The organism is Collinsella sp. SGI.241 (assembly GCF_050312955.1).
GTDB lineage: Bacteria > Actinomycetota > Coriobacteriia > Coriobacteriales > Coriobacteriaceae > Collinsella.
Map to the genome: position 1 here is coordinate 1 of NZ_JBNPKM010000005.1, position 115,343 is coordinate 115,343.

Here is a 115,343-nt window from a genome sequence, read left to right on the forward strand (position 1 = left end):
TTAGCTACCCCCATCGGCTATCTCCCGCAGCCCACAATTCGGTTGAAAAGTGGGCTGCAGTTTCCTCGGGCTTGCCAAAGAGCGGCGGCTGCCGCGCCTCGCCTACTCCCCCAGCAGGGCCTTCTCGGGCGTGATCGGCAGCGAGCGAACCTGGTGGCCGGTGGCGTGCGCCACGGCCGAGGCAACGGCGGCGAGCGGTGTGTTGATGACGACCTCGCCGATCGACTTGGCGCCAAACGGGCCCGTCGGCTCGTAGCTCGGCTCGAAGGCCACGCGAATGCTGCCGATATCCAGGCGCGTGGGCAGCTTGTAGCTCATAAAGTTACCGGTGCGCAGGCGGCCGCGGTCGTCGTGCTCGACAATCTCGTAGAGCGCGTGACCGATGCCCTGGGCAATGCCGCCCTCGGCCTGGACGCGCGCGAGTGCCTCGTTGATCACGGTGCCGCAGTCCACAGCCGCCGCATAGTCCACCACAGTCACCTTGCCGGTGGCCTTGTCGACCTCGACCTCGGCAATGCCGGCCATAAACGGCGGAGGCGAAACGGGCAGGCAGGCAGAAGCATGCGAGGTGAGCGCGTCGCCGCCCGCGATGTTCTTGACGCACAGGTTGGCAAAGTCGCGCAGCGTGAGGTAGCGACCGCACTCGCGAGCGGCGCGCTCGTCAGACAGACGCACGTACTGGCCGTCGAAGACCACGTCGGCGGCGTCCACGTCCCACATCTGGGCGGCCTTGGCGCAGATCTTCTCGCGCAGCTCGGTCGCGGCATTCTTGGCTGCCAGGCCCGTCACGTACGTGCCCGAGCTCGCGTACGAGCCGGCATCGAACGGCGAGACGTCGGTGTCCACGCCGCGCACCACGATAAGCGAGCTCTCCACGCCCAGCTCCTCGGCGGCAATCTGCGCCAGGATCGTGTCGACACCCATGCCGTTATCGGTGGCGCCGGTGCCGATGGTAATGAAGCCGTCCTCCTCCAGGCGCATGTCGATGCCGCCGATATCCACGTTGGAGATGCCCGAGCCCTGCATGGTGAGCGCGCAGCCCAGAGCACGCACGCGGTCGCCCAGGTCCACGGCCAGCGGCTTGTCGCGCCAGCCGATCATGTCCATCGCACGCAGCAGGCAGCGGTCGAGCGCGCAGGCGTTGAGCTTCTCGTTGTAGTACTGCGGCATAATCTCGCCCTCGCGCACGATGTTCTTAAGGCGCAGGTCGGCGGGATCCATGTGCAGCATATCGGCGAGCTCGTTGACGGCGCTCTCCACGGCAAACTGGCCCTGGGTGGCGCCGTAGCCGCGATACGCACCGCCACGGTTGGTGTTGGTGTAGACGGCGTCCCACCTAAAGCGGCTCGCCTTCACGTGGTTGTAGATGGGCAGACTCTTGTGACCCGAGAGGCCGATCGTCGTGGTGGCATGCTCGCCATACGCGCCGGCGTTGGACAACGTGTGCAGGTCGATGGCCGTGATGGTGCCGTCTTTCATGGCGCCCAGCTTGACGGTCATCTGCATCTGGTGACGCGAGTTGCCCGCAGTGATGGTCTACTCGCGGGTGTAGCAGCAATAGCTCGGACGGCCGGTCTGCTGCGTCACGAACGCCACGAAGATCTCGCAGCAGCCCGTCTGCTTGGAGCCAAAGCCGCCGCCGATGCGCGGCTTAATAACCTGCACCTGCGACTGCGGAATGTCGAGCGACTGCGCGACCATGCGGCGCACATGAAAGGGCACCTGCGTGGAGGTGGTCACCGAGATGCGGCCGAACGCGTCGGTCGTCGCGAAGGCACGGAAGGTCTCCATGGGCGCGGTCTGCGTGGCCTGGCTGGTGTAAGTGCGCTCAAAGACGATGTCGCTCTGGGCGAAGGCCTCGTCCAGGTCGCCAAAATCGCTGGTACCGCTGCACACCAGGTTGCGAGCAACGTCGCCGCCCTGCGGGAACATAAAGGTCACGTCGCCCTCGGGATGGACCACGATGTCGTTATCGAGCGCCTGGGTAAAGTCGAGCAGGGGCTCGAGCACCTCGTAGTCGACCTTGATGAGCTTGAGTGCCTTGTCGGCGGCCTCCTCGGTCTCGGCGGCGACGATCGCAACCTCCTCGTTTTGGTAGCGCACCAGGTTCTCGAGAATCAGGCGATCGTAGGGGCTCGGCTGCGGATAGCTCTGGCCGGCGATGGTAAAGCGGCGCTTGGGCACGTCCTCGTAGGTGTAGACGCCCACGACGCCGGGCACCTTCAGGGCACGCGACGTATCGATGGAGCGGATCTTGGCACGGGCATACGGGCTGCGCTTGAGTTTGACGATAAGGGCGCCGGCGGGCACCAGGTCTCCTGTGTAGACGGGACGCCCCTCGAGCAGGGCCTTCGAGTCCTTCTTGGGCTGCTTATGGGTGATCTGCTTGTACGAGACGCCATCGCAGCTGGTGTCGTTGACCGGAAGCTCGGGCATCTCAAAGCCCACCTGCACACCGGACTCGTTAAGGAAGCGGACGATGGCGCGCAGCTGGCTCTCGTAGCCGCTGCAACGGCAGAGGTTGCCGGCCAGCTGGCGCGAGAGCTCCTCGCCCGTGGCGACGAGGCTCGGGTCCTCCTTGGCGGCGCGGGCAAGCGCCAGCACGTTCATGATGAGGCCGGGGGCGCAAAAACCGCACTGCTCGGCGCCTTCGGCAGCCATTGCGTGGGCGAGCGCCTCGGACTCGGCCTTGAGGCCCTCGAGCGTGGTGACGGAGCGGCCCTCGACGCGCGCAGCGGGAACTGAGCAGCTCAGCACCGGGTCGCCGTCGAGCCACACCGTGCACAGGCCGCAGTTGGTGGTTTCGCAGGCGCAGCGCACCGACGCGCAGCCCTGCTCGCGCAGCAGCGCAAAGAGCATGGTGTCGGGGGCAATCTGAACCTTGACCTTGCGGCCGTTGAGCGTAAAGGAAAGATCGATGAGTTTGGCAGCCATTAGCGCACCTCGCTAGAATCGACGCCGGGCACGCGGCGGCAGGAATACTCGTCCGTGGCAAACTTAGGCACTTGCACGCCCTCGAGCTCGCAGGCAAGCGAAGCCGAAAGCTCGATGCCGGCGGCGCGGCACACGGCCTGAATCGCCAGCGGCGCCGAGATGCAACGGCGATAGTCGGCTGAGCCCCACAGGTTGGTGCCGTAGCTCAGCGCGCGTACGGACGCGGCCAGGGCGCGCAGCTCGTCCTCGGAAGGCTGCTCGCTCACCAGGCCACATGCCTCGCCCTGCAGCAGGGTCGCGCGCAGCGGGCGGGCGCCCACGGTGACATGCCAGCTGTTGTCCCACCAGGCGGCGGTGACGTTTAAGGAGGGGAAGTCGGTCGCGGCCTTGCGCACGGCCTCGTAGCTTGCACGGTAATCGTGCTTAACGACCACGACGCGCTCGATCACGTCGCGCACGTAACCCATATCCACGAACTCGGCGAGCGACACGCGACCGGCCCCCGTCAGCTCAACGTATGAATCGAGCGCCAAAAAGGCCGAGAGCACGTCCGAGAAACCAAAGCGACCGTAGATGCTGCCGCCCACCGTGGCGGTGTTGCGCAGCTGCACGCCCACGATATCGTGGACGGCGAACTCAAAGACATGGTTGACGAGCGCGTTGAGCTCGGCATGGCGCTCGAGCTGTCGCAGGGTGCACATGGCACCGATGCGAAACTCGGTCTCGGTCTCCTCGATCTGATCGAGTCCGCAGGCCGAAAGGTCAATCGCCGTCGCCACGCGACGCGAACCCAGGCGCATCCAGATGCCGCCGCCCACAATCTTGTTGTTGCGGTTCTTCTGTAAGAGCTCATAGGCTTCGGCCGCGTTTCCAACACGAACGTAGGTACCGAACTTGAGCACGTTCTCCCCATCTCTTCACTTGTCCAGTACCTCTAAGTGTACCAAACGAGGGCGCACAGCCCTCGCCACCACAGAAAAAGGCTCCCAGCCGGATGGCTGGGAGCCTCATCACATGCTATGTCAAGCGAAGTTTTAGCAGACGCCCTGGGCGAGCATGGCGTCGGCGACCTTCAGGAAGCCGGCGATGTTGGCGCCCATGACAAAGTTGCCCTCCTGGCCGTACTCCTTGGCGGTGTCGTCCACGTTGTGGAACATGCCGCGCATGAGCTGCTCGAGCTTGCCGTCGACCTCCTCGAAGGTCCAGGACAGGTGCTCGGCGTTCTGGCTCATCTCCAGGCCGGACACGAGCACGCCGCCGGCGTTGGCAGCCTTACCGGGCATAAAGGCGACGCCGTTCTCCTGGAAGTAAGTCGTGGCCTCGATGGTCGTGGGCATGTTCGCGCCCTCGCCGACCACCTTGCAGCCGTTGGCGACGAGCGCCTGGGCGTCCTCGAGCAGCAGCGTGTTCTCGCGAGCGCAGGGCAGCGCGATATCGCAGGGCAGCTGCCACACGCCGCGGCCGTCGCCCTCGTGCCACACGGCGTTGGGCTTCTCGTCAACATACATGGCGAGCGTAACGCCCTTGTCGTGGCCGGAGCGCTTCTTGTTGTAGACGTGCTCGAGCACGGTGCAGTCGATGCCGTCGGGATCCTCGACCCAGCCGTGGGTATCGGAGCAGGCGAGCACCTTGCCGCCGAGCTGGGCGACCTTCTGGACCGCGTAGATAGCGACGTTACCGGAGCCGTGAACGACAACGTTCTTGCCCTCGAAGGAGTCGCCGCGGCTCTTGAGGTACTCGTCCACAAAGTAGACCAGACCGTAACCGGTGGCCTCGGTACGGGCGAGCGAGCCGCCAAAGGAGAGGCCCTTGCCGGTAAGGACGCCGGTCCACTCGTTGGTCAGGCGCTTGTACTGACCGAACATGTAGGCAACCTCGCGGCCGCCAACGCCCAGGTCGCCGGCGGGAACGTCGGTGTTGGGGCCAATGTGGCGATAGAGCTCGGTCATGAAGGACTGGCAGAAGTGCATGATCTCGTTGTTGGACTTGCCCTTGGGGTCAAAGTCGGAGCCGCCCTTGCCGCCGCCCATGGGAAGGGTGGTCAGGCTGTTCTTGAGGATCTGCTCCAGACCCAGGAACTTGAGCATACCCAGGGTGACCGTCGGGTTAAAGCGCAGGCCGCCCTTGTAGGGTCCAATGGCAGAGTTGAACTCGACGCGGTAACCGCGGTTGACCTGAACCTTGCCCTGATCGTCGACCCAGGGAACACGGAACATGACGATGCGCTCGGGCTCGACGAGGCGCTCCAGCAGGGCGGCCTCCTCGTACTCGGGGTGGGCGTCGAGCGCCGGCTGGATGGTGCCGAGGATCTCGGTCGCGGCCTGGATGAACTCAGGCTGCTCGGGATAGCGGGCCTTGAGCTCTTCGAGAACTTTCTGCGTGTAGCTCATGCTTCCTCCAATGATGGGAAACGAAAATGTCGGTCACGGCACCCTATGCGCCGCGAACTTTATCGTGTATGGATAATATCGCACTGTTGCAGCAAAGTTTCGCATAAGCCGACGAGCAGATGTTTCGTTTTGATTACGATGCAGGTAGAAGCGTTTTTGAGCACCCGACGTACAAATCGCGTGTTTCGAAGCTGTTTCGTCCACATGTTTCAAACCACCACATTGGGGACACATGATGCGCCCGGGCACACCGGCGACAAGACAGACGACACGGCCGACCCGCACAAAAACAAAACAGCGCCTTTGCGGCACGCAGCAAGACCGCAAGCACAAAAGCGCTGGTGGCGTGTGGCGGGAACGTATGTGAATCGAACACATCCAAGACGTTTTGCACGCCTCGCAACGGTTTTGAGGACCGCGGAGCCCACCGGAGCCCATCCGTTCCCAAGTGCGGCGGTATTTTACCAAACCGAGCAGCCAATCTAGCGTAGGGACCTCAGGCCGCCGGCTTCCTTGTCGAGCACCGTAAAGCGCACGGCATCCAGGTGCTCCAAGATGCTGATGGCACGTTTGCGCGACACGCCCAGCGCCTCGCGCAGCACGCTCGTGGTGGCAGCGCCGCCGGCTGCCTCAATGGCAGCGGCGACAAGCTCGCGCGCATGGGCTTCCGAGATGGCAGACAGGGCAACGTCGCGCTCGACCTTAACGATCGAGCGGTTGAGCGAAAGCTCGCGCAGGGCGCGCGTCATGGTGTCGCGGTCGAGCTGCAGTCGCTCACCCACCTCGGGCAGCGTCGGCGCATCGAGGCCGGCCCCGTCGAGCAGCGCCACAATGCGCTCACACGCCTCGCGCACCACACGCGCCGCGGCAGCAGCGGAGTGCGGGTCGAACACCTCGGTGCCCTCGGCGGCGCACACGCCACGCGAGCAGCCCTCGGCAATCAGAGCCGCGGCAACGACTTCATCGGCGGCAGGCCACGCAGCATGGGCAACGGCGCCGGGCGTAAAGCCCGTCTCCTTGGGAGCCGCCGCGTGCATGGCAGACAGGGTCGCCGCCAGCACGTCCATGGCGGCATCGAGCACGGCGCCATTCGCATACAACGTGCCGCCCGAGCCGGCAAGCTCGCAAACAGCACCTCGCGCCACCAACTCGCCCAGTGCGGCATCGGCCTCACCGGCAACAAGATCGAGCGCCGCGGCAACATCAGCCGCCGCAACCGGCAGCACTTGCAGCGCCAGCCACGCGTCTACGCCAGCAACGGCATCGCCGGCTTCAAGCGCCGCAAACAGCGCACGCTCGCCGGCCGAAAGCTCGCGCGAGCGACGGCAGCGCGAAAGCAGCGCACGCCCGCCGCCGATGAGCATAACGGGCGAATACGACAGCACCACGGCATGGTCTCCGGCGCGCAGCGGCAATGGCTCCTCCAGGCGCACCTGCACGGTACGGGTCTCGCCCACCGCCATGGGGGCCTCGCCCTCCAAAAGCATGACGCGGCCGATGACCTCGGCCGTGCCGGCCATCACGTGCACGCGCGCGCCCGACTCGAGCACACGCGGCTTGGCGCCCTCGCGGCCCAGGTAGGTAAACGTCATCATAAAGCGCAACGTCTGACCAAAGCGACCCTCCACGCCCAGCATCTCACCACGGTCAAGCGCCGCGACACCGTCACCGACCAGGTTGAGCGCCACGCGTTGCCCAGGCAGCGCGCGCAGCGTATCGCCATGCACCTGAATCCCGCGCACACGACAGACCGTACGCGACGGCAAAGCCATCAGCTCGTCGCCCACCGCAACCGGCGCATCGTGCAGCGTTCCCGTAACGACGGTGCCGACACCCTTGATCGTAAAGCAGCGGTCAATCGGCAGGCGAGACGAGGCATCGCTCCGATCGGAACGGTCGCGGCAAGCATCCCAGCAGGCACTTACCTGCTCGTCGAGCACCGCAAGCAGCCCGTCGATCCCCTCGCCCGTCTTGGACGACACGGGCACAATCGGCGCGCCCGCAAACACGGTACCCGACAAAAAGTCATCGACATCGAGCTCGGCAAGCTCGGTCATCTCGGCATCGGCCAGGTCGCACATCGTCAGCGCGACCACCATATGTGTAACGCCCAGCAGCTCCAGCACATGCACGTGCTCGCGGGTCTGCGGCATCACGCCCTCGACGGCCGAAACCACCAGCACGGCCACGTCGATACCCGTGGCGCCCTGCACCATGGCGCGCAGGTAGTGGGCATGGCCAGGCACGTCGACCAGGCCGACAATCTTGCCACTCGGCAGCGCCAGCTCGCCAAAGCCAAGCTCAACGGTCATACCTCGACGACGCTCAACCTCCAGACGGTCGGGATTCTTGCCGGTCAGTGCCTCGATCAATGCCGACTTACCGTGGTCGACGTGGCCCGCCGTGCCAACGATAACGGGACACTCCACCAGCGCCTGGACCTCACTCATCGAGCAATCGCCTTCTCAACGCATGCGGCAAGCGTCGACGCCGCCGTCTCGATATCGCGGTCGCCCACGAGCGTACGGACGTCAAACAAAATGCGATCGTGCGAGGTTCGCGTGACGACCGGCGTGTCGAAGTCCTGGACAAGCGAGCGCTTGAGCGCATCGACCGTCAGGCGCGCGTCAACAAGACGCACGGCAACGCACATCGTGGGCAGCTCCATGGTAGGCAGCGAGCCGCCACCGGGGGTCGACGATTCCTCGACGATCTCCACCTGAACGGCGCACGGGCAACCGGCCTTATCGAGCCCGGCGACCATACGATCGCGCAGCTTGCGGGCACGTCGCTCCAAATGGGCCTGCGGCAGCGTAAGCATGCTGAGCACCGGAATATCGCGATGGGCAACATCGGCGCCGTCCATGTAGATACGCAGCGTGGCCTCGAGCGCCGTAAGCGCCAACTTGCCCGGACGCAGAGCGCGCATGAGCGGATGTGCGCCGCAGGCCTGGACCAGATCGTGACGGCCCATAATAATGCCCGCCTGCGCCGCGCCCAGCAGCTTATCGCCCGAGCACGACACGATATCGAGCCCCGCCGCGACCGAAGCCGGCGTGGGTTCCTCGCCACCGCGCACCAGGATGTCATCGGGCAGGAGCGCGCCCGACCCCTGGTCCTCATAGAACAGCAGGCCATGCTTGTGAGCAAGCGCCGCAAGCTCCCGAGAGCTCACTTCCTCGTGAAAGCCCTCGATGCGATAGTTGGAAGGATGGACCTTGAGAATCATGGCCGTATCGGGCGTGATGGCTTGCTCATAATCTGCTAGGTGCGTGCGGTTGGTGGCGCCGACCTCGACGAGCTTGGCGCCCGAAGACGCCATGACATCGGGGATGCGAAAGCTGCCGCCGATCTCGACAAGCTCGCCGCGGCTAACGACAACCTCCTTGCCTGCGGCATGGGTCGCCAGCACCAGCAGCACCGCGGCGGCGTTGTTGTTGACCACAAGCGCGTCCTCGGCACCGGTGAGCGAGCGGATCAGCTGCGCGGCGTGTTCCTTGCGCGACCCGCGCGAGCAGGTGTCCACGCTGTACTCGAGCGTACTGTACCCGCGCGCAACCTCGGCCACGGCCTTTGCCGCCGACTCCGCGAGCGGGGCGCGGCCCAAGTTGGTATGGATGACCACGCCCGTGGCGTTGACGGCAGGGCGCAGGCTCGGCAACGCGGAGCGGTGCGCACGCCACTCGATCGCCGAGGCCAGGTCGCGCTTAGAGCGCGGGACGGCACCGGCGCGAATGGCGGCGCGTTCCTCGTCGAGCTCGGCCGTGACGGCGGCATGCACCACCGCGTCGCAGGTCTCCCCCGCCGCCTTCACTACCGGCCACTCGGCGAGCAGCTCGTTGACGGAGGGAATGGCGCGCAGGCGGGCGCGAACCTCATCGGACATGTTCTGGCTATCGCTCATGTACGGCCTTTCAAAACCAAAGGTGAATCAATCGTTCGAACGTCAAACTATCAGCCGATTCGATCGGCTGAATCAATCAATCGCTATTATCCCCGCACGGCGACGCCCCGCGGGAGGTCCAACGTCAAACAAACGATACCTTACGCCTCAGACTTCTTGGCGTAGATAAACCAGTAGCCGAGCGCGACCAGAACCGCACCGCCCACGATGTTGCCCAACGTGGCGGCGGACAGGTTAAACGCAATGCCCGCGGCGTTGAGCGCATCGGCGCCGGCGACGTCGGCACCATAGCCGCACGCGTGCATCACGGCACCCATGGGCAAAAAGTACATATTGGCAACGCAGTGCTCAAAACCGCAGGCCACAAAGGCGGCGATGGGTAGCAGAATGCCCACGACCTTATCGACCACGGTCTTGCCGGCGGTACCGATCCACACGGCCAGGCACACAAAGATGTTACACAGGATGCCGCGGAAGAAGATCGTCAGCCAGTCGATCGTCACCTTGCCGGCGGCGACACTCACCATGGAATTGGCGACCGCCTCGCCGTTGAGCTTGTAAATGCCGGCCATGTACACCAAAAAGACGATGAACAAGGCACCGGCAAAGTTGCCAAGCCATACAACGACCCAAGCCTTGAGCATCTGGACCAGGGTGATCTTTTTGCTCTTGAGCGCGCAGACCATAAGCGAATTACCGGTGAACAACTCGGCGCCACACACCAGCACCAGCACCAGGCCCAGGCAAAAGCACAGGCCGCCCACGACGCGCTGGGCACCCCAGCCCAGCGTGCTGTCGCTCAAAAACACCGTAAAGAACAGACCGCCGAAGGCGATAAACGCACCGGCGAACATTGCCAACAGAAAGGCCTTATCGACCGGCAGGTTAGCCTTGGTCACGCCGGCGGCCTCGGTCTTGGCCTCGATCGCGGCGGGCGCCAGGCAATCGGGAGCAGGGTACTCCACCTTGGAATCTGCCATGTCAATCACTTCTTTCCTAATCACCAGGGACAAGCGCTGCTACAGCTCCTGTCCCAAGCGGACAAAGTGGGAAAAGTCGTTGGCGGCCACGGCGTCGTACACGGCGTCAACGGCGTCAAAGACTTCCGGGGACATGGGGTTGTAGAACTCCGTGTCGCCCGGCTGATCCCCTTGAAGAAGATATCATCGCACGATTGCTCGATTTCTTCGATCAGAATCGACAAAGGGAGCGAATGCGTGGTGAACATCGACTTGCGGGCTACGTCGCGTTTGTCGAGTAGGCGGATGGTGCCACCTGCTGAGCATGCAGGCCAAAGTCGTCGTCAAACACCGAGATGCCGGCCTTGGCCGACCCGCGAAAACCGCGCTCGTCGAGCAGCGCATCGCAGGCCTCGAGTAGCGACGGCACGTGCCAACCATAATCTGCCAGATAATAGCCGGCGTTTCCTGGCCGAGCAATCTCAACCTGAAGCTCAGGTGCAAGTTGCGGTGAAATACGGACTACATGGGCCATAAAAGCCGGAAAACAGTCCGTATTTCACCGCAACTTAGGAGGGGATATGGGGTCCACGGCAGGTATATGAAAATGGCTCTGCTTCCAAAAGGAAGCAGAGCTATTCATCAATCTTATGGAGCGGGCGACGGGAAGTCCAAGGGTTTGCTTCGCAAACCCTTGTTTCGCTGCGGGCCATTGGCCCTTGCGTGCTGCGCTGGAAAATGCTCACGCATTTTCTCAGCTTCGCACCCTGCCGGGTTCGATTCCCGTCGCCCGGCACGCTTATGAAAACGGCTCTGGCACCAAATAGAGCCAAAGCCGTTAAAACTATCCTATGGAGCGGGCGACGGGAATCGAACCCGCGTCATCAGCTTGGAAGGCTGGGGTTCTACCATTGAACTACGCCCGCAAGATATGGTCGGGACGACAGGATTTGAACCTGCGACATCCTGCTCCCAAAGCAGGCGCGCTACCAAACTGCGCCACGTCCCGAAGGTGTTGAGCAGCTAAGGTCTAAACCTTGCGTGTCCCAAAGCGAAGGAAATTATAGGGGAGACTTCTCTCCTGTGCAAGCGACGATACCCTAGCTCCTCGAATGTGTGACAAACTGGCTATGGAGCAGGCCAATCACAAACGCCACCACGGCGGCCGGCGCCCACGCAGCGCCGATATCTGCCAGCGGCAGCGCATCGAATGGCAGCCACGCGCCCGCAAAGAACGCATCGCGGACCGAGGTGATCACGCTCTGCACCGCGACGACGCCGCCGACCCAGACCCACACCTGCGGATGAGCGTCGCAAAAGCCGTGCACCAGGCCCATAAGCACCAGCACGATGGCAACGGGATACAAGGCGTTGAGCATGGGCACCGAGAACATGAGGATCGCGTCGAGACCCACGTTGGAGAGCACGCAAGAAAACGCCGCGAACACAAAGGCGAGAACCGCAAAGGGACGGCGCATAGCCTCCTCGGAAGCCTCCGCTCCCCCTTCGACCACATACGTCTCGCAGAAGTAGCGCGAGCAGCAGCTGATGAGGCCGATGCACACGTTCATGCAGGCGAGGAAAAAGATCGCAAAGACCACGATCGTGCCGGCAAGACCAAAGTGTATGGAGGCAGAGCGGGCAAGGATGGCGGCGCCGTTGGTAGCGTCGGGTATAACCGTGCCGAGCTGCATGCCGGCAAGCGCCAGGCCGCAGTAGATGATGGCCATGAGCACGCCGGCGATCACACCGGAACGCGAAATCTCGAAGGCCACGCGCTTGTCATCGGTCACGCCCAGCTCGTGGATGGTCTCGGCGATGATAATGCCAAAGGCGAGCGACGCAAGCAGGTCCATGGTTTGATAGCCGGTCAAAAAGCCCTGCACGGCAGCGCCTGCATCGTAGGGAGCCTGCGGCGCGCCAGCGGGACCCAACGGCGAGACCACGGCGGCACCCACGACCAGCACGATGAGCGCAATGAGCGCGGGTCCCGTAATACGACCAAGCACGCGCGTGATAACGCCCGGACGCAGCGTGAGCGCAAACGCGACGACAAAGAAGCCAACGGCAAAAACCAAACGTGCCGTGCCGAGCGAGACGCCCTCCGGCAGCAGCGGCACCAGCATCTCGAAGGCCGTGGAGCTCGTGCGCGGAATAGCCAGGCACGGGCCGATGGCTAGATACACCGCCGCAACGAAGAATTCGCCAAACTTAGGATGCACACGCCCGGCCAGCTCGCGCGCCGTTCCGGCAAGCGCCACGGCGATAAAGCCCATGACGGGCAGGCCGATGGCGGCAATCAGAAAGCCGAGCATGGCGAGCGGCGTGGCAGAGCCAGCCTGCAGCGCCAACAGCGGCGGAATAATGAGGTTGCCGGCGCCAAAGAGCATCGAGAACAGGGCGATGCCGACGGTAACGACATGGTCGGAGCGCAGGCCGCGCGGGGCGGATGAGGCCATGGGACCACCTTTCGGGTCGAAACAAAACGGGACGGGCAAAAGACCCGTCCCGCAAGTATATACGCTCTAGCAGGCTAAATCGCGGAGCGCGTCAATCGCGGTGTCGACTTCCTCGTCCGTGTTGAAATACCCAAACGAGAAACGAACGACACCCTGACGCTCGGTCCCGATCGCGCGGTGCATGAGCGGGGCACAATGGGCGCCGGGGCGCGTCGCAATCCCCCACCCCTGCATGAGCGCATCCGAAATCTGGGCAGAGTCGATATCGCCCACGTTGAGTGAGACGATCGCCGAGCGCACGGGCTGGTCAAAGGCACCGTAGAGCTTAATCCCCGGAATCTCGCGCACGCCGGCAAGGAAGCGCTCTGCAAGCGAGCGCTCATGCGCCGCAATCGCCTCGACCCCACCCTGGGCCTCGATAAAGCCGAGTCCGGCAGAAAGGCCCGCGATACCGTGACCGTTGAGCGTGCCCGCCTCAAGGCGCGTGGGCCACTCAAGCGGCTGCAGCGCATCGAAGCTGTGCACGCCCGTGCCGCCCATGGCCCACGGTGCCACGTCAATGCCTTCCGCCACGGCTAGGCCGCCGGTGCCTTGAGGTCCCATGAGCCCCTTGTGACCGGTAAAGCACACGACATCGAGCCCCATGGCGTGCATATCGATATGCGCCGTACCGGCAGACTGCGAGGCATCGACGATCACCAGCGCACCTGCCGCATGGGCCATGGCCGCTACGCGCGCAATGTCGACCGCGTTGCCGGTCACATTGGAGGCGTGCGTCACCACCACAGCACGCGTGTCCGGCGTAACCAACCGCTCGAGCTCGTCGTAGTCGAGCACGCCGTTCGCGTCGCAGCCCGCACGCTCAACCGCCACACCCCGTTCCGCCGCCAGGCGATTGAGCGTGCGTAACACCGAGTTGTGCTCGAGCACCGTCGTGACCACACGGTCGCCGGGGCGCACCACGCCACAGATGGCGGTGTTGAGCGCAGCCGTGGAGTTGGGCGTAAAGCACACATGGTCCGCTCTCGGGCAACCCAAAAGGCGCGCGAGCTTGGCACGGCAACCGTGAATCGTACGAGCCGCATCGAGAGCACCCGACGTGGCGCCGCGCCCGGCATTGCCGAGCGAGCACATCGCCTGCGTCACGGCATCGATGACCGCCTGCGGCTTATGCATGGTCGTCGCCGCGTTATCCAGATAGATCATCGCACGACCTCCCACATGTCAATCACCGTAAAGCCCTCGGTGGGAACACCAGCTGCGGCAAGCTCGGCGCGCAGCAGCTCCTCATCGGCAGGCAACGCCTTCCACGCCAAGCCGCAGCCGGCAGCGACCTCCCCGGGCACGGGAATCGTGCGCCCGGGAAGGCCGCGCTCGATGCATAGGGTCTCGCAGCCCATGGCGGCCGCCGTGGTGGGAAACGTGATGACAAGCGCCGGGCGCTTCTCCCTCATGGCAACTCCAACCAATACGCTACGGGCGCACGACGCGCACGGCCTGCTCCATCTTCTCCACGATCACGTACATGTTGGTGACCTCGCCCACCGCAAGCTGGTCTTTAATGCCAAAGTGGTCCAGGCAGGTACCACAGGTGAGAATCTCGACGCCCTGCTCGGCCAGGCCCTTCAGGTCATCGAGCACCGGAGAGCCCTCGACGGTGAGCTTGGCGCCGCCGTTGTAGAACAGCATGGTTGCGGGCAGCTCCTCCTGCTGCGTCACGGCAAAGATAAACGCCTTCATGAGCTTGTGGCCCAGCTCGTCGTCGCCGCGGCCCATGCAGTCGGTGTAGACGGAAATGACAAGCTTGCCCTTGCCGGCGCTGGCATCACAGAAGGCAGCGCCATCCTGCTCGGGATCAGCCACGGCAACGGCGCCAGAGGTCGCCACGGTCACGTGCCACTCGGCGTCAGAAACCTTCTCGAACGAGGCCGTGCAGCCCTTCTCCTGCGCCATCTTGGAGATGTTCTTGACGGCGGTCTCGTTATCGACCGAGGTCACGACAACGCCCTCGCCATCGAGCTGCTTGAGCGCCTTAAGCGTCTTGACGACGGGCAGCGGGCAGGCATCGCCCATGGCATTGACTTCAATCTTGGTAGACATAGCATTTCCTTTCGAAAGAACCGTTCTAGAGAACGGTAAACAGTTACATAAACGTGCGGGCTAGCGGACAACGTGGACGGCAGGACCGCCCGGCACCGGCTCGCACACGCGGCCGACGACGGCGGCAACGCGCCCCTCGGCATGCAGACGGCGCGCAAGCTCATCCACATCGGCAGCAGGTGCCGCGATAAGCAGGCCGCCCGAGGTCTGCGGATCGTACAGCGCGTCGAGCATGCCCGGCTCCAGACCATCGTCGACTGCCACGCGCGGGCCAAAAAAGTCCTGGTTACGGTAGGCGCCGGCAGGGATAATGCCAAGGCGTGCCATGTCGAGCACCTGGTCAAAGAGCGGCACCGCCCCCGACACAAGCTCAATCTGCACGCCCGAGCCCTCGGCCATCTCGCACGCATGTCCGATCAGGCCAAAGCCCGTGATGTCGGTGCAGCCATGAAGCTCGAGGTCCTCGGCCAGACGAATCGGAGCCTCGTTGAGGGTCCGCATCGAGTCAAACATGGCTGCGGCCTCGTCCTGTTCGATGAGCTCGCCCTTAATGGCCGTAGTGATGATGCCCGAGCCGATCGCCTTGGTCAGCAGCAGAACATCACCTACGCGTGCGCCGCTGTTGGCGAGCATACGGTCAAGCGCGACAAAGCCACTCACGGACAGGCCGTACTTGGGCTCGTCGTCGTTGATGGTGTGGCCGCCCGCGATGGCACAGCAGGCCTCGACGCACTTGTCGGCGCCGCCCGCCAGAATCTGGCCGGCAACCTCAACGCCCAGGCAACTGGGTATGCAAAGCAGGTTCATGGCATGGCTCGGCCGTCCGCCCATGGCGTATATGTCCGACAGCGAGTTTGCCGCGGCGATCTGGCCAAACAGGAACGGGTCGTCGACCATCGGTGGGAAGAAGTCGATGGACTGCACGAGGCCCAAGTTATCGCCAACGCGGAAGACACTCGCATCGTCGGAGGTATCGAACCCCACGAGCAGGTTGTCGTTATGCACATTGGGTAAGTCGCCCAGGACCTGGGCGAGGGCTCCAGGAGCCAGCTTAGCGGCTCAACCGCTCGCGGCAGTCATCTGCGTGAGCTTCATGAGATCGTCAGCCATCGATACCTCCTCTCATCGGTCAATCAGTTCCTCCCAGTATACGCATGGCGGCGCCGAGAGCGGGCAATTTATCGCACCGGCCCCCTACGCGAGCGCCTGGGCTCGAATGGCCGCGCCGATGGCACCGGCAAAGCGGGCCTGGGGCGAGGTGGTGACTGGCGAGCCCACCAATGCGCCAAGACGCTCGACGACATAGGCGTTTTCGCACAGACCACCGGTCAGATAGTACGGGGCGCCCGCGGCTTGCGAGGCCATGGTCGCCACACGCGAGACCACGCTGTCGATCACGCCACGCGCAATGTTCTCGCGTGGCTCGCCGCGGCCGATCAGACTAATGACCTCGCTCTCGGCAAACACCGTGCACATGCTGCTGATCTTGGTGGGCTCGCCGGAACGCGCCAGGTCGGCAGCCACGTCATAGCCAGCCGCGGCAAGCTCGCCACGCAAACGCTCGGCCGCATCGACCGACGAGAACCCGGTTGGCTGCACGCACGTCCACGCCACCAAACCCTCCCCATCGACCACAGCGGCCTTAGCCGCCGTAGATCCAATATCGATCCCGATCCCTATCATGGCTCTCTCCTAATCTAAACATCAAAGGTAGCGGCGCGTTCAGGCGCCTTAGCTCTAGGTTTCTCAGGTGCCGGAGATTGCCCCGAAAGAGGAGCGCAGCGTACTTTGGGTACGCAAGCGACGGTTTGAGGGGCAAGATCCGGTACCTGAGGAAGCTAGAGGGTTTCGATGAAGGCGGCGATGCGCGTCTCGATCTGGCCCATGTCGCCATTGCTGTAATCGGTCTCGATCTTCATATACGGAATGCCTGCGCCCTCAACGGCCTCCTGCATGCGTGCACTCTCCACGTTAAAGGTGTGACAAGCCTGCAGCACGCTCTCCACTACACCATCGACGTGGTACTTCTCGCACATGGCCAGCGTGTTTTCCATACGACCGTCGTTGGGCGTCATGACCGAGCAGTTGATGTCCAGGTAGCGGTCGGCGATGGCGCGCAGAATGTCGGGCGCGTCCGGGTCGATCATCATGGCCGCCGTGCGCTCGCCCGAGCAATCGTCCATGCACACGACCAAGCCGCCGTTGGACTCGATGGTGCGACCGATCTTGTTGATCACGCCGCCCACCGGGCAGCCGGTGATCAGAATGCGCTTGGCATCCGCCGCAACTGGGCGCTCGCCCGCGTCATAGGCCTCGCGCAGCTTGGCAACCTTTTGCTCTAGCTGCTGCGTATAGGCCTCGATATCAAAGCTGAACGTACCGGCAAACATGGTGCTCATCAGGTCGACGCCGCTCATGGCCGCCGGCTGATTGGCCTGCAGCGCAAACATGTCGAGCTGGGCCGCACGCAAGCGGTTGCGACGACGGACGGCAGCGCGCAGGTCATCGTCGGTAATCGTGATGCCGTAGAAGCCCTCGAGCTCCTCCTTGAGCAGGCGGCACTCCTCGTACCAGCCTTCACGCTCGTAGGCGCGGTCGCGACCCTGAGGAAGATGCAGAATGTGCGTGCGCTTGAGCTCCCCCAGCAGCTCGTACATCTTCTTCTTGCCGTCACAGGTGGTCTCGCCGATGATCATGTCGCTAAAGTACGTAAACGGGCACTTTTGCGAGTAGGCAAAGCCGTACGTCGACTTGATGAGCGGACATAGATTTGCCGGCAGCACCTTCTCGGCCTCGGGAATCACCTCGTCGGACGTACCGCACAGAGCCACGCTTGCAGCCCCGCGGCATCGGTAATCTCGAGCGGCGTATAGCTGCACAAAAAGCCGACCAGGCGATTGCCCGCCTGCTTATAATCCTTGACGCGAATAAACGCCGCCTTGCGCTGCTCGTTGAACTCCTCAAACGTGCTGGGCAGCTTAACCTCTTCGATCGCTTCAGTCATAACGGTTCCCCTCTCGAACCAAAAACGGATAACAGCGGTATCGATGCACGACGGACGGCGATTGCCCGGCCGCGCTCAAACCCGGAATTTTGGGGAACCTGCTTTGCAGCTGATTATTTAGTTGTGCGTCGTCTCTCCCGGAGCCGTGAACATACCTGCTCATATGCGGCTCCGAGCCATATATAGGGCACGCGCGGCAACGCGGCGAATGTATGTCGTCTGCGGCATGTGCGCACCCTCCTTAACCAGTTGAGGTCAACTATATCAACGGTCATCGACCATGCGAACACCGTTGACATTCGTACGACAGCGTCGTGTGCCGTCGTTTAATAAATAATTATCTTAATTGATAAGAATTTGTCATCCCTCATTCGGCGAACGGCAAGACAAAGCCGCCGAGACTTATATCCCCGACGGCATTACCCGGCGCTATCGACAGACCAAATGAATCCTGCTCGCATCAAAATGCATGCGCAGCGTCTCGCCCGCTTGCGGCAGCCCGTCGACAGGTACGCTCACCTTGTTGACCTTCCACTGCAGACGCGTTGGCGCATCGACGCGCGGTACGTCCAGCAGCACCAGGCGCTCAAAGCGCGAATCGCTCACTCGGGCCACGTGCAAATCATAGCTGTTGCGGCCCCGCTCGGCACGGTTGTCCACATGGAAGTAACTTGCGCGAATGCCCAGGTACACCACATTATCGGGAACCTCGCGACCCACGTTAAAGGTCATGCCCCAGTCGAGGGCCTCAACTTCCTCGGGCCCGATCTTTCGTGCGCGGCTTGTGTTCTTGCAGCCCGTCAGGCGCAGCGCCGCCAGCGTCTGCGGACGGCGGACCACGTCCTCGACGGAGCCGATCTCCTCCACATGCCCGTTATGCATCACGCAGATGCGCTGGCAGAGGCGGCACGCTTCGTCAATGTCATGGCTCACGTAGAGCACGGTGCGGTTGCAGACATCGAACAAGTCGAGCATGTTCTGCTCGAGGGCGCTCTTAAGATAGGAATCAAGCGCGCTCATGGGCTCGTCGAACATAAAGATGCCCGGATGCGCCGCCACCATGCGGGCGAGCGCCACGCGTTGCTGCTGCCCGCCCGAAAGGCGCGCGGGGTAGCGGTCGGCAAAATCGGCCAGGCCGAAAATGCCCAGATAGCGCTCCGCCAACCTTTTGCGCGCCGCGGCGTCGCCCGCGTCCTTTACGCCGGCACATACGTTATCGGCCACCGTCATGTTGGGAAAGAGCTGATAGTTTTGGAACAGCAGGGCACATTTTCGCTCCTGGGGCGACAGGTTGATGCCCGCCGCCGAGTCAAAAAAGGTCACACCGTTGACGACGATCTTGCCCTCGTCGGGCGTCTCCACGCCGGCAATGCAGCGCAACGTACAGCTCTTGCCGCAGCCCGAGGCGCCCAGCAGCGCCACACGCTCCTCGCCGGCCTCAAGCTGCATGTCGAGTGTAAACCCGGGATAGTGCTTTTTGATATCCAGAACGAGCGACATGGCCTATCGACTTCCCTCCGAGACGGCGTCATCGCGCATGAGCTCGGCCAGCGCCTCGCGATCGATACGCAAGGCATCGCCGCCCGCCGGGTCGAGCGAATCGCCCTGTCCGGCGAGATCTTTGGCCTGCTTGCGCTCCGCACGGGAAAGGCCGCGCTCGCGGTACTTTTGCGAATGCGCCGTGTACATGTTGATGAACAGGATGACCAGGAAGCAGAACATGATCACGACGGCGACCCAAAAGAGGGCCACCGACGTGTTGCCGCCCATCCATTCAAAGTAAATGGCGATGGGAATGGTCTGCGTAATGCCGGCGTAGTTGCCCGCAAAGAACAGGGTGCAGCCAAACTCGCCCATCGCGCGGGCAAAGGCGAGCACCGTGCCGGCGGCGATGGAGGGCCAGCCGAGCGGCATCATGAGCTTGGCAAAGATGCGACGTTCGGACCATCCCAAGGTTCGCGCGGCGTCGAGCATCTGCGTGTCGAGGCTCTCGAAGGCACCGAGTGCCGTACGGTAGACCAGGGGAAACGACACCACCACGGCAGATATCACCGCCGCCGGCCACGTAAAGACAATCGAGATGCCGTGCGCGATGAGCCACTGGCCCACCCCGGTCGAGCGGCCAAACAGCATGAGGAGCAGAAAGCCGCAGACCGTGGGCGGCAATACCATAGGAATCGTAAAAACCGAATCGAGCAGGCCCTTGATGTGGCTCGAGGTACCCATAGTCTTCCACGCGGCGAACAGCCCCAGCGCAAAGGAGATCAGCAGGGCAAGGCCGCTCGTTTTAATGGACACCCAAAACGGGCGATAGTCGATGTCGCCCAAGAAGGCTGCGGCGCGCTCCGCCAGCGACGGCGGCACCGTCGTCGACACGTCCGCATACCGCACGAGGGCGGCGTTATCGCTCCACAGGACGCCGTCACCCAAATCTAGCTCGGCATTCGCGGCGTCGGCGGCATTCACTACCGTGTAGTAATCGCCGTTGCCGCCCTTCACCTTAAACTGATAGCGGTAATCGCTCTGCACCAGCGCGTTATCCGAGGTAAAGACCCATTCGAGATTAGAGTCCTCCAGCAACGCCCCACCCATGGAGTGTGACTTGTCGAGCCCCACGAGCATCTTCTTGAGCGCCTTTTGGTCATCTGCCTTTGAGATATCGAGCCCCGCGTCTTTGGCGGCATGGGCGTCGAGCCAGACCACGATGCTCTCAGGCGTCGTCACCGTCACGAGGGTCGTCTTCTTGTAGATAGGAAAACGGTAGCCCTCGGGCTGACCCGCAAACGAACGGGCCGTGCCCTTGGCATTGCGCTCAAACGCGTTGAGGCCAAACCCGACGCCATCGATAAGCGCGGAATCTTCGGTCGCCTGGCGGCCATCGGCGGTGGTGAAGAGCGCCTCGGCCCGAGCAACCCCGGGCGGTGCGGTCAGCACGCACAGAACCGCAGCCAGCACGGCGAGCAGGCGAATCGTTTTCCTTGACACGGGCGACTCCTCAAACACAGGGCAACGGCGCGCGGACACGCCGGTTCAATCAAAAGGGCGGGCGATCGCGAGAACGCCCGCCCTCAAGCATATCGTTATGCAGCGATGTTGCGAACTACGCGGAAAGCTCAAAGCCGTACTTAGCCCAAATCTTCTGGGCTTTCTTGTTGGTCAGGCAGAAGTCGATGAACGCCTTGGCCTCGTCGGCGTGCTCGGAGCTCTCGGCAACAGCGCCGGGATACACGATGGGCTTGTGCGAGTCCTCGGGGCACACGAAGGTCTCCTCGATGCCGACGTAGCGGAAGATATCGGAGCTGTAGACAAAACCGGCCACGCAGTCGCCCGTAGAGACGTAAGACGCAGCGGTGCCGACCTTGTCGGCCAGAGCCACCTTGTCGGCGAGATCGGGCGCATACTCGCCGTCGTCGCCCTCGGTGCCGGTGTAGAGGCCCACAGAAGCCAGCGCCTGGTTGGCGTACTTGCCGGCGGGAACGGTCTTGGCGTCGCCGATGGCGATCTTGCCGTCCAGGTTCGCGACGTCGGCGATGGCCTCGACCCTGGTTTCGGAGCCCTCGGCACGAATGACCACGAGGTCGTTGACGAACATGTCCTCACGCGTGTCGGCGTCGACGAGCTCGGCGGCCTCGGCGTCGTCCATGGTGCCCTTGGAGGCCGTGATGAGTACGTCGACCGCAGCACCGGCGCGCATCTGTTCGACAAGGTCGCCAGACGCCTTAAACTGCGTGTCGGCAAACGTGGTGCCGGTCTGGTCGGCATAGAGCTTCTGAACCTCGGGCAGGGCCTTCTCGAGCGAGTTGGCAGCAAAGACTTGCAGCTCGACAGCCTTCTTGGAAGATGCCTTAGCAAAACCGGCATCGGAGCCAGTCGGCCCAGACGTCTTGCTGCCGGAACAGCCGGCAAGCCCAAGGCCGGCAGCGGCGACAGCGGAAAGTGAAACGAACCCGCGGCGAGAAACCGTATCGAACATGTTCAACCCTTTCGAACGCTACGCCCGGGCACCCCGCCGCAAGCTTTATTCTGTAACTAGATTATACTTTTGCGCGAATAGTGTTTGTGATAAATATTTCTCGTCTAATAATTTTCCTTTACCGATAACCACGAGACGGCCCGCACTGTCGCTGCATAAAAAAGGCGGAGCAGCCCGTAAGGTCACTCCGCCGCAGGTAATGCGCTTATTTGGCGTGCCCGCCCCCCGCCGTCATTTGAGCTGCGTGCTCCAGCTGGTCGCTCACAGCCTCCCAGCTTTCGCGGGCCGCTTTCGTTGATCCCGGAAAGTTGATGACAAGCGTATGCCCACGCTGCATGCACACGGCGCGCGAAAGCATAGCGCGGCGCGTCTTGGTCATGGAGTACGCACGGATTGCCTCTGCAATACCCGGTACATCGCGGTCGCAGACGGCACGCGTCGCCTCGGGCGTCACGTCACGCATCGAAAGGCCCGTGCCGCCGCAGGTAAGCACGACATTGGCGTGGTACTCATCGGCCGCTTCCACAATGGCATCACCGATCTCGCTGATGTCGTCGCGCACGACCACATGTGAGGCGACCGCCCAGCCCTGCGCCGCGATGAGTTCCTCGAGCGCAGCACCCGCCTCGTCCTGGGCAAGATCGCGCGTATCCGAGCACGTCACAATCGAAATCTTCAACTCCATAGCGTTCCTCCTATAGCACCGCGCCCTCAGGCAAGTCGACACGCACGACATCCACGACGTCGCCCGCCCTGAGGTCACACGGGCCTTCGTCAATACGCAGCAGGCAGTTGGCCCGCTGCATCGTGCCGAGCAGCGCCGAATTCTGCGTCTTGGCCTCGGTCACCAACAGCTCACCGGTCTCGGGGTCGCGCAAAACCGTGGCACGATCGAAGAAGCGGCGATGCTGTCGCTTCTTCACGCCGTGTGTGAGCTTCGCCTGCTGCACGGGACGCACGCCCTCGGCAAAGCCGCGCATCTTGCGGATCGCCGGACGGGCGAGCATCTCAAAGCCCACATACGCCGCCGCGGGATTGCCCGAAAGTCCCAAATATGGCTTGCCCCCAAGCAGGCCAAACGTGATGGCCTTGCCGGGACGCATCGAGATGCGGTCGAACAGCACCTCGCCCTCGCGCCGAACGAGCGCCGTCACATAGTCGTAATCACCCGCAGAGGCGCCACCACTCGTAATGACAAAATCGCACTCCTGCGCGGCGCGATGCACCAACTCGGCAATCGCCCGCTCATCATCGGGCGCAATGCCGTAGAACACGGGCTCGGCTCCTGCATCGAGCGCCTCGGCCATCAACGCCGACGAGTTGGAGTCGCGAATCTGCCCGCGCGCCGGCACGTTACTCGGTGCGACCAGTTCCGTCCCCAGCGAGATAATGCCCACGCGCGGCGCGGCATGCACCTTCACGCTCGCATACCCGGCGCTCGCCAGCAAGCCGGCGCCCGCCGGAGCCACAACCTCCCCGGCGTACATCACGACGTCGCCAGTATGCGCTTCCTCAGCAGCCGATCGAACGTTCTCCCCCACCTTGGCCGGCGCCGAGAATCTCACACGCGAGCCCTCGTTGCCGTCACCGTCGAGCACATCGACGATCTCGTACTTCACCACGGCATCGGCACCTTCGGGTACCGGCGCGCCCGTCATGATACGAACCGTGTCGCCCGCGCCGATTGCGCCCTCAAACACATGGCCCGCAGCCTCGTGCCCCACGACAGAAAGCGTCACGGGCGCATCGGTGGACGCTTTGGCGAGGTCGACGGCGCGTACGGCATATCCGTCCATAGCGCTGTTAGCAAACGGCGAAATGTCGATATCGGCCACCGCGTCCTCGGCCAAGGGAAGACCGGCGGCCTGCCACACGGGAATCTCGACGAGATCGGTCGGAGCAACGTGCGACAGAACAATCGACTGCGCGTCCTCCAGCGGAATGAGTTTCTCTGCCATATGCACCTCTTAATGCCACAGCGCACAACGGGGGCGCCAATTCTTTATGCTTGTCTCAGTATAATCCCCTGCCGCACGACGGCGAAACGGCCCACGTTCTCGAATACATCTGACGGCCGCAAGCCGCGAAACAGAACCGAAACCAACCTGCCGGTTTGTCACGTTTGGCACGTTCTATAATGCTCGTGTTGCAACCTAAAAGAGGAGCGTATGGCTTTTACCGACAAACCCGAAAGCGCAAACGAGGCGCAGGATCATTCCCAGCCGCTCGACGACGGCGGCTTTTTCTCCCTTAACGACGTCATCATGGCAGGCAGGCAACAGCTCACCCGCTCCGAGCATCTCTTGGCTGCCGACACGCGCCGCAATGCCCACAACCTACTCGCGAGCGCTAAGTTGCTCGTACTCGTCGTCATCGTCTCGCTCGCCATGGGCGTTGCCGCTTGGGCGTTTTTGGCCTCGTTGAATATCGCGACCGACTATCGCGAGCACCATACGTGGATCTACGCGCTGCTTCCCGTTGTGGGCGTTGCCACCGCATGGGTGTACAAAAACCACGGTCTTGCCGCCAAACGCGGTAACAACCTGGTCATCGACTCCGCTCTGGGTACACGCCTCATCCATATGCGCATGGCCGTCCTCACCTTCGTCTGCTCCACGCTCACGCACCTAACGGGCGGATCGGCCGGTCGCGAGGGAGCCGCGGTGCAGATTGGCGGCACCATCGCCAGCAACATCTCAAGCCTCGCCCACCTCAAAAAGCATGACCACCACGACCTCATGCTCGCCGGCATCTCGTCGGCCTTTGGCGCCGTATTCGGTTCGCCCCTTGCCGGAGCTTTCTTTGGCATGGAGATGTGCTTTATCGGCAAGATCGACTACACCGCAGGGATCTACTGCCTGGTCGCCTCGTTTACCGGCTACTTTACATCACTCGCCCTGGGTACCGAGTACGAAGCGAATGCCATCGCCAGCGTTCCCGCCATGACGCCCAAAACGGTCGTTATCGTTGTTATCAGCGCCATTATCTTCGGTCTGACGGCACGCCTCTTTGCCTGGTCGGTTCGAACCGTCAAGAGCCTGTACGGTCGCTTTATCACCAATTACCTCGTTCGCGCACTTATAGGCGCACTCGTGGTTTTGGCTGTCTATGCCCTCCTCGACGCCTGGGACTACGCCGGCCTTTCCACGTGGCTTTCGGGCGCCGGGTTTGCCGGCAACACCACCCTCGCCGACGCCGGCATCAAGCTCGTCGTAACGGCACTCACCCTGGGTGCCGGTTTCCAAGGCGGCGAGGTCACGCCCCTGTTTGGCATCGGTGCGGCACTCGGTGGCTGGATCGGTTGCCTTACCGGGCTCGACCCCAGTTTTCTGGCGGCTCTCGGCATGCTCGGCGTGTTCTGCGCCGGCCTTAACGTGCCCATCACCACCTGCATGATGGCCATCGACCTGTTCCACGGCACGGCCGCCGGGTTCTTTGTCATCGTGGCCTTTATCAGCTATCTCGCCGGCGGACACCGCGGCGTGTACCCTGCCCAGCGCATCATCTCACCCAAGCGCCGTTCGCTTATAGTGGATGAGGGCGGTACGGTAGCGGATGCTATCGAGCGCCACAACGACCTGATAGAGTAGACGTAAGTATTCGCCGTGCAGCCACAATCGGGGGGCAATTCGACCCGAGCGTGACCGCACCGTCACGCCATATGCCGGGAGTCGCCCATGCACGCAACTGATTTTGGTCGCACGCTCATCATCGCCAACCCAGCCGCCCAATCGGGTGCGGCGCGCGAAGTTGCCGAGCGCCTGCAACGCTTTTTGGACATGACTGCACGCGCATCCCAGTTTGACCTGGTATTGACCGAGCGTATGGGGCACGCCAAGGAGCTGGCCGCACGGGCTCAGGGCTATCGCACCGTTATCGCCCTTGGCGGCGACGGCGTGATCCACGAGGTCCTCAACGGGCTTATGGCACAAAAGGAGGACCCCCGCCCCGCTCTTGCCATCCTACCCGTGGGTTCCGGCAACGATTTTGCCCAAACGCTCGGTATAGAAGATTTCTCCGGCAAGGATTTTGGCGCGCTGCTCACCTGCGAGCTGCAGCGTCAGGACATCGGTCGCATTCGCTCATGGAACCCTGCAAGCGGTAGCGGCGAGGCTTCCGTTGAGTACTACGACCAGACGCTCTCCGTCGGTATTGACGCCGCCATCGGCCTGGGCACCACCGAGCTGCGCAAAAAGACGGGCCTCACCGGCGCTCCGCTCTACACCCTCTCGGGACTTGAACAGTTTGGCCTGCGCTATCGCAACTACCCCATGACAGTCAGCTTTGACGGCGCGCCCACCGAGCGCGTGAGGGCGATCATCATGGCGATTCAGCTGGGCCCCACCTATGGCTCGGGCTATCGCATCTGTCCCGACGCCGACCCGTGCGACGGCATGCTCGACGTTTGCTACGCCTGCGGCCCCGTTCCGCGCGCGGTCGCGCTTCCCATGTTCCTTTCGGCCAAGGACGGCCACCATACCAAGTTGCCGCCGGTTTGCATGCGTCGCTGCCGCCATGCCGTGCTTACCTTTGAGGAGCCCGACTACCCCATCCAGGCCGACGGCGAACCTGTTATCGCCTCGCGCATCGAAGTCGACATCCTACCCCGCGCCCTCCAAGTCTGGCGTCCAACCCGCTAACCACCCCTAAGTTGCGGTGAAATAGGGACTGTTTATGCAGGTAAAGCCGCAAAACAGCCCCTACTTCACCGCAACTTATCGAGAAGATCACTCCTCCCCGCCCGGCTTGCGGCGGTTGGCCTTTTTAATGGCGTTGAAGTGCTTGTCATTAAGTCTGCGCTGGCGAGAGCGCTGAGGCACCTTGGTCTTTACGCGTCGACGCGGTGGACGCCCACGACGCTCAAGCTCAGCGCGCAGCTTACGCAAACAGCAGCTACGATTTTGGAACTGACTGCGACTCTCGCGCGCCGTCACGGTAATCCCCGTAGGGATGTGTTTCATGCGCACCGCCGAGTCCGTCGTGTTCACGCCTTGCCCGCCCGGGCCCGTCGCGCGAAACACCTGCACCTCGCAATCGCGCGCCAGCTCCTCGACCGACATCTCGGCATAGCGCGCATACTCACGCCATCCCATCGTGTTCTCATCCATATCAACACCTCCCCTCATACAAAAAATGTGACAAAGGGACAGTCCCTTTGTCACATCGCATACCAATCGCTTGTGTTGCGCGCTTAGGCGAAGGTGATCTCGCCGTTCTCACAGTCCATATCGGCGATACGGGCCAGGCTCTCAACACGGAAGCCGCGCTCGCGGAGCTTATCGCCACCGCCCTGGAAACCCTTCTCCACCGCAATGCCAATGCCGGCAACCTCTGCACCCGCGGCCTCGCAGATCTTGATAAGACCCTCGAGCGCGCATCCGTTGGCCAGGAAGTCGTCGATAATCAGGACCTTGTCGCCCTCGGACAGGAAGCGCTTGCCAACGATGACCGGGTACTCCCTCTGCTTGGTAAAGGAATAGATGGTCGTGGCATACTGCTCGCCGTCGAGGTTGATGGACTGCGCCTTCTTGGCAAAGACCACCGGCACGCCGCCAAAATGCTGGGCTGCAATGCAAGCCATGCCAATGCCCGAAGCCTCGATCGTAAGGATCTTGTTAATCTCGACATCCTCGAACAGACGGGCCCACTCGGCGCCCATGTGGTCAAACAGCTCAACGTCGCACTGGTGGTTGAGGAAAGCATCAACCTTAAGGACATTACCGGCCTTTACGATGCCGTCATGGCGAATACGGTCCTCAAGCTCCTGCATGGCGCAACCCCTTCTCGCGGCAACGATACCGCGCGATTAATAAACGTTGCTCGATAGTCTACCACGGACCGACCCCCGCCCGCCCCACAAGCCGCATCGCACCACAAAGCCGCATCGCCGCACAAGCCGCAAGCAGATACACCGAGCTTACCAGCTGAATGCGATCGAGGCCCAAGCCCAGCTCCTTTTGCATCACGGGCAGCGCCACGGTCACGACGGTCGAATCCAGAGACACCATAAACGTCATGATGAGCACCGTAAACAGAATCGCCCATTTGTTCTTGCCATGGGTGTCTCCCTCAAGAGCGATGTGTTCGCGGCGCAGTTGCTCTGCGGTTTTCTCCATATCCATCCTTTCGAGTGGCGCAACACAAAAACGGGGCCCCAATCGCCTGCAAACAGTCGCGATTGGGGCCCCGCCTACGGTATCGGAGCTAAAGGTCGCCGAAGCTTTCTGCCGGCATCGGCGCCTTGCACGAACGCTAGCCTAGCACTGCTCGAGCGCCTGCTCAAGGTCGGCAATCAGATCGGCCGTGTCCTCGAGGCCGCACGACAGGCGCACCATGTCGGCGGAGATGCCACAGGCGATAAGCTCCTCATCGTTCATCTGGCGGTGCGTGGCGTTAGCGGGATGCAGGCAGCAAGTGCGGGCGTCGGCCACATGCGTGGCGATCTGAGCGAGCTTGAGGCTCTTCATAAAGGTCTCGGCCGCCGCGCGACCACCGTTAAAGCCAAAGCTCACAACGCCGCAGGTACCGTTGGGCATGTACTTTTGAGCTAAGTCATAGTACTTGTCGCCCTCCAGACCCGGATAGCTCACGAAGCGCACCTTGGGATGGCTCTGCAGGAACTTGGCAACAGCCAGGCCGTTCTCGCAATGACGCGGCATGCGCACATGCAGGCTCTCGAGCGAGCTGTTCAGGAAAAACGCCGCCTGCGGGTTCTGCATGGGGCCGAGGTCGCGCATGAGCTGAGCGGTTGCCTTGGTAATGAAGGCGCCCTCGCGACCGAACTTCTCGGCATAGGTCACGCCGTGGTAGCTCTCATCGGGCGTGGTGAGACCCGGGAACTTGTCCGCATGGGCCATCCAGTCAAACTGGCCGTGGTCGACGATCACGCCGCCCAGGCAGGCCCCATGTCCATCCATGTACTTGGTGGTGGAGTGCGTAACGATATCGGCGCCCCACTCAAAGGGACGGCACATCACGGGCGTCGGGAAGGTGTTGTCGACCATCAGCGGCACGCCGTGGTCATGCGCGGCCTTGGCAAAGCGCTCAATATCGAGCACGGCAAGGGCGGGGTTGGCGATCGTCTCGCCAAAGACGAGCTTGGTATTGGGCTCAAAGGCTGCCTCGAGCTCCTCATCGGTGCAATCGGGCGCAACGAACGTGCAGGTAACGCCCATACGACCCATGGTATGGGCAAGCAGGTTGTAGGTACCGCCGTAGATGGCCGAGCTTGCGACCACATGATCGCCGGCGCCGGCCACGTTAAAGATCGCGAGGAAGTTCGCAGCCATGCCCGAGCTCGTGAGCATCGCAGCGGTGCCGCCCTCCATCTCGCAGATCTTGGCGGCAACCAGATCGCACGTAGGGTTCTGCAGACGGCTGTAGAAATAGCCAGACTCCTCCAGGTCAAACAGCTTGCCCATGTGCTCGGACGTGTCGTACTTCCACGTGGTGGACTGGTAGATGGGCACCTGGCGCGGCTCCGCATCTCCCGGGTGATAGCCGCCCTGAACACATGTAGTACCGATGGTCTGCTCGCTCATATCTAGCTCCCTTGCCTGGGTTACATTTTTATCCGGTTCACGATACCGCTACCCCGCACCCCTCTCAACCCATCCCCAAGGTAGGTTATGGGACAAATCAACCGGGGGCATTTATCGCAGATCTTGGCATTTATTCGATAGATAAAAATGAGGCATACATGAGGCTTTCGATGAACAAATGCATCGGCAAGGGTACCATAGGCGAGTACACCGTTACCGAGGAGACAACGATGAAGCAAATCGATACTGCCCAGCTCGACATCACCGCCTGTCAGGCTCAGGCTGCCGAATACCACGCCCGTGGCTTTAACTGCGCACAGGCCGTCGCCTGCACGCTCGCACCCGCCGTCGGGCTCGACCCCCAGACCGCCTTTATCCTCACCGAGGGCTTTGGCGCCGGCATGGGCGGCATGACCGAGACCTGCGGCGCTATCTCGGGCGCCGTGGCCATCATGGGCTTTGTAATGAGCGACGGCATGGATAACCCCAAGACCAAGGGCCAGACTTACAAGCTGTCGCGCGAAATCGCCAAGCGTTTTAAAACGAAAAACACGACGACCGTCTGCGGCACGCTCAAGGGCATCGGATCGGACAATGGTCCGCTCCGCAGCTGCCCCGGCTGCATCGACGACGCCATCGAGATCGCCTGCGATGTGCTAAAGCAGCTCGCCGAGTAAACGGCGGCAACAGAAAACGACGGCCGGCGTGCTTGGGATTCATCCAAAAGCACGCCGGCCGTCGCCGTTAGAACTCGGCAAATTTGGGAGCGCCGACCTCAATCTCCTCGCGCCCCGCCATAAGCTCGCGCATCTTAGCGCAAAAAGGCTCCTGCTCCCCCGCCTTAAACACCAAATGAATCGTCACGGCATCCGCGTAATCGGTATCCGAAACCTTGGCACCCGAATCCTGCGCCAAACGAAGCACCTGCTCATACTGCGGATAGGCCACGTGAACGTCAACAGGCACGACGCTCGTCATCTCAACGACCTGCCCTGCCTCCTGAGCAGCTGCCACCGCCGCCTGCGTCGCCGCGGTATAGGCGCGCACCAAGCCACCGGGCCCCAACAGCGTGCCGCCAAAATAGCGCGTCACCACGCAGCAAACATTTTTGAGCCCAGCGCCGCGCAACACCTCGAGCGTCGGCATGCCGCTCGTGCGGCTCGGCTCACCGTCATCACTCTGACGCTCGCGTCCATCGACCAAAATCCACGCGGGAACATTGTGTCGAGCGTCGTAATGACGCTTGCGAACCATCTCGATGAAGGCATTCGCCTCATCCTCGGATTCAATATGGACCAGCTGGGCAATAAACCGGCTCTTGCGATCCACAAACTCGCCAGAAGCCTCAATATTCGATCGCAGAGTAAAACAACTGTCCAACAAAGCCCCTCAACAAAACTAAGCGCGGCAACAAACAGCCTCAATAATACGGCAAAGACAGCACCGTTGTCCTCGCCAACAAGAGCGAAAACGCCAATGAGGCCGTCACCAACAGCGAGAACCCGCCAGCGCGAGCAAGGTGCCTTGAAAGACGAGATTGCAACAGAAATGAGGCTGCCGATGACCAGGCAAAAACAGCGAGATGCCAAGAGCGGAACCGCCGATGATTCCGTCAACGAAAGCGAGAACCCGTCAGCGCGAGCAAGGTGCCTTGAAAGACGAGGGCATTGACCTTATGGTCATGCCCGAAGGCTTGAAAGGCAGATTGTCGCGCTGACGGGTTCGCAGCGTCAACAAAGTGCCGAGTGGGCCTATAAGCCGGGTTCTGTCGTGAACGGTCATTTATCTTGTCTGCACGTTACCGTGCAGCTCCACGCACGCTACCCGAACGCGGACCGGGCCGGCCCATAGCGTTCCTATTCGCGCTTGCTCCGGATGGGGCTTGCCAAGCCGCCGTGTTGCCACGACGCTGGTGGTCTCTTACACCACCGTTTCAGCTTTTCCCTTTACGCCTTGCGGCGCAGGTGGGAGTCTTCTTTTCTGCGGCGCTTTCCGTCGGATCACTCCGCCCGGCCGTTAGCCGGCATCCCGCCCTCTGGAGCCCGGACTTTCCTCACGCGTGCCGCAAGCAGCACATCGCGCGACCGTCTGGCCCACTCAGCAGTGCAAGAGTGTAACATACCGTTGCCGCAGGCAAAGGCACAACACAAGCCTTCGACACGATATACCAAGAACCATGCCATGCAGTACAATAGGGTTGTCGATGGGCAACGTCGCCAGTCGAGACGCGACCGCGCTCCGCACCCCTCCGTCTACTCGGTGCGTTCCCGCCTCCTCCCCGAGGCGGGATGTCGGCATTTTCATGCACCGACAACCCAATAGCCCCCGTGAACAGCCCGGACAGCATTGCGCACGAGTGGCATTGCGCACCTCACCGGCAGACGCAAAAAGGGACCCGTCCATTGCGGACGGATCCCTTAAAGCAAGTGATCGTCAAACCGATTTACTCGGCGTCGGTCTCCTCGTCCTTCTTCTCGGAAGGCAGCGGGGTAACCTCGATCTCGACGCCCAGAGTCTCAGCAGCGGACTTCATAGACAGGGAGATACGACGACGGTCGAGGTCGATCTCCATGACCTTGACCTGAACCTTGTCGCCCACGTGGGTGACCTGAGAAGGCTGGTCGACGTGCTTGTTGGCCATCTCGGAGATGTGCACCAGGCCCTCGATGCCCTCGCCCAGATCGACGAAAGCGCCAAACGGGACAAGCTTGGTCACAGTGCCCTCGACGATAGCGCCGACGGGGTACTTCTTGACCAGTGCGCGCCACGGATCCTCGGTGGTCTGCTTGAGACCCAGGGAGATGCGCTCGCGGTTGAGATCGACGTCGAGAACCTCGACCTCGACCTCCTGGCCGACCTTGACAACCTCGGAAGGATGGTTGACGTGGTTCCAGGAGAGCTCGGAGATGTGGATGAGACCGTCGATACCGCCGAGGTCGACGAAGGCGCCGAAGTCGACGATGGAGGAAACGGTGCCCTGGAGACGCATGCCAGACTTGAGCTTGGACAGGATCTCGGAACGCTCGGCCTTACGGGACTCCTCAAGCACGACGCGACGGGAGAGAACGACGTTGTTGCGGTTGCGGTCCATCTCGATGACGCGGGCCTCGATGCGGGTGCCCATGTAGGAGGTGAGGTCCTTGACGCGACGGAGGTCGACGAGGGAAGCGGGCAGGAAGCCACGCAGGCCGATGTCGAGGATCAGGCCGCCCTTGACAACCTCGATAACCTCGCCCTCGACGTTCTCGCCGGAGTTGAACTTCTCCTCGATGCGGTTCCAAGCACGCTCGTACTCGGCACGCTTCTTGGAAAGGACCAGACGACCGTCCTTGTCCTCCTTCTGGAGAACCAGGGCCTCGATGGAATCACCGAGTGCAACGATGTCTGCAGGGTTAGCGTCCTTGCGGATGGACAGCTCGCGGACCGGGATAACGCCCTCGGACTTGAATCCGATGTCAACGAGCACCTCGTCATGCTCGATCTTAACGACAGTACCGTTAACGAGATCGCCCTCATCAAAGTCGGTAATCGTACCGTCGATGAGGTTGTTCATCTCCTCCTCGTTGACATCGTCAAGAGAGAAAATGGACGAGTTCTGAATCTCACTCAAAGGTGGACCCCTTTCGAACTACGGGGCCCCGATTGCTAGGACCTACAGAAGGGTGCGACAAGCACACAACGTTTAGGAACACTCGGGAGCCGACAGATACTAATGTGACGCTTATGCAATCACGTTCGTATAGGTTACGTGGAAATCACTTCGATTTCAAGCGTGAACTGCGATTTTTTACTCGTATGGAGACTTTTTCGCAATCTTGTGAACGACCGTCTCCATAAGTTGACGATAAGCAGTTGAGTATACGGCTTTGGGGTAAAGTATCCGGAGCCAACGTTCTAAACGATTTTTCGAGAAAGGTGCCCGCGTGCTCAAAGCAGTCGTTTTCGATATGGACGAGACGCTTCTCAGCATCAATCTCAACGCGTTTATCCTTCGCTATTTTAAGGATGTCTCGTCAATGCTCGCGGATATCGGACGATGCAGCCGCGGTGGCACGATGGCACGCCTCGGCACCATCCTGGTCGACCTCAACGCCAATCGCCGAAGCAGCACGGACAATCGCACCAATCTTGAGTTTTACCGCACCGAGGTCGAGCGCAGGTGCGGCATCTGCCTCTCGGACCCACTCATCTACGAGGCGTTTACCTACTATGAACGCGAAGTTCTCCCGTACAAGAATGACGATGCCATCAATGCCCACGCCATGCCGGGCGCACACGCCGCGCTCCAGGCTGTACGGGACGCAGGACTGCGTTGCGCACTCTTTACCAACCCCAGCTTTCCCCAGGGGGCCATCGAATGCCGCATGGGTTGGGGTGACCTGGCCGACGCCCCCTTTGAGCTCGTGACGCACATGGGAAACGCCACCCGTTGCAAGCCCGATGCCACCTATTACCTGGAGCAGCTGCAGGCCATGGGACTCGAACCGCACGAGGTCCTTATGGTGGGCAACGACCCCAAGCGCGACTTCCCCAGCCCCGCCTGCGGTATTCAAACTGCCTATGTGGGCCAGGGAAAACCCAGTCGAGCCACCTGGCGCGGAACCATGGAAGACTTCGCCCGCGACTTTAACGCCGTAATCGATGCCTTCTACGAGCACCAAGTAGCCAACGAACTAAGCTAGTCCCCAAATCAGGAATGGGGCGCACGTTTGCCCCACGCTTCGTTACGTGGGCAACGGCTTGAGGGCAAGATGCGATGCCCCAGTGTCCTAGGCCGTGATCATTTTGACGCGTTCGCCGATTTTGGAGTCGCGCCTGTCGGAAATAACAGTAAAGCCCTCCAGGTCGCACACCTTTACATTTGAAAACACGTGGAACTTGGAGCTATCGGCGAGTACGTAACTCGCCTGGGAATTCTGCATCACGATACGTTTTTTGATAGCCTCGGGATAACCTGGCGTCATGATACCGCGGTCCTCGTCCACCGCGTTGACACCTATAAACGCCCGGTCAAAGTACAGCTCGCGCAGCGCGCTCTCAACCATAGGACCGGTGAGCGAGCAGGTAACGGGGTTGAAGTCGCCGCCAATTACCACCACCTTAGCAGCAAGCTCGCCCGTAAACCGACATGCATAGCCGTTGGTGGTGTAGATAGTCACCGGCTTGTCGACGAGCAGGCTCAGGAGCGCCGTCGCGGTGGTACCGGAGTCGACAGCGAGATGAGACCGTCACGCCCGAAGACTCCGCTTTCGCCGCCGAGGAGCGCGCGGCGCACGTGGCCCATGAGGAGCGGCTCGAGCATATCGAGGGGCTCCTTCCCAAGAAGGGAAACGGCCCTGCGGGACGACACGGCGAAAACCATCGTTGATTCCGGCAAGAGACGCCGTTTCTCTGGTAGCTTCATCTTCAACCAAGACCGACAATGCCGGCCAGGCACTCAACCCAAAAGGAGACAGCATGCCCAACGAGCTCAGCTATGAGGTCAGCCTCGAGCGCAGCAACCAGATCCGCGCCGACCTGCCGCAGCACCCCGAGAAGTACACCATGCTCACCGGCGACCGCCCCACCGGCCGTCTGCACCTGGGCCACTACTTCGGCACGCTCAAGAGCCGTGTCGAGCTGCAGGACATGGGCGTGCACACCAACGTGCTCATCGCCGACTACCAGGTCATCACCGACCGCGACAGCACCGATAACATCCAGGACAACGTCTACAACATGGTCATCGACTACCTGGCCTGCGGCCTGGACCCCGACAAGACGATGATCTACACGCACTCCGCCGTGCCCGCGGCAAACCAGCTCATGCTGCCGTTCTTGCCGCTCGTCTCCGAGGCCCTGCTGCAGCGCAACCCCACCGTCAAGGCCGAGATGGAGGCCAGCGGCCATGAGCTCACCGGCCTTTTGCTCACCTACCCCGTGCACCAGGCGTGCGACATCTTGTTCTGCAAGGGCAACGTGGTGCCGGTCGGGCGCGACCAGCTGCCGCACATCGAGCTCACCCGCACCATCGCACGCAAGTTCAACAACCGCTACGGCAAGGTGTTCTCCGAGGTCGACGCGCTGCTGTCCGACACGCCGCTGCTGCCCGGCCTTGACGGGCGCAAGATGAGCAAGTCCTACGGCAACGCCATCAACATCTCCATGACCGCCGAGGAGACGGCCAAGCGCATCAAGAAGAGCCAGACCGACGGCGAGCGCATGATCACGTTCGACCCCGAAGCCCGTCCCGGTGTGTCCGGCCTGCTCTCCACCGCCGCCATCTGTACCGGCCGCTCCGAGGTCGAGATCGCCGAGGAGATCGGCATGGGCGGCGCAGGCGCGCTCAAGAAGTACGTCACCGAGAGCGTGAACGAGCACTTCGCCCCCATCCGCGCGCGCCGCGAGGAGCTCGTGCAGGATATGGACTACGTCAAGGACGTCCTGCACGAGGGCAACCGCCGCGCTAACGAGGTCGCCGAGGCCACGCTCGCCGAGGTGCGCGAGGCCATGGGCATGGTGTACTAGCATGTACCGCCTTGTTGCAAGCGATATGGACGAGACCTTCCTCGACTCCAATCACGCCATCCCCGAGGCGAACATCCGCGCGCTCAAGCGCATGAAGGAGCTGGGGGTTCTGTTCGTCCCCTCAAGCGGGCGCTGGTACTCGTCCATCATGCACAATTTCGCGGCCGTCGATGCGTCGCTGCTCGAAGGCGGATACGTTCTGTCGTACAACGGCGGGTTTATCAACCGCGTGGGCGACCCCTGCCCGCTCACCACCTGCGGACTCTCGCGCGACTGTGCCGAGCAGCTCTATCAAAAGGGCCTTGAGCTGGGGCTTAGCATGCACATCAACGTCGCTGACGGACACGTCTTCGTGCCCGATGCGGACGACGACGAGCGTGCGTACCTCACCTCGATCAGCGGCGTGACGCATATCTCGAGCGCAGACCACCCCGACCTGTCCTTCCTGGATGGGCGCGACATCGTGAAGATCCTGTTTGTGAACAGGGACTTTGACGCACTGCAGAAGCTCGGGGGTGATCTTGAGCCCCTGGCGCAGCGCCTTGGCGTCGAGATCACGTTCTCCTCGAAGCGCTACCTCGAGTTCATGCCCGCAGGCGTGAACAAGGGAGCCGGCCTGACGCGCCTGGCCGAGATGCTCGGTATCCCCATGAGCGAGGTCATCGCGGTGGGTGACTCCGCCAACGACCTCTCCATGATCCAGGCCGCTGGACTCGGCGTGGGCGTGGCGAACGTCACCGACGACGTGCGCCCCCACTGCGACGGCGCGCTCGAGACCACGGGCATGGACGGCGCGTTTGAGGAGCTTGTCGAGAGGTATTTGGAGGCGTAGCGCGTCCGCTGCTCGCGGGCGCGCCGATACCCGCGCACTGAAAGGTTTGTGATGGCTGATAGGAACCGCGAGGGCTTCTTCGGGAGCGTCTACGAGATGGTCGCACAGGTTCCCGCGGGCATGGTCGCCACCTACGGGCAGATCGCCAAGCTCGTCGGCGAGCCCAGGCGAGCCCGTTACGTGGGATATGCCCTGCACGTCAACCCTCAACCGGGCGTCATCCCCTGCCATCGCATCGTGTTTGCCGACGGCCGCCTCGCTGCGGGCTTCGCCTTCGGTGGGCCCGAGGCGCAGCGCACACTGCTCGAGGACGAAGGCGTTGCCTTCCTCGCCAACGGACATGTCGACCTGCAGGCCTCTCGCTGGCCAGCGGGCCTGGTATGACAAGGGGCGCCGACAGCGCCCCTTCCCGTTTTGGATCCTAGGCAGGCAACCCAATCAAACGGTCGCCTCGAGTGCGTCCCCCGCGCGGTCGAGTGTGCTTCTGACCTTGGCACCCTGTTTGAACCACGTGCGCAGGTCCTCGAGCGTGCTGCCCGCTTGCATACACCTTGATTTTGCGACCACCCCTCGTGGTCACCGTGCAGCGGTCGCCGCTCTCGCTGTTCTCGTGCGCCGTGATCTTCTTGAGGTAATCGCGGCGAAACGCCACGACGCGGGCGTTGCTGATCTCGATGAACCAATCGTCATCGACAAGCGAAGTACCCGTGGCACCTCGGCTTGCCATCTCCTCGGAGAAGGAGAAACCGAGCGCGCGCTCCTGCCTGCCGATCTCGAGGATGCCGCGGGCCGGCATGCCGAGCATGAGCAGGGGCAGGAACCCCCCTATGAACAGGAACAGGAACGGGATGAGCACGAGCAGGCGCGCACCCTCGTCGGTGAAGACCGCCATGAAGGCGAGGACGAGCGAGAAGACGAGGGCCATGCCGTTGAAAACAATCGTCAACGGCTTGATGGCAGACCAACACAGGCCCGCCTTGGTCATGGGACCGTCGACGGCGTCCGAGACTTCGATGCCCTCTTCCTCCAGACGGGCGAGGAGGTTGAGCGAGCACACCCCCTCGAGGCTTATCGAGCAGAACTTCCGGTCGCCCTCGAACAGGTCGATCCTCATCATCTGCGCGTGAAGCGTTGCACGGGTGATGTTGCCAAACGTCGTCTCCTTGCGGATGCCGAAGGCGTTACGCGAGAGAATGCGCCCACCGTCCACGTCGATACGCGGGATGCTCAGCAAGGCCCAGATAGCCATACCCGCGAGCGCCATGGCATGACCGAACCACACAAGTTCGTGGTCCCACTCGCCCAGCGAGACGCCCTGCCAGACGTAGACACCCAGCATGAGCAGTTCGAACGCGACGGCGCAGCAGGCGATGATCGTGCGGATGGCTGCGGGCATGCGCACCGTGAAGCAATCGAGGCTGTCCGTTGCCTCGCTGCGCTCGCTCGCGCCGCGGCGGGCGACCCATGCAGTGAGCGGGCCGACGATGAACACGGTCATACCGACGCGCAGAATGGATTCGAGCAGATTACTCATAGGGGCCACCGCCTCGAGCTCTGGAGATTAACTGCAGGAAACGCTGCCAGAACGATGGGATGCGCACAACGTAAGGAGCCGCGTATCGGCAAGCGGCGGCATCGCAATCGCCCGGCGAACAGATGATGATCGGCGCCGGGCCAGACGAATTAAACAAAAGGGTGGTCGACGGCGCCCTCGCAGGCGCACCGTCGACCACCCTTCACGTCGCAGCGACCCTACGAGCCGTCCGAAACGAAACGCACTCCGCCAGAGCGCTACCCAATCTTGCGGATGCTCGGGATCGCCCAGGTGATGCCTGCTAGGATCACCATTGCAGCACCGATGAGCACGAAGCACGCGCTTACGCCGATGGCGTCCGCGAACAAGGTCGATGCGACGAGCCCCACGGGCATAGCCCAGCTGCAGACCGCTCCGTACAGACCGAAGACGCGGCCCATGCACTCGGGATCGACGCGCTCCTGCATGAGCGCCATCTGCGGCGCGCTGTACAGCGGACTCGAGACCCCCATCGCGAACGTAAGCCCCAGAAACACAACGAGCGCGGAAGGGGGCACGAGGCCGCCCGCGAGCGTGCCCGCTCCGAAGAGGCCGATGGCCAGCGTGCACGAAAGAGCGCGGTTCTTAAGGCCACCCGTCGCCCCGATCCAGCCGCTCGCCGCGATCATGCCGACCGAGAACGCGATCTCCGCGATAGCCGACTGCGTAGTGGTGCCCCCAAAATGGTCGAACACCATGAGCGGGAACAGCGCGGATATGGGCGAGAACAGGACCGAGAAGGCGAAGCCGATCCAGAGCATGGCGAACAGACCGTGATGGCGTTTGAGCTCGCGGTACCCGTTGGCCGTCTCCAATAGGAAGGCCCGCACCGCGCGGTGCGACGCCTCGGCGTTCTCCTCGGGCGTATGGCGCTCGGGCGCCGGCGTCTTGATGCCGGAGGTCGCCACCGCGATGCTCGCGAGCACCGCCCCGGCGACATCGAGCGCGATCATGAAAGTCAGACCAAACGCCGGGTAGACCGCCGCGGCGATGGCGTTGCCGATGATATAGCTACCCGACTGCATGAACTGCAGCATGCCCGCCAGCTTGCCGAGCACCTCGGGCGGGGCGATGAGCGGTGTGAGCGCGTTGAAGGCGGGCGTATGGAGCGTGCTGCCCAGCGCACGGACGAACAGCACCGCCGCCACAACGGCGACAGAAAGGTCGCCCCGAAGCGAGCCGAAGACAAGCGTGAGGCTCACGGCCGCGATGAAGAGATCGGCGCCGATCATGAGACGCTTGATGGACGTGCGGTCCACGATGGTGCCCGCGAAGGCGCCGAGGAGCGCCATGGGCAAGAAGGCCGCCAGGCTCACGAACGACAGGGCGCTCGCGGAGCCGGTGGTGAGGGTGACGTGCCAGATGAGACCCATCTGCAGAATGGAGCTCGTGAGCACGGAGAAGAACTCGCCGATCCAGACGATGGCGAGCGAGCGCTTCCAAGAAGCGCAGGGATTCGGTTGTGTCATGGAATAATCCTTTGATGCGATCGGTGGTATGCAGCGAAGTACCGGTCGCTCACGCGACCGTGGCTAGAGCCAAATCCTCATGGAAGCAAGCATGGTGCAGCTCCCCTTTCCAAATCTCGAGGTAAACCTTCAGCCGTGAGTGGGGCTATTATAGGGACTTGCGAGCCAAGATGCAACAGGAAGACCTCTACGGAGCGTAGATGCCGGGCGCCCCGAACCACTTATGCCATGAGAGACGGCATCCGATTCTCCTTGACTTGGTCTCAATGTGATATCACAATGCAATCAGCAGCCGCACGGACTGCTCGGGGACTCGCCTCCTCCCCATCGCAATCTGGAGCGCGGCGCCGGGGACGTCACGCAAACGCCGGCGCAGTCGTGAAAGGAACTCACAATGAGCGTGGAAAAGCAACTCAAGGCCAAGTCGGGCTACGGCATGCTCGTCGCCGTGGCGGTGGCGCTCATCGCCATCATCGGCCTCTTTATCTGGAGCACCATCGGGCTCGCGAGCACGCCCGACGGCGTCGACGCGCCCGCAGTCTACGGATGGGGGCTCGGCCTCAGCATCCTCGCGTTTTGCCTGTGGTTCATCCCACTCAACGGATTCTTCTCGCTGCAGCCCGGCCAGGCGCGCGTGTGCATCCTGTTCGGCAAGTACGTGGGCACCGTCCGCGACGAGGGCTTCTTCTGGGCCAACCCGTTCTTTAGCAAGAGCATGGGCGGATCGGCCGGGATCGGCGAGATGATCGAGCTCGAGATGAGCGATTCCAAGGCCGCCAAGGCCGCGGCGCAGAAGGCCGCCAAGGGCAACCCCACCACCATCTCCACCCGCGTGCGCACCCTGAATGGCGAGCGCCTGAAGGTCAACGACAAAATGGGCAACCCCATCGAGATCGCAACCGTCGTGGTGTGGCACGTCGCCGATACCGCCAAGGCGCTCTTCGACGTCGACGACTACCAGAGCTATGTCGCCATGCAGGCCGAGACGGCGCTGCGCCACGTGGCGAGCGTGTACGCCTACGACCACCTGGAGGACGAGTCCGATGCCGCCGGCGCCATCACGCTGCGCGCCAATGTGGAAGAGGTCTCCGAAGCCCTGCGCCGCGAGCTCGCGATGCGCCTGGCGCCCGCCGGCGTCGAGGTCGACGATGCACGTCTCACGCACCTCGCCTACTCCCCCGAGATCGCCCAGGCGATGCTGCGCCGCCAGCAGGCCGAGGCCGTCATCGCCGCACGCAAGAAGATCGTCGAGGGCGCGGTCTCCATGGTCGACATGGCCGTGAAGGAGATGGCTGCCGGCGGCACCATCGAGCTCGACGACGAGCGCAAGGCGCAGATGGCCAGCAACCTCATGGTGGTGCTCTGCGGTGAATCCGAGGCGCACCCGGTGCTCAACGCAGGCTCGCTGTACTAACCCCAACACCAATGAGTAATTTGGGGACGGGTGCAAAATTGCACATTCGACAAGAAGGCACGTCATGGCACGCAAGCAGTATCCACTTCGTATAGACCCCGCTATCTGGGAGGCCGTCCAACGCTGGGCGGACGATGAGATGCGCAGCGCCAACGGTCAGGTGGAATGGATCTTGCGAGACGCCCTCAAACGCGCGGGAAGGCTGCCAAAGAAAGAGCCCTCGTTCAAGGGCACGCCCAAAGGCGAAGAGGGCTAAGCCGGGAAGACAGGGCTCGGCCGCTGCCGACGTCGGGGCAAAGCCGCGCTCTGCCTCGCCAGCGCCGAGGCAGAGCTGAGCCCCGCCGCTCCAAAGTCGAGCCGAGCGGCGGGGCCAACACCAACCCAAAGCAAGCTCGCCCCCTCTATACGCACCAACCGGTCCCCGGAGGCATCCGCCTTTGGGGACCGTTCTTTTCCCAGCTAGATGTCGTATATAAAGCCTTTTGACAGCTCGATTTTGCCCCGTGGGGGTCAAATATAAAGACCTTTGATGGTACGATGCTCGCGTCAATGACATGGTGGCTCTCGACAGGGGTCACCCCGACCCTCTAGGGAGCAAACGCATGGAGCTGGGCTCGCACATCAAGGAGCATCGCACGGAGCTCGGACTGTCCCAAGACGATCTGGCGGAGCGCATCTACGTGTCGCGCCAGACCATCAGCAACTGGGAATGCGGCCGTACGTATCCGGATGTCCAGAGCCTGCTGCTGCTTTCCAACGTGTTCGGGGTGACCGTGGACTCCCTCATCAAAGGAGATGTAGAAACCATGGCACAGGTAATGAACAAAGCGGTCAAGAAGTACAACGCCCTCTCCACAATCACGGTCGTGAGCGCGGTCGTGTTTTTGGTGCTGAGCGCGTGGGCGGCGTTCCAGTTCGAATGGGGCTGGGGCATGCACATCGCGCCCACCGCGGCGTTTGCCGCCGTGGCGCTCGTCGTGATGCTCGTGGCGTTCGTGTATATGGAACGCATGAAGAAGCAGCACGACCTCGTCACGTACCGCGAGGTGTTGGCGTTTAGCCGCGGCGAGCAGGTCGATCGCGACACGCTCGAGGGGCGCCGTGAGCGCGAGATGAACCCTTGGGTCAAGGGCACGCGCAACGCGGTGCAGATCATCATCGGCGCCATCGCCGGCGGACTGGTGGGCGTCGGCATCGGCATGCTCGCCAAGATGCTGAGTTAAAAGCGCGGGTACGCACCCGTTCCCCGAAATGGTATCCCCCTTAGCCCCCATTCTGAAGATGTATGCCAGAATGGGGGCGATTCCCGTTAGGAGGTGCCCCATGAACGTCACCGTACGCGCGTCCCTCATCGCATTGATCGCAATCGTTGGCGCCTGCTGGGCAATCCCCGTCCTCCTGGTGAGGGTCGTCCCATCCGATGCCGGCATGATCGCCATGATGACGCTGATCTACCTCGTGCTCCCCGTAACTGCAATCGCCCTCGGCCTGCTCGCCGCGAACTCCGCGAGGACGCTCTTCTGGATACCCGCGGCGCTCGGAATCGGATCCGCGCTCCTGTTTCCCCTCGCGGTCGAGGGCAGCCGGGACCTTGCGTTCCATGGGGTTGCCTATACCGCAATCGGCTACGCCGCCATGGGCCTGCGCACTTGGACGATTGCTCGACAGCATCGCTAAGCCATCGCCCCGCAAGCCTCCACAAGCCAGATCTCCCCGCGGCGATGGCACGCATCGCAGTAACAATCATGCGGGTAAACCCCGTGCAAAACAGTTTTCGCAGCGCCCGGCAAGCCATGCCGCATATGATGTACAACAGATTCGATAGCGCACCCTACGTGTTCGCGGGACGCTCCTTCACGACCGGGAGGTGACGATGGACATCAGCAACCAGATCAAGACGAGGCGCGAGGCGATGGGGCTCTCCCAAGAACAACTCGCCGAGAAACTCTACGTGTCGCGTCAGACGATCAGCAACTGGGAGCGGGACAAGACGTATCCGGACGTCCAGAGTCTGCTCATGCTGAGCATCCTATTCGACACCTCCATAGACACGCTCGTGAAGGGAGACGTGACCGTTATGGAAGAGGCAGTCGAAAGAGATCGCAAGCGCATGGGAACGCGGATGCTATGGCTGGCCGTGCTGATGCTCGCGTTGCTGGCGGTGGCGTTCGCGCTGATACTGTCGCCGGCGTTTAACTGGATGGAGGGCACCTGGGGCGCCGGCGTCGCCGCGGCTGCGGCGTTCCTGCCGGCGATAGCGGCGCTTGTTGTCGCAACCGTCCTCGAGCGCATCAAGCGCGAGAACGACCTGGTGACATACCGCGAGATCCTCGCTGTCCGCAATGCAGACAGGTGCTTTACAGCCACAAGCGCGATAGTTTCAACAACAAGATGCAGTGCCCCAGAGCCCCTAGCAGTCGACGATGGTCTTGCCGATCATGATGTTGAGGATCTCGACGTCGGTATCCTTCATGCCAACGCGGCCCACATAGCCCATGCTGGCGATCGTCTCTTCCACCGTATCCTGAATCAGGCCCTCGCCGGCACGGAAGCCGCGGCCCTGCATGGCCATATCGTGGCCCAGAATCGCCGCATCAACGGCAGCGGAAATCTTAGCGGCGCAGCTTGCCTTGGCGCCATCGCACACGATGCCGCCCACGTTACCGAGCGTATTGGAGACCGTCGCGCCGATCTGCTCGCGCGTGCCACCGCACAGCCAGGTAATCGCCGCGCCGGCACCGCACGCAGCGCAAATAGCACCGCAAAACGCCGAGAGCGCACCAATATAGCTCTTGATATGCACAGCAATAAGATCGGACAGCATCACGGCGCGCACCAGGCGCTCGTGGTCGCAGCGCAGGTAGTCGGCATATTCCATAACGGGCAACGCACAGGTAATACCCTGGTTGCCCGAGCCGCACACAATGGCGACCGGCAGTGCGCAGCCGTTCATGCGGGCGTCGGACCCGGCGGCTGCACGGGCACGGGCACGGCAGGCGACGTCATCGGCACGAGCGCCCAGCAGCGTACGGCCCACCTCGGCACCCCAAGCGTGCGCCAAGCCCTCTGCGCTAATGGCGCCGTTCAGCTCGATCTGACGCTCAACGGCAGCGCGAGCACCCTCAACATCGCCGTCCTCAATAAAGTCGATGATGGTCTCAATCGACATGGGCGTGTCGGCGCTATCTGCCGCGCGCTCGGCCACCACGCGCTCGGCGCAGGCGGCACACTCCCCCACCGACTTGCCGCATACCGGAATACCGTCGAGTGTATGGCACGTAACATTGGTGTGGTGGTCGGTAATCTCGACGACCGCGGTATGCCCCCCGGCTGTGGCAGTCACCTTGATGTAGAGGTTGGGCACGTCCTCGACAAGCGACACATCGCAGTAGCCGGCATCGGCGAGGAGCTCGGCCACGCGAGCACGGTCTTTATCGTCAACACTCTCGAGCACCTCGAGCGCGCTCTTGGCGTCGCCGCCCACGGCACCCAGCACGGCCGCGGCTTCAATACCATGCATACCGCCCGAGTTAGGCACGGTCACGCTCTTTACGTTCTTGATGATGTTGCCCGAGCAGGCAACATCCATATGATCGGGTTCGCAACCGAGCGTCTGGCTCGCCAGCGCCGCTGCATAGGCAACGGCAATGGGCTCGGTGCAGCCGAGCGCACAGACAAGCTCGCGGTTCAAAACATCGCAAAACGCGGTATCACGAAGGGAATCGGCAGGCATAGGTATCTCCTACTTGTATAACGGGCTGGGCTCTCAAAATAGTTCGCTATTTTATTTGATAACAATGCATCAAAAACCACAACCATGGTTCCGGCGGACGGCGCTCGAGCACAAATTGGCGGCATTATTCATGAGAAGCCGGTCTTATTGCATGCTAAAGCGTTTGAGCAAAAAACGCCCGAGCGTTTATACAAAAGTCGCGCTATCATGCAGTCGAACGCGGTAAAACCTTTAGCAATCTCGCCGCACAGACCAGAGAGGAAGCATCCATGAAGATCGGTATCGGTAACGACCACGCCGCCGTCGAGCTCAAGAACATCATCTCCGAGCACCTGAAGGAGCGCGGCTGCGAGGTCGTGAACTTTGGCACCGACACCTCCGAGAGCTTTGACTACCCCATCGCCGGCTACAAGGTGGGTAAGGCCGTTGCCAACGGCGACGTCGACCTGGGCATCATCATCTGTGGCACCGGCGTCGGGATTAGCCTGGCTGCCAACAAGGTCGAGGGCGTACGCGCCGTCGTGTGCTCCGAGCCCTTCAGCGCCAAGCTCTCCCGCATGCACAACAACACCAACGTGCTCGCCTTTGGTGCCCGCGTCGTGGGCTCCGAGCTCGCCAAGATGATTGTCGACGAGTGGCTCGACGCCGAGTTTGAGGGCGGCCGCCACGAGCGTCGCGTCAATCTCATCAACGAGATCGACCAGACCCGCGGACTCAAGGTCGTCGATGAGGCCTAAAGACCTACAACACCATACGTTAACGACAGCCCCCGTCCGGAACACACATCCGGACGGGGGCTGTTTAGTAGATTTTTGAGATATACCTAGAAATCTACTGGAATAAAAAGGGCGCCGCGGATGGAATTCCGCGGCGCCAAAGCCACACGCTAACAGCTTTGAGGAGTCAAAGCTGGTTTAGCCAAAGAAGCGCTTGATCTCGATCTCGGCGTTCTCCAGGCAGTCGGAGCCGTGGATCACGTTGGCGTTGACATCGACAGCGAAGTCGCCGCGAATGGTGCCGGGGGCAGCGTCAAGCGGGTTGGTAGCGCCCATAAGGGTGCGCATCTTGGAGACGGCGGAGAGACCGGAAACGACCATCTTGACGACCGGACCGCTCGTCATAAAGTCGCAGAGACCGCCAAAGAAGGGCTTGTCGGCCAGATGGGCGTAGTGCTCCTCGACGGTAGCACGCTCGAGCGTGGTCATCTCCATGCGCTCGATGACAAGGCCGCTACGCTCAATGCGAGCGACGATCTCACCGATCTTGCGATCGCGCACAGCGTCGGGCTTAATCATGATGAAGGTCTTCTCGATAGCCATAAGGTAGCCTTTCAAGTAGGTTCGCGCGTGCCCAAGTCCCATTCCGGCACCCGCCTGGACTGCATCGTAACAGAGTTTTAGCTGCAGTTAAACAAAAAACTGTTTATTGAAACACTACAATTTATTAAAACGTTCCATATGTGTCACTTCTGTTTCGAAGCCCGATTAGAGTACCATCCGACCGCTCATCAACCGCACCGAACCGAGCGGACGGTCGGTTGCCGCCCGTGAACGTACCCCCTTCACAACCTGCCCAAAGGTCCTACAGAAGTTCTCGACAAGCCCCTTTCCCATTGCAACAAAATACGGGCGTCCGCTGCAGCAGGCGCCCGTAAAGGCAAAAACGATTTATCAATAAATGGCCAAAGCCGCTTCAACTAAACCCTTACTTTGCCCCGTGGCCCATCTCGACGACCTTGGTCAGCGATCCAAGCACACCTTCGTCGGCAACGAGTTGTGCCTGGGCACGCTGCAGCTGCACGGCAACGGCGGCAGGGGCGGTACCGCCCTCGGTCGTGCGTGCAGCGACAATCGACGGGATGTCGAGCGCCTCGGTAATGTCGTGCTCAAAGAGCGGGCTAGCCTCTTGGAACACCTCAAACGGCAGGTCCTCAAGATTGCAGTCGCGCTTCTCGCACATCAGGACCAAATGGCCCACCACGGCGTGGGCCTCGCGGAACGGCAGGCCACGCTTGGCCAGGTAATCGGCAACATCGGTGGCGGCAAGGTGCCCCACGCCGCACTCGCGCGCCATGGCATCCTCGTTGACGGTCCAGGTCGAAATCATACCGGCCATAACGGACAGGCACTGCATGAGCGTATGGGCGGTATCGAGCGCGCCCTCCTTGTCCTCCTGCAAGTCCTTGTTATAAGCGAGCGGCAGGCCCTTCATGGTCACGAGCAGCTGCACCAGGTTGCCATAGACTCGGCCGCTCTTGCCGCGGATAAGCTCGGCAAAATCGGGGTTCTTCTTCTGCGGCATGATGGACGAGCCAGTGGAATACGAGTCGGAAAGCGTGATAAAGCCAAACTCGGAGCTCGACCACAGCACGATCTCCTCGGAAAGACGCGACAGGTGCATCGCCATGACGGAGCCGGCGTAATGCAGGTCGAGGAGGAAATCACGGTCGGAAACCGCATCGAGCGAGTTGGGAATCACGCCCGCAAAGCCAAGTTCAGCGGCCGTCATCTGACGATCGAGCGGATAGCTCGTACCGGCAAGCGCGGCAGCGCCCAGCGGGCAGTTGTCGGCAGCATCAAAGGCGGCCTTCAGGCGTGTAAAGTCGCGCGCGAACATCCAAGAATACGCCAGCAGATGATGCGACAGCAGCACGGGCTGAGCATGCTGCATGTGCGTGTAACCCGGCAGAATCACCTTGTCGTACTGTTTGGCCGCATCCACCAGCACGTGGCGCAGCTCAAGATTGGCCTCCATGAGCTCCTTTGCCAGCGCCTTGACGCCCAGGCGCGTATCGGTCGCCACCTGGTCGTTGCGCGAACGCCCGGTATGCAGGCGCTTGCCCGCCTCGCCGATGCGACGGGTCAGCTCGCTTTCGATGGACATATGGATGTCCTCGTCGTTGATATCGAAGGTGAAGTTGCCGGCATCGATATCCTGTTCGATTGCGGTCAGACCCTCGGCAATCGCCTGCTCGTCCTTTGCACTGATAATGCCCTGGGCCGCCAGCATCTTGGCATGTGCCTTAGAGCCAGCGATATCCTGCTTATAGAGATGTTTGTCGACCGGCAGCGACGCGCCAAACTCCTGCGTGACCTCGGCCACGCCTGTCTCAAAACGACCGCCCCAAAGAGCCATGGAACCGTCCCCTTTCTCCAAATACCAAAACAAGCGCCCAAAGCAAAGCGCCATGTCGCTAAAGCGATTTATCAACCGTTAGTTTTGCACATTCCCCGCCGTGCGCGAGGCCATGTGGCTAATTTGCAAAGAAGTGACGCACCAGGCACTTGGCGCCCATCGACTCCCGCCAGCCGTTGCTCGCCGAGCCGTCAATCCATGCCTTCAGGCTCATAGGGACATCCTCGACCTTTGCAGCATCGAACTCGGGCGCGAGGGCAAGTAAAGCATGCGCGATAGCATTGAACATAATGGATACTCCTCAGATATATATAGGCGCAGAGCCGCCAAATTGATAGAAGGAGCCCCGCCGGACAACCCCGGCGGGGCTCGGACTCAGCCGCAGACGCGGCATCATATATGCGGGCGGAATGTAGGGGCCACCGATGTTAAGAAGTGTCAGCAAGCATAACGAAAGGTAGGGACCCCATGCGCCCGTTATGTATCACGCGGATGGGCCGCGCGGATACCAAGGGAGAAAGACTTAAGCCTGAGCGGCAGCAGAGCTGGGACCCTGGACCTTGGCCCACGTCTTGAGCGACAGCGTGTCGATCTCGATAAAGCCGGCGCTGGCCTTCTCGTCAAACGTGGTGTCGCGGTCGTAGGTGGCCAGACCGTAGTCATAGAGGCTGAAGGGGCTCTTGCGGCCGACAACATGGCAGTTGCCCTTAAAGAACTTCAGACGAACGGTACCGGTCACGAACTTCTGGGTATCGGCCATAAAGGCGTCGAGTGCGTTTTTGAGCGGGCTGTACCACTGGCCGTTGTACACGGCGGTGGCCCAATCCTGCTCGAGCTTAATCTTGGTCTTGAGCAGATCGCCCTCGACGCAAATATCCTCGAGCGCCTTGTGGGCGGTGATAAGCGTCAGGGCGCCGGGAACCTCATAGCACTCGCGGCTCTTGAGGCCCACCAGACGATCCTCGACCAGGTCGAGACGACCAAAGCCGTTATCGCCCGAAATCTTGTTGAGGGCGATGACGATCTCGGAGAGCTTCATCTTCTTGCCGTCGACGGCGACGGGCTTGCCGGCCTCAAACTCAATCTCGGTGTAGGTCGGGGTGTCGGGCGTGTCCTCGGGATTCTTGGTCATAACCCAGGCGTCGTCGAGCGGCTCGTTCCAGGGATCCTCCAGGTGGCCGCACTCAATGGCACGACCCCACAGGTTGTCGTCGATGGAATAGGGGTTGTCGTTGGCACCCTCGGGAACCGGCACGTTGTGGGCGTGAGCATAGGCGACCTCGTCGGGACGGCACTTCAGATCCCACTCGCGAACCGGGGCGATAACCTTAAGCTCGGGGTCGAGGGCCTTGACGGCAGCCTCAAAACGAACCTGGTCGTTACCCTTGCCGGTGCAGCCGTGGGCGACGTAGGTCGCGCCAAACTCGTGGGCGACCTCGACAAGCTTCTTGGCGAGCAGCGGGCGAGACAGAGCGGAAAGCAGCGGGTACTTGTTCTCGTACATGGAATTTGCGGCGATGGCCTTGGTCAGGAACTCATCGGAGAACTCATCGCGCAGGTCGAGCACCTGGCAATCAAGAACGCCCAGGTCGAGCGCTTTCTGTTTCTTGGCATCCAGGCCGGTCTCCTCCTGGCCCACGTTGCCGCAGACGCAAACGACATCGAGATTCTTCTCGTCCTGGAGCCACTTGACACATACGGATGTATCAAGACCACCGGAATATGCGAGAACTACTTTTTCCTTGCTCATGGCTGTTTCCTTTCGCCCTTGGTAGCTAGTTAGAACATCGGTCAGTTGCAAGTCATTTCAAGGTCACGTACCGTGCAATATCAGGTTAAATAGCAAAAATCAGCACATACATGCCCTAGAAACATGCAGCAATGTCGTGCTAAAACCCAACGACCTTAAAATGACTCTGTTGAGGCAATTCGCCCCATGCGGACAGAGACGATTGTTATCGTCGTCGGGAAATTGCGCGCTGGCGTCGGAGGGCATTGTCTGCAGTGGTGATGATCTGTACGAACTGCATCTGCCTCTCCTTTCACACATCGCCGGGCGCAATTCTAATATCGCAAACGGTACCTTTTCCTCGGTAAGCGGCTCTTTTGCCGTCTCCGTTTTCGATGGTCGCTATATTACGCTAAAGTGCCTGCTGCACAAGCGACAAATTCAAATTTCTGAAAAGTTTTTTCATTAGTTTGTGAAATGCAGTGCAAATACGCTCCGTTCCTGCGAAAATACGCCTGGTTACGAGTTGTTGGTTATAACGTCTGAAACAATTTCGAAACGAAAGGCTCGCTTTTATGCAAACTTACGAATCGGACGCCAATATCGGAAACATTAAGCTCATCGCCGTCGACATGGACAAGACGCTGCTGACCGACGAGCGCGTGCTGCCGCAAGGACTTGACGAGCGCCTGGACAAGCTCGCCGAAGCCGGCATCGTATTCTGCCCCGCCAGTGGACGTCCCGCCCCCAAGCTCGAGGAGATGTTCGAGGGCATCAAGAACCGCCTCGCCTTTTGTCCCGACAACGGCGCGTGCGTGATATATCGCGGCAACTATATCTATAAGAGCAATATCGATGTGGCGCTGTATCAACAGGTGCTCGCTCGTGCCTCGGAGGATTCTCGCGCCGTTCCCGTCCTGTGCTGCTTCGACGAGTTCTACGTGCTTGCCCGCGACCATCAATACCACGACGAGATCAGCGTCTACTACAACACAATCAACTACGTCGACAGCTTTGAGGGCATTGATTTCGAGTCCAACAAGATTTCGATCTTCTTCCCCGCCTACGACGCTGAGCCTGCGTTCCGCGAGACCTATAACCCCGCGTTCTCGGATCAGCTCTACGTCACCAATGCGGGCCGCGAGTGGATCGACTTTATGAACCTGGGCGTCGACAAGGGCGCCGGCGTCGCGCACCTGTGCGAGCACTTGGGCATCGATATCGCCGATGCCGCCGCCGTGGGCGACACCTACAACGATATCCCTATGCTCGAGCGCGTCGGGCATAGCTTTATCGTGGACAATGCCGAAGAGCATATGAATGCGCACGCCAAGTGGCGCATTCCGAGCAACAACGACGGGGGCGTACTGACGCTCATCGACGCCATCTTGGCGGCTCGGTAATCTATCTCGTCGCCATGCCCGGGGCCGGCCGTTTGATTTTTGCTCGGTCAGGTCCTGGGCTCGCTCGAAGGCCACATTAAGTGGCCTTCGGCTCGTGCGGAATCTACGAAAAACTTACCCGCCTCGCCCGGCCAGGTCCTTGGGTGACTTGCTTGCCGCCTGGATGGCATCTTGGCGCCTAGATACTTTGGCTGAATTTAATTGAACGAAGGACGCTCCTTGTTGATGAGGGGCGTCCTTCTGTTTTTAGTTACTTTGGAACTGTGGTTGCTTTCCTATTTCGCGTCGGCCCAGGTTATGCCGGTGCTGGCTTCGGCGATGAGGGGTACGCGGAGGTCTACGACGTGCTCCATGACGTCGCGGACCATGGCGGTCAGGCGCTCGACTTCGTCGACGGGGCACTCAAAGTCCAGTTCGTCGTGCACTTGCAAGATCATGTGGGCGGCAAAGCCCTCTTCTTCCAGGCGGCGGCTTACGCGGGCCATGGCGATCTTGATGATGTCGGCCGCAGTGCCCTGCATGGGATGGTTCATGGCCGTGCGCTCGCCAAAGCCGCGGAGCTGTGGGTTTTTAGCCTTGAGCTCCGGAATATGACGCCGGCGACCGTACATGGTCTCGGCGTAGCCCGTCTGCTTGGCGCGCGCCACCACGTTGTCGAGGAACGTGCGCACGCCCGGGTAGGCCTCGTAGTAGCGATCGATCATGCCACGCGCCTCGGCCATCGAGATGTGCAGCGACTGCGACAGACCGTACGCCTGCTGACCATACACAATGCCAAAATTCACGGCCTTGGCGCGACTGCGCAGGTCGGGCGTTACCTCGGACACGGAAACGCCAAACACGCGCGCGGCCGTCTCGGCATGGAAGTCCTCGCCCTCGTTAAAGGCGCGCACCAGGTGCTCGTCACCCGAGAGATGCGCGAGTAGACGCAGCTCGATCTGCGAGTAGTCCACCGCCAAAAAGACGCTGCCCTCGCCTGCCGAAAACGCCGTCTTAACGGTACGGCCCAGCTCAGAGCGCGTCGGGATGTTCTGCAGGTTCGGGTCGCTCGAGGACAGGCGACCCGTTGCCGTGATGGTCTGGTTGTACGTGGTGTGCACGCGACCGTCACCACGGCGCAGCGGACCTAGCGTGTCCAGATAGGTCGACTTAATCTTGGACTTCTCACGCCAGTCCAGAATCAGGCGCACGATTTCGTGGTCGCGCGCAAGGTCGCTCAGCACCTTGGCGTTGGTCGAATAGTACCCGCGCTTGGTCTTTTTGAGGCCCTTGGTCGGAAGCCCCATAACGTCAAAGAGCACGTGCGAGAGCTGCATGGGACTGCCGATGTTAAACGTCTCATCACCTGCCAGGTCGCGAATGCTGCGCTCGACCTCGGTGATCTGGGTCGCCAGGCCCTCGGACAGGCTGCGCAGCCGGTCGGGATCTACGAGCATGCCCGCGCGCTCCATCTTGGCAAGCACCGGCACGAGCGGCATCTCAATGCCATCGAACACGTTGGCAGCGTTCTCGCGGGCCATGCGGTCGCGAAGCGGCGCCACGAGTTCCAGCGTCAACGCCGCGGTACGGGCAGCAGGAGCAGGAGCGTCCTCGCCAGCACCATCCGCACCGCGCGCCGCAGGCAGCGCCATCTGCAGATAGGTATCGGCCAGATATGCCTCGTCAAACTCGGAACGGTCGGAATCCAACAGGTACGCGGCAACCACGGTATCAAAGATGCGCACGGAATCGACTGCCAGCGGGTCCATAAGCTCGGGCTCAGAAGAATCGATGGGCGAAAGCTCATGCAGCAACGCCTTCATGTCCGGGCTCGCCACGCGGCCCTCCATAAACAGGCGCGCGAGCACGCCAGCGATAACGCCGTGGGCAGAATTGAAGCCCTCGACAGCGGCAGGCGTGCCGTCATCGGCTTCCTCGAGCGCAAAGAGCCCCTTGGGCGTCGCCAGCCACAGCGTACGCGTCAGGCCAAAGAGCGCACCCTCCTCCTTGTCATCGTCCACCACGGCGGCGACCCACTCGCCCGCATCAATCGCGCGAGAGATCTCGGCCGCCACAGCAGCAAGTGCCTCAGCGTCGCCGGCGGCGGCACGCGAAACCGCGGGTATCTCGAACGCGCTGGCAGCGGGCACGACCCCGCCCTCGCCGCCAATCAGCGCCAGGAAGCGGTTCTGCATGGCCGTAATGCCAAGTGAGCCCAGCGCCGCGGACACCTCATCGGCAGAAAACGATGGGAAGGACGTCGCGTCAAAGTCGAGCTCGACAGGTGCATCGGTGCGGATGGTCGCAACCTTGCGGCTCAGCAGCGCATCGTCGATGTGTGCACGCAGGTTCTCGCCCATCTTGCCCTTGACCTCGTCAGCATGCGCAATGACCTCGTCCAAGCTGCCGTACTGCGCGATGAGCGCGCTCGCCTTTTTGGGGCCGATGCCCGGTACGCCGGGAATGTTGTCCGACGTATCGCCCTTCAGACCGTAAAAATCGGGCACAAGCGCCGGCGTAATGCCGTGATACAGGTCGTCCACGCTCTCGGGCGTCATGATCGCCACGTCGGACAGGCCCTTGCGAGTCGAGACCACGTTGACGTGCTCGGTCACAAGCTGATACATGTCACGGTCGCCGGTCACCAGCAGCATGTCGCAGCCGGCCTCCTCACCCAGGCGCGCCATGGTTCCCAGGATATCGTCGCCTTCCCAACCCTCGGACTGCAGAATTGGCACGTTGATCGCCGTGAGCAGCTCCTTAATCATGGGAAACTGCGCATGCAGATCGGGGTCCATGGGCGGGCGCTGCGCCTTATACTGCGGCAGCATCTCCATGCGCACGCGCGGCTTGCCCTTGTCAAACGCCACGACCACACCGTCGGGGCTAAAGGCATCGATCATCTTAAGAAACATGTTCAGAAAGCCAAAGATCGCGTTGGTGGGGCGACCGTCCGGCGCGTTCATGGTCGGCGGCACGGCGTGGAAGGCGCGGTGCATGAGCGAGTTGCCGTCGATAACGGCAAAGGTGCGGCGCTTGTCAGACATATTGAATACCTCGCTTTGGACTGGACACGGTTTGCTCACCCCAGTTTACACGCTCCCCGCCCCGCGGCCACCGCACATCAAGCTCCCCCGCCACCGTGAGCCCGCGCGTGATACGATGGCTCACGGTACTACAACCAGCACGACCAATCCGAAAGGAGCCTGCGTCATGGAGCGTCCCTGCGCATGGAAAAAGTACACGCCAAAGCAAATCGAGGAGCTCGAGGAGCTTTGCCGCGGCTATAAGCAGTTTTTGAGCGAGAACAAGACCGAGCGCCTGTGCGTCAAGACCGGCATCAAGATGGCCGAGGAGGCGGGATACGTCGACCTGGAGACCGTGATCGCCGAAGGCCGCGAGCTCAAGGCAGGCGACAAGGTGTACGCCGCCAACCATGGCAAGGATCTTATGCTCGTCAACCTGGGCACCGCCCCGCTCGAGCAGGGCTTTAACATCCTGGGTGCCCACGTGGACTCGCCGCGCCTGGACCTCAAGCAGAATCCCGCGTTCGAAGCCGGCGACATGGCCTACCTCGACACGCACTACTACGGTGGCGTCAAGAGCTACCACTGGGTGGCCTCCCCGCTCGCACTCGTGGGCGTCATCTGCAAAAAGGACGGCACCACCGTCGACATCAACATCGGCGACAAGGCCGACGATCCGGTCTTTACCATCTCCGACCTGCTGATCCACCTCTCGAGCGAGCAGATGTCCAAGCCCGCCAAGGACGCCGTCGACGCCGAGATCCTCGACGTGATCGTGGGCGGCCGTCCCGTAAAATTTGACGAGGACGACAAGGACGCCCCCACCGAGCCCGTCAAGCAGATGTTCCTGGATATCCTCAAGGAGCAGTACGACGTCGAGGAGGAGGACTTCCTCTCCGCCGAAATCGAGGTCGTGCCCGCCGGCCCCGCCCGCGACATGGGCCTCGACCGCTCCATGATTTTGGGCTATGGCCACGACGACCGCGTCTGCGCCTACCCCTCCATGCTCGCCCAGATCAATGTGGCCAACGTGGAGCGCACGAGCATCACGCTCATCGTCGACAAGGAGGAGATTGGCTCCGTGGGAGCCACCGGCATGACAAGCCGCTTCTTCGAGAACACCGTCGCCGAGATCATGACGCTCGCCGGCGAGGGCAGCCCGCTGGCCCTGCGCCGCGCACTCGCCCGCAGCCGCATGCTCTCCTCTGACGTATCCGCCGGCTTCGACCCGGGCTACGCCGGCAAGTTCGAGACCAAGAATGCAGCCTTTATGGGTCGCGGCCTGTGCTTTAACAAGTACACGGGCAGCCGCGGCAAGGGCGGTTCCAACGACGCCGACGCCGAGTATATGGCCCTCATCCGCGACATTATGGACGAGGCCGGCGTGGACTTCCAGACCTGCGAGCTCGGTCGCGTCAACGCGGGCGGCGGCGGCACCATCGCCTACATCATGGCCAAGTACGGCATGAACGTCATCGACTCCGGCGTTGCCGTCCTGTCCATGCACGCCCTGTGGGAGGTCGCCAACAAGGCCGATATCTACGAGGCCTATCGCGGCTACAAGGCCTTCCTCGAGCGCGCATAATCAACCCTTCATCAGTTGCGGTGAGATACGGACTAAACTGGCCCATAAACGGCCAAAACAGACCGTATTACACCGCAACTTCCTTTTTGGCAGAGGAGAGTCCATGCTGCAGGTCATCATTTCGCCCGCCAAGCAGATGCGCGCGGCCCAAGATGCTTTTGAAGTCCTGGGCATTCCACCTTTTGTGCGCGAGACGGCTCGCCTCCACCGCGCACTGCTAGATATCGAGCGGAATGAAGGCAGCGGCAGCCTGCAGGCGCTGTGGAACGTGAGTGACAAACTGCTGGGGCCCTGCCTCAACACCCTGCATGAGTTTGAGCCCATCTTGCAAAGCGGCGATCTCGACAATCCCGCACTCGCCCGTCACCTCTCCCCTGCCGTCATGTCCTATCACGGCATTCAATACCAAAGCATGGCGCCCGAGGTGATGGATTCCGCACAGCTCGCATGGCTGCAAGACCATCTGTGGATCCTCTCGGGCCTTTACGGATGCGTACGCCCCTTTCATGCCGTTGAACCGTATCGGCTGGAGATGGGCGCGAAGCTTGCCGTCGACGACGCCCGAGACCTCTACGCGTTTTGGGGCGACAAGCTCGCACGGGTCATCGCTCCGGCAGGCTCCAACGCCACGATCGTCAACCTCGCCAGCGCGGAATACGCCAAAGCCGTTCTGACCCGTCTCACCACCGACGCCACGGTCGTCACATGTCTCTTTGGCGAAGGCATCCGCAACGGCAAGCCCATCCAACGCTCGACCGCCAGCAAAAAAGCGCGCGGCTCCATGGTGCGCTGGATGGCAGAAAACAAGTTCGAGGATGTAAGCGGGCTCACCGCGTTCGACGTTGGTTATCGTTACTTTCCCGAGCTTTCAAATAAAAACACTTTGGTCTTCCTGAACGAACAGGCCTTGTAGGACTACCACTACTTTTGAATGTGCTGCCTAGGCACGGCGTCTATTCCGCCAGGCCGTCGGCTTTTGCAATCTCGCTCGTCGAGCCATCCTGGTAGGTAACCTTAACGTGCTCCACCTCGGACGCCTCAACACCCGACGGAGGCTCCAGGCGCCATTCCGTCAGGGCTATATCCATGGTCGTGGGTACATCCCCCTGATCTTTGAGCTCGACCGACAGCGTCCTAAGCGACGCATCGAAGGTCACACGCTCGATCTCTTCACCAGGAATGGAACCACCGCTCAGCTGCAGTTGCACAAACTTGTCGCGCGGATACCAATAGTCGCCCGGCGCGGCAACGGTATTGCCACCCGCGACCTTCGCCGTCATAATCGGCAGGCTATCGTCCGCCTCAAACGTCCAGGAAACTCCTCCACGCCCGCCAAATGTCCAGATACAACAGGCAATCACCATCACGACAAGAATCGCGAAACCAATTGCGACCAGCCCATGATGGGCGCGGCTCTCCTCGGCCGACACATCCCACTGCGTCTCTCGATACAGATGCTTGTCTTCCATGTTCGCCTCCCCGCGGGCATGCTCGTCGCGTCAATCGTACCCATTCGAGCTATACTTGAGCCCACCACATAAACGGGGAGCTTGCAGGACAAGACGGCAGGCTGAGACTGGGCGCGCCCGCCCTGACCCGCAAACCTGATATGGGTAATGCCAACGAAGGGAGCCGTGCCAATGAGCACACAGACCGAGCCCAAGCTCGTCACGCAAATCGACTTCGCCCGCGCCGGGCAAATCACACCGCAGATGAAGGAGGTTGCCGAGCGCGAGCATCGCGACCCCGAGTACATCCGCGAGCGCGTGGCCGACGGCCGCATCGCCATTCCCGCCAATATCGTGCATATCAAAAAGGGCATGCGTGCCTTTGGCGTCGGCGAGGGCCTGTCTACCAAGGTCAACGTCAACCTGGGCATCTCGGGCGACAAGGCCGATGCCGCTGAGGAATGGAAGAAGGTCAAGATCGCCGAGGACTTTGGCGCCGACGCCATCATGGACCTCTCCAACTCGGGCAAGACGCGCCAATTCCGCCAGCAGCTCATCGACGAGACGCCGCTCATGGTGGGCACCGTCCCCATGTACGACGCCATCGGCTACATGGAAAAGCCGCTTGTCAAGCTTACCAAGGACGACCTGTTCGAGGTCGTGCGCGCGCACGCCGAGGACGGCGTGGACTTTATGACCATCCACTGCGGCATCAATAAGTCGGTCACCAAAACCTTTAAGGAGACCGGCCGTCTCATGAACATCGTCAGCCGCGGCGGCTCACTGCTGTTTGGCTGGATGGAGGTCACCGGCAACGAGAACCCCTTCTACGAGTACTTTGACGAGCTGCTCGAAATCTGCCACGAGTACGACGTGACGATTTCGCTCGGCGACTCCTGCCGCCCGGGCTGCCTCTACGACTCCAACGACGCCACCGAGACCGCCGAGATGATCGAGCTGGGCAAGCTGTGCAAGCGCGCTTGGGCCGCCGGCGTCCAGGTCATGGTCGAGGGCCCGGGTCACATGGCGCTCGACGAGATCGCCGCCAACATGAAACTGCAGAAGCGCCTGTGCCACAACGCCCCGTTCTACGTGCTCGGGCCGCTGGTGACCGATATCGGCGTGGGCTACGACCACATCACCGCAGCCATCGGTGGCGCCATCTCCGCGAGCTCGGGTGCCGACTTTTTGTGCTACGTGACACCGGCAGAGCACCTATGCCTGCCTAACGCCCAGGATGTGCTCGACGGCCTCATGGCCACCAAGATTGCCGCACACGCCGCCGACATCGCCAAAAAGGTGCCCCACGCCCGCGACATGGACGACAAGATGGGCCAGGCACGCCGCAAGCTCGACTGGGACGCCATGTGGAAGTGCGCGCTCGACCCGGTCACCGGCAAGAAGCGCTACGAGGAATCCCCTGCTGCCACCGAGGGCACCTGCACCATGTGCGGCAAGATGTGCGCCGTCCGCACCGTCAACAAGGTGTTCGAGGGCACGACGATCGACCTCGGCATGGAGGACTAACTCGTCACCGGACCCATAATCGGCCACAAGGCGTTCGTCAATTGTTGACGTGTGAACATTTTCTTACTTTTACGTAAAGATTGCACCACCCGCCCGGGATCGGCATACAGCCGGCCCGGGCAACTTTATAATGTGGGCAGGAGACCCATTTGAATCCGACCGAACAAGGGAGCGAACATGGATCGCAGCAAGGTACCAGCCGTTCTATCCATCGCAGGATCCGATTCCAGCGGCGGTGCCGGCATTCAGGCCGACATCAAGACCATCACGGCGCACCGCCTGTATGCCGAGACGGTCATCACGGCCATCACCGCACAGAACACCCTAGGCGTCACCGCCGTGCAGAACATCTCCCCGGATATTGTCGCGGCGCAAATCGATGCCGTTTTTGACGATATCCGCCCCAGTGCCGTCAAGATCGGCATGGTTTCTTCTGCCGAGATTATCGAAGTCATAGCCGACCGCCTGAGCGCCTGGGACGCACAAAATATCGTCGTCGACCCCGTCATGGTCGCCACTTCGGGTGCTCGTCTCATCGCCGAGGACGCCGCCGAAGCGCTTACACGCCGCCTGTTCCCGCTGGCGACCGTCATCACGCCCAATATTCCCGAGGCCATGGCGCTGCTCGACTACGAGGTCGATTCCGAGCGCACACAGCAAAACGCTGCCATGCTCCTCACCCGCCGCTTTGGCTGCGCGTCCCTCGTTAAGGGCGGGCATTTTGTCAACGAGGCCAACGATGTGCTAGCAGAGCCCGCGCCGCTCGATGACGAGGGCAACCACCTGGGCGATCCGCTCACCACGTGGTTCCGCCACAAGCGCATCGAGACCGACAACACGCATGGTACCGGCTGTACGCTTTCGTCCGCCATCGCCTGCGCGCTGGCCCAGGGCATGGATCTTGCCGATGCCGTCAACGCCGGCAAGGCCTACCTAACCGGCGCTCTCGCCGCCGGCCTGAACATGGGCAAGGGCTCCGGCCCCGTCAACCACATGTGGCAGTACTAAAAAGCCAGCAGCCAAAACCACCGCACAAACCACCGCAAAGGCGCCTGTCCCTTTGTGGTGGTTTGGGGTCGCGCTACTGACCGAGCATCTCTTGGAGCTTGGCTGCCACGGCGTGGCCCAGGTTCTCATGGCTTTCGGGCATCATGTGCAGATAATCGATATCGCCCGGCTCGGCAAAATCGGCGGCATTCAAAAAGTCGCAGCCAAACTGCTCAGCGACATACGCATAGTATTCGGCAAAATGCTCCGAGGCCTCGACGGAACGCTCGTCAAAGTCGGTCATGTACACATCGGCGATCTGCGGTTTAATCTTGATAGGCGCCATCAGCAGAATGCGCGGGCAGGGCGCAGCGTCGGTCCACGGGAACGCGCGGACGGCGCGAATCAGCGCCATGGCGCCACGGGCGATATCGGAAGCTGTCACGTTAAAGACCGTCTTGCAGTCGTTGGTGCCCAGCATGATCACAATGGCGTCCAGCGGCTTATGGGCCTCGAGCAGCATCGGCAACGCGCGGATGCCGTTGAGATTAGTGTCCAGATGACACATATCGTCGCGCACCGTTGTGCGGCCGTTTAGGCCTTCCTCAATCACATGCCAGCCCTCGCCCAGGTCGCGCTGGGCCACGCCGCACCAGCGCACATCGTGCGCATAGCGCACCGCGGTGCCATCGCGCATGCCCGCCGGATCGTAGCCATAGGTATTGCTGTCACCAAAGCACAGGACGTTTTTCATCGCAAACCCCTCCTTCAGCAAAAAGCCGACGGGAGCAGCCCCTCCCGCCGGCTCGACCTATCTGTCAGCGCGCACCGATTACAGATACTTGCGCCAGTCGTCATCATCCTCGTCGTCCTCGGCAGCGGCATGAGCCTGCTCGGCGGCACGGGCGGCCGCGGCACGGGCGGCAACCTGGGCATAGGACTCCTCGTTGCGCTCGGGGAAGCTTGCCAGCACGTGCTCGAACTTGGCAAAATCCTCGTCCCAGCGCGTAGAGGGCACGGCAAAGAAGACCTGCTTGACCTTAAAGTCGCCCGATGCGAGCTCCTTGCGGAAGAGCTCGGCCACGGCCTCGGCGTCAAAGCCGTTGTTGTCACAGCCCCAGGCGCCCAGCACGAGCTTCTCGCGACCAAGCTCGTCGCAGATGGCCAGCACAAAGCGGATACGATCGCGCAGGGCGTCCAGCAGGGCATCGTCACCCACGCGATACTCCTGGCGAGCGCGCTTGGCGTTGGGCGCAGCGGCAACGATCACGTCGGCGTACGCATGCACGTGGTTACGGTCGAAGCGCACCGCAGGCACCACCAGCGCGCGGTTGCGGTACAGCTCACAGTTGATGTTGCGGCGACGGTTCTCGCCGTACCATTTGCGCTGCTTATCGAGCACATTGTACAGATACGAATCGGCACAGAGCGTGGCCTCCTGACCCAGATAGCCCTGGATGTAGCCACCGCCCGGGTTGGTGAACGAGGCAAAGGCGAGCACGGCCATGTCGCAGAACTGCGCGTAGCCTCGGCCGTTATCCAGAATGGCCTGCGTGGCAGAGGCGTCGAGCACGGTGACCTCGGGCAGGACCGGAGCGGGCTCCTCGGCAGCAGGCGCGGGCTCGGTCTCCGTGGCTTCCTCTGCGGGCACAGGCTCGGCCACGACCTCGGTCTCGGCAGGCGCAACCTCGGCGGACTCAGACTCATCGGCAACCTGCTCTTCGGCAGCAGCCACCTGGGCCTTAGCCTTCATCGCCGCGACAAATCCGGCAGGCATGCCCTCGAACTCGCGCACGCCGGCAAGCGAGCGCTCGATATCCTTTGCGCACGCTTCGGACACAGTCGCCACGTGACGCTCGGCGGCCTTGGCACGGGCCTCGCGCTTGGGATTGGGCTGTCCCGCGCGGTTGGGTCTACGGTTACGGTTCCTGTTGTCGACGTCTGCCATAAGTGGTCACCTTTCTCGGTCGCTGCCGCTATCGGCTTTTCCCATCCATGATACCCCGCCGCGTACAAAAAAGGCGGCCCCGAAGGACCGCCTTTCGCATCGATTTGCGCGCGGCAAGCACCGCTGCAATCTGGCACTAGTCGCGACGACCAAGGATGTTCAGGATGCGCAGGAACACGTTGATAATGTCCACGAACAGGTTGGACGCCATGAGCACGGCGTTGGGCAGCGTGGGCGGCACCGTCGTGGCCACATAGGTGTCGTAGCCAATAAAGCCGGCGAACACCACAATCACGATCAGGTCGGTGATGGTCTGCGAGACGCCCATGAACATCAGCACGATCTCGACCAGAATCGTGGCAAGCAGAATGCCAAAACCAATGCCATACACACGCTGGAAGAATTTGGGGAAGGTCACGCCCAGTGCGCCAAAGACAAAGGTGATGGCGGCAGTGGCGATAAAGGCGGTGTTGATGGTGGGCAGGTCGTAGTTGGCAAGGCCAAACGACGCGGTCAGACCAAAGGTGCTCGCAAAGATCGCGTAACCCGCGAGCGACAGGCCCACGGACTGCTTGCTGGCGGCGGCCGACATCATGACGATGCCGACAATGGTCAGGATAAACGAGCCAAAGACCAGCGGCAGGGCGGCGCCACTCATCATCATGCGCGCAAACGACATGGTGCCCGTAAAGTAGGCACCAGCGCCCATAGCGCAAAAACCCAAAAAGATCAGGGCAGACATGGCAAGGTTGTACGCGCGCGGCGACATCTCCTTGGCACGGCTTGCGCCGGTCTCGATGGGGCCGTTCTGATAGCCCTGGATATCGTTCATAATTTCGTCCTTTCAAAAAGCGCCGCGACAGCGCCGTAGGTGACAAGATTCCTGCCATTGTACCCGAATGGCGCGCGCTCTTACCCGCGGCGCTCACTCTCGAGTGTGCGGTCGAACGCCCACACCCACCACCGCATCAGATGAGCCTGCGAGCCATCCGGTCGCTCACGCGCCTGGTCTTCCAGATACAGCTCGGTCGTATGTCCGCCAAAACGAACCTTATAGGTTGCCGTACGAATGCCGTGAACCGTCAGGCCAAAACCGGTAGACGAGACAATCTCGTCAATCGTAAAGCAGCGACCGTCGACCCAGCAGACGGTAACCGGCACAACTTGTCCGCCCGCGAGGATGCGGGCCACGACGTCCACATACTGCTTGTGCACGCGCCGAGTTTTGCCATCTGTCTGTCGATATTCCATGCCCCTATTATCGAACGCATGTTTGCATATTGTAAAGCGAACAGACTGTGGTTTTGGGGTGTCGGAGCGAGCGCACGTGTCCTCACGGCGTGTTAGCAAAAAGAACACCCGCGGTCAACAGGGCTAATATTCAATTTTAGTGCCAAAAAATTCACTTCTCCCGTCAGAACTCGGTAAAGAAACCCGCAGGAGGTGATACGATTTATCATGTTTTTGTAACGTTTCTGCAAACTTCGAGAAAGCCCATATATGGACGTAACGTTCTCAGCCTTCCTCGGCCAACTTGTTTCGAACCCAGTCCTTGCCGTCACCGTGTTCCTCGCGCTCGGCGCCATCTTCGTTAACGGATGGACCGACGCGCCCAACGCCATCGCGACCTGTGTCACCACGCGTTGCATGCCCGCCCGCGCCGCCATTCTCATGAGTGCCGCGTTCAACTTTTTGGGCGTGCTCATCATGACGCACTTTAATGCCAGCGTTGCCAACACCATCTCCCATATCGTCGACTTTGGCGGAAACAGCACCATGGCGCTCGCGTGCCTCTGCGCAGCCCTGTTCTCCATCGTCGTCTACGGCGCCACGGCATCGCGTTTTGGCATCCCCACCTCGCAGAGCCACAGCCTCATCGCCGGCCTGACCGGCGCTGCCATCGCCCTCGGCGGCGCCAGCAGCGTCAATGTCCACGAGTGGATGAAGGTCATCTACGGCCTGGCGCTCTCCATCGGTCTGGGCTTTGTCATGGGCTGGGTCCTGTGCAAGCTCGTCTCGATTCTTTTCGCTGCCGCCAACAGGCGACGTGCCAACGTCTTCTTTAAATATGCTCAGATCGCGAGCGCCGCGGCCATGAGCTTTATGCACGGCGCGCAGGATGGACAAAAGTTCATCGGCGTGCTCTTTTTAGGTGTCGCCTTTGCCAACGGACAGACCGGCGTCGGCAACGCCGGCATCCCCATCTGGATCATGCTGCTGTGCTCGGCCACCATGGGCATCGGCACCAGCGTGGGCGGTGAGCGTATCATCAAGTCCGTCGGCCAGAGCATGGTTAAGCTCGAGAAGTATCAGGGCTTCTCTGCCGACCTGGCAGGAGCCGCAAACCTGCTGCTTGCCACGCTCACCGGTATCCCCGTGTCCTCCACGCACATCAAGACCTGCGCCATCATGGGCGTCGGCGCCGTCAAGCGCCTCTCGGCCATCAACTTCGGCGTGGTCAAGGACATGATGTTCACGTGGTTCTTCACCTTCCCCGCCTGTGGACTCATCAGCTTTGTTATGGCCAGGCTGTTCATGATGTTCCTCTAGTCAAACCGAATGTCCATCCGGACCGCATTACCTCGCCCACCCGTCTTCGCCCCGAAAGGATCACTCATGGCAAAGAAACCCGATTCGTTCTACTTTGACAACTACGTCGCCTGCGCCGACTTCGCCGTTCAGGCAGCCGAGCTGCTCACCAAGATTTTTGAGAACTTTGACCCCGCGCAGATCCACGACATGCTCGAGAAGATGCATGCGATTGAGCATGCAGCAGACAAGAAGCACCATGAGCTCGAAGACGCCCTGCTCACGGCCTTTATCACCCCGCTTGAGCGCGAGGACCTTAACCTCATGAGCTGCTCGCTCGATACCGTGCTCGACCGTATTGAGGGCGTCGTGCAGCGCCTCTACTTCACCAACATCCAGAGCATCCACCCTGATGCCATCGTGATCGCCCACAAGGTGACCGACGCCTGCCGCGCCATGAAGGACCTGATGGTCGAGTTGCCCAACTACCGCAAGTCCAAAACGCTGCGCGAGCTCGTCATTCAGATCAACACCATCGAGTCCGAGGCCGACGAACTCTACATCAACGCCATGCGTAACCTGCACGTCAACGGCAAGGACCCGCTCGAGGTCATCGCCTGGCGTGACGTGTACGCCTTCTTGGAGTACTGTGCCGACTGCTGCGAGAATGTGGCCGATGTCGTGGATTCGATTGTCATGAAGAACAGTTAATTGGGGGTACGTATCCCACCGGTCGCGGGCCCGGCCACTGATAGCCTTTTTCACTCCGGCTGCAAGCAGAGTCGTTCAAAAGGTTATCAGTGGTCGGGCCCGCTCCCTTATGTACCACCATTGGGAACTTTGGCTGATAGTTAGAGCGCAATGGGGGTTTGGCCGAGGGGCCCTTTAGTACCCAATTGAGCACTTTGGCATTCGGTGGGCGTTTGGGTTGAAGGAGCTTTGGGTACCCTTTGTTTTACTTTGGGTTGTTTTGCTGACTTTGGAGGGTTTGGTTATGGGGTATTTGGATCTGGCTCGGTCTCGGTATTCTTGTCGTTTGTTTGAGGATCGTTCTGTTGAGCAGGCTGTGGTGGATACCATTGTTGAGGCTGGGCGCATTGCTCCTTCTGCTTGCAATAATCATCCAACCCGTGTGATGGTGTTGGATACGCCTGAGCTTCTGGAAAAGGCAGCTGCTTGTCAGCCTCGGTTTGCTCGTGATGGGTCCATCTTTGGCGCTCCGCTCATCTTCCTCGTTTGCAGCGTTACCAACGATGCTTGGGTGCGTCCCTATGACCAGATGAACTCCAGCGCTATCGACACCTCGATTGTTTGCGATCAGATGATGATGGAGGCCGAGGAACAGGGCCTGGGAACGTGCTGGGTATGCCATTTTAAGCCTGAGCTAGCCCGCGAGCAGTTCAACCTGCCCGAGGGCGTTTATCCCCACCACATGCTCGTCTGCGGCTATCCCGCCGACCATATCGCCGACCCCGAGCATCGCGAGGCCCGCACCATTCCCCTATCCAATTTCCTCCTCAAGTAGTTTTTGGCCCATGCCCTAAAATCTACCTTTTACCGCTCAAACGTTCGCCGAGTTCTGCCCTATCGCACGCAGAGCTCGGCGTTTTGTTTCCCAACCCGTATACAGCTACAAAAAAGGAGCTCGCAAGCGCGAGCTCCTTTTAAGGGGCTAGATTGTAGTTTTAGCGCTAGTCCAGGTCGTCCGCGGCAAAGTTGTCAATCGGGGCGAAGGGGTCGGCCACGGGGACAACCGGATCAGCGACAGGCAGCGGCTCGGCGGCAGGCATGGTCACGGCAGGAGAAGCCGCAGAACCGACCGGCGTAGAAGCCAGCAGATCGGCCGGGAAGGAATTCTGAGCATCGTCCATAAAGTGCTGAATGAGCTTGAGATACTCGGCCTTGAACTCCTCGCGGGAAGCCTTCAGACGGTCAATCTCCTCGAGCTCGGCCTGCTTCTCGGTCAGGGCCTGACGGATGACCTCGCGGGCCTTGGCGTCGGCCTCGTTGCGGATGCGGTCAGCATTCTCGTTAGCGTCGTTGACAATCGCCTCGGCGGTCTGCTGAGCCGCAATGAGAGCGGCGGAAATCTGACGCTCCTGAGCGGAGAAATCGGGAGCGGGAGTAGCGACAGGGGCAGCCTGAGCGGCAGAATCCTGGGCCTGCGCAAGCTGAGCCTGCGTATCGGCAAGCTGCTGCTCGGTGGCGGTCAGGCGACCCTTAAGATCAACGATCTTGGCAAGCATAGCGTCGACCTCGGAGGACAGGGTCTCCAGGAAGACGTCGACCTCGGCGGGATCGTAGCCGCGCTTGGCCTCAGAGAAGGTCTGAGCCTGGATGTCAGCAGGGGTAATAGCCATAACAAGTTCTCCTTTATCATCGCCTTGGCGCTAAGCGCCCGACATAGGTTACTGAGCCAGTCCTATACGAGTATACCTATAAGTAGCTGCAGAATGAGCTTCTGCACCAACTGCAACGCAATAATCGCAACGACCGGTGAAAAATCGATACCGCCCATCGGCGGCATAAACCGGCGAAACAGGTTGAGCCAAGGGCCGCAAACGCTGTCGAGCACCGCCGCGATATCCTGTAGCAAACCACCCTGCTTCATGGGAATCCACGTCATAAAGCAGTAGACCACAATCAACGTGGAATAAAAATTAAACAGCGTGTTGACAAGCTGAACGATGGTGTAGATGTTGATGGGAATCTCCTCGCCTTGTCTTTACTTGAGATAGCCGTCGGCGCGAAGCTTCTTAAGATCCGAATCCTTGACCTCGCAGCCGGCGGGCAGCACCATAAACACGCGATCGCCCACTTCTTTGACCGAAGCGCCCAGGCCGCAGGCAAAGCCATAGCTAAAGTCCAGGACGCGTTTGGCGACCTCGGTGCGAACGCCCACAAAGATCAGCGCGACAGGCTGCTTGGTACGCACGCGGCGCACGACCGTCTCCACGTCGTCATAACTCTCCGGACGAAGAACGTAGGCCGGCAACTGAGGCGTGGCGTTGATGATATTGCTCGCATAGGCAGAGGTATCGCTCGGCGTTGAAGCAGGAGCGGGCACAGCGGCAGCGCGGACCCGAGCGTTCTCGGCGTAGCTTGACGGCGTGTCATAGGCGCCGGGACGATAACCGCCCGCAGCGGCATCCTGAGAGCGCGAAGGCGGATTGTACGTCGTAGCGTGACGGGAGTCGTCGCCGATCAGTTGACCGGAACGCGTGTACACAGCAACCGACTCGGCCTCTCCGCGGCGTGTCTGCCCCAGCAGTCCATTGCTCGGTTCATCTTGCGTGTAGAAGCCCTCGCCCGAAGCACCGCCGTAGCCGTTGTTCTGATAGCCGTCGTCATAGCCGTCATCGTAACCGTAGTCATCATCCTGGCCATAACCCTGGTCATAACCCTGCTGGCCGCCTAGGTGCATTTTATTTTTAATTTCGTCAAGGAAACCCATGGTTGTGTCCTCTCACGGTCTAATGCAGGCGCTCTGATAATCAGCGCGCACTCCAGGCTCTTATTTTACTTCAAACTCCGGGCTAAATACTACCCTGCCCAGGCGAACAAGCGTCGAGCCTTCCTCAAGGGCGGGCTCAAAGTCCTCGCTCATGCCGCAAGAAAGCTCAGGCAGACACAAATCGGGGTGTGCCGTCTCCAGCTCATCCCTCAACTCACGCAGCCCGGCAAAGGTGCGGCGTGCCACATCCTTATTCCCCCGGGGCGCCATGGTCATAAGCCCCTGCACACAAATTCCCTCAAGTTCCGCAAGCTCGCCGGCGGAGGCACGAACCTCATCGGGCGAAAAGCCGCCCTTGGACTCCTCGCCGCTTACATTGACCTCGATCAGCACATGCTGAGGACCGGCAAGCTCGCCCGCCTCAATCTTGCGGACGGCACGGCTCGAGATAGCCTGCGCCAAATGAAGCGACCCCACCGAATGAATCAGCTCGGCCGCACCCAGCACCGCATTGATCTTGTTGGTCTGAAGATTACCGATCATATCGAAGCGCACCTCGGGCAGCTCCGGATGCTCCGCCAGCCCCGCAAGCTTGCGAACAAGCTCCTGCGGACGGTTCTCGGCAAAATGACGATACCCTGCCTGGATGGCGGCAACGGTCTCATCGACGCCAACGGTCTTGGAGACGGCAATCAGACGTGCGGCATTGTGTGGACGCCCCGCGCGATCGAGTGCGGCATAAAAGCGTTCGAGAATCTGCTCGCGGCGAGCGCGCATCACGTTCAAATAATTATCCATTGCCAATCGCCTCCGCTAACAGCCATACAAGTAGTCCCATGCTAACGCAAGAGCGCGGCCCTGCATGTGCAAGGCCGCGCTCACTTAGGTATTTACAATCTTTCGACGAACGGAGCTACCCTACTCCTCGTCATCCTCGGTATCGTCCTCGTCCTCGAGGTGCTCGAGCAGGTAGCGAAGACCCTCGCTCACCTCGTTAGCGGGCACCTTGGCAACAAAGCGCGCATCGACAGCGGGCCTCATGATGACGCCCTCGCCCGAAGGTACGCGCATGCTCTCGAGCTCATCCTCGTCCGTACGGGCGATATCGCCGGCGTTCATGCGCTGGCCGGTCAAAAGGAAGGTCAGACGGCAGGCGGCATCGATGGAAATCGAGGCGATGCGATCGAGGTAGCGCGAAACCATGATGGCGCGGCGCAGATCGTCATAGTTGCTGTCGTCGTCCATAAACTCGCCCGCGTCCATGCGGTTGAAGGTACGGAAGAACTTCTCATAGGCCGCATGCACCGGCTCGTCCTCGACGGCCAGGTTGCAGATGATGGACATGTCGTTGGTGACGAGCGCGGAAAGCGACGAGCCCAGCACCTGGTATACGGCTTCGGCCTCGGCCTCAACCGTACCGACGAGCTCCTGGGGCAGCGAGATATCGGCCTTGACCATATGACGCGTGGCGCGGCAGATCTGGCGAACCTTATCGGTCATGCGCTGCAGGTTAAAGTCGACGTAGATGATCGTCTGCAGCAAGCGGAAGTCGGAGGCGACCGGCGACTGTGTAGCGATCAGGTTGTAGCACACGGCCTCCAGGTTGGCGCAGCGCGCGTCAATCGAAAGCGTGCGCTTCTTGGTCTTGGTGGCGAGCTTGCGGTCGTCGGTCACATAGGCCTTCACGGCGTCGTGAAGAGCCAGGTCTACAGCCTCGTAGATGCTCAACATCTCGTGACGAGCCTCGACGAGCTGACGGGAAAACAGTTTGCGCATGGTTCACTCCAATCAGTTGGGTGCGGTCATGCCGCCCGCACAGTGAATACGCACCGGACCAGGTCCGATCGGCTTGGGACTAGTCGCACCGATCAGCCAAAGCGGCCGGTGATATAGTCTTCCGTCCGCGAATCCACCGGGCTGGTGAAGATCGCGTCGGTTTGACCATACTCGATGAGCGTGGCGGGCTCGCCGGCAACCTCCTGCAAGAAGAAGGCGGTGTAGTCGCTAATGCGAGCTGCCTGCTGCATTGAATGTGTGACGATGATGATCGTCATCTCGGGCGCCAGCTCGGCCATCAGATCCTCGACCTTGGAGACGGACGTGGGGTCGATGGCGGAGCAGGGCTCGTCCATCAGAAGGACATCGGGCTGCACCGCGAGCACACGCGCGATGCACAGACGCTGCTGCTGACCGCCCGAAAGCGCCAAACCATCCTTGTTGAGCTGATTGGATACCTCTTTCCAGAGGTTGGCGCGCTTGAGCGATTCTTCCACGATGTCATCGAGGTCGCTTTTGCTAGTCACGCCCTGCAGACGAGGGCCAAAAGCAACATTCTCGTAGATGGATTTAGGGAACGGGTTGGGCTGCTGAAAAATCATGCCCACGCGGCGGCGAAGGTCGACCGGGTCGACGCCCTCGGCATAGATATCGTTGCCGTCGAGCGTCATGGTGCCCTCGACGCGCGTGCCCTCGATAAGGTCGTTCATACGGTTGATACAGCGCAAAAACGTCGATTTGCCGCAGCCCGAAGGGCCGATAAACGAGGTAATGGCGTTTTTGGCGATGTTGAGGTCGAGCCCCGTCAGCGCATGAAAGTCACCGTACCAAAAGTTGAAATCCTTGGCCGTGATGGCCGCTTGCTCCAGCGTGGGAGCGGACTGATAGACGGACATGGGACTCCTTAACTAGCGGCGTTTGCGCGACAGATAACGCGCAAACAGGTTGAAGGCCAGAATAATCGCCATCAGCAAAAGCGCGGTGCCGTAGGCTGCGTTCATGTTGATGCCGTCATTGGCAAGCAGATAAAGGTGAACGGTCATGGGGCGACCGGAATCGAGCGGCGAAATAGGCAGGTTGATGGCCTGGCCCATGGTGTAGAGCACCACGGCGGTCTCGCCGATGGCGCGGCCGATGGCAAGTACGATGCCGGTGGCGATGCGGCCAAAAGCCGAAGGAAGCACGATCTTGGAGACGACCTGCCACTTGGTGGCACCCAGGCCATATGCGCCCCAACGGATATAGCGCGGAACGGCGCGGATTGCCTCCTCGGTGGTACGCATGACAATGGGCAGCATCAGAAGTGCGAGCGCCAGGGCGGCCGAAACCATCGAAAGACCCAGGCCCATGGCCTCGACAAACAAGGCGTAGCCAAAAAGGCCCATAACAATGGAGGGCACCGAGGCCAGGGCATCGGCAGCATAGCGAATGATGTCGACAACCTTGCCCTGCTTGGCATACTCGGCCAGATAGACCGCAGCCAAGACGGCAACCGGCGTGCAGATGAGCATGGCGAGCGCCGTCACGTAGACGGTCGAGACGATAGTGGGCCAAATGCCGCCCTCGGCGTTTACTCCCTGCGGCCAGCCAAAGATAAAGTCGAGCGAGATGTGCGGCAGACCGTTGATAACTACGTAGGCGATGATGGCGACCAGCACCAGCGTGGTGATATAGGCCGCAGCGCGAAACACGCCGAGCATAATCTTGTTGGACAGATCCTTGTTGATGCGGCCCTTCTTACCATGGGAAAGGGCACGCTTGATGCGTTCGCGCGACGAGGTCGTATCGACCGTCGTGTCAACGGAATCGGACATAGCCTACCCCCTCTTCTTCTTGGAAATCAGACGGACGATGCCCACCAATGCGGCGGAAATGATAAACAGGACCACGCCCATGCCAAACAGAGCCGAGCGGTGCAGGCCCGAGGAATAGCTCATGTCGAGCGCGATCTGGCTCGTGAGCGTCGAGATGGGGCTCGAGATGCTGTCCGGGATGACCGGAGCGTTGCCAACGACCATGAGCACGGCCATGGTCTCACCGATGGCACGACCCATGCCCAAGACAATCGCATCGACGATGCCCAACTTGGCTGCAGGCAGCACGACCTTGTAGATGGTCTGCCACTTGGTGGCACCCATGGCATAGGATGCCTCGCGAATACCCATGGGAATGGAATTGAGGGCATCGATGGTGAGCGTGGTGATGGTGGGAACGATCATGATGGCGAGCACGAACCACGCTGTCAGCGCACCAAAGCCAAGACCGCCGGTCAGCTGCGCGATAAACGGACGGATGATGACCATGCCAAAGAAACCGTAGATGATGGAGGGGATACCCGCCAGCAGGTCGACGGCGGGGCTGATGAGACTGCGCACGCGCTTGCCGGCGATCTCGACCAGATACACGGCCGTGCCCACACCCAGGGGCACACCCATGGCGAGCGCACCGACCGTCACCAGACCAGAGCCCGCCAGCAGCGACATGATGCCGTAGTGGCCCTCGGAGGGCGCCCACGTAAAGCTAAAGAAGTCCGCCAGACCGATGTCGGTAAAGACGGGCAGCGCCGAGTACGTGGTAAAGACAAAAATCAGGATGACGGTGACGACCGCCAAGAACGCGCAAGCAAAGAAAATCCACTGCAGCGCCTTCTCTTTGAGATAGGTGCTGCGCGACACCAACGCCAACTCACGCTTTTTGGGCGCCTGAGCCTCTCGCTCAATCTGGGGGGTTTCCTGCGCTTCCATGCTACTCACTCCCCTTTCCGTCGTTGGTGACGGGAATAAAGCCCGCCTCGCGAATCTGCTTGTCCATCTTCTCCGACGTCACATAGTCAATGTAGTCCTGTGCACGCTGCGAAGGCGTACCCTTCACAAAGAAGTAAAGGTCGCGCGAGATGGGGTAGCCGCCACTTGCGACCGTCTTCTCGGATGCCTCGACATGGTTGACCGAAACAGCCTTAACCGAAGTCTTAGCGTTGAGGCTCTCGACAAAACCCAGCGAGATGTAGCCAATAGCACCACGCGAACGGGACACGACATCGCGTACCTGGCCCGTGCCCGAAAGAACGGCAGAGCGACGATCGAACGGCGTGCCGTCCATCACGATGGTACGGAAGGCCTCGCGCGTACCGGACGCCTCATCGCGGTTAATAACCTGAATCTTCAGGTCCTCTCCGCCGACTTCCTTCCAGTTGGTAATCTTACCGGCGTATATGTCGCGAAGCTGCTCGGTCGAGAGGTTGTCGACCGGATTACCGTCGTTCACGATGACTGCGATGCCGTCGTGCGCGATTACAATCGGGGTCAGGCCCAGATCCTGCTCGTCGGCATTGAGGCCACGAGACGAGCTGGCGATGTCAGCCGTGCCGTTGCTGACGGCCTCGATACCGGCAGAAGAGCCAAGGCCAGAGACGAGCACGTCGGTGCCGGTCTCCTCCTTAAAGCCCTCGGCCGCAATCTCGGCAATGGGAAGGCAGGTGGTCGAGCCGGCCACGGTGATAGAAGACGTGGAAGATCCCGAGGAGCAGGCACACAGCGTAAGCGTGAGCACTGCCGCGCTTAGGACCGATGCGATCTTTCTCATAGCATCACGCCGATCGCAGCATGGCGCCCACAGGTGCCGCCCTCGTTGCGGTAGGAATAAAAGCGGTCGTTCTGACGAACGGTGGAGAGCTTGGTGTCCACAATGCCGTTCGCTTCGACGCCGGCGTCCATCAACGCCTCGCGAATGGCGGCGGAAAGATCGAGCATACGAGAAGCGGCAGCATCGATGCACGCGAACTCGGAGGCAAAGCGGTCCATAAGTTCTTGGGACACCTCGTACTCGTCACCCAGGATATGGGGCCCAATATAGGCAGAGATGTCGTCTGGCTTGCAGCCAGCCGCCTCGCAGAGCGCTTGGCACGCCTTGGCGGAAATGCGCGCAATCGTGCCCTTCCAGCCAGAATGCACCACGGCAAAGCCGCCGGGAGCCACCAGCACAACGGGAACACAATCGGCAAAGCAAAGCATCACGGGCACCTCATGCGCCGTGCAGACGAGGGCATCGCAGCCCTCGGCAATCTGCTCGCGAATGTTCTCGAGATCATCGGCGCCGTTCGAGGTCACCGTCACGACATTGTCACCGTGTACCTGATTGGGGACAAGCAGGTTGTGCTCGCACTCGGCAATACCCATGGCCTCGAGTACGCGGCGACGATTTTCTTGAACGGCAAAGGGGTCATCGCCAACATGCGAGCCCAGATTGAGTGAGGAGTACGCATCTTCGGAAACACCGCCAGTGCGTTCGGTGAAGGCAAAGCGGACATCGTGCGTCGCGCCCTCTACCAACGTAACTCCATCATGGTCGACACGCGAAACGTTGTCCGCACGTGCTGCCATACTAAAGCCTCCTAATAACACGAGTATCGCGGCCAAGCCGCAGCAGTCCGTGCCATACGGCTGCCATACTTCTACAAAAGGATACCCGCAGCGGTAGGAACCAAACGTAAGGGGAACGTAAAGAGATTGGAGACTTTCGTTTACAAACGAGAAACAAAACGGGGTGCATCCAAATGGATACACCCCGTGCAGGTCGTTGAGAAAAACGAACTAGAAGCTACCACGCTTAAGGAAGTCGGGAAGCTCAAACTGGTCGTTACCAAAATTGGGAAGTTCCGTACCGCCGACGTTGCGGGTCGGGGCAGACTGAGCCGAGCTTGCAGCGGGAGCGGTACGCTGAGGCTCGACAACGGAAGCCTTGCTCTGGGACTGCTGGGCAGCGAAGAGCTCGTCCTGACGGTTGACATTAGAGTCGGAGAAGCCCGTAGCGATAACGGTGATGCGCACCTGATCGCCCAGGGACTCGTCGACAACGGTACCGAAGATGATGTTGGCCTCGGGATCGACGGCGTTGGCGACAACGTCGGCAGCGTCGCTGATCTCCTGGATGCCCAGATCCTTGGAGCCGGCGATGGAGAGCAGGACGCGCGTAGCACCATCGATAGAGCTCTCGAGCAGCGGGCTGGAAATAGCCTGCTGGGCGGCGTCGACGGCACGGGTGTCCCCAGAAGAAGTACCGATACCCATCATGGCGGTGCCGGCCTGCTTCATGATGGTCTTAACATCAGCGAAGTCCAGGTTGATGATGCCCGGGACGGTGATGAGGTCGGTGATGCCCTGGGTGCCCTGGGAAAGGACGCCATCGGCAATCGCGAAGGCCTCGAGCATGGTGGTCTTCTTCTCGGCGATGTCGAGCAGTTTGTCGTTAGGGATAACGATCATGGTGTCGACGCAATCGGAAAGGGTCTTAATGCCCTCTTCGGCGCTCTTCTTACGCTTGCGGCCCTCGAAGGTGAAGGGCTTGGTCACGACGGCGACGGTCAGCGCACCGACCTCGTTCATCGCGATATCGGCAACGATGGGAGCGGCGCCGGTGCCGGTGCCACCGCCCTCACCGCAGGTGATGAACACCATGTCGGCGCCAGCGAGCGCCTCGGCGATGTCATCGCGGGACTCATCGGCAGCCTTGCGACCAACCTCGGGGTTGGCGCCAGCGCCCAAGCCGCGGGTAAGGTCGGTACCGATGTGGACCTTGATATCGGCATCAGAGATCGCGAGCGCCTGAGCATCGGTGTTGATGGCAACAAACTCGACGCCACGAATGCCCTCTTCGATCATTCGATTGACCGCGTTGGTACCGCCGCCGCCGACGCCGACCACCTTAATGACGGCAAGGTAGTTGTTGATCTCTGTCTCGTGCATGTCGGTCCTCCGAACAAAGGTTATAGCCATAGCATGGGTTGACCCCTGCGCACATTAACCTTCAGGTTGAAAGTAAATGCAAAGGTAAACCGTATTATGTTTGCACATTATGAACGTATCAGTCAAATAATTGACCGTGAAAACCAAACAAACCAGATAAACGGCGTGGTATGGCCCCTCAACAAAGCCACGCACCGACGCTAAGCGGTCGGTGCGTTTCTAAACGTATAGTTGCCGGGAGACCGAACGTTAATGTAGGTTACGCCCTCTACCTGCGACAGAAGCTTGGTCACGACGCGTTCCTTCTTGGCGATATCATCAGAATCGCCCAGCGAGACCTCAACGCCATTATCAAGATTCGCCGAGATGGCCTCGACCGAAGGTATAGAAATATCCTTGATCTGCGCCAAGAATTCGCCGGAAAAACCACGCACGTAATCCAGGCCCGCTTTAACGGCCTTGGAAGAAACAGCCCGCCCCGAGACCGGCTCGACATCAGCCGAGACATCGGTAAGCAGCACGGCCCCGTAGTGCTTGGCCAGCGCCAACGCAGCATCGATACCGCTCAATGTGTTGGCGCCCTCACCCGAAGTGACGACATTTCCCTGGTCGTCCACCTCCACAGAGGTCGAAAGCGGTGCGATCCAGGTGTCATCGTCGCCGATGGCCCAGGCAAGATCGTCGGAACTTATATAAGCGATCGCGGTGACCTTGCGCTCCGTCGGCGTAATGACGAGCGTGTGGGGAAACTGCCGTTGAACGTCCACGCCCGAAACCCACGGGTTCTGCTTGAGATCTTCGGTAATCTGGTCGGGATTTACGTTGAAGAGCGATGTGTTCTCGGGCAGACTGATCAGCTGCATGGCATCGTGCTTGGTCACATGCTCGCTGCCCTCGATCTGAATATCGGTAGCGGCAAACAGGCCGGAATTGATAACGACGATGGCAACGACGGCAAGCACGGCCACAGCTGCCAAGATTCCGCCCACGATTTTGCCCTTGCCCTTAACGGCAGAGGCGGCCTCGGACGTCTTACTCGCCATGGCGCCAAGCGACGACAGCGGATTGATACCCTTATTGGTCGAAGGTACCTTAGTGGCGGGCACCGACGTCAACGAGCGCGGCTTGGCAGCGCCCAACGTACGACCGGGATGCGTCGCTTTAGCCCCCAGCGAGGGCTTGGGCGTCACTATGGGGCGAGAGGGCTTGGCACCCATCGCCGACTTAGACGTCACCGAGGGGCGCGGAGCCGGGTGAACCGTCTTTTTTGCGGCAGGGCGTCCACCAAGTTGCGAGCCGACGACCGGACGTTTGGCGGACCGTACGGATCCAGCGGGCTTGGAGGACACAGGGGGCTTGCGTTGAGGCTGGACGGGTGCGCCGGAACGCCCTCCGGCGCGGCGGAAGGTAGGTTTCGATGCTCTAGAAGCCGAGGAATTTGACTTCCGGTCTGAGCTCGATGCCATACGCCTCCCTCACCTTTCCGTGCACATGCCTGATAACCGCGGCCACATCATCGGCCGAGGCGGTACCGTTATTAACGATAAAATTAGCGTGTACGGGCGAAACTTCCGCACCGCCAACCGAAAAACCCTTTAATCCACAATCCTCAATCAGCTTGCCAACGCTCGCGTCGGGTGGATTGCGAAAGACCGACCCGCAAGAAGCGCGACCCATGGGCTGCGTGCGTTTGCGCCTCGTCAGGTACCGCTCCATACGCTCGCGAATGTCGGCCTTAGGCGCAGGCTTGAGCTTAAGCACGCACTCGAGAATAATCTCGTTACGCGGCAGGCTGCACTCACGGTAGCCCCAGGCAATCTCGGACCCCGCATAATGCTTAATGCCGGATGCCGGGTCAAACGTGACCACATCCTCGACAAGCGAACCTATCCACTCGGTCCGCGTACCGGCGTTCATAGATACGGCGCCGCCGACCGAGCCGGGGATGCCAACCGCAAACTCAAGGCCCGAAAGCCCGCGCGACAGGGCATCGTTGACCAAACGTGCGAACATAACGCCCGCGCCAACGGTCAGCGTGCAACCGTCCTCGGCAATAACGGTGCGCTGAAACTCACGCCCCAGCGAAATGACGGCGCCGCGATAGCCCGCATCGGCAACGAGCAGATTAGATCCCTTGCCGATAATGACCCACGGCACCTGCTCACGGTCGAGCACTGCCACGGCACGACGAAGGGCATGATAGCTATGGCACGTCACGAAGAGGTCGGCCTTGCCGCCGATACGATAACTCGTATGACGCGCAAGGCGTTCATCCTCGACTACATCCGTGTCGATCATGCCCGAAAGCGCCATGACGGCGTTAAACAGACCCATAGGGGCTAAGCGTCTTTCTTGACAGTCAGATACTCGATGAACTCAGGTCCAACGGTCGTAACGTCGCCGGCGCCCATAGTAAGCAGCAGATCGCCCTCACCTACCATCTTCTCGAGCTCACGATTGAGCTCGAGACGGCTGGAGCAGTACACGACCTCCTTGCCAGGGTGCTTGGCGCGCACAGTATCAGCGAGCATCTTGGAGGTTACGCCCGGAATCGGCATCTCGCCGGCAGAGAACACATCGATGAGCAGCAGCTTATCGGCATTGGCGAAGGCATCGGCAAAGTCATCGCACAGCGCCTGCAAACGCGAATAGCGGTGCGGCTGGAACACGACGTCAACATGCTTATAGCCCAGCGACGAGGCGGCGGCAAGCGTCGCCTTGATCTCGGTGGGGTGATGGCCGTAGTCATCGACCACGGTGATGCCGTCAATATCGCCCACATGGGTAAAGCGGCGGCGGACGCCCTCAAAGCTCGAAAGCGCCTCGGCTGCGGCATCGACGTCGAGACCCAGGACATGGGCAACGGTTAGCACTGCCGTGGCGTTGAGCATGTTGTGGCGACCGGGGTTGCTCTTGATCTCGACAGCATGCTCGGTCCCATCCTCAAAGCGAACGATAAAGTCGCTCTGAATGCCCTTGACATCCGGATGCACGCAGACGACGTCGTTGGTTTCGGCAAAGCCATAGGAAAGCATGTGGCGACCCGTCGACTTGGCGAGTTCGACCAGATGCGGGTCCTCACCGCAAACGATGACGGTACCGCTCTCTCCAACCAGGCCCATAAACTTGGCAAAGGTGGCCTCGATCTCCTCGATGCCCGAGTAGTGGTCGAGATGGTCGGCCTCGACGTTGGTCACGATGACCACGTTGGGGTTCAGGAACAGGAACGAGCTGTCGGACTCATCGGCCTCGGCGACAAAGTAGTCACCCGAGCCGTTCTTTCCGTTGGTATCGTAACCCTCGACGATACCGCCGATCAAAAAGCTGGGATCCAGACCCATGCGGTCGAGCATGGTGGCACACATCGAGGACGTCGTGGTCTTGCCGTGCGTGCCGGCAACAGCGATGGTGGTGTAGCCGTGGCCCAGAGCCGAGAGCATCTTGGCGCGGGGCCACACAGGAATACCGAGCTCGCGAGCACGCACAAGCTCGGGGTTGGACTCGGGAATAGCGGTAGAGACCACGACCACGTCGGGCTTGACCTCATCGATCGTGGCGGCCTCGTGGCCCACGTGAACCTTCACGCCAGCACGGGTAAGCTGACGAATGTAGCGCGAGGTCTTAAGGTCGGAACCGGTAACGGCATAGCCACGCTCGTGCAAAACGAGAGCGATGCCGCTCATGCCGGCGCCACCGATACCGATAAAGTGGGCGCTCTTGAACTCGGGCGCGGAGGTTGCAGTCTGGGAATCAGCCATGTGCTCGTGTACTCCTTGCGTAAACACTGCCTGTAACCCGTTAACTGTACCGCACCTACCGCATCCGCGCGAGCGCAAGCTCGATATCCCGTCTAACTAACGCAAACCCTCTACCGCATCGGCCAAAAGTGCGGCGGCGCGGTCCTGAGCCAACCCGCGCGCCGCCTGACGCATGGCATCGCGCGCCGCGGCGTCATCGACCAGATGCAGCAGCTCCTCGGCAAACGCCGGAGCATCGATATCGGCATCGGCACAAAGCACGCCGGCACCGGCATCGACCAGATAACGCGCATTGGTCGTCTGGTGGTCGGCCGTGGCATGCGGATACGGCACGAGCACCGAAGGCACGGCGAGGGCGGCAATCTCGGCCACGCTCGAGGCGCCGGAGCGCGAGAGCACCAGGTCAGCTGCAGCTAGCATGTCGCCCATGTTGTCAATGTAGGGCTGGACGCGATAGCGCTTCATCTCATCGGACGTCAGCGCCAAAGCGCGCTCGGTGTCCTCAAAGCCGTCGGCTCCCGTCGAATGCAAAATGTAGAGATTCTCGCGGGCCAGCAGCTCGCCCTTGAGCGAGGCTACTCGCTCGTTAAGATGCTGGGCACCGAGTGAACCGCCAAAGACGAGCAGCAGCACAGCGTCCTCGGGCACGCCAAGTGCCTCGCGGCCGCGGGCGCGATCGCCCTCAATGACCGAGCGGCGCACCGGATTACCGGTCATGAGCACATGCTCGGGGTCGCCCTCGCGCTCAAAGACAGAGCGCGCAGCCGGCACCGAGATACACACGCGGGCGGCATGGGAACTCATCATCTTATTGGCCAGGCCCGGAACAGAGTTCTGCTCGTGCAGCAGATACGGAACGCCCGCATCCTTGCACCAGCCCAGCAGCGGGACCTCGACGTAGGCACCAAAACCGATGGCAGCATCGGGCTTGCCAACCTTTGAGAAATGGCTGGCGAGCGAGCGCTTGGCCTTATTGACGCGCCACAGCGAGCTCAGCGCGGTCCAAGGACGGGAGCGGTCGAAGCCCGTGACCGTGATAGGTACAAAATCGAACCCGGCCTCGGGAACCAAACGACCCTCGAGCTTGTGCGACTGGCCCACGAACACAACATGATGTCCGCGGTCGCGCAACTCCTCAGCCAAGGCAAGCGCAGGGTTGATATGTCCCGCCGTGCCGCCGGCTGCGATAGCAACGGTCATCTTATCGGTCATGAAAATCCCTTCGTACGCGCGGTCCCTGATCGTCGGTGCGCAGACGCGCCGACGGGTCCGAATTCAAATTGATTCGATTATATCCGCCGCCCGAGCTTCGGGGGTTCGGGCGTTGGGGACGCCCCTGCGGAGCCGTTCGCGGGCGCGGACGAGCCGCCGGCTCGGACGCAGAGCCATCCAAGACGGTAAAACCGTTGCGCGAAGGGCGATCGCCGCGCACATGGGGCACGCCGGCGGTGCTCTCGTCCATAACGGCAAAGCTCTCGCGGCGACGGTCGTACTCATCACGACGGGCGCTCTCGTGCGAGACGCGCAAGATCAGCCCCGCAAGCATAAGCGATACGATAATCGACGAACCGCCGTAGCTGATAAACGGCAGCGGCTTACCCGTCATGGGAAACACGTTGAGGATGCCCAGCGCATTGATCAAAAACTGTACCGCGAGAATGACTGCGGAACCCGATGCCATGAGCGCTCCGCGACGGTCCGCAGCCTGTTCGGCAATGCGAAACGCTGAATAAATCAGCATCGCAAAGACCAAGAAGAGCAGCGCGGTCCCGACAAAACCGACCTCCTCGCCGATAATGGCCAGAATATAGTCGTTGTGTGCCTCGGGCAGATACGAATACTTCATGGTGGAGTTACCGATGCCGCGGCCGAACAAGCCGCCCGAAGCAAACGCCATGATGGCAAGCGTTGCCTGATAGCCATCGCCATACTCGTCGGCCCAAGGGTTCAGGGCAACCTGAACACGCACCATGCGGTACGGCTCTGCAACAAGCGCAAACACACTCATGACAATGACGAGAATGATCACGCCGATGATAAACTTGGGGTCTAGGCCCGCAAATAACGCCATACACATGAGGGTCAGCGAGATGATCAAGACGGTGCCATAATCGGGCTGGATAAAGATCAAAAAGAGCGAAATGCCCAAGTAGACGACCATCTTACGAAGGAACTCGTTGATGTTGCCACCGGGCGAAAAGAAACGGTCGAGTATGATGGCCGAATACGCGATGGCAAACGGCTTTAAAAACTCAGACGGCTGGAACTGAATACCGGCGATGTTGAGCCAGCGCGTGGCGCCACGGCTGCCACTGCCGACAAGAAATACCGCAAACAGCAAGAGAATCATGCCGATAAGGAAGACCCTAAGTACATCTTCCCCAAACCAGCTGTCCGGCAAGACGCGAACGATCGCAACCATGGCAAGCACGCCAACCCCGGCAAAGGTAGCCTGTCGAACCAGGAAAAACGTCGCCGAGCCGTTCTCGTGCAATGCCTCGACCGATGACGCCGAGTACACCATCAGCAGACCAAAGCACACTAAAGTAAACAGGCACGCCATGAATATCAAACGAGGGCGCATGATGCGGGCGGGGACGCCGGCAATATAGCGTTCGCTGAGCGTCTGCCCGCCGCGACCGGAACGCGGCGTACTGCGCTGCGAGGAAGCACGGTCCGAGTCGGGCCTCCTCATACCTTGTCGGGGGCTCTCCTCTCTCACCGGCGGCCCCTATTCCATTTGCGATTTCGCTGCGGCGGCAAGCTGGGCCACGTAGTCCTTAAACACGCGGCCGCGCTCCTCGTAGCCCGAGAACTCATCGAACGAAGAACAGGCGGGAGAAAGCAGGATCACGTCGCCTCGGCTCGACAGCGAACGGGCAACGTCGACGGCGTCGCGCAGGTCGTCAGCCTGAGCGATATCAACGTCACCATCGACATCGGCCTCGTCCATAGCGGCGGTAAAGCGCTCGCGCGCATCGCCAAAGCAGACGACCGATCGCACGTTGTCCATGACAACGCGGGCGAAGGACTCGAGTGGCGTGCCCTTATCGTGACCACCGAGCAGCAAGATCACGTCGTCGTCGGGAAACGCCGTCAGGGCCTTTTCGACCGCATCGGTGTTCGTTGCCTTGGAATCGTTGACGTAGCGCACGCCATCGATCTCGCCACAGGGCTCAACGCGGTGCTCCAGCGGCTGGAATGAGGCCAGGCCGCGACACACACCGTCGACATCGGCACCGACGGCCAGGGCAGCCGTGGCAGCGCACAGGGCATTGATGACATTGTGATGTCCAGAGATTTTGAGCTCGGACGTGGCGATGAGCGGGGTCTCGACGCCCTTCAGGCGAATGACCATCTTGCCATCGCGCACAAATGCGGCGTCCTCGCCCGCAGGCTCGTCAAAGGCGACCTTGCAGATGCGACGACCCGGCGTGTAGACATACTCATCGAATTCATGGATACCGGCATCCTCGACGTCGATAACCACAAGGTCATCATCGACCATATTCTCGAAGAGCTTAATCTTGGCGAGCGCATAGTTCTTATGGCTCTTGTGCCAGCCCAGATGGTCGGGGGTAATGTTGAGCAGCACCGCCACACGGGGGTGAAGCTCCTGGGTCGTTGCGATCTGATAGCTCGAAAGCTCAGCTACAAACCACTCGTTATGCGCGCGGTCGTCGATTTCGTTCACCGGAGGCTCACCGATATTACCGACAGCAACGCTCGCCTCGCCCGCTGCCTTAAGCAGGTAGTCGGTCAGCGACGTGGTGGTCGTCTTGCCATTGGTGCCCGTAATGGCGATCCAATTTTGGGGAGACAGGCGGTAGGCAAACTCGGGCTCACCCATGATCTGGACAGCGTGATCGCGGCCAGCCTTAAAGAATGCCGAGAACTCCGAGATGCCCGGACACGTCACACATACATCAAACGCGCCCTCGACCTGCTCGGTTCCGTAGACAAACGATACCCCGCGCGCCTCGAGCGAGCGCGTGGCATCATTAGGCTCGGACGTGCCGCCACCGTACACGGTAACGGTACTCACGCGCTCGGGGTGCGCAAGCGCCCAGCGAGCGACATCAAGACCGGACTTACCCTGGCCCAAGACGAGCAGGCTAAAGGAATCTGCAAGAGGCATGAAAAACCACTATCCCAACTGGAAAAACAGGGCAAGGCCCAGAGCGCCAAAAGCGGCAGCGACAATCCAAAAACGGATGACGACCTTAGTCTCGGCCCATCCCTTCTTCTCGAAATGATGATGAATGGGCGCCATAAGGAAGACGCGCTTATGCGTAAAGTGGAAGTAGACGACCTGAATCATGACCGACAGGGTCTCGACGATAAACAGGCCGCCGATGATGAGCGAGACGACCTCGGTGTTGGTCATAATGGACGTGCAGGCAAAGGCTGCACCCAAGGCAAGAGAGCCGGTATCACCCATAAAGATGCTCGCCGGATAGCAGTTGAACCAAAGGAAGCCCAGGCAAGCACCAGCACATGCGGTACAGAAGATAGACAGGTTTACGTCACCGTGCAAAAACGCCATGGCAGCCATGGCAAGCATGGCAATCATGGAGGTGCCACCGGCAAGGCCGTCCAGGCCATCGGTCAGGTTCACGGCATTAGAAAGACCGGCGATCATCAGCCAGCAAAAGACGATATAGAGCCACGGAAAGGTAAGGCCACCAATGGTGGTCGAGAAGATACCGAGGTCAATCGTCAGACCGCCGGGAAAACGAATCTCGGGGGCAACGCCGCACCAGCTGACGGCAAGCACGGTAAACGTGACGCAGATGATGGTGAGACCGATCATCTTGGCGTGGGGCGTCAGGCCGAGCGAACGACCGTGCGTGACAGAGGTCAAATCATCGATAAGGCCCAGAACGCCGGTTGCAAGCGTGGCAAGCAGCACGAGCACAAGCTCGGTGGTGAGCTTGCCCATCAAAAGGCACGTCAGCGAAACGGCTACGAGAATGACAACGCCGCCCATGGTGGGCGTGCCCTGCTTAATCAGGTGGCGTTTGGGTCCATCGGCGCGGACCTGCTGGCCGATACCCTCGACCTTAAGAAGCTTGATCCACCACGGCATGAGCAGCAGCGCAATGGCGGCGGCGATGCCAAGTCCCAAAAAGGCCTGGTATGTAGGATACGCGGGGTTCCCGAACATGGGCTAGCACACACCTTCCACAAAGCGGTCGAGCTCGACAAAGCGAGAGCCCTTGACCAGCACAACGTCATGTTTCTCAAGTGCGCCGGCCATACGGTCGAGCACCTGCTGATAATCGGAGAACACCTGGATGCGGTCCTCGTCCATGCCCATCATGCGCGCGGCTTCGGCCATACGAGCGGCCAGCTCACCGCCCACGCACGCCAGCATATCGAGCTTCTTAGCCGCGGCATAGGCGCCCACCAGCTCATGCATGCGGGGGGCCTCGTCGCCCATTTCGCCCATCTCGCCCAGAATCGCCATTCGAGAGCCAGAACACGAAAGCGAGCACAGCAGGTCAAGGCCAGCAGCCATGGATTCGGCGCTGGCGTTATACGAGTCGTCGATAATGCGGGCACCGCTCTTGGCGTGTTTGATCTCCTGACGATGACCGGTAATCGCGATACCCCTAAAGGCAGCATCGATCTGCTCGGGGGTCACACCCAAACGATAGGCAACTGCGGCGGCTTTAACGGCATTGGGAACGGACTGGACGCCGGGAATGGCGAGCATGGTGTCAACGGACTCACCCATGCCAAAGTCAAGCGTAAAGACCGGGCGGCCCTCATCATCAATGTGAATGCCGCGGGCGCAAACCTCATCAACATCCGAAACACCCGCCAGCATCACGTCGATACCCGCGGGCTCGGCAAACGTCTCACGAATGAACGGGGTGAAGTCGTCTTCGCCGCCCAAAACCAGCAACGGGAGAAGGTCGTCGGCGGCACACATGCCCCCAACAATCTCGGACTTAGCGCGGGCGATATTCTCGCGACTGCCCAGGATTCCAATATGAGAGGTGCCGATCTTGGTCACGATGGCAAGGTTGGGATTGGCGGACCGAGAAAGGCGCTCGATCTCGTGAAAATGGTTCATACCCATCTCGAGAACCAGCACCTCGGTGTCGGCAGGAGCGGCCAAAACCGTGAGCGGCATACCGATCAGATTGTTGAAATTACCCTTGGTGGCCCAAACGCGATAGCGCTTGGCAAGCACTGCCGCAAGGACATCCTTGGTCGTCGTCTTACCGATAGAGCCGGTAATGCCAACCACGAGGCAGCCAAGCTGCGTGCGATAGGCATGTGCCAGGCGCAGCAAAAATTCCTCGGGATCATCGGTGTGTAGGATGGCGCAGCCCTTACGCTGAGCCAGCGATACAAGCTCGGCGTTGGGCTCGCGCGTCATCACAACAGCGCCGGCGCCCGATTCGATGGCGCGGGAAGCAAAGTCGTTTCCGTCGACTTTTTCACCCGGAAAGGCAACAAAAATCGTGCCTTCCTCAACCTGGCGCGAGTCGATAACGCACCCACGGCATACCCGATCGGCTTCTCCCGTCACGGTTCGGGCCCCTGTTGCGGCCGCGAGGTGGTTGACGGCGATCTCTATCATTGCAGCTCCCCTGTAAACCTAATAATGCTATCGGCGTATTGTATCCCAGCGCCACGCATGCGTGGTGCAGGGCATGTGAACACCCTCCAGATTAATCGACAGACCTTTTCAGGATTGTAACCCCCTACTTGGTGCGTGGGATACCCAACACATCGAGCGCGTTAGCCATAATGACCTGGAACGGCACGGCGGCAGCATCCGAACCGCTCGGCGTTCCGTCGAGCGTGATATAGCACAAAACCCTGGGTGCTTGCGCCGGGGCAAACCCCATAAAGGACGACATATAGCTCGCTTTGAGGTAGCCGCCTTTTTCATCGGCGCGCTCGGCCGTACCGGTCTTACCCGCCACGTCGTAACCGTCGACGGCGCCCCCGACACCCGTGCCCTCGGAAACGACCGTCTGCATGCACGATATCACCTGGGCGGCGGCATCCTCAGAAATCGCCTGCTCGCCCTCACCCCAGTCCTTCTCCTCGCCTTTGCTGGATTTAAAAAAGTGCGGCGTCATCATCACGCCGTCGTTGGCAATGCCGCCCACGGCGCGCGCAATCTCGATCGGCGAGACAGACAGCGCTTGGCCAAAACTCATCGAGCCCAACGTGGCGCCGTCATACTGGTCACGCTCCTTGACAATGCCAAGGCTCTCGCCGGGAAAATCGATACCCGAACTGTGTCCAACGCCCCATTTGTCCACGTACGCGGCAAAATCGTCCGCGCCGATCTTATGCCCGACCAATACAAAGCCAACATTGGATGAGCGGCGCATCATCTCGCGCACATCCATGGTCATGGCGTAGTCACGCTTATCGGCATCGGTGACGGTATCGTCGCCGACCTTAATGCTCGCCGGCACCTCAAACGACGTACTCGAGCGCACGACGCCCAAGTCGAAACCCGCACCTGCAACGAGCGTCTTAAAGACCGAACCGGGTTCATACGCATCGGTGACCAAGCGCAAGTTCATATCCTCGGTCTTGGCGTTCTCCAAATTGGTCGGGTCGTAGGTCGGATACGAACAGGCGGCCAGAATCTCGCCGGTAGTAGGGTCTGTCACCAAAGCCGAACCGTTCTTGGCTTTGGTCTTCTCGACCGCCTCCGCCAGAGCGTCCTCTGCTGCACGCTGGATATTGACATCCAGCGTCGTCACGATGTCAACGCCATCGATGGCGGCGACCTTTTTATAGGCGCCACCCGCAATATAGCTATCGTCCCTCGCGCGCTCTCGTACCAGCGTGCCGTTTGTTCCGGTCAGCAATTTGTCATATTGCTTTTCAAGTCCCGTTAGGCCCACGTTGTCAACGTTCACCACGCCTAGAACCTGCGAAGCCAGATTGCCGTATGGATACACCCGCTTCATCGCCTGCTCAAAGAGCACGCCAGGCAGATTTTTCTTCTTCAATGCCGCGGCATCGTCCTCGTCCACCTGGCGCTTGATATACACCCAGGTGCCATCGGACTGAACCAGCTTGCGGCAAGTCTTCTTATCGATTCCAGTCGCCTTAACCAAGGCCGATACCGTTTTATCGACATCCTCGATCAGCTGTGGATTCACGGCGACATTGCTGCACTCGACCGACGACGTCAGCACGTTGCCGTTTCGGTCGTAAATCGTGCCGCGTTTGGCGTAAAGCGTCTCCGCAAGCAGGCGTCGAGCATCGGCGCGCCCGCGCAACTCATCGGCATTTACGATCTGGTAGTCGGCAAGGCGGATGGCGCCCGCAGCCAGGCCCAAACCGATACAACCCATGACGACATTACGGCGAGGCAATGGCGTCCCCGTAAGCCATTCGGTCGAAGATCGTCTATTCGATCTGCTATTGCGTACTTGAGGGTCATCCGAGCCGCGAAGGCGCGACGTTGGGTCGTTGCCACGATTCGACCCCAAGTTGTAAGATGACCGACCCGATCCTTGATAACCAGAACGTCCCCGCGAAGAGGGACGTCCCTGCCCGCGACTCCCGTCTGGACCGCGGCGATAATCATTTGTCATACTCAGCTACCGTCTTATTACTGGACAGCCGCAGCCGAGCTAGCGCCCGCGGCTGCATCCTGCGAAAAATCAAGTGTAACGCTCTCGCTGGGCTCCACCATGCCATAAGCGCCCGCAAGATCGCGAATGCGCGTATCGGCACCATAAACAGAGTGCATGACCTCAAGGTCAGAGCTCTCATCGGTCGCCTTCTCGAGCGTGTTGGTAAGCTCGGCGTTGCTGTTGAGCACCTGGGCCGTAACGCTTGCAAGCGCCACGCGGGCGACGCCAATCGTCATGAAGATAGCCGCAATGATGCAAAACGTTTTAAGAACGCTCATGAAAACCGGGCTTACCGCCTGGTTTGCCTGACGGCCCGCGCCCGTGTAGACATCAAAGCGCGGTGTGCGCTGCTCACGAGGAGCAGCGGGCGCCTGCGGTGCCTCGCGGTAGGCGGGCATGGCGTTCATATCATAGGCGAGTGCTGCGTTTGAGGTGTTGTAGCCCATGATATGCCGCCTCCCATCCCGAGTACGTTGGTAGTGTGTTTAAGCTTCGTTTATGGTGCGAGCGGGAGGTCCAATATCGCGCGCGTAACGCTACAAGCGCTCCGCCACGCGGATTTTGGCTGATCTCGCCCGAGGGTTGCGCGCAACCTCATCGGGTTGGGCAACCAAGGGTTTGCGGGTGATGACCTTGAGTATCGGCACGTTGCCGCACACGCACACCGGAATCTCCGGCGGACACGTGCACCCCTGGCTCATCTCCTTAAAGTGGTTCTTTACGATACGGTCCTCGAGCGAGTGATACGAGATGACGCAGATGCGTCCGCCCGGGTTGAGCCACCTGGTGGCGGCGTCAAGTCCTCTCTCGAGCACATCGAGTTCATGATTGACCTCGATGCGAATGGCCTGGAAACTTTTCTTGGCCGGGTGTCCGCCATGCCGACGAGCGGCAGCCGGAATGCCAGCCTTGATGATCTCGACAAACTGACCGGTGGTTTCAATCGGTTCGGACTCGCGTCGACGCACGATCTCGCGTGCGATCTGCGAGGCGAACTTCTCTTCGCCATAGACGCGTAGAATCCGGGCGAGGTCGTGTTCGTTATAGGTGTTGATGACCTCAGCTGCGTTTAGGGTGTTGTTACCCGGATCCATCCGCATGTCCAATGGGGCATCTTCGTTATACGAAAAGCCCCTGCCAGGGATATCGAGTTGCGGTGACGAAACGCCCAAGTCGAACAGGAAGCCATCGACCCCGGGCACCTCGGCCGAGCAAAGCAGCTCGTCCAAGTCGCCAAAGTTGCCCTTCAGCAGCTGATGCGGGACGCCGGGGACCTCGCGGTCCAGACGGGCACCAGCGGCCTCGAGGGCCATGTCGTCCTGATCGACGCCAAGCAAAAGACCCGTCTCCCCCACCTGCGCGGCCATCTTTACCGAATGACCGGCACCGCCAAGGGTGCAATCGCAGACGACAGATCCGCTCTTTAGCTGCAGCGACTCAAGCACTTCGCCGAGCATGACAGGTTCATGCCGATATTCTTGTGTCAAGATCCCACGCTCCATCCGTTACTCATGCCTTGCCCTTACGAGAAGAAGAGGTCCAGCAGAGCCTCATCGTCATCGTCCTCATCGGCCGTAGCACGGTCCCAAACCTCGAGGTGGTCGTAGTTGCCCACAACCGTGACCTCGCGGTCGAGGTTCGCCTGCTTGCGGAGAGACTCAGAAAGACCGATACGACCGGCGCTGTCCACATCCATCGAGGTGGTGCGCTTGTTGATCGCCCTCATGAGTTTCTGGTCGTTGATGTCACGCGGGTTAAAACCCTCGTGGCCCTCACGACCCGCGAAGAGTCCTTCGACCCACTTATCGAAGGCCTCGGCAGAGAACACGTACAGAGCATCGACATCCAGGGCTTTGAACACGCGAACATGCTCTCCAAGCTCCTCGCGAAGGGGTGCAGGCAGGGACAGACGACCTTTTGCATCGAGATTGCGCTCGTATGCACCCGTCATTCCCATGTGCGCCCTCCCCTCGGTTACTCAGATGGCACGTACGCGGGGAACCACCCCGCCTGTCGACGTCATTAATAATATGGGGAACTGCCCCATTTTTCAACATCTTTCCCCACACCTTCCCCCACAACACCCCACCACTCCACCCTCTATATGCTGTAAAACACCCTCGTTCATATGTTCGAAAACACAATATGTTGTGTTTACAGCAAAGCCGGGATGCCATCTGTAGCAGCCCGGCTTTCAACCTCAACCTTCAAGTTGACCTTGAGGCGAATTTTGTGTCCCTTTACGCGCCGTTCACATCGCCCCCCAAACTTCCCCACCAACGTCACGCGCGACCCACCGGCGCATCGGCGCAAGACAAAAGATGGGGCGGACCCCAGATTGCCGATACGCGCACAAAACCGCGTCACGACAACCTGGGGTCCGTCCCCCATTAGTTGTAAATATGCAGGTCAAAGAGTCGCTAGCGATGCGCCAACGGATGAGCCGCCAGGTAGACCTCGGTCAGCTGCGTACGGTCGACATGCGTGTAGACCTGTGTGGTCGAAATGTCGGCATGTCCCAAAATCTCCTGTAGCACGCGCAGGTCGGCACCGCCCGCAAGCATATGGGTCGCAAAGGAGTGACGCAAGGTATGAGGATGAAGCCCCACCAGTCCCACCTGACGCCCGTATCGCTCGCATATGACGTGAACACTCTGACGCGACAGGCGACCACCGTTCTTATTTAAAAAGACTGCCGGCGTCTTTGACCCGCGGGCATGAGCGGCCAGGCGCCGACGCCCATCAGCAATATATTGAGCCATAGCCCGTGCGGCACTTCCCACGAGTGGGGCAAGCCGCTCCTTCGAGCCCTTGCCGCGCACCAGCACAAAGCCGTCGTCAAAATGAACGTCGCCTACATCGAGCCCCACCAACTCGCTCACGCGCAGGCCACATCCATAGAGCACTTCCAAAATGGCATGGTCCCGCAAACCCATCTCCCCTTCCGGGAAATCTTGGTCGAGGAGCGCCGAGACATCCCCTACCGAGAGACACTCCGGAAGGCGCTCCGCCTTTTTGGGCAGGCGCAGTGCAGCCGTCGGGTTTTGGGCGACGATTCCATCGCGAACCAAAAAGGCATGCAAACCTTTCACGGCCGCAACTGCACGCTCCACCGAGGCATCGGAGTAGCCCCCGTCGCGCCGATCACCGACAAAACCCTCTATTATCTGACGGTTCACGCCTTCAAAGGACTCAACACCGGCCCGCTCCAGGTAGGAACAGTAAGTCGTCAAGTCACGACGATATGCCGCAATCGTATTGCGCGCCAAGCCTCGCTCGACCGCAAGGTAATCAAGATACTCCCCCGTCACCGTATCGAGCAACGAGGGAGTATCTTCGGTATGTCTTTCGTTCGCTGACACCCTTAGTCCGTCGCGAGGTTCATGGGCGTCACCTGCAGGCGATCGACACCCTCGTGCTGGCCAATCGAGGCGCGCACGAACTCGCGGAACAGAGGCTGCGGCTTGGTCGGACGGCTCTTAAACTCGGGGTGGGCCTGGGTGGCCACATACCACGGATGCACGTCACGCGGCAGCTCGACCATCTCGACCAGACGCTCGTCAGGCGAAAGACCCGAGATAACCAAACCCGCGTCCTCGAGCTGGTCGCGGAAGGCATTGTTGAACTCAAAGCGATGACGGTGGCGCTCATAGACAAGCTCCTCGCCATAGGCCTCGCGCGCAAGGGTATCGGCAGCGAGCTTGCACGGATAGGCGCCCAGGCGCATGGTGCCGCCCTTCTCGGTCACGTCCTCCTGCGAGCTCATCAGGTCAATTACGCTAAACGGACCGTCCGGATCGAACTCGGAGGAGCTAGCGCCGGCAAGGCCGACCACGTTGCGGGCAAACTCGCACACGGCGACCTGCATGCCCAGACAAATGCCCAGATACGGGATCTTATGCTCGCGAGCAAACTCGGCAGCAAGAATCTTGCCCTCCAGGGCACGCTTGCCAAAGCCGCCGGGCACCAAAATGCCCGATGCGTCGCCCAGCACCTCGGAGACGTTCTGCTCGTCGAGGCTCTCGCCGTCGACCAGCTGCACGTCCACATGACGATCATAGAAAACGCCTGCATGATGCAGGGCCTCGATGACCGACAGGTAGGCATCGGGGAGCTGGGTATACTTGCCCACAACGGCGATCTTGACCTTGTCGGCATGGTGGTTGGCATGATTCTGTTTGCGCAGGAACTCGTTCCACTCGCTCATGTCGCGCTCGCGCGGGTCCAAGCCCAGGCGCTCGCAAATGCGCAGGTCAAAGTCCTGCTCGGCGAGCAGCTGCGGCACGTCGTAAATACTCGCGCAATCTTCGTTGGTAAAGACGCAGTCGGTATCGACGTCGCAGAAGCTTGCAATCTTGCCACGGATGGCATCGTCGATATGGTGATCAGAACGCAGCACAATGATGTCGGGCTGAATGCCAAAGCTGCGAAGCTCCTTGACCGAATGCTGCGTGGGCTTGGTCTTGACCTCATGCGCGGCGGCGATATAGGGGACGAGCGACACGTGGATGTAGCAGACGTTCTCGGGACCGGCCTCTTTACGGTACTGGCGGATGGCCTCCACGAACGGCTGCGACTCGATATCGCCAATCGTGCCGCCCAGCTCGGTGATGACCACGTCGGAACCGGTCTGCTCCTCGATGCGGCGGAACTTATCCTTAATGGCGTTGGTGACGTGCGGAATCACCTGAACGGTGCCGCCTAAAAAGTCACCGCGACGCTCGCGGGCAATCAGGCTCTTGTAGATAGCGCCGGTCGTAAAGTTGGAATCACGGGTAAGATTCTCGTCAATAAAGCGCTCATAATGGCCCAGGTCCAGGTCGGACTCGTAGCCATCCTCGGTCACGAAGACCTCACCATGCTGAAACGGGCTCATGGTGCCGGGGTCGACGTTCAGATACGGGTCGGCCTTCTGCATCGTCACCTTGTAGCCGCGTGACTTGAGCAGACGGCCCAACGAGGCCGCGGTGATGCCCTTACCCAAGGACGAAACTACGCCGCCGGTTACAAACACATGCTTGGTCATATTGAATTACCTGCGCTTCCCGTAGAAGTTTTCCATTCACATCTTACGGGTCTTCATTGTAATACTCGAAAAGCAAGCCGCTCGCTATTTTTCACCCGCATGCCCGCATTTCTCCATCTCGAAACAAAACACCGCCCAAGTAGCTTTGGGCGGTGCAGGCTCGTCGAAACTGCCGTGTTGTTACCGATCGGCAGTCTCATCCTTCAACATATCTTGAACAAGCATGCCGGCACGAACACCCTTAAGGTACCACTCGCCTCGCCCGGTCAGGCATATGCCGTTTGCAAGCTGGCCGCCATCATCGTTATAACGAGAAACGACCTCGATAAGGCCATCAGAATCCAAACGGTCGATTGCAGCGCGGGCACGATACGGCGAAACCCCTACGCACTCGGAGAGTGTCTTGCGCGAGAAACCGTACGGCACACCGTTTCCCTTAGATTGCCGAGCAATCTCCATCAGCACCAGCACCTCGACACGCTTCATATCGTTGACACTCGCACGACCCTTGCCCGCCATGGCAGCCTCCTCAAACCGAGCACGAGCATCAAAAGCACCGCGCATGACCGGCGCATCCCTCGATGGCCGGCAACATCCATCATGGGTAGCCCCGCAAAAGATGTATCCACTGAGGTAATTGTATACCGCGCAAATCGCTTTTGGGCAGGTAAACGGCCTAAATTTCGGCAAATTAAGCCCTAAAACCCCCTAAGCGCCGCATCGGGTGCGCACTCCGATACGGCGTCTCATCTCAATCTTAGCGATGGAAGAAGCCGCGGCGCTCAAACTTGGGCTCACAGCACACGTTAATGCCCAGCTTGCGCAGCACCGTCTCGTCCGTAGGCGAGATAATCACGCTAAAGAAGGCGTCGCAGCCGCGCAGCTGCTCAAGACCCGAAAGAACACGAGTAGCCGTCTCGCTCGTGGCCGAGGTGATAGAGAGCGCCATGAGCGTCTCGTCGGTGTGGAGACGCGGGTTTTTGCTGCCAAGGAAATGCGTCTTGAGCTTGCTGATAGGCTCAATCGCCTCATCGCTGATGACCTCGAGCTCAAGATCGACGCCCGAAACATGCTTAAGCGCGTTCATGATGAGCGAGCTCGCGGCACCCAGACGCGTTGAGGTCTTTCCGGTCACTACCGAACCGTCCGGCATCACCATGGCACCCACGGGACCGCCCGTCAGTTGCTCCCTGGTGAGAGCAGCCGAGCGTGCCGGCGAATAGTTCTTGTCGATGCCGGCTTTTTTCATAATGAGTTTGAGACGGTCGACCTGCTCATCGCCCACGCCAGTACGGCGCACGCTTTCAACCGCGGCAAAATAGCGGCGCACGATCTCCATCTTGGAGGCATCTCGGCATGCATCGTCATCGGTAATGGCAAAACCGACCATATTGACGCCCATGTCCGTGGGGCTCTGATAGGGGCTCTCGCCCAAGATCTTTTCCATCAGGGCGCGAACAACCGGGAACGCCTCAACGTCTCGGTTGTAGTTGACCGTGGTCTTGTTATATGCCTCAAGGTGGAACGAGTCGATGATGTTGGCGTCATCGAGGTCTGCCGTGGCAGCCTCATAGGCAATGTTCACCGGATGCGTGAGGGGGAGATTCCAGACCGGGAAGGTCTCGAACTTGGCATAGCCGGCAGCGGTCCCATGCTTGTGCTCGTGATACAGCTGCGACAGGCAGGTGGCGAGCTTACCCGAGCCAGGGCCGGGCGCCGTCACGACAACGAGCGGACGCGTGGTCTCGACAAACTCGTTCTTGCCGTAGCCTTCATCAGAAACGATCAGGTCGACATCGTGCGGATAGCCCTCGATGGGATAGTGCAGCTTGGCGGGAATGCCGAGCGCGTTTAGACGATTGCGGAAGACGTCGGCAGCGGGCTGACCGGCATACTGCGTGATGACCACAGCGGCAACGGCAAATCCGTTCCCGCGGAACAGATCGACCAGACGCAGGACGTCCTCGTCATAGGTAATGCCCAAGTCGCCACGGGCCTTGTTCTTCTCGATATGGTTCGCATTGATTGCGATGATGACCTCGACGTCGTCGGCAATGCTCTTGAGCATGCGGAACTTGCTGTCCGGTTCAAAACCCGGCAGCACGCGGCTCGCATGATAGTCATCGAACAGCTTGCCGCCAAACTCCAAATACAGCTTGCCGCCAAACTGCGAGATGCGCTCCTTAATGTGAGCAGCCTGCAGCTCGATATACTTCGCGTTGTCGAAACCCTGGCGCATGTATGGCTCCCGTCCCGTTTCCATTTAATGTCCTAGGCGATTATAGCGGAGCAGACCCTCCCCCACCGACGAGGCCGGAGCAGCTAATTTGGGACGGGGCTTTTTTGACTACCCCCACATAAAGGGTAGTCAAAAAAGCCCCGTCCCAAATTAGCTGCCCAAACGCACTTCCCCTGCACCAACAATGGCAACATCGCAGGTTGAGCATAAGTCAGCGAGCGCCCCCTCCCGCGCACGGAACGGGAGGGGGCTAAAGGTAGGAGTCTACCGGTGGGTTGACCCCACCGGACAGACGATGACCAAGTGATCCTCTACAGGATCGTCAAGGTTTCCGTGGGGCACCCGTTGGGTACTTAGATCAACACGCAGGCGACGGTCAGGATGATGGCGCAGACGACGGAGAGAACGACGATGAGCTTAAGGGCAAACTTGAGCCAGGTCGTCCACTCGATCTTGGCCAGGGCGAGACCGCCCATGATGGCACCGGAGGTCGGGGTGAACAGGTTCACGACACCGATGGCGGCGGAGAAGATCATGACCATGACCTCGGGCGAGAAGCCGAGCTTAACAGCCAGCGGTCCCATGATGGGCATGGAGACGGTAGCCATACCAGAGGTCGACGGGATCAGGAAGGACAGGCCGAAGTAGACCAGGAAGCTCATGGGAGCGAAGATCACGCCGGACAGACCAGCCAGGGCACTGGCGGCAGCGTCGAGGACGTAGACGTCGAGACCGGTGTTGGCCATGAGGACGGAGATGCCACGGGCGAGGGCGATGACGAGAACAACGGACATCATGTCGGCGGCACCGGTGATGAAGGTGTTAACGATCTGCTTCTCGGACAGGCCACCGATGATACCGATCAGGATAGCCATGAGGAAGAACCAGGTGGAAGCCTCGTCGAAGTACCACTGGCCAATGGGCAGGCCGGTGATCAGGGCAGACCAGCCCTGGACGACGGTGTTACCGTCGGCATCGTAGACAGCGCCAGCGTCAAAGAAGTTGGCGACGCCCTCGTTGAGGTCGGCCAGCGGAATGAAGCCGACGATCATGACGACGAAGGTGAAGGCAAAGGCAATCAGAACGCCCTTCTGACGACCGGTGAGCTTGACCTCCTTGCTAACCTCGGAAGCAGCCTTGCCGTGAGCCTCTTCGGCATCCTTGAGCTCCTGCATCGACAGGATGGTGGAACCCTTGTCAGCCTTGACCTTCTTGGCATAGCCCATGACGAAGAAGATGGAAATGGCCGTGGTAACAATCCACAGGACGGCACCGAGGCCGATGATGATGGACTGGTTGACCTCAATGCCAACGCCGGTCAGAGCGTCGACGGCAGCGCCGACGGCGAACGGGTTAACCGTGGAGCCCAGGCAGCCGCAGCCAGCGCCGAGCAGGACGGTAGCGGCGCCGACCATGGGGTCGAAGCCGGCAGCCATCATGGTAGCGGCGAGCAGGGCGTAGAAGGGAACGGTCTCCTCGCACATACCATAGGTGGTACCACCGAGGGAGAAGATGAGCATAAGGACAGGAACGAGCATGATCTCGTTGCCCTTAAGCTTCTGCACCAGAACGGCGATGCCGTTGTCCAGAGCGCCAGTCTCGGTCATCATACCGAGGAAGCCGCCCAGGATCATAACGAAGAGGCAGACGGGCAGAGCGTCAGCGAAGCCCAGGATCGGGGCGGTGCAGAAATCGCTCAGACGGGCTGCAGTAACAGCGCCGCCGGACGTGCCGGAGACGATAACGGTAATCACTGCAACAATTGCCAGCAGAGCTAGAAGAATGGTGAACGATGAAGGCATACCGCGCTTTTTCTTAGCGGTCTCAGTCATAGTTCTCATCCCCCCTTCATAAATCATTTAACTTTCTCGCGCGAAGCGGATCTTCCGTGCCGTGCCCACCGCCCGACGCAAGATATTTACCAGACAAACCGCTCGGGGTGTGCAGCAATACACCCCGAGCGAAATGCTTAAAGGCTCTTACTTGAGCGTTGCGTACATGACAGCCTTGATGGTGTGCATGCGGTTCTCGGCCTCGTCGAAAACCTTGGAAGCGGGGCTCTCGAAGACCTCGTCGGTGACCTCCTGCTCGGTAATGCCAAACTGCTCGCACTTCTCGGCGCCAATCGTGGTGTTGGTGTCGTGGAAGCTGGGCAGGCAGTGCAGGAAGATGGCACCCGGGTTGGCCATAGCCATGACCTCGGAGGTGACACGATACGGGGTGAGCTGAGCGATGCGCTCGGCCCAGACCTCGTCAGGCTCGCCCATGGAGACCCACACGTCGGTGTAGATAACGTCGGCACCGGTGACGCCGTCCTTGACGTCGGTGGTCAGCTTGATGGTGCAGTCGTTAGCCTCGGCGATGGGCTTGCAGGCCTCGATGACGTCGTCAGCGGGCATGCACTCCTCGGGGCCACAGGCCACGAAATTCATGCCGAGCTTGGAGCAGACAACCATGAGGGAGCGAGCAACGTTGTTCTTGCAGTCGCCCATGAAGACGAGGGTCTTGCCCTTGATGTCGTAGTTGAAGTTCTCCTGGACGGTCAGGATGTCGGCGAGCATCTGGGTGGGATGCCACTCAGTGGTCAGGCCGTTCCACACGGGCACGCCGGACTTAGCGGCGAGCTCCTCGACGTCGTCCTGGGCAAAACCACGGAACTCGATGCCGTCATACATGCGGCCGAGAACGCGGGCGGTGTCCTCGATGGACTCCTTCTTGCCCATCTGCGACGAACCCGGATCGAGGTAGGTGACGCCCATGCCCAGATCCATGCCGCCGACCTCGAAGGCGCAGCGGGTGCGAGTGGAGGTCTTCTGGAAGAGCAGAACGATGTTCTTGCCCTCGAGATAGCGATGCGGAACGCCAGCGCGCTTCATGTCCTTGAAGTTCTTGGAGAGCTTGAGCAGGTACTCGATCTCCTCAGTGGTGAGGTCGAGGAGCTTGAGGAAGCTACGGCCGGAGAGGTTAACACCCATGGTTCGTTTCCTTTCGAAAAATGAATTACGCAAGTATTCGTGTTGCCCGTTTGACGGGCGAAACCGGTGCGGTTGTAGGGGGACCGCACCGGAAACGGAAAGACTTAGAGGTCCTCGCGCCAGAAGGGCATGCTCATGCAGCGCGGGCCGCCACGGCCGCGGGAGAGCTCGGCGGAGGGCACGACGAGAAGGTCCAGGCCCTCCTTGTACAGCACGTCGTTGGTGACGGTGTTGCGGGCGTAGACGCAGATCTTGCCGGGCTCGACGCACAGGGTGTTGGAGCCGTCGTTCCACTGCTCGCGGGAGGCCGCGATCGGGTCGCCGCCGCCGCAGGGGATCAGCTTGACCTGGTCGACGCCGGTGGCGTCCTCCAGGACGTGCTCGAGGGTGTCCTCGATCAGGCGGATGTTCACGTCGCCCGGGTTCTTGCCGGCGGTCAGCTCGTAGACGCGCAGGGTGCCCATGATGGCGGGGTGGATCGTGAACTTATCGACGTCGATCTGGGTGAAGACCGTGTCGAGGTGCATGAAGGCGCGCGAGACCGGGATGTCGAAGGCCAGGATGCGCTCGACCTTGGAGTCGGAGTTCCAGAAGATGTTCTGGGCCATGACGTCGATAGCGGCGGCCTGGGTGCGCTGGGAGATGCCGACGGCGAGGGTCTTCTCGTTGATGTTCAGCACGTCGCCGCCCTCGGTGTGGAACTGGCAGTCGCGGCGGAAGTACAGGGAGACATCCTTGTAGTCGGGGTGGTACTTGAAGACGTACTTGCCGTACAGGGTCTCGCGGTTGCGGGTGACCGAGTACATGCGGTTGAGGTTGACGCCCTCGCCGACGACCGCGAACGGGTCGCGGGTGAAGTAGAGGTTGGGCATCGGGTCGATGATCAGGTCGGACTCGGACTCGGAGTTGACCAGGGAGTCGAGGGTCGTGGAGGCCGTGAGGGGCATCTCGATCTCGGCCTTGGTCATGCCGGCCATGGTCTTCTTGACGAACTCGAGGTTGTCCTCGATGGAGTCCAGCTTCTCGCGGACGATCTGCGGCATGTGCTTCCCGCGGATGCCGGCCTCGGCGATGTACTGGTCGGTGAACTCGTCGCGGGCGCCGGGGACCTGGTCGAACACCTCGGCGACGAGGTTCTCGAGGTAGAGCACCTCGACGCCCTGGTCCCTCAGGATCTGGGCGAAGGTGTCGTGCTCCTGCTGCGCGACCTCCAGGAACGGGACGTCGTCGAACAGGAGCCGCTCGAGCTCGTCGGGCGGCAGGTTGAGGAGCTCGTCGCCGGGACGGTGCAGGCAGACCTTCCTGAGCTTGCCGATCTCGGAAGGCACGTGCAGACCTTTCGTCATGGCCTCCTACCTTTCTTTCGGGCCCTTGTCAGGGCCGATTCGTTAGCGCCCCTCCGTGTGAGGCGTTATTGCTGACGACATATTTATATCCAAAATCAACCCATACTTCCACCTTGCCCCCGAACGGTTTTTTATAGGGGGTGAACGGCATACACATATACTTCACGCATGGCACACTTCATCTTAATAAAGTGTATTTACGTGCTTAAACGCGTTTTCAATCCAAAAATCAAATGGAACTAAACTTTGTTAAACCACCCTCAGATTGCATATTTCGCGCAACGATATGAATAGAATTCGCAATTCTTGCTGCATCTCAACCATTTTAAGTTTTATTCAAAAAAAAGTTCTTCCTATTCATTTTTTGCAAACAGATTACCGTTTACCAGACGTTGAATACCGTTCACCGGAAGCTTAGTATAAGGCCCGTCGAATACCCGATCGATCTTGCGTCTCCATTTGTAACAACTTGACTTTTCCGGCGGCAAAGACAAACAGACCCGCCCCCAAAAGGGGCGGGTCTGCATTCGGTACACCTAGGGCCAAGTAAGGTTTAGGCCTTCGCGGGCCTCAAGAGATTAGCAATCGAACTCGGCCAGTGCCTCGCCTAGAAGCCTCAAGCCCTCGCGAAGAACATTTTCGCTCGCGCAGTAGCCCAGGCGTGCGCCGCAGGGAAGCTCAAAACGGCTGCCGGGCACCAGCAGCACTCCCCTCTCGGACAACAGGCGCTTGCAGAACTCCTCGTCGTCCTCGGGAATATCAAGCTGGATAAACGAGGTAGACACGCCCTGCGGGGCCGTCCAGGAAACGCGATGTTGCGTATCGATCCAAGCCTGCGCGATATCGCGATTGCCAGACACGATCTTGCGGTTGCGCTCGAGAATCTTGTCCTTGTGCTCAAGCACATAGGTCGCCAGGGCATCGTTGAACACGCCGCCACAGATCATGGTGTAATCGCGATAGGTGCGGATGAGATTGGACACCTCTTCGTCGGCCACGACCCAACCCACGCGGGCTGCAGGCGTCGAATAGGTCTTAGATACCGAGTTGGTGACAATGGCCTTCTCATACACGTCGGCCATCGACATAAAGGACTCGGTGTTCTCGAGCGGCAGATATACCTCGTCACACAGCACGTAGGCGCCCACCGAACGGGCAATCTCGGCAATCTGACCGAGCGTATCGGCATCAAGCACCGTACCGATGGGGTTCGATGCGTTATTGATGCAGATGAGTTTCGTGTTGGGGCGAACGAGGCGCTTGAGTTCCTCGATATCGGGTTTCCAGCCGAGCTCCTCGCGAAGCTCCCAATACTCGACCTCGGCGCCGAGCGAACGCGGAATCTCATAGAGCGGCGCATAGGTAGGCCACTCGGCGATGACATGATCGCCGGGCTCGACCACGGCCATGATGGCGTTGAGGTTGGCACCCGTGCAGCCATTGGTCTGCAGAATGTGATCGGGATTGACCTCGCGACGATAGAGCTTGGCGACCTCGGCCTTAAAGTCGGGCGAGCCCTCGATCCAGCCGTAGTTCATCTTCTCGCGGTCCAGGCGCTCGTAGAAGGTAGCGCCGTCCTGCTCGTCGAGCGCGCGCAACTCGCCCATGGTAAGCGACGAGATCGTCGACTGGGCGATATCCCACGTAGCGCTCTTCTCCCAAACGTTGAGCCATTCCTCAACGCCGATTGTCTTGATATCCATGGCTAGGCTCCAATCGCTAGAACACGGGGGTGATGCCGGCAAAGGTCATGGGAATCGAGATGATGCCCAAAAGGCAAAGAAGCCGACACCGTTGGGGGGGGTATCAACGTGACTGCCCCTAGTCATATGGGCCACCTTATCTGATGTTAATTGAGCTTCATTAAACAAGAATGGGGCGGTGCGAAAACCCGCACCGCCCCATTGGGAGACATCTAATGGCAGCTAGATGTTTGTATTAAGACCTGTACGGGTCTTTGAAAACCTTAGAGGTCCTCGCGCCAGAAGGGCATGCTCATGCAGCGCGGGCCGCCACGGCCGCGGGAGAGCTCGGCGGAGGGCACGACGAGAAGGTCCAGGCCCTCCTTGTACAGCACGTCGTTGGTGACGGTGTTGCGGGCGTAGACGCAGATCTTGCCGGGCTCGACGCACAGGGTGTTGGAGCCGTCGTTCCACTGCTCGCGGGAGGCCGCGATCGGGTCGCCGCCGCCGCAGGGGATCAGCTTGACCTGGTCGACGCCGGTGGCGTCCTCCAGGACGTGCTCGAGGGTGTCCTCGATCAGGCGGATGTTCACGTCGCCCGGGTTCTTGCCGGCGGTCAGCTCGTAGACGCGCAGGGTGCCCATGATGGCGGGGTGGATCGTGAACTTATCGACGTCGATCTGGGTGAAGACCGTGTCGAGGTGCATGAAGGCGCGCGAGACCGGGATGTCGAAGGCCAGGATGCGCTCGACCTTGGAGTCGGAGTTCCAGAAGATGTTCTGGGCCATGACGTCGATAGCGGCGGCCTGGGTGCGCTGGGAGATGCCGACGGCGAGGGTCTTCTCGTTGATGTTCAGCACGTCGCCGCCCTCGGTGTGGAACTGGCAGTCGCGGCGGAAGTACAGGGAGACATCCTTGTAGTCGGGGTGGTACTTGAAGACGTACTTGCCGTACAGGGTCTCGCGGTTGCGGGTGACCGAGTACATGCGGTTGAGGTTGACGCCCTCGCCGACGACCGCGAACGGGTCGCGGGTGAAGTAGAGGTTGGGCATCGGGTCGATGATCAGGTCGGACTCGGACTCGGAGTTGACCAGGGAGTCGAGGGTCGTGGAGGCCGTGAGGGGCATCTCGATCTCGGCCTTGGTCATGCCGGCCATGGTCTTCTTGACGAACTCGAGGTTGTCCTCGATGGAGTCCAGCTTCTCGCGGACGATCTGCGGCATGTGCTTCCCGCGGATGCCGGCCTCGGCGATGTACTGGTCGGTGAACTCGTCGCGGGCGCCGGGGACCTGGTCGAACACCTCGGCGACGAGGTTCTCGAGGTAGAGCACCTCGACGCCCTGGTCCCTCAGGATCTGGGCGAAGGTGTCGTGCTCCTGCTGCGCGACCTCCAGGAACGGGACGTCGTCGAACAGGAGCCGCTCGAGCTCGTCGGGCGGCAGGTTGAGGAGCTCGTCGCCGGGACGGTGCAGGCAGACCTTCCTGAGCTTGCCGATCTCGGAAGGCACGTGCAGACCTTTCGTCATGGCCTCCTACCTTTCTTTCGGGCCTTACTGGCCAAATGTATCAGCGCCCCTCCGTATGGAGCGCTGCTTGCTGACAGCTCTAGTTATATCCAAATATCAACCGCAATTCCACCTCGCCCCCGAACGGTCAACAAAGTACGATGAACGGTATATCGCATACGATTTCCCATGATGCACTTCAGTTTCATAAAGCAGATTTTCCTAGGTAAACGTTATTTTTCTAGGAAATCAAGATTGAACACTCAAAGTTATCCATGATTCAAAATTGCATAGCGAAAACGGTTTTCTGCATATAAATGACGCTTGTCCTCGATTCGACCTAAATTCGATTATATTCAGCTTGCTATCATTCTTATTCATACATTCTCACCAGTTGAGTGAGGATATAGATCGCTTGCTCAAAGCACCGGACGTTAGTGCTTCGGATCGTCAGCGTAATATGTAGGTAAAGATACCGTTCGCGCGATACGTCCGCGCCATAGGTCGACTAAATTGAGACAATAAGAAATAGTGTTAGGCTACCGTCCCCTGTAGGGACTGAACGGACAGATGCATATGCCGAGCAAAATCGAAAAGAAGCAGAACACCGCCAAGCTGCGCAAGAAACCGCGCGATTTCTCGTATACGCAAAATCGAGAGCTTAGCTGGCTGCGCTTTGATAACCGCGTACTCGACGAAGCCTTCGATGAGTCTGTGCCACTGTTCGAGCGCCTTAAGTTCGTCTCGATCTTCGAGTCAAACCTCGACGAGTTTCTCATGGTGCGCGTGGGCGGCTTGTCCGATCTGGCAGAGCTCAAAAAACAGCCCGTCGACAACAAGAGCAATATGACCGCCTCCGAACAGGTCGATGCTGTCATGGCAGAGCTGCCCGGGCTCCTTACCCGCTGGGAGTCGATCTTTAAGAGCATCGAGGACAAGCTCGACACTCTGGGCGTTCACCGCGCCCGCATCGATTCGCTTACGCCCGAGGAACATACCTTTGTAACCCGCTACTTCCAGGCCTACGTATCACCGGTCATCTCGCCGCTGGTCATCGACCCGCGCCATCCCTTCCCCAACCTGCGCAACGGCGCGCTCTATCTGGCTTGTGGCCTGGACGGCATCACCGACGAGGAGAGCCTGCTGGGCCTTATCGAGATTCCCGCCTCGATGAACCGCGTGGTCGAAATCCCCTCGCCCACCGGCACCTACTCCTACATTCTGCTCGAGGACGTCATCCTCGCCTGCCTGGACACCTGCTTCGGCTCCTATAAGCCGCTCGACCGCGCGCTCATCCGCGTCACCCGCAACGCCGACATCGATCCGGACGGCGAGGGCGTCGAGGAGGAAGAGGATTACCGCCAGCACATGAAGCGCATCCTCAAGAAGCGCCTGCGCCTGCAGCCGGTGGTGCTCGCCGTATCGGGCTCGCTCGAAAAGCCAACGCTCAAGACCATCCGCAAAGCGCTCGAGCTTTCGCGCCGCTCGGTTTTTACCTGCGATATCCCGCTCAACCTGGGCTATGTCTTTGGCATCGAGGGCAAAATACCCGAGCATCTACGAAACGAGTTGCTCTTTACGCCGTTTAGGCCACAGCCCAACCCCACCATCGATATGACCCGCTCCATCCGCGATCAGGTGCTGCAGCACGACAAGCTGCTCTTTTACCCTTACGAGACCATGAATCCGTTCTTGGACCTGGTGCACGAAGCAGCCTACGACCCCGAGTGCATCTCGCTTCGCATCACGCTCTACCGCGTGGCCAAACAAAGCCGCCTGTGCGAGTCGCTCATCGATGCTGCCGAAAACGGCAAAGAGGTTACAGTGCTCATGGAGCTCCGCGCCCGCTTTGACGAGCAAAACAACATCGAATGGGCCGAGCGGCTGGAAGAGGCCGGCTGCACCGTTATCTACGGCTCCGAGGGCTTTAAATGCCATTCCAAGATCTGCCAGCTCACCTATCGCGAGGGCATGGCGCTTACCCGTCTGACGCTTTTGGGTACCGGCAACTTTAACGAGAAGACGGCCAAGCTCTACAGCGACTTTATGCTCATGACCGCGCATCCCGGCATCGGCGAGGACGCTAACCTGTTCTTCCGCAACCTGTCGCTGGGCAACCTGCGCGGCGACTACCGCTTCCTGGGCGTGGCGCCCGTGGGCCTCAAGCCGCTCATCATGCGCGGCCTGGACCGCGAGATTCAGCGTGCCCTTGTCGGCGAGCCCGCCCGCGTGTTCTTTAAGCTCAACTCGCTTACCGACCGCGAGGTCATCGACAAGATCGCCGAGGCATCGTGTGCCGGTGTGCGCGTGGAAATGATCATCCGCGGTATCTCGTGCCTCAAGCCCGGTGTTCCGGGCAAGACCGAGAACGTGCACGTGCGCTCCATCGTCGGACGCTTTTTGGAGCATGCGCGCGTCTATGCCTTTGGCGTGGACTCGGATATGATCTACCTGAGCTCGGCAGACATGATGACGCGCAACACCGAGCACCGCGTGGAGATCGCCTTCCCCGTGCTCGACCCCACCTGCCGCGCCCAGGTGCACGAGTACATGGGCATGCAGCTGCGCGACAACGTGAAGGCACGCAGTCTGACGAGTGACGGCACCTGGATTCCCGTGGAGCGCAAAGAAGGCGAGAAGCCCTTCAACTCGCAGGAAGCTCTGCTGGAGCGTGCCTATCGCAACGCCGGGGCCGTCGCCAAGGCAGAACCTACGCTCGCATCCAAGCCTGAGCTCGAACCGCAGCCGGCCGCACCCGAGGTCCAGAAGGTTCAGGCAACCGTCATAGAGCCTGAGTCCGAGCCTGCTCCTCGGCCCCAACCGCAGACGGCCAACCCCGCGTCCCAGAAGGGCGCCCGCCGCGAGAAGCCCGCTGGCAAGACCAAGACCATCGAGCGCCATCGCCCCGGTCGCGTGCGCATGGGACTGGGCCTGATCGGCCTAGGCCTTAAGACGCTCATTACCGGCAAGACGAAATAGACGTTTGTAGAAGCGCCCCGTATTTGAGGAATACCCCAAATACGGGGCGCTTTTCACTGCTACCATGGTTGCGAACAATACCGCGAATGACAGGCAGGAACATGAAGCTCACCATAGAATCGATGACCTACGGCGCCGACGGACTGGCGCACGCCGACAACGGCAAGGCCGTCTTTGTGCAGGGCGCCGTGGCAGGCGACACCGTCGAGGCCGAGATCGTGCAGGACGGCAAGTCGTTTATGCGCGCCCGCACGACCGAGATTCTGGAGCCGGGCCCCGATCGCATTCAGCCCCCCTGCCCCTTCGTGGGCGTCTGCGGCGGTTGTTCGTGGGGCAATCTCTCGCGCACCGCGCAGCTTGCCGCCAAAGAGCAAAACCTGCGCTCCACGCTCGAGCGCATTGGCAAGTTCGCCCCCGAGCAGGTCAACGATCTTGTCCAGCCCATCCGCCACACCAAGGACGACTGGGGCTACCGCAACAAGATTGAGCTGGAGCCCACCCTCGTTAACGGCCGCGTTCGCCTTGGCATGCACGGCGTCGATCCCAGCAAGATCGTCACCGTAGATTCGTGCCCGCTGTTCGATAAGCGTTTTCCCAAGGCGCTCAAATCGGTCGTCGGCGCGCTCAACTATCTGAGCGGCAGTCACGATCTGGGTCTGGAGCGCGTGGGCATTCGCGCTTCGCGTCGCACCAAGGCGCTCGAGGTCGCACTTTGGACGCCCACGGGCTCCTTCCCGCGCTCGCAGGTCTCGCGCGTGTTGGCAGACGCCGCTCGCCCCACGAGCGTAGTGCGCGTCATGAGCAAGGGCGAGAAGAAGGCCCGCCGCGTCTCCAAGGTGGAGATGCTCGCCGGCGAGGGCTCCTGGACCGAGAACATCGCCGACGGCCAGATGCGCCTTTCGGCCCCATCGTTTTTCCAGGTCAACACCAAGGGCGCCGAGATTTTGATCGAGCTTGTCATGGAGGCGCTCGACCCGCAAGAAGACGAGCTTGCCATGGACCTGTACTGCGGCGCCGGCACCTTTACCCTGCCGCTCGCCCGCCGCTGTGGTTTTGTTGCCGCCATCGAGGCCTACGGCCCGGCCGTGCGCGACCTGCGCCGCAACCTCGAGATCAACAAGCTCGATAACGTCGATGTCATCGGCGGCGATGCCGTGCGCGAGTTCCCCGACCAGGATGCCGATGTCCTGGTGGTCGACCCGCCGCGTGCAGGTCTGGCACCCGAGGCAATCGACCTCATCGCCAGCACAAGCGCCCGCGACGTGGCCTACGTGAGCTGCGATCCGGCGACTTTGGCACGCGATCTTAAGCGCTTTGTCGAGGAAGGCACCTTCTCCCCCGTCAAGATCACGCCGGTCGACCTGTTCCCGCAAACCTTCCACTGCGAAACCGTCGCCCATCTCAAGCGCAACTAGACTGTTTGCCCAAGACCACACCCGATGATTTTTCTGGGACGGGGATAAAAATAAATTTGTTCCGAATGATTATTTAATCCCCGTCCCGAAATTAAACCGCCCCCCATTTCTTGGACATTGAACTGCCGCCCGAGAAAGCTAAACGCCTTCTGGCAGGTTGTCCCGGACCGAGGGCGGCCGCCTCGACCGCCCTCGGCCCTCACCCACCTCAACTGCCCTCAACTACATAGAGCTGGTCGAGAAGGGCCCAAGCTAGCAGGCGCCTTCCTCGTCGTCGTTGGGCCGGTAGGTGATGAACTCGATGACGAAGGCCAGGACGGCAGAGACGAGCGAGGCGATGATCGCGAAGATCATGTGGGAGATTCCGGCGCCACCAGGGGTCCCGTCGATGAAGTTGAGCATGTTGAAGACACCGAGGCCACCCGAGATGTACATGAGGGCGCCCGTCATTCCCACGATGGCGCCGCCCACGGCGGAGCTCAGGCATGCCACGACGAACGCGCGCTTGTTGGGGAGGGCGATGCCGTAGATACCCGGCTCGGTGACGCCGAAGAAGAAGGCGGAGATCATCGCGGGAAGGGCGATGCCGCGGAAGCGCTCGTCCTTGTTTCTGAGATACATGGCAAAGATGACCGCTCCGAGCGCGAACCCGTGGCCGATGGTGGCGGCCAGCACGCTGTCGTGGCCGAGGGTGTTCAGGTTCATGATGGAGATGGGGATGAGGCTCCAGTGGAAGCCAAAGATGACGAGGCACATCCACAGTCCGCCGACCAGGGCGCTGCCCAAGACGGAACCAACCACGGGAAGCTGGAAAATGAACGAGAACGCCGCGCTCAGCAGGTTGGTGATGAGGGTGGCCACCGGGCCGATGACGAGGTAGCCCAAGACGATGGAGACCGTCATCGTGGCGAGCGGGTCGAGGAACATCTTGAGCGCAGCCGGCATCCAGCTCTTGAGCCAGCGCTCAATGATAGAGCCGAACCACACCATGAGAAGGACGGGAATCACCGAGCTCACGTAGCCGGACACGGGCATGATGATGGGGACCCCGAGGGCGGTGGCGTACCACGAGAACGTGCCGGCCACGCCGAGGTCGATGCTGCCGAGCGCCTCGCCCGAGGTCAGGGCGACCATCGTCGGGTAGAGGAGCGCCACGCCGATTGCCACGCCGGTGAACTCGTTCATGCGGAACTTGCGCGCGGCACTGAACGCCAGGGCGACGGGAAGGAAGCAGAAGAAGCCGTCAGCCACGGTGTAGAGCAGCGTGTAGAGGCCGTCGTTTGCAAAGGCTGGGACGAAGTAGGTGATGAGGGCAAGCAGTCCCTTCATGATGCCTGCGGCGGCAAGCGGTCCCAGGATGGGCTGGAAGATGCCAGAGATGAGGTCGATGATGACGAAGGCAACGGTCTTATCGCCCTGGGGCTCGTCGTCGGCGCTTGCACCGCCCGAGAAGCTACCGGCCTCCAGGACCGCGTCGTAGACGTCCTCGACGATGTTACCCACGACCACCTGGTACTGGCCGTTGGCCTGGATGACCTGGATGACGCCCTTGAGGGCCTCGATCTTGGCCGTGTTGGCGCGGGACTCGTCCTTGAGCTTGAAGCGCACGCGCGTGATGCAGTGCGCGACGCTGGAGACGTTCTCGGCGCCGCCTACGTTCTCGAGTATGGATCTGGCCAGATCGTCGTATTTTTCAGCCGTTATTTTCTCCTTAGTGATATTGCCCGGGCGGCTAGCCCAGGTCGCCTCCGTTGGTGGCGATGGCCTGTTGGTACCAGTAGAAGCTCTTCTTGCGCCTGCGCTCGAGCGTGCCGTTGCCCAGGTTGTCGCGGTCCACGTAGATGAAGCCGTAGCGCTTCTCCATCTCGCCGGAGCCCGCGCTCACGAGGTCGATTGGCCCCCAGGTGGTGTAGCCGAGCATCTCGACGCCGTCCTGCTCGATGGCGTCGCGCATGGCCTCGATGTGCTCGCGCAGGTAGGCGATACGGTAGTCGTCCTCGATCGTGCCGTCGGGAAGCACCTCGTCATAGGCGCCGAGGCCGTTGAGCAGGACCGGGCAGAGCATGCCAAAGAAGCCGGCGATGACGGCAAAGGGCAGGATGCCCTGGGCGAGGACGCCCGAGACGACGTAGTCCGGGCACACCGTGAGCGACATGACCACGGAGCCCGCGCATACGATGACGCCACGCTGCTCGGACGAGCAGGGGGCCTCGACCTTGCCGGAGAGGGTGACAAAGAGGGAGCAGGACACGGCCGCCCCCAGCGCGCAGAGCAGGGCCACGGGGTCGTACCCGGTGATGCCGGTCTTGTAAACGCCGCTGGCGAACACCGTTCCGAAGACGATGACCAGGGCGGAGACCACTTGGAGGGCCCTCGGCGGTCGGCGCGTCATGACGGTCTGCCACAGGAGCCCCAGCCACGTGAACTGGAAGAGGAGCGTGAGCGCCACCGGGGCGGGCAGCACGCTCATGGCGTAGCAGTAGAGGATTGAGGTGAGGCAGGTGAGGGCTCCCAGGCCCATGAGCTTGAGGGCGAGCTTCCAGCCCACGCGCTGCCAGCGGTGCCCGAGTGCATGGCCCGCGAGTGTGGCGAGGGCGAAGAAGAGGCAGCCGAACCACGCCTGGCTCGCCACCACCTGCGCCGAGGTGAAGCCCGCGGCGTAGGCGAGCTTGTAGGTCGTGGCCATCGCGCCGTAGCAGGCACCGCCCGCAAAGACCTGGAGCGCCGCCTTGGCCTGTCCCGCGCCCGTGGCTCCTGCCCCGGCGGCCTGTTGCTTGATTGTGTTTGTTCCTGCCATTAGGCTCCCTTCCGTCTGCTGTCTTGCAGATGCACGTCTCGTGCGTCTGTTCCCTGCAGTCGGAAGGTGGGCTCGTGCGGTCTTCTGGCGGTGCATGTGGCACCTGCTGCCAAGACGAAAAAAGCCACGCAACCGACTGCTCGGTTGCGTGGCAAAAAGGTGGCTAGCGCCCAGAAAAGTCCACGCGTTTTTAGACTGGGACAAAGTACTACAACAGGTGAGATTCCGTCAAGAAAAACCGAGGAAAAAAGTGAGTCTCTGCCCGCCGTACCTGTGGCGGTCGTTCCCCGAACGGGGCGGTGCGCTGGGGACTGTCTCGATCTGTAACAGTAAGACCCGGTTTTGGTCCGTAGATGTTACAGATTTAGACGTTTTGTCGGGGCGGTTTCCGTTTGTCTTGATCTCTAACAGTTAGGGGTCAAAAGTGGGCCTAGATGTTACAGATTGAGATTGTTAAGGATGGGTGAGGGTAGCTAAAACCCCGTCCCTTTTTAAACATTGGGAAATCGAGCGTGGCAAGCATGGGTCTTCGGGGTATAAGACGGCTAATTGTATGCCGCCTTACGAAAGGAACCCTCATGCCCAGCGTTGCCGTTCTCGCCGCCGATGGCTTTGAAACTATTGAATGCCTGACCATGGTCGATGTCATGCGTCGCGGCGGCGTGCGCGCCACGCTCGTCTCGATCATGCCCACACGCGAGGTCGTGAGCTCGCTGCAGATTCCCGTGACCTGCGATGCGCTCTTTGACGAAATCAACTTTGAGGAGTACGACTGCATCGTGCTGCCCGGCGGCCTGCCCGGAGCCACCAACTTGCGCGCCGACCAGCGTGTCTGCGATGTAGTCTGCGAGTTCGCCGCAACCAAGCATGTTGCCGCCATCTGCGCCGCCCCGTTTATCCTGGGCGAGCTTGGTCTGCTCGAGGGACGCCGAGCCACGTGCTTCCCCGGCTTTGAGAAGAGCTTCCCCGAGGGTGCTTATACCGGCGAGAAGGTCACGCAAGACGGCAACATCATCACTGCCAGCGGCATGGCACAGTCACTTCCCTTTGCCTTGGAGCTGCTGCGCACACTCGCCGGCGACAAGGCCGTCGAGAAGGTTGCCGAGGGCATCCAGCTATGATTTTGGCTTCGCAATCGCCGCGCCGCATAGAGCTGATGCGCGAGGCGGGCTATGACGTTCGCGTAATTCCCGCAGATATCGACGAAACGCCTTCTGATGGCGAAGCTCCGCTTACGCTTGTCGAACGCTTGGCACGCGCCAAAGCCGCTGCCGTTGCCTCCGAGCACGCCGAACCCAACGAACTGACTGTCGCAGCCGATACCATTGTCACCTTTGACGGGCAAATTTTGGGCAAGCCGGCAGACGAGGACGAGGCACGCACCATGCTCCGCGAGCTTTCGGGCCGCACGCACCAGGTGGCAACCGGCGTCTGTATCGTTAAAGCCGGCGACGCTGCAGCTCCGCATGCCGCCGAAAGTCTGTCGTTTGTCGATGTGACCGACGTGACGTTCTACGAGCTTACCGAGGAGCAAATCGGGCACTATGTTGCCTCCGGCGAACCCATGGACAAGGCCGGAGCCTACGGTATCCAGGGCACAGGCGGCCGCATGCTCGTGCATGACATTTCGGGCGACTTCTACAACGTGGTGGGCTTACCCATCGCTCGCGTCGCACGCGCGATTCAAAAACTCTCGTAATTGCATCTGGCGCTGGGTATCCCCCGGCGCCTACAATTTTGCCGTACCGTACGGATCCCGACCGAGCATAAGGCCCGGCGGAAAACCGATAGGAGAAAACATGGACACCCTGCTCGAAGCCATTGACGTTTGCGATGTCGATGGCTTTTGCTTTGGCAACTATACAGACGAGGAGGCCGGCACCGGCTGCACCGTAATCGTGGCGCCCGAGGGTGCCACCGGCGGCGTTGACGTGCGTGGTGGTGCTCCCGCTTCGCGCGAGACCGATCTGCTGCGTCCCGAGAACACCGTCGATAAGGTCCACGCCGTCTGCCTTTCGGGCGGTTCGGCCTTTGGTCTCGAAGCGGCAAGCGGCGTGGCCCGCGAACTCGAGAGCCGCGGCATCGGCCTGCCCGTCGGCCCCACGCAGGTGCCCATCGTGTGTTCCAGCTGCATCTTCGACCTCGCCTTTGGCGATCCCACCGTGCGTCCCGACATTGACGCCGGTATCGCCGCCGTGCGCGAGGCGCTCGACCATACCCCCACCACACTCGAGCAGGGCAATGTAGGTGCCGGCACCGGCGCCACCGTAGGCAAGCTCATGGGGCCCGCCACCTGCATGAAGGCTGGCCTGGGAGCTGCTGCCGTGGCACTCGGCACCGTCAAGGTAGGCGCCGTGGTCTCGGTCAACGCCTGTGGCAACGTGGTCGACCCGACCACCGGCGAGTGGGTGGCCGGCATGCGCGCCGCAGCCGATAGCGACCAGATCGTCGACATGGAGCTCGCCGCCCTTGCCGCCGCCGGCTCTATGAAAATGCCACTCGACCGCACCAACACCACCATCAGCTGCATCGTCACCAACGTGGAGCTCACTAAGGCCCAGGCCACCAAGGTCTCCCAGATGGCCGCAGACGCCTATGCACACGCCATCCGCCCCACACACACCACCAACGACGGTGACACCATCTACACCCTTGCCAGCGGCAAGCTGGGCAGCCAGGCAAGCGCCGCCGTTCCCCTAGACCTGCTGGGCATGCTCGCCGTAAGGGCCCTGGAAACCGCCATCGTAAACGGAGCCAAAACCGCCAAAACATCCCACGGCATCCCCGGCGTTGCGAAGTAATCCACTCGACCGTCGGTCGGAGGCGGGCGGGCGTTACGTTTGCTGCTCTACAGTCCTATGCAAGACGAAGGCCACATTAAGTGGCCTTCTTTGCATGCGGAACTCGCGACAAACGTAACGCCCGCCCGTCTCCGACCGACTACCAACTAAAACTTTTCAGCCCAGGCCCCTGTGTACCGCGCGTCCAAGATCTTCAAATTCAGGCAGCCTGACAATCGATTCTTATAGCAAAGGCCCCTTGGCCTTTAGTTTGATAAAAGTTCCGCACGAGCCGGAAAGCACTTAATGTGCTTTCCGTGCGAGCAGGACTGTTCGCAGTAGCAAACTAAAGGCCAAGGGGCCCAGTCAACCTATCAGCAGCGATTGCTCAACAGCTAGTTAAATTTGAAGATCTTTGAGGCAAGACGGTATAGGCCGAGTGTGGTTTTGTCTCCAGCCCGCCCGTGCAGGTTGGTAAAGAAGCCGACCACACCGTAGCGTGCACGACGATACATACGCTCGTCGTAGGCCTTCAAATCACTCCACAATGTCGTCAGGCGCTCGTCGGCGCAATCCTCATCGGAAAGCTTGGTTAGCACCGAACAAATTGCCATCATCATAGTGAAATAGCCCATCATGTACGCGCGCAGACGCGACGACTCGACATCGCTATACAGATGGAACGACTCCATCATAATGCGCGTCACGCGAAACTGCTGGTCCAGACGTTTGACCATCGTGGCCTCGTTGACGCTCTGGCCCTCGCGACCGATAAAGTAACGATAGAGGTCGATGTCGGCGTAGTACATGGTCTTGCAGCGCGGCAGCGGCACATAGGCGTAGATATTGTCTACATAGAACGTGTGCGGCGGCATAGGCAGATTGGACGCGCGCAGCACATCCGTGCGATAACACAGGCTGTGCATGAGCAAATTCTGGTCCGGACGGAAATGGCCAATCTGGTCCCAGGTAAAGATCTTTTTGCGCGGCAGGGCAAACTTGTAACCAATGGCGGTATGCGTACCCTCGTAAACCTTCTCGTACACATAGTTCGAGATAAACAGATCGACGCGCTGGTCGCGCTCCTCAAAGCCACGCAGAATCGAAAGCATGGTCGAAAGCGCCGCACCGTCGAGCCAGTCATCCGAGTCGACGACCTTGTAGTAGGTGCCCTGCGCCTCGCGCAGGCCCGAGAGGACGGCCATGCCGTGACCGCCGTTCTCCTGATGCACCGCGCGGATGATACCGGGGTAACGCGCCTCCCACTCATCGGCCTTAGCTGCCGTCTCGTCCTTGGAGCCGTCATCGACGATGATGATCTCGATATCGGTGGCGTAATCGCTCCCCTCCAGAATGGAGGTGATGCAATGGTCCATGTCCTTGGCGGCGTTATACGAGGGAATACCGAATGATATGACTTTATGCATGGCAGGCGATAATCTCATCCGAAAGATCGAGGGCAGAGTTGGTCACGGCATCCATATCGTAGTAACGATACTCGGCCAAGCGACCCACCGGGTGGAAGTTCGTCAGGTTCTGGACGCGCTCAAGATAGCGCTCATAGAGCTCGCGGTTCTCGGGCTCCAGAATGGCGTAATAGGGCGTCTCGCCCGAGCCGGGCGTATAGGCCTTGGAATACTCCTTCATGATGGTGGTCTTGCCGGGCAGGACCTGACCAGTCATGTTCTTGAACTCGGTGATGCGCGTGTAATCCTCGCTCGTGGTGTAGTTGACGGTGCCCACGGGCTGGAACTGGTCCATATCGAGCGTCTCGAACTTCATGTCGAGCGTACGGTACGGCAGAGCGCCCAAGTCGAGGTTGAACAGCTCGTCGAGCGGACCGGTGTAGACGATCTCGCCGCCATAGACCTTGCCGTCGATCTTGACGGTGGTCTCGTCAATCTCAAAGAGGTCACGGGCGTCCACGTCGCAGAACACATCAATCAGATCGTGGTCGAGCATATGCTCGAACAACGCGGTATAGCCGTCCTGCGGCATGCCCTGGAAGGGAGCCTGCGGGAAATAGCGGTCATCGTCGCCCACAAAGACGGGAACGCGGCCGGTGATCGAGGGATCGATCTGGTCGGGCGTCTGGCCCCACTGCTTCATGGTGTAATGCAAAAAGACGTTCTCGTAGACGTAATCGGCGACCTCGGCAAGATCCGGGTCGTTCTTCTTGCGCAGCTCCATGATGGGCACCTTGACGTCCTTGCCAAAGGTCTCCACGAGCTTCTGATACAGCTCTTCGCCGCGCTCATCGCCAAAGGCGAGCTTGAGGCTCGCGTGGTTAAAGGGCACGGGCATAAGGGTGCCGTTGATGTTGGCGAGCACCTTGTGCTGGTAGTCCGTCCACTTGGTAAAACGCGACAGAAAATTGTGGACGCGCTCGTTAAAGGTATGGTAAATGTGCGGGCCATACTCGTGGACCAGGATCCCGGCCTCATCAAAGCAGTCGTAAGCATTGCCCGCAATGTGGCCACGGCGCTCCAAAACGGCAACGCGATAGCCGATAGTCTCGGCAAGACGGCGGGCACAAACGGCACCGGCATACCCGGCACCGACGACAATCATGTCGTATGCGCCGGCGTTAAAGCCTTCAGGCAGGCCTGAGGTAATCTGCATCGATACTCCTTGTCAAAAGCCACGAGCTCGTTAGCTGGGCTTTTCTCGAACATTCTTCGAGACATATTTATCAGAGCGATTATAGCGCTAATGCGTCCTATAATGAGCTTGCCACACAAGGAAAGCTCAAGCACCCCGGCGTACGTATTTAAAAGGTAAACCCGCTAGCAGCGGGTTTATTCGTGGACAGCCGGGTACCTGGAGCTTAGCGAAACGCTTGTAAGGAGTAACATGAGCGATTTCCTAAACCGTATGAAGTCTGCCGCCAAGGCCGACCTTAAGACGATCGTCCTGCCCGAGGGCGAAGATCCGCGCACCATCATCGCAGCTACCAAGATCATCGAGGAGGGCTTGGCAAAGATCGTCATCTTGGGCAACCCCGACGAGATCAACGTTCCCGGCGCTACCGTCATCGACCCGCGCAATGCCGAGAAGCACGAGGAGTACGCGCAGAAGTTTGCCGAGCTCCGCGCCAAGAAGGGTGTCACCATCGAGCAGGCTCGCGCCCAGGTGATGGACGCCACCTACTTTGG

101 protein-coding genes, 3 tRNA genes, 1 other RNA gene and 3 pseudogenes (1 of these 108 running past the window's edge) are annotated in these 115,343 nt (G+C 60.7%); 27 read left to right on the forward strand and 81 right to left on the reverse strand.

Going from position 1 to position 115,343, the window contains the following annotated elements:
* Positions 1-102: 102 nt before the first annotated feature.
* From ACQQ92_RS03170 to ACQQ92_RS03285, 24 genes and pseudogenes are all read right to left on the reverse strand, one after another.
* On the reverse strand, positions 103-1,221 hold the full coding sequence (locus ACQQ92_RS03170) for a xanthine dehydrogenase family protein molybdopterin-binding subunit (RefSeq protein WP_427795831.1): 1,119 nt from the start codon (positions 1,219-1,221) through the stop codon (positions 103-105).
* A pseudogene (locus ACQQ92_RS03175) lies at positions 1,201-2,934 on the reverse strand (molybdopterin-dependent oxidoreductase); the annotation flags it as partial. The gene ACQQ92_RS03170 and the pseudogene ACQQ92_RS03175, both read right to left, overlap by 21 nt.
* Entirely contained in the window at positions 2,934-3,836 is a 903-nt protein-coding gene (locus ACQQ92_RS03180) for an FAD binding domain-containing protein (RefSeq protein WP_427795774.1), read from the reverse strand. The gene ACQQ92_RS03180 and the pseudogene ACQQ92_RS03175, both read right to left, overlap by 1 nt.
* Positions 3,837-3,968: 132 nt before the next feature.
* Positions 3,969-5,324, reverse strand: coding sequence for an NADP-specific glutamate dehydrogenase (gene gdhA, locus ACQQ92_RS03185; RefSeq protein ID WP_427795775.1), 1,356 nt, complete (start codon positions 5,322-5,324; stop codon positions 3,969-3,971).
* Between the two features lie 349 nt (positions 5,325-5,673).
* Positions 5,674-5,770 (reverse strand) — tRNA-Sec (locus tag ACQQ92_RS03190).
* Between the two features lie 36 nt (positions 5,771-5,806).
* Positions 5,807-7,774: a selenocysteine-specific translation elongation factor gene (gene selB / locus ACQQ92_RS03195; RefSeq protein WP_427795776.1), complete on the reverse strand. Its 1,968-nt coding sequence runs from the start codon at positions 7,772-7,774 to the stop codon at positions 5,807-5,809.
* The gene (selA, locus tag ACQQ92_RS03200) at positions 7,771-9,228 is read right to left on the reverse strand and encodes an L-seryl-tRNA(Sec) selenium transferase (protein WP_427795777.1); all 1,458 of its coding nucleotides are present in this window, start codon (positions 9,226-9,228) and stop codon (positions 7,771-7,773) included. The genes selB and selA overlap by 4 nt, the downstream gene beginning before the upstream one ends.
* Positions 9,229-9,368: 140 nt before the next feature.
* Positions 9,369-10,208: a formate/nitrite transporter family protein gene (locus tag ACQQ92_RS03205; protein ID WP_427795778.1), complete on the reverse strand. Its 840-nt coding sequence runs from the start codon at positions 10,206-10,208 to the stop codon at positions 9,369-9,371.
* Positions 10,209-10,467: 259 nt separating this feature from the next.
* The gene (locus ACQQ92_RS03210) at positions 10,468-10,617 is read right to left on the reverse strand and encodes a hypothetical protein (RefSeq protein WP_427795779.1); all 150 of its coding nucleotides are present in this window, start codon (positions 10,615-10,617) and stop codon (positions 10,468-10,470) included.
* 422 nt (positions 10,618-11,039) lie between these two features.
* Positions 11,040-11,113, reverse strand: a tRNA-Gly gene (locus ACQQ92_RS03215).
* A gap of 6 nt (positions 11,114-11,119) precedes the next feature.
* Positions 11,120-11,196: transfer RNA gene (locus ACQQ92_RS03220), tRNA-Pro, on the reverse strand.
* A gap of 91 nt (positions 11,197-11,287) precedes the next feature.
* Positions 11,288-12,646 (reverse strand): branched-chain amino acid transport system II carrier protein, encoded by a 1,359-nt coding sequence (gene brnQ, locus ACQQ92_RS03225; RefSeq protein ID WP_427795780.1) that lies wholly within the window; start codon positions 12,644-12,646, stop codon positions 11,288-11,290.
* A 66-nt stretch (positions 12,647-12,712) separates the two neighbouring features.
* Positions 12,713-13,852 carry an aminotransferase class V-fold PLP-dependent enzyme gene (locus tag ACQQ92_RS03230; protein WP_427795781.1) on the reverse strand — a complete coding sequence of 380 codons (1,140 nt, stop codon included), beginning with the start codon at positions 13,850-13,852 and terminating at the stop codon, positions 12,713-12,715.
* Positions 13,849-14,100 (reverse strand): DUF3343 domain-containing protein, encoded by a 252-nt coding sequence (locus ACQQ92_RS03235; protein ID WP_427795782.1) that lies wholly within the window; start codon positions 14,098-14,100, stop codon positions 13,849-13,851. The genes ACQQ92_RS03230 and ACQQ92_RS03235 overlap by 4 nt, the downstream gene beginning before the upstream one ends.
* A gap of 19 nt (positions 14,101-14,119) precedes the next feature.
* Positions 14,120-14,746, reverse strand: a complete 627-nt coding sequence (gene yedF, locus ACQQ92_RS03240) for a sulfurtransferase-like selenium metabolism protein YedF (RefSeq protein ID WP_427795783.1) — start codon at positions 14,744-14,746, stop codon at positions 14,120-14,122.
* 60 nt (positions 14,747-14,806) lie between these two features.
* On the reverse strand, positions 14,807-15,856 hold the full coding sequence (selD, locus tag ACQQ92_RS03245) for a selenide, water dikinase SelD (protein WP_427795784.1): 1,050 nt from the start codon (positions 15,854-15,856) through the stop codon (positions 14,807-14,809).
* A gap of 84 nt (positions 15,857-15,940) precedes the next feature.
* A complete protein-coding gene (locus ACQQ92_RS03250; protein ID WP_427795785.1) occupies positions 15,941-16,429 on the reverse strand; it encodes a BadF/BadG/BcrA/BcrD ATPase family protein in 489 nt (162 codons plus the stop codon).
* Positions 16,430-16,584: 155 nt separating this feature from the next.
* Positions 16,585-17,577, reverse strand: a complete 993-nt coding sequence (locus ACQQ92_RS03255) for a double-cubane-cluster-containing anaerobic reductase (RefSeq protein WP_427794711.1) — start codon at positions 17,575-17,577, stop codon at positions 16,585-16,587.
* Entirely contained in the window at positions 17,547-17,750 is a 204-nt protein-coding gene (locus tag ACQQ92_RS03260) for a hypothetical protein (protein ID WP_427794712.1), read from the reverse strand. The genes ACQQ92_RS03255 and ACQQ92_RS03260 overlap by 31 nt, the downstream gene beginning before the upstream one ends.
* Before the next feature lie 429 nt (positions 17,751-18,179).
* Entirely contained in the window at positions 18,180-19,250 is a 1,071-nt protein-coding gene (locus tag ACQQ92_RS03265) for a sulfate/molybdate ABC transporter ATP-binding protein (RefSeq protein ID WP_427747751.1), read from the reverse strand.
* 3 nt (positions 19,251-19,253) lie between these two features.
* Positions 19,254-20,735, reverse strand: a complete 1,482-nt coding sequence (gene modB / locus ACQQ92_RS03270; RefSeq protein ID WP_427795786.1) for a molybdate ABC transporter permease subunit — start codon at positions 20,733-20,735, stop codon at positions 19,254-19,256.
* 115 nt (positions 20,736-20,850) lie between these two features.
* Positions 20,851-21,723: a molybdate ABC transporter substrate-binding protein gene (modA, locus tag ACQQ92_RS03275; protein ID WP_427795787.1), complete on the reverse strand. Its 873-nt coding sequence runs from the start codon at positions 21,721-21,723 to the stop codon at positions 20,851-20,853.
* Positions 21,724-21,928: 205 nt separating this feature from the next.
* Positions 21,929-22,408: a MogA/MoaB family molybdenum cofactor biosynthesis protein gene (locus ACQQ92_RS03280; protein ID WP_427719679.1), complete on the reverse strand. Its 480-nt coding sequence runs from the start codon at positions 22,406-22,408 to the stop codon at positions 21,929-21,931.
* Between the two features lie 10 nt (positions 22,409-22,418).
* A complete protein-coding gene (locus tag ACQQ92_RS03285) occupies positions 22,419-23,681 on the reverse strand; it encodes a molybdopterin molybdotransferase MoeA (RefSeq protein ID WP_427795788.1) in 1,263 nt (420 codons plus the stop codon).
* 210 nt (positions 23,682-23,891) lie between these two features.
* Here ACQQ92_RS03285 and ACQQ92_RS03290 point away from each other — a divergent pair, with 210 nt between their 5' ends.
* The gene (locus tag ACQQ92_RS03290) at positions 23,892-25,313 is read left to right on the forward strand and encodes a chloride channel protein (protein WP_427795789.1); all 1,422 of its coding nucleotides are present in this window, start codon (positions 23,892-23,894) and stop codon (positions 25,311-25,313) included.
* Positions 25,314-25,400: 87 nt separating this feature from the next.
* A complete protein-coding gene (locus ACQQ92_RS03295) occupies positions 25,401-26,363 on the forward strand; it encodes a diacylglycerol/lipid kinase family protein (protein ID WP_427795790.1) in 963 nt (320 codons plus the stop codon).
* Between the two features lie 87 nt (positions 26,364-26,450).
* Here ACQQ92_RS03295 and ACQQ92_RS03300 read toward each other — a convergent pair whose 3' ends face one another.
* From ACQQ92_RS03300 to ACQQ92_RS03315, 4 genes are all read right to left on the reverse strand, one after another.
* A complete protein-coding gene (locus tag ACQQ92_RS03300) occupies positions 26,451-26,849 on the reverse strand; it encodes a peptide chain release factor family protein (RefSeq protein WP_427794717.1) in 399 nt (132 codons plus the stop codon).
* A 65-nt stretch (positions 26,850-26,914) separates the two neighbouring features.
* Positions 26,915-27,493: a xanthine phosphoribosyltransferase gene (locus ACQQ92_RS03305; protein WP_427795791.1), complete on the reverse strand. Its 579-nt coding sequence runs from the start codon at positions 27,491-27,493 to the stop codon at positions 26,915-26,917.
* 58 nt (positions 27,494-27,551) lie between these two features.
* Positions 27,552-27,839, reverse strand: a complete 288-nt coding sequence (locus ACQQ92_RS03310; protein WP_427795792.1) for a hypothetical protein — start codon at positions 27,837-27,839, stop codon at positions 27,552-27,554.
* Between the two features lie 141 nt (positions 27,840-27,980).
* Positions 27,981-29,264 carry an O-acetylhomoserine aminocarboxypropyltransferase/cysteine synthase family protein gene (locus ACQQ92_RS03315; protein WP_427719685.1) on the reverse strand — a complete coding sequence of 428 codons (1,284 nt, stop codon included), beginning with the start codon at positions 29,262-29,264 and terminating at the stop codon, positions 27,981-27,983.
* 230 nt (positions 29,265-29,494) lie between these two features.
* Between ACQQ92_RS03315 and ACQQ92_RS03320 the strand changes: the two genes are divergently transcribed.
* Positions 29,495-29,941, forward strand: a complete 447-nt coding sequence (locus tag ACQQ92_RS03320; protein WP_154515321.1) for a C-GCAxxG-C-C family protein — start codon at positions 29,495-29,497, stop codon at positions 29,939-29,941.
* A 67-nt stretch (positions 29,942-30,008) separates the two neighbouring features.
* Here ACQQ92_RS03320 and ACQQ92_RS03325 read toward each other — a convergent pair whose 3' ends face one another.
* From ACQQ92_RS03325 to rpsA, 3 genes are all read right to left on the reverse strand, one after another.
* Entirely contained in the window at positions 30,009-30,647 is a 639-nt protein-coding gene (locus ACQQ92_RS03325) for an IMPACT family protein (protein ID WP_427795793.1), read from the reverse strand.
* Positions 30,648-31,002: 355 nt separating this feature from the next.
* Positions 31,003-31,364, reverse strand: an RNA gene (gene rnpB / locus ACQQ92_RS03330) — RNase P RNA component class A.
* A gap of 343 nt (positions 31,365-31,707) precedes the next feature.
* Positions 31,708-32,874, reverse strand: a complete 1,167-nt coding sequence (gene rpsA / locus ACQQ92_RS03335; RefSeq protein WP_154515317.1) for a 30S ribosomal protein S1 — start codon at positions 32,872-32,874, stop codon at positions 31,708-31,710.
* 337 nt (positions 32,875-33,211) lie between these two features.
* Here rpsA and ACQQ92_RS03340 point away from each other — a divergent pair, with 337 nt between their 5' ends.
* Positions 33,212-33,946, forward strand: a complete 735-nt coding sequence (locus ACQQ92_RS03340; RefSeq protein ID WP_427795794.1) for an HAD family hydrolase — start codon at positions 33,212-33,214, stop codon at positions 33,944-33,946.
* Between the two features lie 87 nt (positions 33,947-34,033).
* Here ACQQ92_RS03340 and ACQQ92_RS03345 read toward each other — a convergent pair whose 3' ends face one another.
* Complete coding sequence (locus ACQQ92_RS03345) at positions 34,034-34,423, reverse strand: hypothetical protein (protein WP_233543837.1); 390 nt, start codon at positions 34,421-34,423, stop codon at positions 34,034-34,036.
* A gap of 298 nt (positions 34,424-34,721) precedes the next feature.
* On the opposite strand from ACQQ92_RS03345, the gene trpS reads away from it, so the two are divergent.
* The 3 genes from trpS to ACQQ92_RS03360 are packed head-to-tail and all read left to right on the forward strand — an operon-like array spanning position 34,722 to position 36,987.
* The gene (trpS, locus tag ACQQ92_RS03350) at positions 34,722-35,771 is read left to right on the forward strand and encodes a tryptophan--tRNA ligase (RefSeq protein WP_427727574.1); all 1,050 of its coding nucleotides are present in this window, start codon (positions 34,722-34,724) and stop codon (positions 35,769-35,771) included.
* Position 35,772: 1 nt separating this feature from the next.
* Positions 35,773-36,603, forward strand: coding sequence for a Cof-type HAD-IIB family hydrolase (locus ACQQ92_RS03355; RefSeq protein ID WP_427795795.1), 831 nt, complete (start codon positions 35,773-35,775; stop codon positions 36,601-36,603).
* A 51-nt stretch (positions 36,604-36,654) separates the two neighbouring features.
* Positions 36,655-36,987, forward strand: coding sequence for an MGMT family protein (locus tag ACQQ92_RS03360; RefSeq protein WP_427727578.1), 333 nt, complete (start codon positions 36,655-36,657; stop codon positions 36,985-36,987).
* A 37-nt stretch (positions 36,988-37,024) separates the two neighbouring features.
* On the opposite strand, the gene ACQQ92_RS03365 is transcribed toward ACQQ92_RS03360, so the two are convergent.
* Together ACQQ92_RS03365 and ACQQ92_RS03370 are read right to left on the reverse strand one after the other, a co-directional pair.
* Entirely contained in the window at positions 37,025-38,137 is a 1,113-nt protein-coding gene (locus ACQQ92_RS03365) for a hypothetical protein (protein ID WP_427795796.1), read from the reverse strand.
* Between the two features lie 257 nt (positions 38,138-38,394).
* On the reverse strand, positions 38,395-39,645 hold the full coding sequence (locus tag ACQQ92_RS03370) for an MFS transporter (protein ID WP_117799207.1): 1,251 nt from the start codon (positions 39,643-39,645) through the stop codon (positions 38,395-38,397).
* 394 nt (positions 39,646-40,039) lie between these two features.
* On the opposite strand from ACQQ92_RS03370, the gene ACQQ92_RS03375 reads away from it, so the two are divergent.
* The 5 genes and pseudogenes from ACQQ92_RS03375 to ACQQ92_RS03395 all read left to right on the forward strand — a co-directional run.
* Complete coding sequence (locus ACQQ92_RS03375; protein ID WP_117734981.1) at positions 40,040-41,059, forward strand: SPFH domain-containing protein; 1,020 nt, start codon at positions 40,040-40,042, stop codon at positions 41,057-41,059.
* 64 nt (positions 41,060-41,123) lie between these two features.
* Positions 41,124-41,315, forward strand: coding sequence for an Arc family DNA binding domain-containing protein (locus ACQQ92_RS03380; RefSeq protein ID WP_117734980.1), 192 nt, complete (start codon positions 41,124-41,126; stop codon positions 41,313-41,315).
* 346 nt (positions 41,316-41,661) lie between these two features.
* Positions 41,662-42,282 carry a helix-turn-helix domain-containing protein gene (locus tag ACQQ92_RS03385; protein WP_427727582.1) on the forward strand — a complete coding sequence of 207 codons (621 nt, stop codon included), beginning with the start codon at positions 41,662-41,664 and terminating at the stop codon, positions 42,280-42,282.
* 100 nt (positions 42,283-42,382) lie between these two features.
* Entirely contained in the window at positions 42,383-42,736 is a 354-nt protein-coding gene (locus tag ACQQ92_RS03390; protein WP_161159771.1) for a hypothetical protein, read from the forward strand.
* 196 nt (positions 42,737-42,932) lie between these two features.
* Positions 42,933-43,103 (forward strand): annotated as a pseudogene (locus ACQQ92_RS03395) (helix-turn-helix transcriptional regulator); the annotation flags it as partial.
* Between the two features lie 366 nt (positions 43,104-43,469).
* On the opposite strand, the gene ACQQ92_RS03400 reads toward ACQQ92_RS03395, so the two are convergent.
* Entirely contained in the window at positions 43,470-44,792 is a 1,323-nt protein-coding gene (locus ACQQ92_RS03400) for a serine dehydratase subunit alpha family protein (protein WP_427795797.1), read from the reverse strand.
* A gap of 269 nt (positions 44,793-45,061) precedes the next feature.
* Between ACQQ92_RS03400 and rpiB the strand changes: the two genes are divergently transcribed.
* Positions 45,062-45,529 (forward strand): ribose 5-phosphate isomerase B, encoded by a 468-nt coding sequence (gene rpiB / locus ACQQ92_RS03405; RefSeq protein WP_427727588.1) that lies wholly within the window; start codon positions 45,062-45,064, stop codon positions 45,527-45,529.
* 177 nt (positions 45,530-45,706) lie between these two features.
* On the opposite strand, the gene ndk is transcribed toward rpiB, so the two are convergent.
* The 4 genes from ndk to ACQQ92_RS03425 form a co-directional block, all read right to left on the reverse strand.
* Positions 45,707-46,111 carry a nucleoside-diphosphate kinase gene (ndk, locus tag ACQQ92_RS03410; RefSeq protein WP_055251725.1) on the reverse strand — a complete coding sequence of 135 codons (405 nt, stop codon included), beginning with the start codon at positions 46,109-46,111 and terminating at the stop codon, positions 45,707-45,709.
* A 385-nt stretch (positions 46,112-46,496) separates the two neighbouring features.
* A complete protein-coding gene (argH, locus tag ACQQ92_RS03415; protein WP_427795798.1) occupies positions 46,497-47,927 on the reverse strand; it encodes an argininosuccinate lyase in 1,431 nt (476 codons plus the stop codon).
* Between the two features lie 118 nt (positions 47,928-48,045).
* Complete coding sequence (locus ACQQ92_RS03420; protein ID WP_154515301.1) at positions 48,046-48,216, reverse strand: hypothetical protein; 171 nt, start codon at positions 48,214-48,216, stop codon at positions 48,046-48,048.
* A 234-nt stretch (positions 48,217-48,450) separates the two neighbouring features.
* Positions 48,451-49,677 (reverse strand): argininosuccinate synthase, encoded by a 1,227-nt coding sequence (locus ACQQ92_RS03425; RefSeq protein WP_035138001.1) that lies wholly within the window; start codon positions 49,675-49,677, stop codon positions 48,451-48,453.
* A gap of 554 nt (positions 49,678-50,231) precedes the next feature.
* Between ACQQ92_RS03425 and ACQQ92_RS03430 the strand changes: the two genes are divergently transcribed.
* Positions 50,232-51,059 carry a Cof-type HAD-IIB family hydrolase gene (locus ACQQ92_RS03430; protein ID WP_427795799.1) on the forward strand — a complete coding sequence of 276 codons (828 nt, stop codon included), beginning with the start codon at positions 50,232-50,234 and terminating at the stop codon, positions 51,057-51,059.
* Between the two features lie 275 nt (positions 51,060-51,334).
* Here the strand turns inward: ACQQ92_RS03430 and polA are convergent, their stop codons facing one another.
* Complete coding sequence (gene polA / locus ACQQ92_RS03435; RefSeq protein WP_427795800.1) at positions 51,335-54,085, reverse strand: DNA polymerase I; 2,751 nt, start codon at positions 54,083-54,085, stop codon at positions 51,335-51,337.
* Positions 54,086-54,251: 166 nt separating this feature from the next.
* On the opposite strand from polA, the gene ACQQ92_RS03440 reads away from it, so the two are divergent.
* A complete protein-coding gene (locus ACQQ92_RS03440) occupies positions 54,252-55,649 on the forward strand; it encodes an aminopeptidase (protein WP_427795801.1) in 1,398 nt (465 codons plus the stop codon).
* A gap of 103 nt (positions 55,650-55,752) precedes the next feature.
* Positions 55,753-56,562, forward strand: a complete 810-nt coding sequence (locus tag ACQQ92_RS03445; RefSeq protein ID WP_427795802.1) for a YaaA family protein — start codon at positions 55,753-55,755, stop codon at positions 56,560-56,562.
* A gap of 40 nt (positions 56,563-56,602) precedes the next feature.
* Here ACQQ92_RS03445 and ACQQ92_RS03450 read toward each other — a convergent pair whose 3' ends face one another.
* The gene (locus ACQQ92_RS03450; RefSeq protein WP_154515290.1) at positions 56,603-57,118 is read right to left on the reverse strand and encodes a hypothetical protein; all 516 of its coding nucleotides are present in this window, start codon (positions 57,116-57,118) and stop codon (positions 56,603-56,605) included.
* A 171-nt stretch (positions 57,119-57,289) separates the two neighbouring features.
* On the opposite strand from ACQQ92_RS03450, the gene thiC reads away from it, so the two are divergent.
* Together thiC and thiD are read left to right on the forward strand one after the other, a co-directional pair.
* Positions 57,290-58,624, forward strand: a complete 1,335-nt coding sequence (gene thiC, locus ACQQ92_RS03455) for a phosphomethylpyrimidine synthase ThiC (protein WP_099431544.1) — start codon at positions 57,290-57,292, stop codon at positions 58,622-58,624.
* A 177-nt stretch (positions 58,625-58,801) separates the two neighbouring features.
* The gene (gene thiD, locus ACQQ92_RS03460) at positions 58,802-59,632 is read left to right on the forward strand and encodes a bifunctional hydroxymethylpyrimidine kinase/phosphomethylpyrimidine kinase (protein ID WP_427719233.1); all 831 of its coding nucleotides are present in this window, start codon (positions 58,802-58,804) and stop codon (positions 59,630-59,632) included.
* 73 nt (positions 59,633-59,705) lie between these two features.
* Here thiD and ACQQ92_RS03465 read toward each other — a convergent pair whose 3' ends face one another.
* From ACQQ92_RS03465 to ACQQ92_RS03480, 4 genes are all read right to left on the reverse strand, one after another.
* The gene (locus tag ACQQ92_RS03465) at positions 59,706-60,365 is read right to left on the reverse strand and encodes an SGNH/GDSL hydrolase family protein (protein ID WP_427794726.1); all 660 of its coding nucleotides are present in this window, start codon (positions 60,363-60,365) and stop codon (positions 59,706-59,708) included.
* 78 nt (positions 60,366-60,443) lie between these two features.
* The gene (locus ACQQ92_RS03470; RefSeq protein WP_427795803.1) at positions 60,444-61,559 is read right to left on the reverse strand and encodes a TIGR02452 family protein; all 1,116 of its coding nucleotides are present in this window, start codon (positions 61,557-61,559) and stop codon (positions 60,444-60,446) included.
* A 136-nt stretch (positions 61,560-61,695) separates the two neighbouring features.
* Complete coding sequence (locus ACQQ92_RS03475) at positions 61,696-62,391, reverse strand: Bax inhibitor-1 family protein (RefSeq protein ID WP_154515280.1); 696 nt, start codon at positions 62,389-62,391, stop codon at positions 61,696-61,698.
* An 80-nt stretch (positions 62,392-62,471) separates the two neighbouring features.
* The gene (locus ACQQ92_RS03480) at positions 62,472-62,774 is read right to left on the reverse strand and encodes a hypothetical protein (RefSeq protein WP_195838523.1); all 303 of its coding nucleotides are present in this window, start codon (positions 62,772-62,774) and stop codon (positions 62,472-62,474) included.
* Positions 62,775-63,059: 285 nt separating this feature from the next.
* Here ACQQ92_RS03480 and ACQQ92_RS03485 point away from each other — a divergent pair, with 285 nt between their 5' ends.
* The 3 genes from ACQQ92_RS03485 (at position 63,060) to ACQQ92_RS03495 (ending at position 65,613) form a co-directional block, all read left to right on the forward strand.
* Positions 63,060-64,109, forward strand: coding sequence for an inorganic phosphate transporter (locus tag ACQQ92_RS03485; protein WP_154515276.1), 1,050 nt, complete (start codon positions 63,060-63,062; stop codon positions 64,107-64,109).
* 66 nt (positions 64,110-64,175) lie between these two features.
* Positions 64,176-64,799: a DUF47 domain-containing protein gene (locus tag ACQQ92_RS03490; protein WP_427719219.1), complete on the forward strand. Its 624-nt coding sequence runs from the start codon at positions 64,176-64,178 to the stop codon at positions 64,797-64,799.
* A 283-nt stretch (positions 64,800-65,082) separates the two neighbouring features.
* Positions 65,083-65,613, forward strand: coding sequence for a nitroreductase family protein (locus ACQQ92_RS03495; protein ID WP_427795804.1), 531 nt, complete (start codon positions 65,083-65,085; stop codon positions 65,611-65,613).
* A gap of 166 nt (positions 65,614-65,779) precedes the next feature.
* On the opposite strand, the gene ACQQ92_RS03500 is transcribed toward ACQQ92_RS03495, so the two are convergent.
* The 32 genes from ACQQ92_RS03500 to arcA (ACQQ92_RS03655) form a co-directional block, all read right to left on the reverse strand.
* On the reverse strand, positions 65,780-66,448 hold the full coding sequence (locus tag ACQQ92_RS03500) for a DivIVA domain-containing protein (protein ID WP_154515270.1): 669 nt from the start codon (positions 66,446-66,448) through the stop codon (positions 65,780-65,782).
* Positions 66,449-66,510: 62 nt separating this feature from the next.
* Positions 66,511-66,798: a YggT family protein gene (locus ACQQ92_RS03505; RefSeq protein ID WP_427727642.1), complete on the reverse strand. Its 288-nt coding sequence runs from the start codon at positions 66,796-66,798 to the stop codon at positions 66,511-66,513.
* 15 nt (positions 66,799-66,813) lie between these two features.
* The gene (locus ACQQ92_RS03510; protein WP_427727608.1) at positions 66,814-67,542 is read right to left on the reverse strand and encodes a cell division protein SepF; all 729 of its coding nucleotides are present in this window, start codon (positions 67,540-67,542) and stop codon (positions 66,814-66,816) included.
* 60 nt (positions 67,543-67,602) lie between these two features.
* Positions 67,603-68,340, reverse strand: a complete 738-nt coding sequence (locus ACQQ92_RS03515) for a YggS family pyridoxal phosphate-dependent enzyme (RefSeq protein ID WP_427727610.1) — start codon at positions 68,338-68,340, stop codon at positions 67,603-67,605.
* 120 nt (positions 68,341-68,460) lie between these two features.
* A complete protein-coding gene (locus ACQQ92_RS03520; RefSeq protein ID WP_427719211.1) occupies positions 68,461-69,318 on the reverse strand; it encodes a phosphate signaling complex PhoU family protein in 858 nt (285 codons plus the stop codon).
* A 92-nt stretch (positions 69,319-69,410) separates the two neighbouring features.
* Positions 69,411-70,214, reverse strand: a complete 804-nt coding sequence (pstB, locus tag ACQQ92_RS03525; protein ID WP_089571588.1) for a phosphate ABC transporter ATP-binding protein PstB — start codon at positions 70,212-70,214, stop codon at positions 69,411-69,413.
* 12 nt (positions 70,215-70,226) lie between these two features.
* A complete protein-coding gene (pstA, locus tag ACQQ92_RS03530; protein ID WP_427727613.1) occupies positions 70,227-71,132 on the reverse strand; it encodes a phosphate ABC transporter permease PstA in 906 nt (301 codons plus the stop codon).
* A gap of 3 nt (positions 71,133-71,135) precedes the next feature.
* Positions 71,136-72,062, reverse strand: coding sequence for a phosphate ABC transporter permease subunit PstC (pstC, locus tag ACQQ92_RS03535; RefSeq protein WP_427719203.1), 927 nt, complete (start codon positions 72,060-72,062; stop codon positions 71,136-71,138).
* Between the two features lies 1 nt (position 72,063).
* A complete protein-coding gene (locus ACQQ92_RS03540) occupies positions 72,064-72,900 on the reverse strand; it encodes a phosphate ABC transporter substrate-binding protein (protein WP_427795805.1) in 837 nt (278 codons plus the stop codon).
* Positions 72,897-73,697 carry a polyphenol oxidase family protein gene (locus ACQQ92_RS03545; protein WP_154515254.1) on the reverse strand — a complete coding sequence of 267 codons (801 nt, stop codon included), beginning with the start codon at positions 73,695-73,697 and terminating at the stop codon, positions 72,897-72,899. Before ACQQ92_RS03545 ends, ACQQ92_RS03540 begins: the two co-directional genes overlap by 4 nt.
* A 210-nt stretch (positions 73,698-73,907) precedes the next feature.
* Entirely contained in the window at positions 73,908-75,059 is a 1,152-nt protein-coding gene (gene ftsZ / locus ACQQ92_RS03550; protein WP_427719199.1) for a cell division protein FtsZ, read from the reverse strand.
* Between the two features lie 200 nt (positions 75,060-75,259).
* Complete coding sequence (locus ACQQ92_RS03555) at positions 75,260-76,294, reverse strand: cell division protein FtsQ/DivIB (RefSeq protein WP_427795806.1); 1,035 nt, start codon at positions 76,292-76,294, stop codon at positions 75,260-75,262.
* A gap of 187 nt (positions 76,295-76,481) precedes the next feature.
* Positions 76,482-77,393: a UDP-N-acetylmuramate dehydrogenase gene (gene murB, locus ACQQ92_RS03560; protein WP_427747780.1), complete on the reverse strand. Its 912-nt coding sequence runs from the start codon at positions 77,391-77,393 to the stop codon at positions 76,482-76,484.
* A gap of 5 nt (positions 77,394-77,398) precedes the next feature.
* On the reverse strand, positions 77,399-78,817 hold the full coding sequence (gene murC, locus ACQQ92_RS03565; RefSeq protein WP_427795807.1) for a UDP-N-acetylmuramate--L-alanine ligase: 1,419 nt from the start codon (positions 78,815-78,817) through the stop codon (positions 77,399-77,401).
* Positions 78,818-78,913: 96 nt separating this feature from the next.
* Positions 78,914-80,029 carry an undecaprenyldiphospho-muramoylpentapeptide beta-N-acetylglucosaminyltransferase gene (gene murG / locus ACQQ92_RS03570; protein ID WP_427795808.1) on the reverse strand — a complete coding sequence of 372 codons (1,116 nt, stop codon included), beginning with the start codon at positions 80,027-80,029 and terminating at the stop codon, positions 78,914-78,916.
* Positions 80,019-81,512 carry a putative lipid II flippase FtsW gene (ftsW, locus tag ACQQ92_RS03575; protein WP_427795809.1) on the reverse strand — a complete coding sequence of 498 codons (1,494 nt, stop codon included), beginning with the start codon at positions 81,510-81,512 and terminating at the stop codon, positions 80,019-80,021. The genes murG and ftsW overlap by 11 nt, the downstream gene beginning before the upstream one ends.
* 36 nt (positions 81,513-81,548) lie before the next feature.
* Complete coding sequence (gene murD, locus ACQQ92_RS03580; RefSeq protein WP_427794730.1) at positions 81,549-82,955, reverse strand: UDP-N-acetylmuramoyl-L-alanine--D-glutamate ligase; 1,407 nt, start codon at positions 82,953-82,955, stop codon at positions 81,549-81,551.
* A gap of 9 nt (positions 82,956-82,964) precedes the next feature.
* Positions 82,965-83,984, reverse strand: coding sequence for a phospho-N-acetylmuramoyl-pentapeptide-transferase (gene mraY / locus ACQQ92_RS03585; protein ID WP_154515238.1), 1,020 nt, complete (start codon positions 83,982-83,984; stop codon positions 82,965-82,967).
* Between the two features lie 3 nt (positions 83,985-83,987).
* Positions 83,988-85,412: a UDP-N-acetylmuramoyl-tripeptide--D-alanyl-D-alanine ligase gene (locus tag ACQQ92_RS03590; protein ID WP_427795810.1), complete on the reverse strand. Its 1,425-nt coding sequence runs from the start codon at positions 85,410-85,412 to the stop codon at positions 83,988-83,990.
* Positions 85,413-85,536: 124 nt separating this feature from the next.
* Positions 85,537-87,159, reverse strand: a complete 1,623-nt coding sequence (locus ACQQ92_RS03595; RefSeq protein ID WP_427795811.1) for a peptidoglycan D,D-transpeptidase FtsI family protein — start codon at positions 87,157-87,159, stop codon at positions 85,537-85,539.
* 260 nt (positions 87,160-87,419) lie between these two features.
* Positions 87,420-87,890, reverse strand: coding sequence for a hypothetical protein (locus tag ACQQ92_RS03600; RefSeq protein WP_427719178.1), 471 nt, complete (start codon positions 87,888-87,890; stop codon positions 87,420-87,422).
* Positions 87,891-87,980: 90 nt separating this feature from the next.
* Positions 87,981-88,946, reverse strand: coding sequence for a 16S rRNA (cytosine(1402)-N(4))-methyltransferase RsmH (gene rsmH / locus ACQQ92_RS03605; protein WP_154515233.1), 966 nt, complete (start codon positions 88,944-88,946; stop codon positions 87,981-87,983).
* Positions 88,947-88,966: 20 nt separating this feature from the next.
* Positions 88,967-89,401, reverse strand: coding sequence for a division/cell wall cluster transcriptional repressor MraZ (locus ACQQ92_RS03610; RefSeq protein WP_035137949.1), 435 nt, complete (start codon positions 89,399-89,401; stop codon positions 88,967-88,969).
* Positions 89,402-89,864: 463 nt separating this feature from the next.
* Complete coding sequence (gene xerD / locus ACQQ92_RS03615) at positions 89,865-90,806, reverse strand: site-specific tyrosine recombinase XerD (protein ID WP_427747788.1); 942 nt, start codon at positions 90,804-90,806, stop codon at positions 89,865-89,867.
* A gap of 2 nt (positions 90,807-90,808) precedes the next feature.
* Positions 90,809-92,470, reverse strand: a complete 1,662-nt coding sequence (locus ACQQ92_RS03620) for a CTP synthase (RefSeq protein WP_154515231.1) — start codon at positions 92,468-92,470, stop codon at positions 90,809-90,811.
* A gap of 180 nt (positions 92,471-92,650) precedes the next feature.
* Entirely contained in the window at positions 92,651-93,034 is a 384-nt protein-coding gene (locus ACQQ92_RS03625) for a hypothetical protein (RefSeq protein WP_154515229.1), read from the reverse strand.
* A gap of 193 nt (positions 93,035-93,227) precedes the next feature.
* Positions 93,228-94,709: a DUF1846 domain-containing protein gene (locus tag ACQQ92_RS03630; RefSeq protein WP_154515227.1), complete on the reverse strand. Its 1,482-nt coding sequence runs from the start codon at positions 94,707-94,709 to the stop codon at positions 93,228-93,230.
* A 353-nt stretch (positions 94,710-95,062) separates the two neighbouring features.
* Positions 95,063-96,550, reverse strand: a complete 1,488-nt coding sequence (locus ACQQ92_RS03635) for a YfcC family protein (protein ID WP_427795812.1) — start codon at positions 96,548-96,550, stop codon at positions 95,063-95,065.
* 138 nt (positions 96,551-96,688) lie between these two features.
* Entirely contained in the window at positions 96,689-97,684 is a 996-nt protein-coding gene (gene argF / locus ACQQ92_RS03640; protein WP_154515223.1) for an ornithine carbamoyltransferase, read from the reverse strand.
* Positions 97,685-97,788: 104 nt separating this feature from the next.
* A complete protein-coding gene (arcA, locus tag ACQQ92_RS03645) occupies positions 97,789-99,030 on the reverse strand; it encodes an arginine deiminase (RefSeq protein WP_427719164.1) in 1,242 nt (413 codons plus the stop codon).
* A gap of 578 nt (positions 99,031-99,608) precedes the next feature.
* Positions 99,609-100,733: an aminotransferase gene (locus ACQQ92_RS03650; protein WP_427795813.1), complete on the reverse strand. Its 1,125-nt coding sequence runs from the start codon at positions 100,731-100,733 to the stop codon at positions 99,609-99,611.
* Positions 100,734-100,996: 263 nt separating this feature from the next.
* The gene (gene arcA, locus ACQQ92_RS03655) at positions 100,997-102,238 is read right to left on the reverse strand and encodes an arginine deiminase (RefSeq protein ID WP_427719164.1); all 1,242 of its coding nucleotides are present in this window, start codon (positions 102,236-102,238) and stop codon (positions 100,997-100,999) included.
* Positions 102,239-102,787: 549 nt separating this feature from the next.
* Here arcA (ACQQ92_RS03655) and ppk1 point away from each other — a divergent pair.
* Both ppk1 and rlmD read left to right on the forward strand, forming a co-directional pair.
* On the forward strand, positions 102,788-105,196 hold the full coding sequence (ppk1, locus tag ACQQ92_RS03660) for a polyphosphate kinase 1 (protein ID WP_427795814.1): 2,409 nt from the start codon (positions 102,788-102,790) through the stop codon (positions 105,194-105,196).
* An 86-nt stretch (positions 105,197-105,282) separates the two neighbouring features.
* The gene (rlmD, locus tag ACQQ92_RS03665) at positions 105,283-106,611 is read left to right on the forward strand and encodes a 23S rRNA (uracil(1939)-C(5))-methyltransferase RlmD (RefSeq protein WP_427795815.1); all 1,329 of its coding nucleotides are present in this window, start codon (positions 105,283-105,285) and stop codon (positions 106,609-106,611) included.
* 252 nt (positions 106,612-106,863) lie between these two features.
* On the opposite strand, the gene ACQQ92_RS03670 is transcribed toward rlmD, so the two are convergent.
* Together ACQQ92_RS03670 and ACQQ92_RS03675 are read right to left on the reverse strand one after the other, a co-directional pair.
* On the reverse strand, positions 106,864-108,330 hold the full coding sequence (locus tag ACQQ92_RS03670; protein WP_427795832.1) for a PTS transporter subunit EIIC: 1,467 nt from the start codon (positions 108,328-108,330) through the stop codon (positions 106,864-106,866).
* A gap of 13 nt (positions 108,331-108,343) precedes the next feature.
* Positions 108,344-108,664 (reverse strand): annotated as a pseudogene (locus ACQQ92_RS03675) (family 1 glycosylhydrolase); the annotation flags it as partial.
* Positions 108,665-109,986: 1,322 nt separating this feature from the next.
* On the opposite strand from ACQQ92_RS03675, the gene ACQQ92_RS03680 reads away from it, so the two are divergent.
* From ACQQ92_RS03680 to ACQQ92_RS03690, 3 genes are all read left to right on the forward strand, one after another.
* Positions 109,987-110,529, forward strand: coding sequence for a DJ-1 family glyoxalase III (locus ACQQ92_RS03680; RefSeq protein ID WP_427718432.1), 543 nt, complete (start codon positions 109,987-109,989; stop codon positions 110,527-110,529).
* Positions 110,526-111,107, forward strand: a complete 582-nt coding sequence (locus ACQQ92_RS03685; protein ID WP_427795816.1) for a Maf family protein — start codon at positions 110,526-110,528, stop codon at positions 111,105-111,107. The genes ACQQ92_RS03680 and ACQQ92_RS03685 overlap by 4 nt, the downstream gene beginning before the upstream one ends.
* 100 nt (positions 111,108-111,207) lie before the next feature.
* A complete protein-coding gene (locus ACQQ92_RS03690) occupies positions 111,208-112,209 on the forward strand; it encodes a P1 family peptidase (RefSeq protein ID WP_427795817.1) in 1,002 nt (333 codons plus the stop codon).
* A 374-nt stretch (positions 112,210-112,583) separates the two neighbouring features.
* Here the strand turns inward: ACQQ92_RS03690 and ACQQ92_RS03695 are convergent, their stop codons facing one another.
* Positions 112,584-113,615, reverse strand: a complete 1,032-nt coding sequence (locus ACQQ92_RS03695; protein ID WP_427718441.1) for a glycosyltransferase family 2 protein — start codon at positions 113,613-113,615, stop codon at positions 112,584-112,586.
* On the reverse strand, positions 113,608-114,810 hold the full coding sequence (gene glf, locus ACQQ92_RS03700) for a UDP-galactopyranose mutase (protein WP_427729079.1): 1,203 nt from the start codon (positions 114,808-114,810) through the stop codon (positions 113,608-113,610). Before glf ends, ACQQ92_RS03695 begins: the two co-directional genes overlap by 8 nt.
* Before the next feature lie 231 nt (positions 114,811-115,041).
* Between glf and pta the strand changes: the two genes are divergently transcribed.
* A protein-coding gene (gene pta, locus ACQQ92_RS03705) for a phosphate acetyltransferase (RefSeq protein ID WP_427718446.1) crosses the window boundary here: on the forward strand, positions 115,042-115,343 show its 5' end (the start). It continues 679 nt past the right edge of the window; 302 of the gene's 981 nt are visible here — the first part of the coding sequence; the start codon lies at positions 115,042-115,044; its stop codon lies beyond the right edge, outside the window.

What these genes read in the sequence shown, in the direction of transcription:
- ACQQ92_RS03170 (WP_427795831.1), bottom strand. Translation starts at nt 1,221, where the DNA reads ATGGATCCCGCCGACCTGCGCCTTAAGAACATCGTGCGCGAGGGCGAG.
- gdhA (WP_427795775.1), bottom strand. Translation starts at nt 5,324, where the DNA reads ATGAGCTACACGCAGAAAGTTCTCGAAGAGCTCAAGGCCCGCTATCCC.
- selB (WP_427795776.1), bottom strand. Translation starts at nt 7,774, where the DNA reads ATGAGTGAGGTCCAGGCGCTGGTGGAGTGTCCCGTTATCGTTGGCACG.
- selA (WP_427795777.1), bottom strand. Translation starts at nt 9,228, where the DNA reads ATGAGCGATAGCCAGAACATGTCCGATGAGGTTCGCGCCCGCCTGCGC.
- ACQQ92_RS03205 (WP_427795778.1), bottom strand. Translation starts at nt 10,208, where the DNA reads ATGGCAGATTCCAAGGTGGAGTACCCTGCTCCCGATTGCCTGGCGCCC.
- brnQ (WP_427795780.1), bottom strand. Translation starts at nt 12,646, where the DNA reads ATGGCCTCATCCGCCCCGCGCGGCCTGCGCTCCGACCATGTCGTTACC.
- ACQQ92_RS03230 (WP_427795781.1), bottom strand. Translation starts at nt 13,852, where the DNA reads ATGATCTATCTGGATAACGCGGCGACGACCATGCATAAGCCGCAGGCG.
- ACQQ92_RS03235 (WP_427795782.1), bottom strand. Translation starts at nt 14,100, where the DNA reads ATGAGGGAGAAGCGCCCGGCGCTTGTCATCACGTTTCCCACCACGGCG.
- yedF (WP_427795783.1), bottom strand. Translation starts at nt 14,746, where the DNA reads ATGTCTACCAAGATTGAAGTCAATGCCATGGGCGATGCCTGCCCGCTG.
- ACQQ92_RS03250 (WP_427795785.1), bottom strand. Translation starts at nt 16,429, where the DNA reads ATGATAGGGATCGGGATCGATATTGGATCTACGGCGGCTAAGGCCGCT.
- ACQQ92_RS03260 (WP_427794712.1), bottom strand. Translation starts at nt 17,750, where the DNA reads ATGACTGAAGCGATCGAAGAGGTTAAGCTGCCCAGCACGTTTGAGGAG.
- ACQQ92_RS03265 (WP_427747751.1), bottom strand. Translation starts at nt 19,250, where the DNA reads ATGTCGCTCGTTCTGGATATCAAAAAGCACTATCCCGGGTTTACACTC.
- modA (WP_427795787.1), bottom strand. Translation starts at nt 21,723, where the DNA reads ATGTTCGATACGGTTTCTCGCCGCGGGTTCGTTTCACTTTCCGCTGTC.
- ACQQ92_RS03280 (WP_427719679.1), bottom strand. Translation starts at nt 22,408, where the DNA reads ATGGAGTTGAAGATTTCGATTGTGACGTGCTCGGATACGCGCGATCTT.
- ACQQ92_RS03285 (WP_427795788.1), bottom strand. Translation starts at nt 23,681, where the DNA reads ATGGCAGAGAAACTCATTCCGCTGGAGGACGCGCAGTCGATTGTTCTG.
- ACQQ92_RS03290 (WP_427795789.1), top strand. Translation starts at nt 23,892, where the DNA reads ATGGCTTTTACCGACAAACCCGAAAGCGCAAACGAGGCGCAGGATCAT.
- ACQQ92_RS03295 (WP_427795790.1), top strand. Translation starts at nt 25,401, where the DNA reads ATGCACGCAACTGATTTTGGTCGCACGCTCATCATCGCCAACCCAGCC.
- ACQQ92_RS03300 (WP_427794717.1), bottom strand. Translation starts at nt 26,849, where the DNA reads ATGAGGGGAGGTGTTGATATGGATGAGAACACGATGGGATGGCGTGAG.
- ACQQ92_RS03305 (WP_427795791.1), bottom strand. Translation starts at nt 27,493, where the DNA reads ATGCAGGAGCTTGAGGACCGTATTCGCCATGACGGCATCGTAAAGGCC.
- ACQQ92_RS03310 (WP_427795792.1), bottom strand. Translation starts at nt 27,839, where the DNA reads ATGGAGAAAACCGCAGAGCAACTGCGCCGCGAACACATCGCTCTTGAG.
- ACQQ92_RS03315 (WP_427719685.1), bottom strand. Translation starts at nt 29,264, where the DNA reads ATGAGCGAGCAGACCATCGGTACTACATGTGTTCAGGGCGGCTATCAC.
- ACQQ92_RS03320 (WP_154515321.1), top strand. Translation starts at nt 29,495, where the DNA reads ATGAAGCAAATCGATACTGCCCAGCTCGACATCACCGCCTGTCAGGCT.
- ACQQ92_RS03340 (WP_427795794.1), top strand. Translation starts at nt 33,212, where the DNA reads ATGGACGAGACGCTTCTCAGCATCAATCTCAACGCGTTTATCCTTCGC.
- trpS (WP_427727574.1), top strand. Translation starts at nt 34,722, where the DNA reads ATGCCCAACGAGCTCAGCTATGAGGTCAGCCTCGAGCGCAGCAACCAG.
- ACQQ92_RS03355 (WP_427795795.1), top strand. Translation starts at nt 35,773, where the DNA reads ATGTACCGCCTTGTTGCAAGCGATATGGACGAGACCTTCCTCGACTCC.
- ACQQ92_RS03360 (WP_427727578.1), top strand. Translation starts at nt 36,655, where the DNA reads ATGGCTGATAGGAACCGCGAGGGCTTCTTCGGGAGCGTCTACGAGATG.
- ACQQ92_RS03365 (WP_427795796.1), bottom strand. Translation starts at nt 38,137, where the DNA reads ATGAGTAATCTGCTCGAATCCATTCTGCGCGTCGGTATGACCGTGTTC.
- ACQQ92_RS03370 (WP_117799207.1), bottom strand. Translation starts at nt 39,645, where the DNA reads ATGACACAACCGAATCCCTGCGCTTCTTGGAAGCGCTCGCTCGCCATC.
- ACQQ92_RS03375 (WP_117734981.1), top strand. Translation starts at nt 40,040, where the DNA reads ATGAGCGTGGAAAAGCAACTCAAGGCCAAGTCGGGCTACGGCATGCTC.
- ACQQ92_RS03380 (WP_117734980.1), top strand. Translation starts at nt 41,124, where the DNA reads ATGGCACGCAAGCAGTATCCACTTCGTATAGACCCCGCTATCTGGGAG.
- ACQQ92_RS03385 (WP_427727582.1), top strand. Translation starts at nt 41,662, where the DNA reads ATGGAGCTGGGCTCGCACATCAAGGAGCATCGCACGGAGCTCGGACTG.
- ACQQ92_RS03390 (WP_161159771.1), top strand. Translation starts at nt 42,383, where the DNA reads ATGAACGTCACCGTACGCGCGTCCCTCATCGCATTGATCGCAATCGTT.
- ACQQ92_RS03400 (WP_427795797.1), bottom strand. Translation starts at nt 44,792, where the DNA reads ATGCCTGCCGATTCCCTTCGTGATACCGCGTTTTGCGATGTTTTGAAC.
- rpiB (WP_427727588.1), top strand. Translation starts at nt 45,062, where the DNA reads ATGAAGATCGGTATCGGTAACGACCACGCCGCCGTCGAGCTCAAGAAC.
- ndk (WP_055251725.1), bottom strand. Translation starts at nt 46,111, where the DNA reads ATGGCTATCGAGAAGACCTTCATCATGATTAAGCCCGACGCTGTGCGC.
- argH (WP_427795798.1), bottom strand. Translation starts at nt 47,927, where the DNA reads ATGGCTCTTTGGGGCGGTCGTTTTGAGACAGGCGTGGCCGAGGTCACG.
- ACQQ92_RS03420 (WP_154515301.1), bottom strand. Translation starts at nt 48,216, where the DNA reads ATGTTCAATGCTATCGCGCATGCTTTACTTGCCCTCGCGCCCGAGTTC.
- ACQQ92_RS03425 (WP_035138001.1), bottom strand. Translation starts at nt 49,677, where the DNA reads ATGAGCAAGGAAAAAGTAGTTCTCGCATATTCCGGTGGTCTTGATACA.
- ACQQ92_RS03430 (WP_427795799.1), top strand. Translation starts at nt 50,232, where the DNA reads ATGCAAACTTACGAATCGGACGCCAATATCGGAAACATTAAGCTCATC.
- polA (WP_427795800.1), bottom strand. Translation starts at nt 54,085, where the DNA reads ATGTCTGACAAGCGCCGCACCTTTGCCGTTATCGACGGCAACTCGCTC.
- ACQQ92_RS03440 (WP_427795801.1), top strand. Translation starts at nt 54,252, where the DNA reads ATGGAGCGTCCCTGCGCATGGAAAAAGTACACGCCAAAGCAAATCGAG.
- ACQQ92_RS03445 (WP_427795802.1), top strand. Translation starts at nt 55,753, where the DNA reads ATGCTGCAGGTCATCATTTCGCCCGCCAAGCAGATGCGCGCGGCCCAA.
- ACQQ92_RS03450 (WP_154515290.1), bottom strand. Translation starts at nt 57,118, where the DNA reads ATGGAAGACAAGCATCTGTATCGAGAGACGCAGTGGGATGTGTCGGCC.
- thiC (WP_099431544.1), top strand. Translation starts at nt 57,290, where the DNA reads ATGAGCACACAGACCGAGCCCAAGCTCGTCACGCAAATCGACTTCGCC.
- thiD (WP_427719233.1), top strand. Translation starts at nt 58,802, where the DNA reads ATGGATCGCAGCAAGGTACCAGCCGTTCTATCCATCGCAGGATCCGAT.
- ACQQ92_RS03465 (WP_427794726.1), bottom strand. Translation starts at nt 60,365, where the DNA reads ATGAAAAACGTCCTGTGCTTTGGTGACAGCAATACCTATGGCTACGAT.
- ACQQ92_RS03470 (WP_427795803.1), bottom strand. Translation starts at nt 61,559, where the DNA reads ATGGCAGACGTCGACAACAGGAACCGTAACCGTAGACCCAACCGCGCG.
- ACQQ92_RS03475 (WP_154515280.1), bottom strand. Translation starts at nt 62,391, where the DNA reads ATGAACGATATCCAGGGCTATCAGAACGGCCCCATCGAGACCGGCGCA.
- ACQQ92_RS03485 (WP_154515276.1), top strand. Translation starts at nt 63,060, where the DNA reads ATGGACGTAACGTTCTCAGCCTTCCTCGGCCAACTTGTTTCGAACCCA.
- ACQQ92_RS03490 (WP_427719219.1), top strand. Translation starts at nt 64,176, where the DNA reads ATGGCAAAGAAACCCGATTCGTTCTACTTTGACAACTACGTCGCCTGC.
- ACQQ92_RS03495 (WP_427795804.1), top strand. Translation starts at nt 65,083, where the DNA reads ATGGGGTATTTGGATCTGGCTCGGTCTCGGTATTCTTGTCGTTTGTTT.
- ACQQ92_RS03500 (WP_154515270.1), bottom strand. Translation starts at nt 66,448, where the DNA reads ATGGCTATTACCCCTGCTGACATCCAGGCTCAGACCTTCTCTGAGGCC.
- ACQQ92_RS03510 (WP_427727608.1), bottom strand. Translation starts at nt 67,542, where the DNA reads ATGGGTTTCCTTGACGAAATTAAAAATAAAATGCACCTAGGCGGCCAG.
- ACQQ92_RS03515 (WP_427727610.1), bottom strand. Translation starts at nt 68,340, where the DNA reads ATGGATAATTATTTGAACGTGATGCGCGCTCGCCGCGAGCAGATTCTC.
- ACQQ92_RS03520 (WP_427719211.1), bottom strand. Translation starts at nt 69,318, where the DNA reads ATGCGCAAACTGTTTTCCCGTCAGCTCGTCGAGGCTCGTCACGAGATG.
- pstB (WP_089571588.1), bottom strand. Translation starts at nt 70,214, where the DNA reads ATGTCCGTCTATCAGTCCGCTCCCACGCTGGAGCAAGCGGCCATCACG.
- pstA (WP_427727613.1), bottom strand. Translation starts at nt 71,132, where the DNA reads ATGTCCGATTCCGTTGACACGACGGTCGATACGACCTCGTCGCGCGAA.
- pstC (WP_427719203.1), bottom strand. Translation starts at nt 72,062, where the DNA reads ATGGAAGCGCAGGAAACCCCCCAGATTGAGCGAGAGGCTCAGGCGCCC.
- ACQQ92_RS03540 (WP_427795805.1), bottom strand. Translation starts at nt 72,900, where the DNA reads ATGAGAAAGATCGCATCGGTCCTAAGCGCGGCAGTGCTCACGCTTACG.
- ACQQ92_RS03545 (WP_154515254.1), bottom strand. Translation starts at nt 73,697, where the DNA reads ATGGCAGCACGTGCGGACAACGTTTCGCGTGTCGACCATGATGGAGTT.
- ftsZ (WP_427719199.1), bottom strand. Translation starts at nt 75,059, where the DNA reads ATGCACGAGACAGAGATCAACAACTACCTTGCCGTCATTAAGGTGGTC.
- murB (WP_427747780.1), bottom strand. Translation starts at nt 77,393, where the DNA reads ATGGGTCTGTTTAACGCCGTCATGGCGCTTTCGGGCATGATCGACACG.
- murC (WP_427795807.1), bottom strand. Translation starts at nt 78,817, where the DNA reads ATGGCTGATTCCCAGACTGCAACCTCCGCGCCCGAGTTCAAGAGCGCC.
- murG (WP_427795808.1), bottom strand. Translation starts at nt 80,029, where the DNA reads ATGACCGATAAGATGACCGTTGCTATCGCAGCCGGCGGCACGGCGGGA.
- ftsW (WP_427795809.1), bottom strand. Translation starts at nt 81,512, where the DNA reads ATGAGGAGGCCCGACTCGGACCGTGCTTCCTCGCAGCGCAGTACGCCG.
- murD (WP_427794730.1), bottom strand. Translation starts at nt 82,955, where the DNA reads ATGCCTCTTGCAGATTCCTTTAGCCTGCTCGTCTTGGGCCAGGGTAAG.
- mraY (WP_154515238.1), bottom strand. Translation starts at nt 83,984, where the DNA reads ATGTTCGGGAACCCCGCGTATCCTACATACCAGGCCTTTTTGGGACTT.
- ACQQ92_RS03590 (WP_427795810.1), bottom strand. Translation starts at nt 85,412, where the DNA reads ATGATAGAGATCGCCGTCAACCACCTCGCGGCCGCAACAGGGGCCCGA.
- ACQQ92_RS03595 (WP_427795811.1), bottom strand. Translation starts at nt 87,159, where the DNA reads ATGGGTTGTATCGGTTTGGGCCTGGCTGCGGGCGCCATCCGCCTTGCC.
- ACQQ92_RS03600 (WP_427719178.1), bottom strand. Translation starts at nt 87,890, where the DNA reads ATGGGCTACAACACCTCAAACGCAGCACTCGCCTATGATATGAACGCC.
- rsmH (WP_154515233.1), bottom strand. Translation starts at nt 88,946, where the DNA reads ATGGAGCGTGGGATCTTGACACAAGAATATCGGCATGAACCTGTCATG.
- ACQQ92_RS03610 (WP_035137949.1), bottom strand. Translation starts at nt 89,401, where the DNA reads ATGGGAATGACGGGTGCATACGAGCGCAATCTCGATGCAAAAGGTCGT.
- ACQQ92_RS03620 (WP_154515231.1), bottom strand. Translation starts at nt 92,470, where the DNA reads ATGACCAAGCATGTGTTTGTAACCGGCGGCGTAGTTTCGTCCTTGGGT.
- ACQQ92_RS03625 (WP_154515229.1), bottom strand. Translation starts at nt 93,034, where the DNA reads ATGCGCGGTGCTTTTGATGCTCGTGCTCGGTTTGAGGAGGCTGCCATG.
- ACQQ92_RS03630 (WP_154515227.1), bottom strand. Translation starts at nt 94,709, where the DNA reads ATGCGCCAGGGTTTCGACAACGCGAAGTATATCGAGCTGCAGGCTGCT.
- ACQQ92_RS03635 (WP_427795812.1), bottom strand. Translation starts at nt 96,550, where the DNA reads ATGAGAACTATGACTGAGACCGCTAAGAAAAAGCGCGGTATGCCTTCA.
- argF (WP_154515223.1), bottom strand. Translation starts at nt 97,684, where the DNA reads ATGGGTGTTAACCTCTCCGGCCGTAGCTTCCTCAAGCTCCTCGACCTC.
- arcA (WP_427719164.1), bottom strand. Translation starts at nt 99,030, where the DNA reads ATGACGAAAGGTCTGCACGTGCCTTCCGAGATCGGCAAGCTCAGGAAG.
- ACQQ92_RS03650 (WP_427795813.1), bottom strand. Translation starts at nt 100,733, where the DNA reads ATGGATATCAAGACAATCGGCGTTGAGGAATGGCTCAACGTTTGGGAG.
- arcA (WP_427719164.1), bottom strand. Translation starts at nt 102,238, where the DNA reads ATGACGAAAGGTCTGCACGTGCCTTCCGAGATCGGCAAGCTCAGGAAG.
- ppk1 (WP_427795814.1), top strand. Translation starts at nt 102,788, where the DNA reads ATGCATATGCCGAGCAAAATCGAAAAGAAGCAGAACACCGCCAAGCTG.
- rlmD (WP_427795815.1), top strand. Translation starts at nt 105,283, where the DNA reads ATGACAGGCAGGAACATGAAGCTCACCATAGAATCGATGACCTACGGC.
- ACQQ92_RS03680 (WP_427718432.1), top strand. Translation starts at nt 109,987, where the DNA reads ATGCCCAGCGTTGCCGTTCTCGCCGCCGATGGCTTTGAAACTATTGAA.
- ACQQ92_RS03685 (WP_427795816.1), top strand. Translation starts at nt 110,526, where the DNA reads ATGATTTTGGCTTCGCAATCGCCGCGCCGCATAGAGCTGATGCGCGAG.
- ACQQ92_RS03690 (WP_427795817.1), top strand. Translation starts at nt 111,208, where the DNA reads ATGGACACCCTGCTCGAAGCCATTGACGTTTGCGATGTCGATGGCTTT.
- ACQQ92_RS03695 (WP_427718441.1), bottom strand. Translation starts at nt 113,615, where the DNA reads ATGCATAAAGTCATATCATTCGGTATTCCCTCGTATAACGCCGCCAAG.
- glf (WP_427729079.1), bottom strand. Translation starts at nt 114,810, where the DNA reads ATGCAGATTACCTCAGGCCTGCCTGAAGGCTTTAACGCCGGCGCATAC.